The 114,514-nt window shown below is 51.2% G+C and carries 105 protein-coding genes, 10 pseudogenes and 1 riboswitch (1 of these 116 cut by a window edge); of the genes and pseudogenes, 65 read left to right on the plus strand and 50 right to left on the minus strand.

The window, feature by feature from the left end; genetic code table 11:
• Positions 1 to 287: Rpn family recombination-promoting nuclease/putative transposase (locus CMR03_RS10960; protein ID WP_141248562.1), on the plus strand; the 287-nt coding region annotated here is incomplete at its 5' end.
• Positions 288 to 656: 369 nt separating this feature from the next.
• Positions 657 to 2,312 (plus strand): malate dehydrogenase (quinone), encoded by a 1,656-nt coding sequence (gene mqo / locus CMR03_RS10965; RefSeq protein ID WP_096011544.1) that lies wholly within the window; start codon positions 657 to 659, stop codon positions 2,310 to 2,312.
• 80 nt (positions 2,313 to 2,392) lie between these two features.
• On the opposite strand, the gene CMR03_RS10970 is transcribed toward mqo, so the two are convergent.
• From CMR03_RS10970 to CMR03_RS10990, 5 genes are all read right to left on the minus strand, one after another.
• Positions 2,393 to 2,680 carry a VF530 family protein gene (locus CMR03_RS10970; protein WP_063877050.1) on the minus strand — a complete coding sequence of 96 codons (288 nt, stop codon included), beginning with the start codon at positions 2,678 to 2,680 and terminating at the stop codon, positions 2,393 to 2,395.
• Positions 2,681 to 2,801: 121 nt separating this feature from the next.
• Positions 2,802 to 3,272, minus strand: a complete 471-nt coding sequence (locus CMR03_RS10975; RefSeq protein WP_096011545.1) for a DUF1203 domain-containing protein — start codon at positions 3,270 to 3,272, stop codon at positions 2,802 to 2,804.
• Positions 3,273 to 3,787: 515 nt separating this feature from the next.
• Entirely contained in the window at positions 3,788 to 5,254 is a 1,467-nt protein-coding gene (locus CMR03_RS10980) for a pyridoxal phosphate-dependent decarboxylase family protein (protein WP_096011546.1), read from the minus strand.
• Positions 5,255 to 5,268: 14 nt separating this feature from the next.
• Positions 5,269 to 6,651 carry a diaminobutyrate--2-oxoglutarate transaminase gene (locus CMR03_RS10985; protein WP_063877053.1) on the minus strand — a complete coding sequence of 461 codons (1,383 nt, stop codon included), beginning with the start codon at positions 6,649 to 6,651 and terminating at the stop codon, positions 5,269 to 5,271.
• Positions 6,652 to 7,117: 466 nt separating this feature from the next.
• Positions 7,118 to 7,702, minus strand: coding sequence for a TetR/AcrR family transcriptional regulator (locus CMR03_RS10990; RefSeq protein WP_096011547.1), 585 nt, complete (start codon positions 7,700 to 7,702; stop codon positions 7,118 to 7,120).
• A gap of 94 nt (positions 7,703 to 7,796) precedes the next feature.
• Between CMR03_RS10990 and CMR03_RS10995 the strand changes: the two genes are divergently transcribed.
• On the plus strand, positions 7,797 to 8,687 hold the full coding sequence (locus tag CMR03_RS10995) for an ABC transporter six-transmembrane domain-containing protein (protein WP_096011548.1): 891 nt from the start codon (positions 7,797 to 7,799) through the stop codon (positions 8,685 to 8,687).
• A gap of 89 nt (positions 8,688 to 8,776) precedes the next feature.
• Here CMR03_RS10995 and lplA read toward each other — a convergent pair whose 3' ends face one another.
• Positions 8,777 to 9,793: a lipoate--protein ligase gene (gene lplA / locus CMR03_RS11000; protein WP_096011549.1), complete on the minus strand. Its 1,017-nt coding sequence runs from the start codon at positions 9,791 to 9,793 to the stop codon at positions 8,777 to 8,779.
• A gap of 491 nt (positions 9,794 to 10,284) precedes the next feature.
• Here lplA and CMR03_RS11010 point away from each other — a divergent pair, with 491 nt between their 5' ends.
• The 4 genes from CMR03_RS11010 (at position 10,285) to CMR03_RS11025 (ending at position 15,570) form a co-directional block, all read left to right on the plus strand.
• A complete protein-coding gene (locus tag CMR03_RS11010) occupies positions 10,285 to 10,788 on the plus strand; it encodes a sugar dehydrogenase complex small subunit (protein WP_063877058.1) in 504 nt (167 codons plus the stop codon).
• A gap of 24 nt (positions 10,789 to 10,812) precedes the next feature.
• Positions 10,813 to 12,417 (plus strand): GMC family oxidoreductase, encoded by a 1,605-nt coding sequence (locus CMR03_RS11015; RefSeq protein WP_096011550.1) that lies wholly within the window; start codon positions 10,813 to 10,815, stop codon positions 12,415 to 12,417.
• The gene (locus tag CMR03_RS11020) at positions 12,410 to 13,768 is read left to right on the plus strand and encodes a c-type cytochrome (RefSeq protein WP_096011551.1); all 1,359 of its coding nucleotides are present in this window, start codon (positions 12,410 to 12,412) and stop codon (positions 13,766 to 13,768) included. The genes CMR03_RS11015 and CMR03_RS11020 overlap by 8 nt, the downstream gene beginning before the upstream one ends.
• 260 nt (positions 13,769 to 14,028) lie before the next feature.
• Positions 14,029 to 15,570, plus strand: coding sequence for a sensor domain-containing diguanylate cyclase (locus tag CMR03_RS11025; protein ID WP_063877061.1), 1,542 nt, complete (start codon positions 14,029 to 14,031; stop codon positions 15,568 to 15,570).
• Positions 15,571 to 15,628: 58 nt separating this feature from the next.
• Here the strand turns inward: CMR03_RS11025 and CMR03_RS11030 are convergent, their stop codons facing one another.
• Positions 15,629 to 16,369: a nitroreductase family protein gene (locus CMR03_RS11030; protein WP_096011552.1), complete on the minus strand. Its 741-nt coding sequence runs from the start codon at positions 16,367 to 16,369 to the stop codon at positions 15,629 to 15,631.
• A gap of 403 nt (positions 16,370 to 16,772) precedes the next feature.
• Between CMR03_RS11030 and CMR03_RS11035 the strand changes: the two genes are divergently transcribed.
• From CMR03_RS11035 to CMR03_RS11055, 5 genes are read left to right on the plus strand one after another with little or no spacing between them, the layout of a single operon-like run.
• Positions 16,773 to 17,876, plus strand: coding sequence for an ABC transporter ATP-binding protein (locus tag CMR03_RS11035; protein ID WP_096011553.1), 1,104 nt, complete (start codon positions 16,773 to 16,775; stop codon positions 17,874 to 17,876).
• Between the two features lie 25 nt (positions 17,877 to 17,901).
• Positions 17,902 to 19,179: an ABC transporter substrate-binding protein gene (locus CMR03_RS11040; RefSeq protein ID WP_096011554.1), complete on the plus strand. Its 1,278-nt coding sequence runs from the start codon at positions 17,902 to 17,904 to the stop codon at positions 19,177 to 19,179.
• A gap of 10 nt (positions 19,180 to 19,189) precedes the next feature.
• On the plus strand, positions 19,190 to 20,101 hold the full coding sequence (locus tag CMR03_RS11045) for a carbohydrate ABC transporter permease (RefSeq protein ID WP_096011657.1): 912 nt from the start codon (positions 19,190 to 19,192) through the stop codon (positions 20,099 to 20,101).
• Positions 20,098 to 20,916, plus strand: a complete 819-nt coding sequence (locus CMR03_RS11050; RefSeq protein ID WP_096011555.1) for a carbohydrate ABC transporter permease — start codon at positions 20,098 to 20,100, stop codon at positions 20,914 to 20,916. Before CMR03_RS11045 ends, CMR03_RS11050 begins: the two co-directional genes overlap by 4 nt.
• A gap of 10 nt (positions 20,917 to 20,926) precedes the next feature.
• The gene (locus tag CMR03_RS11055) at positions 20,927 to 21,856 is read left to right on the plus strand and encodes a metallophosphoesterase (protein WP_096011556.1); all 930 of its coding nucleotides are present in this window, start codon (positions 20,927 to 20,929) and stop codon (positions 21,854 to 21,856) included.
• A gap of 397 nt (positions 21,857 to 22,253) precedes the next feature.
• Here CMR03_RS11055 and CMR03_RS11060 read toward each other — a convergent pair whose 3' ends face one another.
• Positions 22,254 to 23,141: a LysR substrate-binding domain-containing protein gene (locus CMR03_RS11060; RefSeq protein WP_096011557.1), complete on the minus strand. Its 888-nt coding sequence runs from the start codon at positions 23,139 to 23,141 to the stop codon at positions 22,254 to 22,256.
• A 99-nt stretch (positions 23,142 to 23,240) separates the two neighbouring features.
• On the opposite strand from CMR03_RS11060, the gene CMR03_RS11065 reads away from it, so the two are divergent.
• From CMR03_RS11065 to CMR03_RS11090, 6 genes and pseudogenes are all read left to right on the plus strand, one after another.
• The gene (locus CMR03_RS11065) at positions 23,241 to 23,555 is read left to right on the plus strand and encodes a carboxymuconolactone decarboxylase family protein (RefSeq protein ID WP_063877069.1); all 315 of its coding nucleotides are present in this window, start codon (positions 23,241 to 23,243) and stop codon (positions 23,553 to 23,555) included.
• A gap of 9 nt (positions 23,556 to 23,564) precedes the next feature.
• A complete protein-coding gene (locus CMR03_RS11070) occupies positions 23,565 to 23,972 on the plus strand; it encodes a tautomerase family protein (protein WP_096011558.1) in 408 nt (135 codons plus the stop codon).
• Positions 23,973 to 23,991: 19 nt separating this feature from the next.
• Positions 23,992 to 24,515 (plus strand): annotated as a pseudogene (locus tag CMR03_RS11075) (DUF4865 family protein).
• A 220-nt stretch (positions 24,516 to 24,735) separates the two neighbouring features.
• Positions 24,736 to 25,299 carry a peroxiredoxin gene (locus tag CMR03_RS11080; protein WP_063877072.1) on the plus strand — a complete coding sequence of 188 codons (564 nt, stop codon included), beginning with the start codon at positions 24,736 to 24,738 and terminating at the stop codon, positions 25,297 to 25,299.
• Between the two features lie 23 nt (positions 25,300 to 25,322).
• A complete protein-coding gene (locus CMR03_RS11085; RefSeq protein WP_096011559.1) occupies positions 25,323 to 26,558 on the plus strand; it encodes a protein-disulfide reductase DsbD family protein in 1,236 nt (411 codons plus the stop codon).
• A gap of 110 nt (positions 26,559 to 26,668) precedes the next feature.
• Positions 26,669 to 27,361 carry an aspartate/glutamate racemase gene (locus CMR03_RS11090; RefSeq protein ID WP_063877074.1) on the plus strand — a complete coding sequence of 231 codons (693 nt, stop codon included), beginning with the start codon at positions 26,669 to 26,671 and terminating at the stop codon, positions 27,359 to 27,361.
• A 34-nt stretch (positions 27,362 to 27,395) separates the two neighbouring features.
• Here CMR03_RS11090 and CMR03_RS11095 read toward each other — a convergent pair whose 3' ends face one another.
• Positions 27,396 to 27,752, minus strand: coding sequence for a cupin domain-containing protein (locus tag CMR03_RS11095; protein ID WP_096011658.1), 357 nt, complete (start codon positions 27,750 to 27,752; stop codon positions 27,396 to 27,398).
• Between the two features lie 538 nt (positions 27,753 to 28,290).
• Here CMR03_RS11095 and CMR03_RS11100 point away from each other — a divergent pair.
• Positions 28,291 to 28,578: a hypothetical protein gene (locus CMR03_RS11100; protein WP_096011560.1), complete on the plus strand. Its 288-nt coding sequence runs from the start codon at positions 28,291 to 28,293 to the stop codon at positions 28,576 to 28,578.
• A 330-nt stretch (positions 28,579 to 28,908) separates the two neighbouring features.
• Positions 28,909 to 29,139: a hypothetical protein gene (locus tag CMR03_RS11105; protein ID WP_096011561.1), complete on the plus strand. Its 231-nt coding sequence runs from the start codon at positions 28,909 to 28,911 to the stop codon at positions 29,137 to 29,139.
• A 142-nt stretch (positions 29,140 to 29,281) separates the two neighbouring features.
• Here CMR03_RS11105 and CMR03_RS11110 read toward each other — a convergent pair whose 3' ends face one another.
• Complete coding sequence (locus CMR03_RS11110) at positions 29,282 to 29,941, minus strand: DUF1345 domain-containing protein (protein ID WP_096011562.1); 660 nt, start codon at positions 29,939 to 29,941, stop codon at positions 29,282 to 29,284.
• A 290-nt stretch (positions 29,942 to 30,231) separates the two neighbouring features.
• Positions 30,232 to 30,330, plus strand: a riboswitch (guanidine-I (ykkC/yxkD leader).
• Between the two features lie 60 nt (positions 30,331 to 30,390).
• Between CMR03_RS11110 and CMR03_RS11115 the strand changes: the two genes are divergently transcribed.
• From CMR03_RS11115 to CMR03_RS11170, 12 genes and pseudogenes are all read left to right on the plus strand, one after another.
• On the plus strand, positions 30,391 to 31,449 hold the full coding sequence (locus CMR03_RS11115; RefSeq protein ID WP_096011563.1) for a putative urea ABC transporter substrate-binding protein: 1,059 nt from the start codon (positions 30,391 to 30,393) through the stop codon (positions 31,447 to 31,449).
• 24 nt (positions 31,450 to 31,473) lie between these two features.
• Positions 31,474 to 32,289: an ABC transporter permease gene (locus tag CMR03_RS11120; RefSeq protein WP_096011564.1), complete on the plus strand. Its 816-nt coding sequence runs from the start codon at positions 31,474 to 31,476 to the stop codon at positions 32,287 to 32,289.
• Entirely contained in the window at positions 32,286 to 33,062 is a 777-nt protein-coding gene (locus CMR03_RS11125) for an ABC transporter ATP-binding protein (RefSeq protein WP_096011565.1), read from the plus strand. The genes CMR03_RS11120 and CMR03_RS11125 overlap by 4 nt, the downstream gene beginning before the upstream one ends.
• A gap of 4 nt (positions 33,063 to 33,066) precedes the next feature.
• On the plus strand, positions 33,067 to 33,795 hold the full coding sequence (locus CMR03_RS11130; protein WP_096011566.1) for an urea amidolyase associated protein UAAP1: 729 nt from the start codon (positions 33,067 to 33,069) through the stop codon (positions 33,793 to 33,795).
• A 10-nt stretch (positions 33,796 to 33,805) separates the two neighbouring features.
• Positions 33,806 to 34,441 (plus strand): urea amidolyase associated protein UAAP2, encoded by a 636-nt coding sequence (locus CMR03_RS11135; RefSeq protein WP_096011567.1) that lies wholly within the window; start codon positions 33,806 to 33,808, stop codon positions 34,439 to 34,441.
• Between the two features lie 168 nt (positions 34,442 to 34,609).
• Positions 34,610 to 38,215 carry an urea carboxylase gene (gene uca, locus CMR03_RS11140; protein WP_096011568.1) on the plus strand — a complete coding sequence of 1,202 codons (3,606 nt, stop codon included), beginning with the start codon at positions 34,610 to 34,612 and terminating at the stop codon, positions 38,213 to 38,215.
• Between the two features lie 550 nt (positions 38,216 to 38,765).
• Positions 38,766 to 38,991 (plus strand): annotated as a pseudogene (locus tag CMR03_RS11145) (type II toxin-antitoxin system CcdA family antitoxin); the annotation flags it as partial.
• A 28-nt stretch (positions 38,992 to 39,019) separates the two neighbouring features.
• Positions 39,020 to 39,308 (plus strand): annotated as a pseudogene (locus tag CMR03_RS25865) (CcdB family protein).
• 927 nt (positions 39,309 to 40,235) lie between these two features.
• Positions 40,236 to 42,737: a glucan 1,4-alpha-glucosidase gene (locus CMR03_RS11155; RefSeq protein WP_096011569.1), complete on the plus strand. Its 2,502-nt coding sequence runs from the start codon at positions 40,236 to 40,238 to the stop codon at positions 42,735 to 42,737.
• 1 nt (position 42,738) lies between these two features.
• Entirely contained in the window at positions 42,739 to 43,743 is a 1,005-nt protein-coding gene (gene gnd, locus CMR03_RS11160) for a phosphogluconate dehydrogenase (NAD(+)-dependent, decarboxylating) (RefSeq protein ID WP_063877075.1), read from the plus strand.
• A gap of 17 nt (positions 43,744 to 43,760) precedes the next feature.
• Positions 43,761 to 45,131 carry a glucose-6-phosphate dehydrogenase gene (zwf, locus tag CMR03_RS11165; protein WP_096011570.1) on the plus strand — a complete coding sequence of 457 codons (1,371 nt, stop codon included), beginning with the start codon at positions 43,761 to 43,763 and terminating at the stop codon, positions 45,129 to 45,131.
• 18 nt (positions 45,132 to 45,149) lie between these two features.
• Complete coding sequence (locus CMR03_RS11170; RefSeq protein ID WP_096011571.1) at positions 45,150 to 45,845, plus strand: ROK family protein; 696 nt, start codon at positions 45,150 to 45,152, stop codon at positions 45,843 to 45,845.
• Positions 45,846 to 46,053: 208 nt separating this feature from the next.
• Here the strand turns inward: CMR03_RS11170 and CMR03_RS11175 are convergent, their stop codons facing one another.
• Complete coding sequence (locus CMR03_RS11175; protein ID WP_096011572.1) at positions 46,054 to 46,353, minus strand: CcdB family protein; 300 nt, start codon at positions 46,351 to 46,353, stop codon at positions 46,054 to 46,056.
• A 2-nt stretch (positions 46,354 to 46,355) separates the two neighbouring features.
• On the minus strand, positions 46,356 to 46,574 hold the full coding sequence (locus tag CMR03_RS11180) for a type II toxin-antitoxin system CcdA family antitoxin (protein WP_063877079.1): 219 nt from the start codon (positions 46,572 to 46,574) through the stop codon (positions 46,356 to 46,358).
• A gap of 71 nt (positions 46,575 to 46,645) precedes the next feature.
• Between CMR03_RS11180 and CMR03_RS11185 the strand changes: the two genes are divergently transcribed.
• Positions 46,646 to 47,080, plus strand: coding sequence for a hypothetical protein (locus tag CMR03_RS11185; protein ID WP_096011573.1), 435 nt, complete (start codon positions 46,646 to 46,648; stop codon positions 47,078 to 47,080).
• Positions 47,081 to 47,133: 53 nt separating this feature from the next.
• Here the strand turns inward: CMR03_RS11185 and CMR03_RS11190 are convergent, their stop codons facing one another.
• From CMR03_RS11190 to CMR03_RS11225, 8 genes are all read right to left on the minus strand, one after another.
• The gene (locus tag CMR03_RS11190; protein ID WP_096011574.1) at positions 47,134 to 47,406 is read right to left on the minus strand and encodes a hypothetical protein; all 273 of its coding nucleotides are present in this window, start codon (positions 47,404 to 47,406) and stop codon (positions 47,134 to 47,136) included.
• 357 nt (positions 47,407 to 47,763) lie between these two features.
• The gene (locus tag CMR03_RS11195; RefSeq protein WP_208625020.1) at positions 47,764 to 49,068 is read right to left on the minus strand and encodes an aminotransferase class I/II-fold pyridoxal phosphate-dependent enzyme; all 1,305 of its coding nucleotides are present in this window, start codon (positions 49,066 to 49,068) and stop codon (positions 47,764 to 47,766) included.
• A 144-nt stretch (positions 49,069 to 49,212) separates the two neighbouring features.
• Positions 49,213 to 50,475, minus strand: a complete 1,263-nt coding sequence (locus CMR03_RS11200) for a diaminopimelate decarboxylase family protein (RefSeq protein ID WP_096011575.1) — start codon at positions 50,473 to 50,475, stop codon at positions 49,213 to 49,215.
• Between the two features lie 39 nt (positions 50,476 to 50,514).
• Positions 50,515 to 51,471, minus strand: a complete 957-nt coding sequence (locus tag CMR03_RS11205) for an EamA family transporter (protein WP_096011576.1) — start codon at positions 51,469 to 51,471, stop codon at positions 50,515 to 50,517.
• Positions 51,458 to 52,705: an ATP-grasp domain-containing protein gene (locus tag CMR03_RS11210; RefSeq protein WP_096011577.1), complete on the minus strand. Its 1,248-nt coding sequence runs from the start codon at positions 52,703 to 52,705 to the stop codon at positions 51,458 to 51,460. The genes CMR03_RS11205 and CMR03_RS11210 overlap by 14 nt, the downstream gene beginning before the upstream one ends.
• The gene (locus CMR03_RS11215; RefSeq protein WP_082875126.1) at positions 52,702 to 53,436 is read right to left on the minus strand and encodes a class I SAM-dependent methyltransferase; all 735 of its coding nucleotides are present in this window, start codon (positions 53,434 to 53,436) and stop codon (positions 52,702 to 52,704) included. The genes CMR03_RS11210 and CMR03_RS11215 overlap by 4 nt, the downstream gene beginning before the upstream one ends.
• A 48-nt stretch (positions 53,437 to 53,484) precedes the next feature.
• A complete protein-coding gene (locus tag CMR03_RS11220) occupies positions 53,485 to 54,162 on the minus strand; it encodes a class I SAM-dependent methyltransferase (RefSeq protein ID WP_063877085.1) in 678 nt (225 codons plus the stop codon).
• 45 nt (positions 54,163 to 54,207) lie between these two features.
• Complete coding sequence (locus tag CMR03_RS11225; protein WP_063877086.1) at positions 54,208 to 54,945, minus strand: HalD/BesD family halogenase; 738 nt, start codon at positions 54,943 to 54,945, stop codon at positions 54,208 to 54,210.
• A gap of 637 nt (positions 54,946 to 55,582) precedes the next feature.
• Here CMR03_RS11225 and CMR03_RS11230 point away from each other — a divergent pair.
• Positions 55,583 to 56,316: pseudogene (locus CMR03_RS11230) on the plus strand (IS3 family transposase); the annotation flags it as partial.
• 69 nt (positions 56,317 to 56,385) lie between these two features.
• Positions 56,386 to 57,506 (plus strand): IS3 family transposase gene (locus tag CMR03_RS11235; RefSeq protein ID WP_096011578.1). Its coding sequence is split into 2 segments (ribosomal slippage): positions 56,386 to 56,644 and positions 56,644 to 57,506, totalling 1,122 coding nucleotides; the frame shifts between segments, so codons are not numbered across the junction.
• A gap of 167 nt (positions 57,507 to 57,673) precedes the next feature.
• Here CMR03_RS11235 and rutG read toward each other — a convergent pair.
• Genes rutG through rutA form a run of 7 tightly spaced genes read right to left on the minus strand, consistent with a single transcriptional unit; the run spans position 57,674 to position 63,337 of the window.
• Positions 57,674 to 59,011, minus strand: a complete 1,338-nt coding sequence (gene rutG / locus CMR03_RS11240) for a pyrimidine utilization transport protein G (protein ID WP_096011579.1) — start codon at positions 59,009 to 59,011, stop codon at positions 57,674 to 57,676.
• Between the two features lie 33 nt (positions 59,012 to 59,044).
• Positions 59,045 to 59,599 (minus strand): NADH-dependent FMN reductase RutF, encoded by a 555-nt coding sequence (gene rutF / locus CMR03_RS11245; RefSeq protein WP_096011580.1) that lies wholly within the window; start codon positions 59,597 to 59,599, stop codon positions 59,045 to 59,047.
• A 30-nt stretch (positions 59,600 to 59,629) separates the two neighbouring features.
• On the minus strand, positions 59,630 to 60,220 hold the full coding sequence (locus CMR03_RS11250) for a malonic semialdehyde reductase (protein ID WP_096011581.1): 591 nt from the start codon (positions 60,218 to 60,220) through the stop codon (positions 59,630 to 59,632).
• The gene (gene rutD / locus CMR03_RS11255; RefSeq protein ID WP_096011582.1) at positions 60,217 to 61,044 is read right to left on the minus strand and encodes a pyrimidine utilization protein D; all 828 of its coding nucleotides are present in this window, start codon (positions 61,042 to 61,044) and stop codon (positions 60,217 to 60,219) included. The genes CMR03_RS11250 and rutD overlap by 4 nt, the downstream gene beginning before the upstream one ends.
• A gap of 39 nt (positions 61,045 to 61,083) precedes the next feature.
• A complete protein-coding gene (gene rutC, locus CMR03_RS11260; RefSeq protein WP_096011583.1) occupies positions 61,084 to 61,470 on the minus strand; it encodes a pyrimidine utilization protein C in 387 nt (128 codons plus the stop codon).
• A gap of 26 nt (positions 61,471 to 61,496) precedes the next feature.
• A complete protein-coding gene (gene rutB, locus CMR03_RS11265) occupies positions 61,497 to 62,246 on the minus strand; it encodes a pyrimidine utilization protein B (protein WP_096011660.1) in 750 nt (249 codons plus the stop codon).
• Positions 62,246 to 63,337 (minus strand): pyrimidine utilization protein A, encoded by a 1,092-nt coding sequence (gene rutA, locus CMR03_RS11270; RefSeq protein WP_063876882.1) that lies wholly within the window; start codon positions 63,335 to 63,337, stop codon positions 62,246 to 62,248. The genes rutB and rutA overlap by 1 nt, the downstream gene beginning before the upstream one ends.
• 399 nt (positions 63,338 to 63,736) lie before the next feature.
• On the opposite strand from rutA, the gene rutR reads away from it, so the two are divergent.
• Entirely contained in the window at positions 63,737 to 64,426 is a 690-nt protein-coding gene (gene rutR, locus CMR03_RS11275) for an HTH-type transcriptional regulator RutR (protein WP_096011584.1), read from the plus strand.
• 184 nt (positions 64,427 to 64,610) lie between these two features.
• Here the strand turns inward: rutR and CMR03_RS11280 are convergent, their stop codons facing one another.
• Both CMR03_RS11280 and CMR03_RS11285 read right to left on the minus strand, forming a co-directional pair.
• Positions 64,611 to 65,366 (minus strand): amino acid ABC transporter ATP-binding protein, encoded by a 756-nt coding sequence (locus tag CMR03_RS11280; protein ID WP_063876884.1) that lies wholly within the window; start codon positions 65,364 to 65,366, stop codon positions 64,611 to 64,613.
• A 1-nt stretch (position 65,367) separates the two neighbouring features.
• On the minus strand, positions 65,368 to 66,018 hold the full coding sequence (locus CMR03_RS11285) for an amino acid ABC transporter permease (RefSeq protein ID WP_063876885.1): 651 nt from the start codon (positions 66,016 to 66,018) through the stop codon (positions 65,368 to 65,370).
• Positions 66,019 to 66,290: 272 nt separating this feature from the next.
• Here CMR03_RS11285 and CMR03_RS11290 point away from each other — a divergent pair, with 272 nt between their 5' ends.
• The 3 genes from CMR03_RS11290 to CMR03_RS11300 are packed head-to-tail and all read left to right on the plus strand — an operon-like array spanning position 66,291 to position 69,037.
• Positions 66,291 to 67,043 carry an ABC transporter substrate-binding protein gene (locus CMR03_RS11290; protein WP_063876886.1) on the plus strand — a complete coding sequence of 251 codons (753 nt, stop codon included), beginning with the start codon at positions 66,291 to 66,293 and terminating at the stop codon, positions 67,041 to 67,043.
• Between the two features lie 45 nt (positions 67,044 to 67,088).
• Complete coding sequence (locus CMR03_RS11295) at positions 67,089 to 67,694, plus strand: helix-turn-helix domain-containing protein (protein WP_096011585.1); 606 nt, start codon at positions 67,089 to 67,091, stop codon at positions 67,692 to 67,694.
• A gap of 14 nt (positions 67,695 to 67,708) precedes the next feature.
• Positions 67,709 to 69,037 (plus strand): NAD(P)/FAD-dependent oxidoreductase, encoded by a 1,329-nt coding sequence (locus CMR03_RS11300; RefSeq protein ID WP_096011586.1) that lies wholly within the window; start codon positions 67,709 to 67,711, stop codon positions 69,035 to 69,037.
• 214 nt (positions 69,038 to 69,251) lie between these two features.
• On the opposite strand, the gene CMR03_RS11305 is transcribed toward CMR03_RS11300, so the two are convergent.
• Entirely contained in the window at positions 69,252 to 69,476 is a 225-nt protein-coding gene (locus CMR03_RS11305) for a KTSC domain-containing protein (RefSeq protein WP_063876889.1), read from the minus strand.
• A 442-nt stretch (positions 69,477 to 69,918) separates the two neighbouring features.
• On the opposite strand from CMR03_RS11305, the gene parS reads away from it, so the two are divergent.
• Together parS and CMR03_RS11315 are read left to right on the plus strand one after the other, a co-directional pair.
• Positions 69,919 to 70,362, plus strand: a complete 444-nt coding sequence (gene parS, locus CMR03_RS11310) for a type II RES/Xre toxin-antitoxin system antitoxin (RefSeq protein WP_096011587.1) — start codon at positions 69,919 to 69,921, stop codon at positions 70,360 to 70,362.
• Positions 70,359 to 70,820 carry an RES family NAD+ phosphorylase gene (locus CMR03_RS11315; protein ID WP_063876891.1) on the plus strand — a complete coding sequence of 154 codons (462 nt, stop codon included), beginning with the start codon at positions 70,359 to 70,361 and terminating at the stop codon, positions 70,818 to 70,820. Before parS ends, CMR03_RS11315 begins: the two co-directional genes overlap by 4 nt.
• A gap of 144 nt (positions 70,821 to 70,964) precedes the next feature.
• Here CMR03_RS11315 and CMR03_RS11320 read toward each other — a convergent pair.
• Positions 70,965 to 71,510, minus strand: a pseudogene (locus tag CMR03_RS11320) (Tn3 family transposase); the annotation flags it as partial.
• An 89-nt stretch (positions 71,511 to 71,599) separates the two neighbouring features.
• On the opposite strand from CMR03_RS11320, the gene CMR03_RS11325 reads away from it, so the two are divergent.
• From CMR03_RS11325 to CMR03_RS11335, 3 genes and pseudogenes are all read left to right on the plus strand, one after another.
• Positions 71,600 to 71,761, plus strand: a complete 162-nt coding sequence (locus CMR03_RS11325) for a DNA polymerase III subunit theta (RefSeq protein WP_082875117.1) — start codon at positions 71,600 to 71,602, stop codon at positions 71,759 to 71,761.
• Between the two features lie 122 nt (positions 71,762 to 71,883).
• A pseudogene (locus tag CMR03_RS11330) lies at positions 71,884 to 72,322 on the plus strand (STM2901 family protein).
• On the plus strand, positions 72,316 to 72,651 hold the full coding sequence (locus tag CMR03_RS11335; RefSeq protein ID WP_063876894.1) for a DUF1493 family protein: 336 nt from the start codon (positions 72,316 to 72,318) through the stop codon (positions 72,649 to 72,651). Before CMR03_RS11330 ends, CMR03_RS11335 begins: the two are co-directional and overlap by 7 nt.
• Before the next feature lie 583 nt (positions 72,652 to 73,234).
• On the opposite strand, the pseudogene CMR03_RS11345 reads toward CMR03_RS11335, so the two are convergent.
• A pseudogene (locus CMR03_RS11345) lies at positions 73,235 to 73,871 on the minus strand (IS4 family transposase); the annotation flags it as partial.
• Between CMR03_RS11345 and CMR03_RS11350 the strand changes: the two are divergent.
• The 3 genes and pseudogenes from CMR03_RS11350 to CMR03_RS11360 form a co-directional block, all read left to right on the plus strand.
• Positions 73,869 to 74,298, plus strand: a pseudogene (locus CMR03_RS11350) (DDE-type integrase/transposase/recombinase); the annotation flags it as partial. The pseudogenes CMR03_RS11345 and CMR03_RS11350 overlap by 3 nt on opposite strands.
• Positions 74,299 to 75,089: 791 nt before the next feature.
• Positions 75,090 to 76,484 (plus strand): flagellar filament capping protein FliD, encoded by a 1,395-nt coding sequence (fliD, locus tag CMR03_RS11355; protein WP_096011588.1) that lies wholly within the window; start codon positions 75,090 to 75,092, stop codon positions 76,482 to 76,484.
• Between the two features lie 743 nt (positions 76,485 to 77,227).
• Positions 77,228 to 78,163, plus strand: a complete 936-nt coding sequence (locus CMR03_RS11360; RefSeq protein ID WP_096011589.1) for a flagellin N-terminal helical domain-containing protein — start codon at positions 77,228 to 77,230, stop codon at positions 78,161 to 78,163.
• A gap of 67 nt (positions 78,164 to 78,230) precedes the next feature.
• On the opposite strand, the gene CMR03_RS11365 is transcribed toward CMR03_RS11360, so the two are convergent.
• Positions 78,231 to 78,797, minus strand: a complete 567-nt coding sequence (locus CMR03_RS11365) for an NADPH-dependent FMN reductase (protein WP_063876898.1) — start codon at positions 78,795 to 78,797, stop codon at positions 78,231 to 78,233.
• Positions 78,798 to 79,099: 302 nt separating this feature from the next.
• Here CMR03_RS11365 and CMR03_RS11370 point away from each other — a divergent pair, with 302 nt between their 5' ends.
• Both CMR03_RS11370 and CMR03_RS11375 read left to right on the plus strand, forming a co-directional pair.
• Positions 79,100 to 79,609, plus strand: coding sequence for a GNAT family N-acetyltransferase (locus CMR03_RS11370; protein WP_096011590.1), 510 nt, complete (start codon positions 79,100 to 79,102; stop codon positions 79,607 to 79,609).
• A gap of 81 nt (positions 79,610 to 79,690) precedes the next feature.
• The gene (locus CMR03_RS11375) at positions 79,691 to 80,482 is read left to right on the plus strand and encodes an MBL fold metallo-hydrolase (protein ID WP_096011591.1); all 792 of its coding nucleotides are present in this window, start codon (positions 79,691 to 79,693) and stop codon (positions 80,480 to 80,482) included.
• A 37-nt stretch (positions 80,483 to 80,519) separates the two neighbouring features.
• Here the strand turns inward: CMR03_RS11375 and CMR03_RS11380 are convergent, their stop codons facing one another.
• Positions 80,520 to 80,930: a MarR family winged helix-turn-helix transcriptional regulator gene (locus CMR03_RS11380; RefSeq protein ID WP_063876901.1), complete on the minus strand. Its 411-nt coding sequence runs from the start codon at positions 80,928 to 80,930 to the stop codon at positions 80,520 to 80,522.
• Between the two features lie 77 nt (positions 80,931 to 81,007).
• Here CMR03_RS11380 and CMR03_RS11385 point away from each other — a divergent pair, with 77 nt between their 5' ends.
• Complete coding sequence (locus CMR03_RS11385; RefSeq protein WP_096011592.1) at positions 81,008 to 81,742, plus strand: CBS domain-containing protein; 735 nt, start codon at positions 81,008 to 81,010, stop codon at positions 81,740 to 81,742.
• Between the two features lie 120 nt (positions 81,743 to 81,862).
• On the opposite strand, the gene CMR03_RS11390 is transcribed toward CMR03_RS11385, so the two are convergent.
• Positions 81,863 to 82,405 (minus strand): chorismate mutase, encoded by a 543-nt coding sequence (locus tag CMR03_RS11390; protein ID WP_096011593.1) that lies wholly within the window; start codon positions 82,403 to 82,405, stop codon positions 81,863 to 81,865.
• 579 nt (positions 82,406 to 82,984) lie between these two features.
• Here CMR03_RS11390 and CMR03_RS11395 point away from each other — a divergent pair.
• Positions 82,985 to 84,913 carry a methyl-accepting chemotaxis protein gene (locus CMR03_RS11395; protein WP_096011594.1) on the plus strand — a complete coding sequence of 643 codons (1,929 nt, stop codon included), beginning with the start codon at positions 82,985 to 82,987 and terminating at the stop codon, positions 84,911 to 84,913.
• 271 nt (positions 84,914 to 85,184) lie between these two features.
• Here the strand turns inward: CMR03_RS11395 and arnF are convergent, their stop codons facing one another.
• From arnF to arnB, 7 genes are read right to left on the minus strand one after another with little or no spacing between them, the layout of a single operon-like run.
• Positions 85,185 to 85,562 (minus strand): 4-amino-4-deoxy-L-arabinose-phosphoundecaprenol flippase subunit ArnF, encoded by a 378-nt coding sequence (gene arnF / locus CMR03_RS11400; protein ID WP_096011595.1) that lies wholly within the window; start codon positions 85,560 to 85,562, stop codon positions 85,185 to 85,187.
• The gene (gene arnE / locus CMR03_RS11405) at positions 85,559 to 85,882 is read right to left on the minus strand and encodes a 4-amino-4-deoxy-L-arabinose-phosphoundecaprenol flippase subunit ArnE (RefSeq protein ID WP_063876905.1); all 324 of its coding nucleotides are present in this window, start codon (positions 85,880 to 85,882) and stop codon (positions 85,559 to 85,561) included. Before arnE ends, arnF begins: the two co-directional genes overlap by 4 nt.
• A gap of 2 nt (positions 85,883 to 85,884) precedes the next feature.
• On the minus strand, positions 85,885 to 87,543 hold the full coding sequence (gene arnT, locus CMR03_RS11410; RefSeq protein ID WP_096011596.1) for a lipid IV(A) 4-amino-4-deoxy-L-arabinosyltransferase: 1,659 nt from the start codon (positions 87,541 to 87,543) through the stop codon (positions 85,885 to 85,887).
• A 5-nt stretch (positions 87,544 to 87,548) separates the two neighbouring features.
• Complete coding sequence (gene arnD, locus CMR03_RS11415) at positions 87,549 to 88,442, minus strand: 4-deoxy-4-formamido-L-arabinose-phosphoundecaprenol deformylase (RefSeq protein ID WP_096011597.1); 894 nt, start codon at positions 88,440 to 88,442, stop codon at positions 87,549 to 87,551.
• The gene (gene arnA, locus CMR03_RS11420) at positions 88,439 to 90,421 is read right to left on the minus strand and encodes a bifunctional UDP-4-amino-4-deoxy-L-arabinose formyltransferase/UDP-glucuronic acid oxidase ArnA (protein ID WP_063876908.1); all 1,983 of its coding nucleotides are present in this window, start codon (positions 90,419 to 90,421) and stop codon (positions 88,439 to 88,441) included. Before arnA ends, arnD begins: the two co-directional genes overlap by 4 nt.
• A complete protein-coding gene (gene arnC, locus CMR03_RS11425; protein WP_096011598.1) occupies positions 90,421 to 91,401 on the minus strand; it encodes an undecaprenyl-phosphate 4-deoxy-4-formamido-L-arabinose transferase in 981 nt (326 codons plus the stop codon). The genes arnA and arnC overlap by 1 nt, the downstream gene beginning before the upstream one ends.
• Positions 91,402 to 92,538 carry a UDP-4-amino-4-deoxy-L-arabinose aminotransferase gene (arnB, locus tag CMR03_RS11430; RefSeq protein ID WP_096011599.1) on the minus strand — a complete coding sequence of 379 codons (1,137 nt, stop codon included), beginning with the start codon at positions 92,536 to 92,538 and terminating at the stop codon, positions 91,402 to 91,404.
• 539 nt (positions 92,539 to 93,077) lie between these two features.
• Here arnB and CMR03_RS11435 point away from each other — a divergent pair.
• Positions 93,078 to 93,473, plus strand: coding sequence for a bleomycin resistance protein (locus tag CMR03_RS11435; RefSeq protein ID WP_096011600.1), 396 nt, complete (start codon positions 93,078 to 93,080; stop codon positions 93,471 to 93,473).
• A gap of 459 nt (positions 93,474 to 93,932) precedes the next feature.
• A pseudogene (locus tag CMR03_RS25870) lies at positions 93,933 to 94,131 on the plus strand (hypothetical protein).
• A gap of 161 nt (positions 94,132 to 94,292) precedes the next feature.
• Here the strand turns inward: CMR03_RS25870 and CMR03_RS11440 are convergent.
• Positions 94,293 to 94,604: a hypothetical protein gene (locus CMR03_RS11440; RefSeq protein WP_096011601.1), complete on the minus strand. Its 312-nt coding sequence runs from the start codon at positions 94,602 to 94,604 to the stop codon at positions 94,293 to 94,295.
• Positions 94,605 to 94,781: 177 nt separating this feature from the next.
• On the opposite strand from CMR03_RS11440, the gene CMR03_RS11445 reads away from it, so the two are divergent.
• Positions 94,782 to 95,066: a hypothetical protein gene (locus tag CMR03_RS11445; protein WP_063876912.1), complete on the plus strand. Its 285-nt coding sequence runs from the start codon at positions 94,782 to 94,784 to the stop codon at positions 95,064 to 95,066.
• Positions 95,067 to 95,159: 93 nt separating this feature from the next.
• Here CMR03_RS11445 and CMR03_RS25560 read toward each other — a convergent pair whose 3' ends face one another.
• Positions 95,160 to 95,357 (minus strand): MipA/OmpV family protein, encoded by a 198-nt coding sequence (locus CMR03_RS25560; protein ID WP_244181376.1) that lies wholly within the window; start codon positions 95,355 to 95,357, stop codon positions 95,160 to 95,162.
• 277 nt (positions 95,358 to 95,634) lie between these two features.
• Positions 95,635 to 95,877, minus strand: coding sequence for a DUF4158 domain-containing protein (locus CMR03_RS25875; RefSeq protein WP_096011602.1), 243 nt, complete (start codon positions 95,875 to 95,877; stop codon positions 95,635 to 95,637).
• Positions 95,878 to 96,127: 250 nt separating this feature from the next.
• Between CMR03_RS25875 and CMR03_RS11465 the strand changes: the two are divergent.
• The 7 genes and pseudogenes from CMR03_RS11465 to CMR03_RS11500 form a co-directional block, all read left to right on the plus strand.
• Positions 96,128 to 96,316, plus strand: a pseudogene (locus CMR03_RS11465) (helix-turn-helix domain-containing protein); the annotation flags it as partial.
• A 35-nt stretch (positions 96,317 to 96,351) separates the two neighbouring features.
• Complete coding sequence (locus tag CMR03_RS11470) at positions 96,352 to 97,044, plus strand: hypothetical protein (RefSeq protein WP_096011604.1); 693 nt, start codon at positions 96,352 to 96,354, stop codon at positions 97,042 to 97,044.
• 235 nt (positions 97,045 to 97,279) lie between these two features.
• The gene (locus CMR03_RS11480) at positions 97,280 to 97,759 is read left to right on the plus strand and encodes an Hcp family type VI secretion system effector (RefSeq protein WP_096011605.1); all 480 of its coding nucleotides are present in this window, start codon (positions 97,280 to 97,282) and stop codon (positions 97,757 to 97,759) included.
• Positions 97,760 to 97,987: 228 nt separating this feature from the next.
• Positions 97,988 to 98,671: a response regulator gene (locus CMR03_RS11485; protein WP_096011606.1), complete on the plus strand. Its 684-nt coding sequence runs from the start codon at positions 97,988 to 97,990 to the stop codon at positions 98,669 to 98,671.
• Positions 98,668 to 99,855: a sensor histidine kinase gene (locus tag CMR03_RS11490; protein WP_096011607.1), complete on the plus strand. Its 1,188-nt coding sequence runs from the start codon at positions 98,668 to 98,670 to the stop codon at positions 99,853 to 99,855. Before CMR03_RS11485 ends, CMR03_RS11490 begins: the two co-directional genes overlap by 4 nt.
• A 136-nt stretch (positions 99,856 to 99,991) precedes the next feature.
• Positions 99,992 to 101,125, plus strand: coding sequence for an efflux RND transporter periplasmic adaptor subunit (locus CMR03_RS11495; protein ID WP_096011608.1), 1,134 nt, complete (start codon positions 99,992 to 99,994; stop codon positions 101,123 to 101,125).
• Positions 101,122 to 104,181, plus strand: a complete 3,060-nt coding sequence (locus CMR03_RS11500; protein WP_096011609.1) for an efflux RND transporter permease subunit — start codon at positions 101,122 to 101,124, stop codon at positions 104,179 to 104,181. Before CMR03_RS11495 ends, CMR03_RS11500 begins: the two co-directional genes overlap by 4 nt.
• Positions 104,182 to 104,448: 267 nt before the next feature.
• Here CMR03_RS11500 and CMR03_RS11505 read toward each other — a convergent pair whose 3' ends face one another.
• Positions 104,449 to 106,107, minus strand: a complete 1,659-nt coding sequence (locus CMR03_RS11505) for a methyl-accepting chemotaxis protein (protein ID WP_096011610.1) — start codon at positions 106,105 to 106,107, stop codon at positions 104,449 to 104,451.
• 358 nt (positions 106,108 to 106,465) lie between these two features.
• On the opposite strand from CMR03_RS11505, the gene CMR03_RS11510 reads away from it, so the two are divergent.
• On the plus strand, positions 106,466 to 106,813 hold the full coding sequence (locus tag CMR03_RS11510; RefSeq protein ID WP_096011611.1) for a gamma-glutamylcyclotransferase family protein: 348 nt from the start codon (positions 106,466 to 106,468) through the stop codon (positions 106,811 to 106,813).
• A gap of 20 nt (positions 106,814 to 106,833) precedes the next feature.
• Here the strand turns inward: CMR03_RS11510 and CMR03_RS11515 are convergent, their stop codons facing one another.
• Positions 106,834 to 107,739: a DMT family transporter gene (locus CMR03_RS11515; RefSeq protein ID WP_096011612.1), complete on the minus strand. Its 906-nt coding sequence runs from the start codon at positions 107,737 to 107,739 to the stop codon at positions 106,834 to 106,836.
• 168 nt (positions 107,740 to 107,907) lie between these two features.
• Here CMR03_RS11515 and CMR03_RS11520 point away from each other — a divergent pair, with 168 nt between their 5' ends.
• Both CMR03_RS11520 and mgtR read left to right on the plus strand, forming a co-directional pair.
• A complete protein-coding gene (locus CMR03_RS11520; protein ID WP_096011613.1) occupies positions 107,908 to 108,792 on the plus strand; it encodes a helix-turn-helix domain-containing protein in 885 nt (294 codons plus the stop codon).
• Between the two features lie 683 nt (positions 108,793 to 109,475).
• Positions 109,476 to 109,589, plus strand: a complete 114-nt coding sequence (gene mgtR / locus CMR03_RS25380) for a protein MgtR (protein WP_096011614.1) — start codon at positions 109,476 to 109,478, stop codon at positions 109,587 to 109,589.
• Here mgtR and CMR03_RS25790 read toward each other — a convergent pair.
• The gene (locus CMR03_RS25790; RefSeq protein WP_257469723.1) at positions 109,536 to 109,778 is read right to left on the minus strand and encodes a hypothetical protein; all 243 of its coding nucleotides are present in this window, start codon (positions 109,776 to 109,778) and stop codon (positions 109,536 to 109,538) included. The two genes, mgtR and CMR03_RS25790, sit on opposite strands and share 54 nt — an antisense overlap.
• Positions 109,779 to 109,888: 110 nt before the next feature.
• On the opposite strand from CMR03_RS25790, the gene CMR03_RS11535 reads away from it, so the two are divergent.
• Positions 109,889 to 110,923 (plus strand): alpha/beta hydrolase, encoded by a 1,035-nt coding sequence (locus tag CMR03_RS11535; protein ID WP_096011615.1) that lies wholly within the window; start codon positions 109,889 to 109,891, stop codon positions 110,921 to 110,923.
• 46 nt (positions 110,924 to 110,969) lie between these two features.
• On the opposite strand, the gene CMR03_RS11540 is transcribed toward CMR03_RS11535, so the two are convergent.
• A complete protein-coding gene (locus CMR03_RS11540; RefSeq protein WP_096011616.1) occupies positions 110,970 to 112,442 on the minus strand; it encodes a mannitol dehydrogenase family protein in 1,473 nt (490 codons plus the stop codon).
• 1,461 nt (positions 112,443 to 113,903) lie between these two features.
• A protein-coding gene (locus CMR03_RS11550; protein WP_096011618.1) for an aromatic amino acid transporter crosses the window boundary here: on the minus strand, positions 113,904 to 114,514 show its final stretch. 640 nt of this gene lie beyond the right edge of the window; 611 of the gene's 1,251 nt are visible here — the last part of the coding sequence; the start codon falls outside the window, past its right edge; the stop codon is at positions 113,904 to 113,906.

Genomic DNA, 114,514 nt, shown 5'->3' on the forward strand with positions numbered 1-114,514 from the left:
AGGCGGGCGAAACCGCCGATGCTGAGGCGTTGGTAAGAGAACTGGCACATCGCGTGCCGCAACACGGAGATGCACTGATGACCATTGCACAACAGCTTGAACAAAAAGGGATTGAAAAAGGCATGGAAAAAGGCATCCAGCTGGGTCGCGAAGAAGGTCGCTCTGAAGGGGAACGCGAAGCGACACTGAAAATTGCCCGCACAATGCTGCAAAGCGGCCTTGATCGTGAGACGGTAATGAAAATGACCGGGCTGAACGAAGACGACCTCGCGCTGATCCGTCACTAAGCGGTGCCCATAGCGGCAGGCTATTGCCAGACAACGTCAATAGCCTCGGCGTTTATTCGCAAACAGTTGTAAAAGCCCTTCAGGCTGCCTGCCAGGCTAATAGAGACGCAGAGTAAGGCCGGAGCTGCTCTTATTATTGTTTTTTAGCCTCACACAGAATATTTGTGTTAAGGCATTGAATATTGCGAAACGCCCGTTTATTGTGTGGTTAAAATATATCGATAACAAAGTTAACCTTTTGTAACTAAATTAACTGCACCATCCTGCCTTTTAATTTTTTAACTATTTTCATATTAACTACGCAATAACAATATTTTAAAATTTCGGGACTTTTTTTAACCAGTTCTCCACAAAAATCGTAGATCCCGAATGATTAAATCAACTAAATTTGTACCTGCATTGTCGCTTGCAGCGTTACTCGTTTCTTCAGTTACCCACGCTGAAAATTCACCAGAAAAAACAGATGTCCTGCTAATTGGCGGCGGTATCATGAGCGCCTCTCTGGGCACCCTGCTGGAAGAGCTGCAGCCTGGCTGGAAACAGATCATGGTTGAGAAGCTTGATGGTGTTGCGCTGGAATCCTCTAATGGCTGGAATAATGCCGGCACCGGCCACTCTGCCAACATGGAGCTGAACTACACGCCCGAGCGTGCAGACGGTTCTATCGACGTGACCAAAGCACTGGAAATCAATGAAGCATTCATGATTTCTCGCCAGTTCTGGAGTTCTCAGGTTAAAGATGGCGTGTTAAATAACCCGCGCTCGTTCATTAACTCAACGCCGCATATGAGCTTCGTCTGGGGTGATAACGTTGATTACCTGACCAAACGCTATGCTGCGCTGCAGAAAACCGTGCTGTTCCAGGGCATGAAATTCTCAACCGATCACAAGCAGATTGAACAGTGGGCACCGCTGGTCATGGAAGGGCGCGATCCACAACAAAAAGTGGCAGCAACCTGGACGCCAGTGGGAACCGATGTTAACTACGGTGAAATTACCCGTCAGTTAATTGGCAGCCTGAAGAAGAACGATAATTTCCGTCTGGAAACCTCTTCAGAAGTGACCGATTTCAAACGTAACGGTGATAATTCCTGGCACGTTACCATCAAAGACGCCAAAAACGGCGGCGAACGTACTGTCGACGCGAAATATGTGTTTATTGGTGCAGGTGGTGGTGCGCTTAAACTGCTGCAAAAAACCGGTATTCCGGAAGCCGACAACTATGCAGGTTTCCCGGTCGGGGGCTCTTTCCTGGTCACAGAGAACACTGCCATTGCCGATCGCCATTTAGCGAAAGTCTATGGCCAGGCGTCGGTAGGTGCACCACCGATGTCGGTTCCGCATCTGGATACCCGCTATCTTGATGGTAAACGTGTAGTGTTGTTTGGACCTTTTGCAACGTTCTCAACCAAGTTCCTGAAAAATGGTTCGCTGTTTGATTTACTGAGCACTACGACCACCAGCAACGTTATGCCGATGACGCACGTGGGCATGGATAACTTCGACCTGGTGAAATACCTGATCGGTCAGGTTATGCTGAGCGATGATGACCGTTTCGCCGCGCTGAAAGAGTACTATCCTGACGCGAAGAAAGAAGACTGGAAACTGATTCAGGCCGGTCAGCGCGTACAGATCATCAAGAAAGATGCGGAGAAAGGCGGCGTGCTGAAACTGGGTACGGAAATCGTGACCGATCAGCAGAAAACCGTTGCCGCCTTGTTGGGCGCATCGCCTGGCGCGTCGACCGCCGCGCCCATCGCGATCAATGTGATGCAGAAACTGTTCCCTGAACAATTCAAGTCAGCAGAATGGCAGGAAAAAATCCGTAAAATCGTTCCTGCCTATGGTCAGAAACTTAACGACAATCCTGCGCTCACGCAGCAGGTTTGGGATGAAACAGCAGCAACGCTGCAGCTGACCAAGCCACCGGTTATTCAGATGGGAAATCAGCCAACTGAAGCACCTGCCGCCAAAAGCGAAAAAGCACCTGCTCCAGCCTCGGCTAAGCACGATATGGCGCTGTAATGCTGTAATTGAGAAAAAACGAAGCCCGCGTCATTGATGACGCGGGCTTTTTTTACGTCTAAACAATGCGGTAAAAATTATCAGGTTTTATCGCCGCGCCAGTTAGCCCAGGGATCATCAGTGGCTGGGGGCGCAGAATCCGGCTCAGATTCACTCAATGAAGCCAGATAGAGCGCTTCCACTTCGGCACGCGCCCAGGGCGTTCGGCGCAAAAACTTCAGGCTGGACTTTACGCTGGGATCGCTTTTAAAACAGTTAATATTGATACGCTTGCTCAGTTCAGGCCAGCCATACTGTTCGACCAGGCTGTTGACCTGCATTTCAAGCGTAATGCCATGCAGGGGATCTTTAGAGGCGTGAACGTTCATCGTCTTTCCGCTTAATGCTGTCAAACCTTGATCCTGCGGGATGGCGTTGCATGGCGCAAGTGTTTACTGAACATAAACCCTGCTTGCCCTGGAGATCTGCTGCACGGATGCGGTAAAGAGGTTACGTAATGCGCTCAACCAGACAGGAATAACATCCCTGTTTTGCATTGTGCACCTGGATATAACAGACCGCCGGGTTGGCAAAAAAACGCATTATCATCTCGTCTGCGGCGCTTCCTTCACAGACGTCTGCTTGTGTCAGATAATCATGCGCATCAAAACCCCGTAACGAAAGCAGCCGGTGCGTCATGACCGCAGGTATTTCATCTGTGTAAATTCCCTGCTGGGTCCAGTTTTCCCAAAGATAGATCGCATGAGAACCAAAATAGGGCGTTTGGGCGGGCTGATAGAGATGATTAATCAGTAGCGCGGTTTCGCCTGCCGGGATATCGCGCAGGGAAATTCTGTCGGGATAGCCAGGATGACTATCGACCTTTTTTCTTATCACCCCATGTTGTTTTAAATAGCCTTCATCCTGTCCAAAAAGATGGATAAAGGGATCGGCTTTCAGGCCTGAGATTCGGTATTTCATTTCATCCTCCGCTAATTAACAGACGGACAGTATCCTTTGTTGGTCGGAAGTACTCGCTGTTTGCGGCCACAGAGATCGCTGCGTGAAGCCATTGGAGGATGACGTTTTTTCGCAGTGCTATAACGTCCTTCCTGCGTTAACAGAACTGTTTCAGGTGCGTTTCAGAGATGATTGACGTCAGCGATGGTCAGCATTGACCTGGCGCGTTTTTCCCGGTGGCAGGGCCTGGAAAGGAATACACAACATCGGCATCTTGCCGGCTCTTCGCTTTGAAAAAGACCGAGGGGAAGACGGTTTACCCTTCAGGACGTCCATGAGGGCTGCAATGAAGGATGAGCGTGTTGTCTCCAGAGCACACAGCAGACGACGCCACGGTTGTCAGCCAGTAAAATGGAACAGGTACCAGGGGAAATGCCACTTTAATATCGGCGACAGTTGGTAAGGCGATAATGGCAGTAGGCAGGTCTGGCAGAAAGCAACCGTCCGGTGACAGTGTCACCGGACGGTTATCGCACTTAGCGCAATGACTCGGCGGTCTTCTCCAGCAGCGTCAGCAGGACAGTAATATCCTCCAGCGTGACCGTTGGATTCAACAACGTCATTTTCAAACAGGTCACACCGTTGTGCTCGGTTACGCCAACGTTGGCGCGACCCGATTCCAGCAACGCATCACCAATACGCTGATTGAACAGGGCAACGTCTGCATCGCTCCAGCCCGTTAGCGGCTGTGGACGATAACGGAACAGCACGCTCGCCAGCTGTGGTTTCATTACCAACTCCAGCGCATCTTGCTGCTCAATAAACTGAGCGACCTGCTGTGCCAGGGTTACGCCATGATCGATGATCTCGGCATACTGTTTCTGGCCGAGGGCTTCCAGCCCCATCCACAGTTTCAACGCATCGAAACGGCGGGTGGTCTGCAACGATTTTGAGACCAGATTTGGCACGCCCTGCGCTTCATCAAACTCAGAGTTCAGGTACGCAGCCTGATAGCGCATCAACTCGTAGTGACGGGCTTCTTTTAACAGGAACGCCCCGCAGCTGATGGTCTGGAAAAACTGTTTGTGGAAGTCCAGCGTCACGGAATCCACCAGATCCAGGCCATCCAGGTAATGACGATATTTCTCTGACAGCAGCAGCGCGCCGCCCCAGGCCGCGTCAACGTGCACCCAGATTTGTTGTTCTGCGGCCAGTTTGACGATATCACGCAGCGGATCGATAGCACCGGCGTCGGTGGTGCCTGCCGTCGCGACAATGGCCAGCACCTGTTCGTTGTTGGCCCTGGCCTGTGCCAGTTTCTCCGACAGATCGGTCATGTCCATGCGTGCAAACGCATCGCATTTCACCAACGTCACGGACTGGTAGCCTAAGCCGAGCAGCGCCATGTTCTTTTGCACTGAGAAGTGGGCATTCTCTGAACAAAAGACTTTGATCTTTCTGAGATCGCCAGTCAGACCGTCCTGCTGTACAGAATGACCCTGGCGGGCAAAGAACGCGTCACGCGCCAGCATCAAACCCATCAGATTGCTCTGGGTTCCGCCGCTGGTGAACACGCCGGCATCGCCCGCCTGATAGCCAACCTGGGAACGCAGCCATTCGATCAGCTTCATTTCAATGAGGGTGGCAGAGGGTGCCTGATCCCACGAATCCATACTCTGGTTCGTGGCGTTAATCAGCACTTCAGCCGCCTGGCTAATCACCAGACTAGGGCAATGCAAATGCGCAACACACTGCGGATGATGCACCGACAGGCTGTCTTTCAGGAAATACTCAATCGCGCGTTCGATGGCGACCTGGTTGCCCAGGCCCTCTGGATTAAAGTCCAGCTTGATGCGTTCGCGCAGTTCTGCAACCGTTTTACCCTGATACATCTCAGGCTGTTCCAGCCACTTAACGACTGCCGCACTGCTTTGTGCGATAGCCTGCTGGTAAGCCTCAGTGCTTTGCACTGAGGACGCCAGAATTGGATTTGACCGTGACATCGACTTTACTCCACTCAAACTGCTTCGACGCCAGCGGCAAGCAGGGCGCTTTCAAATTTATCCAGGAAGACCTGCATTTCATCATGATTGATCAGCAGGGAAGGCAGCAGACGTAATACGCTGCCGTGGCGTCCACCGCGCTCAAGGATCAGGCCATTTTCAAAGCATTTCTTCTGAATGAGAGCGGATAAATCACCATCAGCCGGGTAGCAGCCCATATGATCCTGCGCGTCGTTTGGCTTGACCATTTCAATACCGAGCATCAGGCCAAGACCACGCACGTTACCGATGGCCGGATAGCGTTGCTGCAGTTCGCCAAGTTTGCCTTTCAGCCACTCACCTTTTTCCGCGACGCTGTCAGCGATATTGTTTTCTTTCAGCAGCTTCAGCGTTGTCAGGCCCGTCGCCATCGCCAGCTGGTTGCCACGGAACGTGCCGGTATGATGGCCCGGTGACCAGGCATCAAACTGCTTTTTGATCCCCAGCACGGCTAACGGTAAACCGCCGCCTACCGCTTTTGACATCACGATAATATCGGGCTCAATGCCGGCATGCTCAAACGCGAAGAATTTACCGGTACGGGCAAATCCTGCCTGAACTTCATCCAGAATCAGCAGGATACCGTGCTCCTGCGTCACTTTACGGATGCGTTGCAGCCATTCAGCCGGTGCCGGATTCACGCCGCCTTCACCTTGAACCGCTTCGAGAATCACAGCAGCAGGTTTACGGACACCACTTTCAACATCGTTGATCAGGTTTTCGAAGTAGTAGGTCAGGGCTTTCACACCGGCGTCACCACCAATGCCCAGCGGGCAGCGGTACAGATGCGGGTAAGGCATAAACTGGACTTCTGGCATCATGCCATTGACGGCTTCTTTAGGTGACAGGTTGCCGGTAACAGCCAGTGCACCATGCGTCATGCCGTGATAACCGCCGGAGAAGCTGATCACACCTGAACGGCCGGTGTGTTTCTTCGCCAGCTTGAGCGCCGCTTCGACCGCATCCGCGCCGGAAGGCCCGGTGAATTGCAGGCAATATTCTTTGCCCTGACCCGGTAACAGGGAGAGCAGATATTCTGAGAACGCATCTTTTAATGGCGTGGTCAGATCCAGAGTATGTAACGGCAAGCCGCTGGTAATGACATTTTGGATGCTTTGCAGTACGTCAGGGTGATTATGACCTAACGCAAGCGTTCCGGCACCGGCAAGACAGTCAAGATACTGTTTGTTCTCGACGTCTGTGATCCAGACACCATTAGCTTTCGCAATCGCTAACGGTAATTTACGCGGATAACTTCGAACATTTGATTCAAACTCGGCCTGGCGGGCCAGATAAGTCTCATTGTTACCGTTTAATGTATTCGCATTCAAACTATCAATACGGACTTTATCCGTCATCATATCTCTCCTACAACCGGGCGTGGCATCACGCTGCAGTTGGATAAGTGAATAAAATTTAGAGCTGGTGTTAAAAACGCGGCCAATATAGGGTTTTTTAACACAGGACTCAATGATTAATTTTATAAGGATTTGTGGATGTATTTACTTTATAAACCAGCGACTTAGCCCGAAAAGGGAAGCGAGGTAAACCGCTTATGTTAAAATGAGTAAACAATAAAGCGCCTAAAAACACCTGCTTACCGCATTCCCGTGAGAATCTGCCAGCGAAAAATAAAGTGTGTTAGCAAGCATTTCAGGACAGATAAGCGATAAAATTTGAGATTAATCAACCAACAAAATGTAAAACGCACGCCATCTGAATGACACACTAAAAAGCTAAGAATGAATATTCGTATAACTTCTATTTAACATTCCATTAAAGCCAATACGCGAGAAAAAGACGCTTTGCGTCCTTCCCGCTCCGTTAACGCATAAATTGTATAAAGTGATTAATGTCGGCCATGACCTGCTCAATTTTTTCTGGCGAAGATTTAATGCTCAACATATCAGCATAGCCATTAAGCATGGCATTGAGTTGGCGCGCGCTGCGCGCGACATCATCCGTATGAAAACAACCCTGTGCAACGCCAGCACGAATAATGTCACAGAGCAACGCATCCCAGCCCGCCGTAATCTTGTCGGCTAAGTCTGCATAATCGGCGTTATGTGCCGCCATCTGCCAGAAAGAAGCATAGAGCCGCCAGACCGAATCTGAAGTATCAGGTATATGGCCTTCAATCATACAGTGTAGTTGCTGCTCAGGTTCCAGGCCGGCCAGTTCAGCGGTAAATTCCTCTAACTCGCGCTGCATGAAGTGTTCCAGCGCGGTTAAGGTAAGCGTGTGCCAGTCAGGGAAATAGTGATAAATATGGCTACGCGATATACCCAGCGATTCCGTTAATTCCCGCGTCGTGGCTTTCTCAATGCCTTTTTCGATAAAAAGCGCGACGGCGCCTGTGAGGATTTTTTCTTTCAAGGTTTCCCCAGATGTTGCCATTGGTGCTTTCATCATCACTCCCGAATTGACTTTGAGCAAACGCTCAAATACGATGCGCTGGTACTTGAGCATTCGCTCAATTCTAACCGTTTAAGAAAAGAAAATCATGTGTTCTACCCGAACGACACCACCGGATCTCGCACCACCAAACGCTATTGCGACCTTAAAGAGGTTAGGTCGACGTCACAATAAAAAGCTCGCGCTCACTCTGCTTTTAGTCGTGGCAGAAAACGTCACCTACCTGCTTTATCCGCTATTAGCCGGGTTTGCCATAAACGCCATTGTCACCGGGCAGGCGCTCTATGCTGTGCTCTATGCGGTCATGGTATTTACGATGTGGGTCATCGGAGCCGCAAGACGCAGCGTCGATACCCGCACCTTCGCCCGTATTTATGCCGAACTGGCGGTGCCGGTTATCGTGGCGCAGCGTCACGAAAAGCATAATGCGTCAACGGTTGCCGCTCGTGTGACGTTGTCACGTGAGTTTGTGGACTTTTTCGAACTTCATCTGCCCATGCTGATCACTTCTCTGGCATCGATCAGCGGCGCAGCCATCATGCTGCTGGTGATTGAATTCTGGACCGGCGTGGGCTGTGTGATCATTTTGTTGGTTCTTGCCTGTTTTTTACCCGGCTTCTCACGCAAGAATGAGGCGTTGTTTGGTCGTCTGAATAACCGGCTTGAAAAAGAGGTGAGTCTGGTGACGATGGCGCAGGCACCCACACTGGCGAAGCACTACGCTGTGCTGGCGCGATTACGTATTGGACTCTCCGATCGTGAGGCGCTGGGTTTTTTGACCATCGGTACGGCTGCGGCGCTGCTGTTTGCCTTTACGATCCTCGCCATGACCCGAAAAGGGATTGGTGATGCAGGACATATCTATTCCGTGATGACCTATCTGTGGATGTTCGCAATGAGCCTGGATGACGGGCCGCGCCTGCTTGAAAAATACTCGCAACTCAAAGATATAGGTCAGCGCGTGAATACAGGAAGCTAAGCGCGAAAGGGGCAACGGCACGGCAGTAACGTCGCCTGTCGTTGCCCACATGCTGGCGGGCTTTGGCAAAGGCAGCCGCGCATCACCTGTTAACTGACGCTTGCCACCAGCCATGGCGTCAGTTCGTCCAGTTCATGCTGCTGCAGTGGGTATTCCGCTTTTAACGCTTCAATGTGCTGCGCCATCACATCAGGTTGATAGGCTGCACCCTGTAAGCGTGAGGCCAGCATTTCCAGAGGCGCAGGATTCAGGCTGTCACTGAAAATCTGGCAGCGGCTAATCGTGCCGCGCTCAACGTCAAAATGGATTTCCACACCGCCCCAGACGAAACGATTATCCAGTACGTGTGAAAAGTCCGGCGCCTGACCAAAATTCCATTCCCAACTGCTTTGCCGGGCAAACTGTTGTTCAAAGCCGGGCAGGTCGGGCAGCCGGTCGGGTGAGATGTGCTCGGGTTTACAACGCGTGGCAAAATGTTCAAAACAGGCTTCAGTGATAGCGTGGCAGATATGTTCGTAGCGAATATCGGGAACCAGGGTTTGCAGATTGGTTACGCGTGCACGTACCGAGGCGATCCCTTTAGCCTGTAATTTTTTGCTATCCGGATTGAGATAATTTGCCAGGCGTGACAGATCGGCATTCATCAGGATTGTGCCATGATGGAAGCCACGATCGGGGGTTTCACGATAAGCCGAACCGGAAATTTTGCGCACGCCTTCATCCGTATCGATCACCAGGTCGTTGCGTCCGGACGCCTGGGCATTCACGCCCAGCTTTGCCAGTGCCTGCAGGATGATGGCGGTTGAGACACTTTTGTCATACTCGGGTTTGCCCGCCATAAATGTAAAGCAGCAGTTTCCCAGGTCATGGAATACCGCTCCGCCCCCGCTGCTGCGCCGCGCCAGTTTGATGCCATCCTCTGCCATTCGACGCGTATTACACTCTTTCCACGGGTTTTGCGCCCGACCAATCACCACGGTTTCTGCATTTCGCCACAAAAACAGTACCCGCTGGCTCGCCGGCATCTGGCGAAAAATACACTCCTCCACCGCCAGGTTGAACCAGGGATCGTTCGATTCTGATAACAGTAAACGCAAAGGGGGCATTATCAACTCCGTTTCCTTGAGAAATTCTGCCGCTACAGTAGGACAGAAGAGCAGTTTACTTCAGCCAGCCCCAGAGGCAATTGCCTTAGGACAGGCTGACGGCTAAGCGGAGATCGTGATGCCGTGCAGCATGGCCGGTCCTGCGGGTGAGTTCCGCTTTGTATCAAATTTGTTTAATATCGATTTAATATATTTATAACCCAAACAACTATCAGGTTTATCCTCTGCAGATTGTTATGATTTGGTTAATTACCAGTGGATTATTAAAAAAGAGACGTCCATGATTCGCAGGCATGGAGAGAATCGGATGACGTGATTCTGCAACCTCAGTTGATTTTCTCTTACGCGCAGGTTCAGGCGCGAACGCGTCAGGCTTTCGCTCTTAACCCAGGCGGCGACATGTCTGACATCATGGGCACTACCCTCATCATAACCCGTATTCCGCAGACTGATTTGCTGCCAGCGACAGGCGGCTTTTACTGGAAGATATCATGAATCACTATTCACGCCGACGCGTGCTGAAGATGGTCGGACTGGTGGCTGTGACCAGCGCCGCCGGACATCTGCTCCCCCTGGCCCGCCTTAATGCCGCACAACCGGACGCCCAGGCAGATGAGCTGGACGTTTTCATGCAGGTTTCTCAGCAACTCACACAGCGGGATGAGCTTAACGAAACCGTGGGCAGTGCGCTCTATGACACCTTAAGCCAGACGCAAAAGAATTTCTCGGCTGCACTGGTACATTTAAGTAACCTGCTGACGCGTCAGACCGATCTGTTGCAACAGGAACGTTTGCAGTTTGCCGAGAGCGATGCGGGCTGTGCGAAGCTGGCGGGCGCCATTCTTAGCGGTTGGTACACCGGGGTGGTGGGGAAAGGTAAAAATGCGCGATACATCACCTACATCAATACCCTTGCGAATCAGGTCGTCAATGACAAACTGGTTCCGCCGAGCTTCTCATATGGCGTCTGTGGCAGTTGGGCGAGTCAACCGTGATCCTTTTTAAGAGTAATGTCATCAATGAAGAAGAATGAGTCGGCTGATGTCGTCGTGATTGGCGCGGGCGTGAATGGCGCATTACTGGCTACCCGATTGGCTAAAGCCGGTAAAACCGTTGTATTACTTGAGTCCGGGCCGAAAGTCGGCCGGGATGAGCTGGTCGAGCGCTTCCGTAGCTCCGCCTTTAAGTCTGACTTTATGTCCCCTTATCCCTTTTCGCCCATGGCGCCGCAGCCGCGATATACACCTGAACCCAACGACTATCTGCAGCAATTAGGCCCGCAGGCGTTTAATGCACAGTACATCCGCATCTTTGGTGGCACCAGCTGGCACTGGGCTGCCCAACTGTGGCGCTTTGTGCCCAATGATTTCCAGCAATACACACGTTATGGCGTGGGAAAAGACTGGCCGATTGGCTATCAGGATCTGGAACCCTATTACTATGAGGCTGAAGTTATCGCTGGTGTCGGGGGATCGCCGGATAACGGATCGCCACGTAGCAAGCCTTTCCCGATGGAGCGCGTACCGGCGTCATGGCTACAGCAGCGTGTAACGGCACGGCTCGCGCCAGATTTCACCGTGCTGGATGACAGCACGGGGCGCAACAGCCGTAGTTATGATGGTCGACCAGCCTGCTGCGGCAACAATAACTGTATGCCGTTGTGCCCGATCGATGCCCAGTATCATGGCGGGCTGGCCGCCCAGCAGGCAGAAGACAGCGGCGTCCAGGTCATTACCGAGGCGGTGGTTTATCAGCTTGAACACGATGGGCAGGGCAGGATTGTTGCCGCGAACTATTATGACTGGAATAAAACCAGCCATCGCATCACGGCACAGACATTTGTCCTCGCGGCCAACGCGATTGAAACGCCGAAGCTGTTACTGATGTCCACCAGCGATAAATTTCCGCAGGGAATTGCCAATGCCCGGGATACTGTCGGGCGTCATCTCTGCGATCATCCCGCGATTGGCGTCACCTTCGACGTAGATGAGGAGATCTGGCCGGGACGTGGCCCTGTCAGCCCGTGCTCGATTGGTCAGTTCAGAGACGGCGAATTCCGCCGCGAACATGCGCCATTCCGTCTGGATATCTCCAATGCCTCGCAGGTGGCGGCGGTGACAAAAGAAGTGCTGGAAGAGGGATACTTTGGTAAAAAACTCCAGGAGCAAGTCCGTTTCCGTGCGGCACGCCGTCTTAGCATTAAAAATGCGCTGGAGCAGCTCCCCAATCCTGACAATCGCGTGACCTTAAGCCGCAATAAAGATGCATTGGGATTACCCACACCTGCGTTGTTCTGGGATGTGGATGACTATGTGCAGAAAGGCACAGAAAAAACGCGTGAGTGCTATGACGCGATAGCGGCCAAGCTTGGCGCAACCAATATCCAGCACAGCAAAAGCGGCAAATTCTCCAATCGCCAACATATCACCGGCACCCTGTCGATGGGGCACGATCCCGCCACCAGCGTAACTGATGCCTGGGGACGGGCGCACGATCATGAAAACCTGTTCATGGTTGGTACCGGCGTGATGCCAACGGTTGGTACCTGTAATGTTACGCTCACCGCCATGGCGCTTGCGCTGCGCACCGCTGACAAGATTTTGCAGGAGACACAGCATGGGTAAGCGATTAAATCGGTTACTGCCTTTAGTGGTGCTCATGCTCACTGCAACCCAGGGCAGTGCGCAGGCAGAAAGCCAGACTGACCTTATAAAACGGGGTGAATACCTTGCTGTCGCCGGGGATTGTGCCGCCTGCCACACAGATGAAGGCAAGGCACCTTTTAGCGGCGGACATGCCATTGGTAGCCCGTTAGGGATCATTTTCAGCACCAATATTACGCCATCAAAAACGGCCGGCATAGGTGACTACAGCGAGAAACAGTTTGCCGATGCGCTACGCAGGGGCATGCGTGCCGATGGCAGCCATCTTTATCCCGCCATGCCTTACACCGCTTATGCCAAAGTGAGCGACAGCGATGTTTCGGCGCTTTATGCTTACTTTATGCATGGCGTCAAAGCCGTTGACACACAGCCGGAAAAAACCGCGCTGCCTTTTCCGTTCAACCTGCGTTTTAGTATGGCTGCATGGAATGTACTGTTCCTCGATACCAAACCCTTCAGGCCCGATCCCAGCCAGTCAGCAGAATGGAACCGTGGCGCTTATCTGGTCGAAGGATTAACCCACTGCAGCACCTGCCATACGCCGCGGAATTTTTTGATGGCGGAGCAACAGAGCAAATCGCTACAGGGTGCTTCTTTGGGAACCTGGTTTGCGCCGGATATCACGGCGAATACCTTACAGAGTGACGATCAGTGGTCACGAGAATCGCTGGCTGCCTACCTGGCGAGCGGTCACGCCGATAACGGGGCGACCGCAGCGGGGCCGATGCTTGAAGCCATCGATAAAAGCTTTTCCAGGATGACGCCGGAAGACCGGAACGCGATTGCGACCTATCTGATGCCTGTCGCCGAGCAGGAAGACAGCGATGCCGACACCGAGTCAGATGTACAGGAACCGGCCAGCGGACTCACACCAGTAACCGGTGATGATACGCCAGATATGTTATCGGACATGACGGATGGCGAGCGTGTTTACCGCAATAATTGTGCCTCGTGCCATAACCTGGAAGGACAGGGCTTAACAGGATTCCCCGCTCTGACTAAACATCCGGTATTAGAGAAACCTACGGCGGATAACGTTGCGATGGCTGTGCTTGGCGGTGTCTGGCCAGCGAAGGGGCAGGGTATGATTGGCTTTGCCCATACGCTGGATGATACGCAAATTGCTGACGTCACCAATTATGTTATGCAGGATATCGGTAACAGTGCGGTGCGCATTACCCCGGACCGGGTGAAATCACTGCGTCAGGGCGGCGAGCCATCACTACTCTTGCCGCTAGCCCGCGCAGGCATAGCGGTGGCTGTGCTGGCGGTCGTACTGCTGCTGTTTTGGTGGTGGCGTCGCCGACGCTAGTCGCTTTTTCTCCACGTCCCCGTGGACGTGGAGAATCGCCGTGACATCGGTGTGGTCCCCGGATAAGACCCGGCTGCTTATTACGGCAGTCAGCTACATGCCTTCTGAACACATTTCTGACCGCGCGCAACGCTATACTGAAGCCTCTCCTTTACTCTAAACTGAAAACAGCTGATATAAGTATTCCGTCAGGATGTGATTGATAACACGCTGTTTCTGATATTTTGCATTATCCCGTAGCGAGAGAATGGTAAACCGGCATGGAATTACGTCGAAAAAAAGATGTTGCAATGATGCGCATTTCGCCGCTGCTCAGAAGTATTACCCTGGCGGGGAGTTTATTAACGATTGGCGTGATTGTTGTTAATGTCTGGACGCTTCACCTGGACTGGCAAAGGACGGTTCGATTAGCTGAAGAGCGCGCGATCGATCTTTCTCTGGCACAGGCGCGTCAGGCAGAAGACACGTTTCTCCAGACAGAACTGTCACTGCGTGAAGTCCAGCGAGAAATTGAGTCCCAGACTGAGACCGGCGTGGATGTTTCAGCAATCAATAACATCATGCGCACCTTACAGAGCCGTCTGCCTCAGATGGATGGCATCTTTTATTACGACGCGCAGGGTAAATGGATAGCCAGTTCCTTAACGCAGACACCTTCAGCAAATAACGCCGATCGGGAATATTTTGCCTACCATCGCAATAATCCCCGTAACAGCGTGCACGTCGGGCCCGCTTTACGTAGCCGCAGTTCGGAACGCTACGTGATCCCTGTTTCTTTGCGCGTCAGCGATAACTACGGTGATTTCCGTGGTGTACTTCTTGCCACGGTGAGTGTCGATTACTTTCGCCATTATTATGATTATTTTGTCATTGGCCCCAAGGATTTACTGGCGCTGATGCTGGCAGACAGCACTGTGCTTTATGCTCGCCCTTTGCCAGACAGCTACATTGGTAAAAACCTCTCATCCAGCCCGCTTTTCCATCAGTTACTCGAAAATTCACAGCGCGGTAGTGGTCAGTGGAAGGCTGAAGTTGACGGTATAACGCGCATTTTTGGCTTCGCTAGCTCAAGCCGTTATCCTTTCGTCGTTGCCGCCGGCTTTGATAAACAAGGGCTTTTCGTGCACTGGGCTGAAAGCAGGGTGCAGGGAGTGGTACTGAGTCTGGTGTTACTGATGGCGATCATCCTGCTGTGGATGTTAATGCGGCATGAAGCCCGGCGCAGTTTACGCTACCAAATTGAATTAACCCATCTCAGGGATGAACTCACCGCCGCCAACCACTCGCTGGAAAATCTGGCGAACGCCGATGGGCTAACGGGACTGGCCAACCGTCGTTATTTTGACCACTTTCTGAAAAAAAGCCTGTTGCACGGACGCAGTAGCGGAGGACCGGTATCGTTGATACTTTTCGATATCGATTATTTCAAACGCTACAACGATACCTACGGTCACGTTGCAGGTGACGCCTGTTTACAACAGGTGGGCCGTGTGCTGAAAACGTTCGCCCAGCGTCGGACCGATATTGCTGCCCGTTATGGCGGTGAAGAATTTGCCATCGTGCTAGCCGATACTCGCGCCGAGGATGCATTAAGGATGGCGTTGAGTGTGGTTGAGGCGGTCAGAGCGTTAGCTATACCGCATACTTCTACGGGGCTGGAGACGGGGTGCGTAACGTTAAGCGCCGGCGTGGCGTCTTCGGCGTCCGGGGAAGGACCGGAAAGCGCAGGATTATTGATTAAACGCGCGGATGAAGCGCTCTATCGTGTCAAACACCAGGGACGAAACGGGGCCAGCATCTAGCTCACGTCGAGCCGATCTGGCAGGGAAACCGCCCGGGCATTGCCCGGGCGGGTAAAGATTATTTGTCGCTACCGAATCCCTGCTTGTGTAGCGCTGGCAGGACGTTGGGGAAATAGATGTGCTGGTAATATCCGCTCACGCTGTCGCTCCAGCTTTCGCCGTCCGCACGCCCGGTTGCTTGCCAGTGCTGAACCATTTCAGCATTGTAAGCCGCGATTTGCTGCTCCAGACCTTCGGTGTGATAGCTTTCTTCGTGACGGAAGGTTTGCATCGGCAGGCGTGGTTTTTGAAATGCGGGTTGATCGACATACCCAATCACCACGCCCGCCACCGGGAACGTATATTCTGGCAAATTAAGCAGTGAGATCATCGCGTCAGGATCGCGGCGAATCCCCCCAATGGGCACGATGCCTAAGCCTTCTGCCCGGGCCGCGGCCATGATACTTCCCAGCGCAATGCCGACATCGGTAGCACCAGAAACAATACTCTCAATACTTTCCTGAGCAACCTGCTCTTTGCCTACTGCCGCCATTGCCATACGGGATTTATGCATGTCGAGCACCAGGGTAATAAACACCGGGGCCTTAGCAATCCACGGCTGTCCACCGGCAATCTGGGAGATCGCCTGACGTTTCCCGGCATCCCGCGTGACGACCAGTGAAACCTGCTGTGAATTAACAGAAGTCGGCGCGCGATAGGCGGTGCTGATGATGCGATCCAGGATGGCATCGTCGACGGGTTTGTCGGTAAAGCTGCGTTCACTTTTATGGCTGGTAAACAGGTTAATAATATCGCTCATCGTTGCTCCAAAACGTTAACCTAAAATTCAGTTGCCTGAGGATAACAAATTTATGTCTGCCACTCTTTAACCGCACTGGCCTTAACCTGTCGATTAATAACAAATTTAACGGACAGGCAACCTGGAGACGTTAAGCATGACTAATGTGCCTGAGATAACACCCGGTTTGCGTTTTTACCACTCTGGCGAGTGGCACGCTGGCGGGAAGGGTGCGGCAGGCCTCGCCACCACACGGGAAAGGCGGATACCTGTCTGAAGGGATAAACAGGGTACGGGCAACTGATGAAGGATAAGCCTGGATGATTAAAAGCAGGCTTATCATTTTTCTGTCATTTTTCAGCCATAAATCGTTCATTTTTCTCCGCTAGCTTACTGCAATTCTCATTTGCAAAGCGGCGCATGTATGAGCCATTTGGCGCTTCATAACATCACCAAACGCTGGGGCGAGAAAATCGCGCTGGATAATATCAATTTTGACGCCGCAGAAGGGACGTTTGTTGCACTGTTGGGCCCTTCAGGCTGCGGTAAATCGACCTTACTCCGCACCATTGCCGGGCTGGAGACGGCCGACAACGGATCGGTCAGTTTTAACCATCTGGATATCACCCACTTACCGCCCTCCCAGCGCAAGCTTTCCATGGTGTTTCAGTCGTATGCGTTATTTCCTCATCTGAGCGTCAAAGAGAATTTGTTGTTCGGTTTAAAAGCCCGCGGCGAGGATAAACTCACGTTTGCCGATCGTCTGCGTCAGGTCAGTAAGCTGATGGAACTTGAGACGTTGCTGGATCGCTTACCGTCCCAACTGTCCGGTGGTCAACAACAGCGGGTGGCGTTAGGCCGTGCCGTTATCGCTAACAATACGCTGTGCCTGATGGATGAACCCCTTTCTAACCTTGATGCCAAACTGCGCCAAAGCATGCGTCGTGAAATTCGTGCCTTACAGAAAAAACTGGGGCTGACGATGCTCTACGTGACGCACGATCAGACAGAAGCGATGAGCATGGCCGACAGCATCATCTTGCTGAATGAGGGGCGAATTGAGCAGCATGACACGCCAGATAACCTCTATAACAATCCAGCCAGTGTGTTTGCGGCACAGTTTATAGGCGCACCGCCCATGAATATCTTACCGCTGACCTTTGACCACATGAATCACTACCTGAGCCCGCTTACGCAGCCCGTCGTTGAAGGTTTTAGCAATGGCGCGCTCAGTCTTGGGATTAGGGCAGAAGATATCCAGCTCATTAACGCCGATGGCGCGGCGCTGACGGCCAACGTCGTGAGTTATGAATATATGGGGGCGGACACCTTATTACAGTGCCAGATTGCTCACAGCCATGCGTCGTTAACCGTCACGGTCCCGGGAATGAAACGGTTTATCGAGGGAAGCCAGACCGGGCTGCAATGGCCTGCCGATAAGCAATACCTGTTTTCAACTGATAGCGGTAAACGCTGTTTGCACGCTGAGCAGCTGATGTCTGTGTCATCCAAAAAATATGCGGTTTAACGGTCTTTTTACCTAAGGGAAAATCATGTCTGCCATTCGTCTGTCACATCTGCTTCCTGCATTGCTTATCGCAACGAGCGCGTCGGTATTTGCCGCCGATCCGGTTAAGTTGCAGATGTACTATCCCATCGCGGTGGGCGGAGAAATCAGCCACACCGTCGAAGCACTGGTCGCTGATTTCGAAAAAATTCATCCTGAAGTCAGTATTCAGCCGGTATATACCGGTGACTACGCCACGACGGTGACCAAAGCGTTGACTGCGTTTCGCGGCGGTAATGCACCGCAAATGGCGGTCATTGGTGATATCGAAGCCTATTCACTGATGGACGCGGGTGCCATTGTGGCGGCCAGCGACCTGGCAAAGGACGATGACGGTAAAAAATGGATCGACAGCTTCTATCCTGCTTTTTTGCGTCATATCAACGGTAAAGTGTGGGGCATTCCTTTTCAGCGCTCGACGGTGGTGCTGTACTGGAATAAGCAGGCGTTTGAAAAAGCGGGTCTGGATGCGGATACACCGCCGGCGAACTGGCAGCAGGTGGTGGACTTTGGTAAAAAACTGGTCGTGAAAGACGGTGATAACGTCAGCCAGTGGGGCATTGAAATCCCGACTACGCCCAATGGCTACTGGGTGTTTCAGGGGTTTGCTGCGACAAACGGCGCGCATCTTGATAACGGCAAGGGCACCGCCGTCTATTTTAATACACCTAAAAATAGTGAAACGCTGCAATGGCTGGCCGATTTAGGCCAGAAAGAAGGCGTTTCACCGAAAGGCGCTATCGCCTGGGGCACGACGCCGCAGGATTTTCTCAGTGGCAAAACTGCGATGATGGTGACGACCACCGGGAACCTGAGTGTCGTGCGCAAAAATGCCAAATTCCCGTTTGGCATCGCAATGCTTCCTGAAAAAACCCAGCGCGGTAGCCCAACCGGCGGCGGAAATCTCTACGTCTTCAAAAATGCATCGGCAGCGCAGCAGAAAGCGGCAATGGAATTTATCCGTTGGGTCACCGCCCCTGAACAGGCCGCTCGCTGGAGTATTGCCACCGGCTACGTGGCGACCTCTCCCGCCGCATGGGAAACACCGGCAATGAAAGCTTATGTGAAACAGGTACCCCAGGCGCTGGTGGCTCGTGAGCAACTCAAATATGCCCAGCCAGAACTGTCGACCTACAACAGCGTACAAATTCAGGAGGCGCTGAACCACGCCATTGAAGCCGCCATTACCCAGGCTAAAACACCAGCAGAAGCTCTGGAAGCGGCGCAGAAACAGGCCGATCGTTTGCTGAAGGCTTACCAGTAACACTATGGCGATGCGCATTCTTACACCGGCAGCGTCAGCCTCTCGCTCTGGTGGCGGGTCATTACAGCTGTGTGGCTATCTGCTGATTTTACCGGCACTGGTTTTTTTGCTGCTCTTTACCCACTATCCTGCACTGGCGACGGTGTGGGAAAGTCTGTTCAGCGTCTCACGTAATGGTCATCCGGCCCAGTTTGTTGGGCTGGATAACTATGCTGCGCTGCTGGATGACGATGTGTTTATCCGCTCGTTGTGGAATAACCTGCTGTATGCCCTGATCACTATTCCGCTGGCGGTCACGCTGGCTTTACTGATGGCGCTGGCCGTTAACCGGCGGCTGGCAGGGAATGCGATGGTTCGTGCGGCGTTTTTTATTCCTTCTCTGCTGCCAATGATTGCCATTGCCAACCTGTGGCTGTTTTTTTACACGCCGCAGCTTGGCCTGCTGAACAAGCTGCTGGCGCTGTTTTCCTTTGCCCCCATTAACTGGCTCGGGGAGCCAGGCACCTCGCTGTGGTGTCTGATGGCGGTCTCCGTCTGGCGTGAAGCCGGATTCTTTATGATCTTCTATCTGGCCGCTCTGCAGCAGATTGATCCGCGACTGAGTGAAGCGGCACAAATTGAAGGTGCATCTCACGGGTACTTCTTCCGACGCGTCCAGTGGCCATTACTGATGCCGACCACGTTATTTGTGCTAATCAACGCATCAATGAACGCATTTCGCATTGTCGATCAGGTGATTGCCATGACCAATGGCGGCCCGGACAACAGCAGCAGCCTGTTACTGTTTTACATCTACCGCACCGCATTCAGTTACTGGGATTTACCGGCAGCGGCGGCAATGACCGTGGTGTTACTGCTGATTTTAGCGGCCATTGCTGTGGTTAAGTTTAGGTTACTGGACAAGCGAGCCCATTATCAATGAAGCCTCAATGTGCTGTTGGTCGCCTGTGCCTGAATGCCGTTATCTGGCTGACGGCGGTGCTATGGTTACTTCCCATCCTGGTCGCGCTGTGGGTGGCGATACATCCGGCGGCAGAGCAGGGGAGCTTTACGCTCTTTGCTCCCCTGACGCTGCAGAATTTTATTGACGCCTGGCACGCTGCGCCCTTTGCCCGCTACTTTCTCAACACCATTTTGCTGGTGTTAATGATCGTCGTATGTCAGCTGGTGCTGGCCACCATGGCGGCTTACCCTTTGGTGCGTTTTCGCCTGAAGTATTCGGGGGTTTTATTTGCGCTTATCCTGTTACAGCTGATGATCAGCCCCGATGTGTTGATCCTCAACAATTACAAAACGATTGGCGCGCTCGGGTTGCGCGATACCTTGACTGGCATTGCCTTACCCTATTTCGCCTCGGCCTTTGCCATCTTCCTGCTGCGCCAGACGTTTAAAAGCATTCCTGTGGTACTGGAAGAAGCGGCTGTCGTGGAAGGTGCCAGCCGGTTTTATATTTTACGTAAAATTTATATCCCGCTGGCCAGGCCGATTTATATCGCCTTTGCACTGGTTTCTGTTAGCTTCCACTGGAATGATTTTCTCTGGCCACTGGTGATTACCGATTCTGTTAAGGTGCGGCCATTAACGGTCGGGCTGCAGTTATTTTCTTCGCCGGAGCAGGGCGTTCAGTGGGCGCTTATTGGGGCGGCGACGATCATGACAACGCTGCCGTTACTGCTGCTGTTTCTGATTTTCCAGCGCCAGTTTATCCAGTCGTTTATGCGTGCTGGCATACGTTAAGGTGTCCCGCATGTTAATGCCTCACTCGCTTAGTCTGCCACAACGCGCATTACTGGCGGAAGTCGCTCAGCTTTATCAACCGCCGTCGCTGCGGACGGTGGCGGCAGGGGATAACAGGGTTCGTTTTGGTCTGATTGCCGATCCGCAATATGCGGATATCGAGCCGGATATCGACAATAATCTCTATTATCGCAACGGACTACAAAAGCTACAGCGGGCCATCGGGGTGCTTAACGCGCAGCCGCTCGATTTTGTTGTCACGCTGGGCGATCTGGTCGATCGCGACTGGCAAAGCTATGCGGCGGTGCTGCCTGTGTATCAAGGCTTACAGCATCCTCATGCCGTGGTGCTGGGTAATCACGATGCGCAGACTATAGCCGCACGGCTTGAGGGAAAGCTTCCCTTACCTAAGAGCTATTACGCCTTCCGTTTCAACGGATGGCGTTTCATTGTCTACGATGGCAACGATATCAGTGTTTACTGCAATGCACTCAACGGCACAGACCGTGAACAGGCCGCGGCGTTGCTGGCCCGACTCCAGCGCCAGCAGCAGCCCCAGGCACAGCCCTGGAATGGCGCAGTGGGTAAACAGCAACTGGACTGGATTGAGCAGCAGTTACAGGCCGCCCAACAGTGCGGGGAAAGCGTCGTGGTATTGGGGCATTATCCTCTGGCACCCGAGAATACACATATGTTGATGAATGCCGGAGAGTTGGTGGATTTATTCACTCGCTATCGGGTACGCGCCTGTTTTGCCGGGCACGATCATCGTGGCGGCTATGCACGTATCGGGCACACCGAGTTTTTCACTATGAAAGGAATGCTGAATGGTCCGTCAGATGCGCCCTTTGCGCGGGTGGAAATAGACGATAACACACTCAGGTTACATGGCTTTGAGGGAGAGGTAAGCCACTGCTCAAGGACATTAAATCGCGTTTAATCAACACCATTCCTAATCAGACCTCTTTTCCCCTCTTTTTAAAGATGATTTAGTTACATCATACTGTAGGTGAAATCATTAAGGTGCCCGAATCAGGCGCAGAGCGGCGGGTAAGTTAAAGCGTAATGGCGACTTAGAGAATGAAGGCGCTTAGTTGAAACGGCGAACCCTGTTAAGCCAGCGTGCGCTAACGCTCCGCTTAACCGTTCATCGATCGATTAAATGAATGTGGTGTCATTCAGACCCTGGCTATATATTTTCCGCCTGGCTCATCGTGCTATCAGCGGCTGGTGGGACAGAGATACGTTGTCGCGCTGAAATATTGTCTCTTGTTTTCATACTCACCAGGACAGCATGAATATTTATAACGGAGAGTAAAAAATAACGCCTTAATCTGTCAGTGCGCCTGAGCACCGGGAAAGTGTACTTTTATCATCTGACAGAGTGAAGCTGCTGCTGCGGATACATTTTTTTCTGCGTAATGCAGCGTGACGCCAATGCTTCCTGCATCAGGCAATTTTTGCCCGGTAATAATCCCTAACGATGACGGCATGCCTGTTTCAGTGCGTAGCGTAATGCCCAGCCCCGCTGCGGCCGCCGCCCATATACCGCTCAGGCTTCTGCTGGTAAACGCAATACGCCACGGGATATTCATGCTGTCCAGTGCGGCTGTCGCTGCGCTACGCATCATACAGGGTGCATCAAAAACCAGTAACGGCAACGGTCGGTTCTGCAAGAAAAATGTGCCGATATCCAGATCCTTTGCGCCTATCCAGCATAGCGGTAACGTGCCAAGCGACTGGCTATAAGCACTGCTCTCTTTACCCTGCCAACTCAGTGCGATATCGAGTTCGTTTTGGCGAATAGCTTCTAACAGAGGTTTATTACGGGTGAACGTTGCTGATATCTGCACATCGGGATGCGTACGTGAAAATTGTCCAAGAATGGTGGGAAGGAGTGACTCTCCAAAGTCTTCCTGCAAACCCAGACGTAGCTCGCCACGGATACCAACGGCCTTAACGGCTGCATAAGCTTCATCGTTCAAACTCATGAGCCTGCGCGCGTAAGCAAGCATAATTTCACCCTGGGCTGTAAGAACCAGATGTCGCCCTGACTTTTGCACCAGCGCTGCACCTGCCTGTTGTTCGAGCTTTTTAAGTTGGGCGCTCACGGCCGATGTTGAACGACCTAAGCGTTCAGCGGCGGAAGCAAAGCTACCCAGCTCAATGCCGGTCACAAAAGTGCGTAAGGTTTCCGCATCGAACGTAACGGGTCTTTTAGCCATTATCTGTCCTGTTTTTTGGGATTAAGTGTCCCATTATTTCTGATTTTATAAATTATTGAGGCGTTTTATCTTTTTACCACATCCACCAGAGGAAGATAAATGAACGCTATAAAGGTGACCCGAGAAAACATGGCTGAACTTGCCCCAAAGCTGGCATTGCTCAGTGAAGAGGTGTTGTTTGGCGATATCTGGCAGCGGGAAGCGCTTTCCCCGCGGGACAGAAGTTTAGTGACGGTCAGTGCACTTATTGCGCTGTCTCGACATGAGCAACTGGACTGGCATCTTCAGTTCGCGCGGAAGAATGGTGTTTCTGATGAGGAAATAACAGAAGTGATAACGCATCTTGCCTTTTATTGCGGATGGCCAAATGCCGTTTCTGCGTTGACCGTCTTCAAAAATGCACAGCCTGAGTAAGGAGCCTGTATGCCTGTCACTCGTATCGCTATCTCAACACCGCGTTTTCAGCAGTGGCGAGAGGCTGTTTCTGATGCTTTACAGCAGTCACTTGAAGCGTCGTTTGCCGTACCACGCGGTGACTGCTTTCAGTTTTTTGATTGTTATGACGATCGTAGCCGCATTTTTGATCGACACTATCTGTGTGACGGGGAAGCGGGCCGTAGCGATGACTTCCTTATGTTTACTGTTACCGCCGGTAAAGCGCGCAGCACTCAACAAAAGCAGGCTTTTTATCGCGATCTGATCGGGCGTCTTGAACAAGCGATTGGCATAAACCCCCGCGATGTCATGGTCATTATTCATTTCACACAATCTGAAGACTGGTCTTTCAGTCATGGGAAAATGTTTAGCCTGACGGCTATTCCACACGCTTAAGGAGAAAAGTATGCTTGCTATGCAATATCGGTTTGTTCTTCCTGCTGATTACGACATGACAATCATTAAACGCCGGATTAATGACCATGGGCATAAGATGGATTTCCGGGTCTCCTGTTTAAAGCCTGGCTTTATGCCTGCAAATCCAACAGCCCGACATACAGTGAAGAAAACAGCTATGCGCCATTTTATCTGTGGCAGAACGCAGAAAGCCTGCACCGTTTTCTGTCCGGGGCCGGTTTTAAAAAACTTACCGAGGACTTCGGCTGGCCACAGGTGCACACCTTTCCGGTCTTATCGGCTGACTTAGGGCCAGATATCTCGCATGCTGGCTTTGCATCCCTGGCGGTGAGTCGCGTTCCTGCATACAGCGAACTTTCCGGGCTTACTCAGTGCACAAATCAATCCGTGGCTGTAGCACGCGTCTCTGCTCTGGATACCTTTCACTGGCGGCGCATAGCATTTTGCCTGTGGACAAAAGCGCCTGCGCAAAATGCACTGCACACGCAACACTACGAGGTTGGTCGTCTCTCTTTTCCCTAAATGTGCCTTATTTACCGTCTGACACAAAATTATCGGTTAACCGGATATCTAAATGACCGGTTGTGTGGCTATCTTACAGTACATGCCAGACTATTTCGTATCACCACGCTGGCAACGCAGTCGCGTTATCACATGACGTTAATTTTTCCATTTTTAGCTAACGAACCTAGTATTAAAGTACAAGGGCACTTTTGCCTGCTTGTCGACGGAGAAAAAAATAATGCGTATCAAGAATCACCTGAAAATATTGACGACCGCAACGCTCCTGGCACTGAGCCTGCCGATGACCTCCGCATTTGCTGCATTACCGGTCGGTGCAAATGCGCCAGATTTTAAACTGGAAGCCGCACTGGCAGGTAAAGAAACAACCTTCTCCTTGCAGCAGGCGCTGCAAAAAGGCCCGGTCGTGCTTTATTTTTTCCCAGCGGCGTTTAGTGCCGGTTGTACGTTAGAAGCACACGCATTTGCTGAAGCCACCGATGAATTTAAAAAACAGGGTGCGACAGTTATCGGCGTGACCGCAGGTAACACCGACCAGATTGAGAAATTCTCAAAGCTTGAATGCCGCGATAAATTCACCGTTGCCGCCGATCCGGGTGCAAAAGTGGCCGCGGAATATAAAAGTACCATGGAGATGAAAGGTAAAACGCTTTCCGATCGTACCTCCTATGTTATTGCGCCAGATGGCAAAATTTTACTGAGCTATACGGATAAAAACCCGGAATCCCATATCCAGAAAACGCTGGATGCCGTGAAAAAATACCGCCAGGCTAACCCGGCTTAATCTCAGATCTGGACAGATAAATCATGCTGACTGCTATCGCCGCCGCTTTTCTGGGTGGCATCATGCTTAATCTTATGCCATGCGTGTTTCCGGTTATTTCGCTCAAAGCGTTGAGCCTGATACGGCATCACGCCCGGCCAGCCCATGCTCGCGCAGAAGGGCTCGCGTTTTTGGTTGGCGTTGTTGTCACCATGGTTTTACTGGTCAGTCTGTTATTGCTGGCGCGATTGGGTGGGGCATCCGTGGGCTGGGGCTTTCAACTGCAATCACCTCTGGTGATTGCAGTGTTAGTCCTGGTGATGCTGGCCTCGGCGCTCAATCTGTTCGGCCTGTTTGAAGTGGGATTATCACTTCAGCGGGTCGGCGAAGTCGGGGGCAGCCAGGGTGGGCTGATTGGTTCCGCGTTGACAGGGGCATTGGCCATCATTGTTGCCACTCCCTGCAGTGCGCCCTTCATGGCCAGTGCGGTAGGTTATGCGCTGACGCAGCCGCCCTTTATCAGTTTTATTATTTTCCTTTCGCTGGCGCTGGGCTTTGCCGCGCCTTTCACCATGATTTCCTTTTTCCCCATCGTCGCCAGGATACTGCCATCGCCTGGCGCCTGGATGATCACCTTAAAACATGCCCTGGCATTTCCGATGTTAGGTGCGGCTGGCTGGTTAATCTGGGTACTGGAGCGCCAGGCAGGCTCAACCGCGCTGGCGGCGATACTAACCTGCTGCCTGCTACTGAGTTTTGCCGCCTGGCTGTATGGGCTGGCACAGAAGCGGCAGATGATGGGGAGGCGGCATTGGGCTTTACACATCGCTACGGCTGTCGTGATCGTTTTGCTGGTTCCCCCTTTAGTCACGCTTAAGGGCTCAACGGCGGCAGCGGATTCGTCAGATGTTGTTGCGGCGGCGGCGGTTGCGTGGTCACCTCAGAACGTTGATGCCATTAAAGGGCAGGGTAAACCGGTCCTGGTGAACTTTACCGCCTCCTGGTGCATTACCTGCCAGGTAAACGAACGCACCTCGCTGTCTACCCAGGCGGTAAAAACAGCCATGGCACGCACGAACACCATCTATATGATTGCAGACTCGACAAAGTACAATCCTGACGTTGAACAGGCGCTCAGTGACTTTGGTCGTGGTGGGTTGCCGCTTTATGTGGTTTATCCGGCTGATGGCGGAAAACCGGTGGTGTTGCCTCAGGTATTAACCCCCGGAACGGTAATTACTGCCTTGCAGCAGGCAAGTGAAAAAGGCAAAAAATCTTAGTGGCAAAAGCAGAACGTGAATGCCTGATAAACGGCCATAGCCCGTTGGGCTAAGGCCGCTATTATCAGCAGTTTCATGGCTTTTGTAGCAAAACCCTTCACAGGATAATGATGAAGACGATTGGGCTTATTGGCGGCATGAGCTGGGAATCGACAATCCCTTATTATCGTTTAATTAATGAGGGGATCAGGTCCCGGTTAGGCGGCCTGCATTCTGCAAAACTGCTTCTGCACAGCGTCGATTTCCATGAGATTGAAGCCTGCCAACGCAGTGGTCACTGGGATCGGGCAGGTGAGTTACTGGCCGAGGCAGCACAAGGTCTGGCAATGGCCGGAGCTGATGCCATCGTGTTGTGCACCAATACCATGCATAAGGTTGCCGGCGCGATTGAATCTCGCTGTGATTTGCCGTTTTTACATATTGCCGACGCGACGGGCCGTGAGATAGTGAGCAAAGGAATGAACCGTGTTGCCTTGCTTGGCACACGATATACGATGGAACAGGATTTCTATCTGGGTCGCCTGACTAAGTCGTTCTCAATAAACACTGTCGTACCCGATGCGGAGCAACGTGAGGTCATTAACCGCATCATTTTTGATGAACTGTGTATGGGGATATTTACGGACGCTTCCCGGCACTATTATCTTGACGTGATACAGCAACTGGCTACGCAAGGCGCACAAGGCATTATTTTTGGCTGCACGGAAATAGGCTTGCTGATTCCAGAACAGCAAAGTGCGTTACCGGTGTTCGATACCACCAAAATTCATGCCAGCGATGCGGTGAATTTCATGCTGTCCTGATTCACCCTTACAGAGTGAATCAGTGCACAGGCGTTTAAAGCGTGTCGAAGATAACGTAGAGCTTGCGCATGGTTGTGTCCATCACCCAGGTGCCTTCGGTATTGGCTTCGAAGAACAAGGTGTCACCGGGTTTAAAATGCTGCGGCGCTTCGCCATCTGCTGTAAACGACCCCGTTCCTGACAGGAAATGCATCATCTCTGCTTGCTTAACGCCGCGACGATAACTTCCAGGCGTACATTCAAAAATTCCCATATCAATGTTTTCATGGCCCGGAATCACCTTTTGCAGTCCTGCCAGTGCGATTTCGGGTGAGCCAGGCAGACCTTCCACGGTTCCCCATGGCTCAAGTGTCTTGAGTGAAGCAGGTTGTTCAAGTTTTTGTACTTTCATTTTAGGCTTCCCGAGCCAGCCGCCACGAATGCGGCCTGATAGTGAATGATGCTTCAGGGTAAACAAAAGCAGAAAAACAAAGCGCGTCTTTAACGTTTCCTCATGAAAGTTATGCGCAAATAAGATCGCCGTAAAAGCATGAAATTTCTGACAGCCTTGGGCACAGGGTTTACACGCACGCGGATGTTGGCATTACGGTTTGAAGCCACGTTTAAGACTGGAGCCAGGCGGTAACATCAGCCTTTTATTCCCCGTTGCTCTAATTGGGTTTGGTACGTTATTCGCGGTGCGTTACTGAGAGTATTCGCAGCCAGGTTAAACGACATTAATCTGATTTATTATATGATTTTATTGAATAATTTTAATTTAAGCGTGATGTAAACAGGTCACGATCTGGCAAGGAATAATCTGATTTATTAGGTCCGTCTTACAATGGAAATATAAAGGATCTATTTTGCCACTGCTGAGGTTAGATACAGCACAGAGCAGAACAGCAGAGCGTTCTGTCATCCCAGGAGCAATCTCTTAAGGGTAAGCTATGAAAAATTCCTCCGTCAAAATGGCACTGAAAACAACGGTATTCTCGATCGCGACGTTTGTTACTTTTCAGAATGCAGCATTAGCGGCTCCCGACGCGCATCACTTATTTTCAATAAATGATCAACAGCCAGTTTCTTCTTTGTTCCAGAAAAACAAGCCGGATAATACGGGTAAAATTGAGCTTGCAGCACATCAAAAGCTGTCAAGCGGTCTGCGTATTAATACTGCCTGTGATGATACCGGTGAACCCTGCCCGCACGATGACACTCAGGATGACATGTCCTGAATTCGACCTGCCGCACTTCCTGAGCTGAATAGTGATGGTTCGATTGGATCTCAACCGCCGAAGGGCGGTTTTTTAATATTGTCCTGCGCGGCTCAGACGGTATGTGCATCGCATCGCTAATGCCCATTTTTAACGCGGTTTGCCATCACATCTTTCCTTACCGGTTAACCGTTTCGCTTTAAAAATGAACGATCTGCGCCACGATAAATAAAATTCTTAACGGCGGTTAAACGGTTTGAAGATTTACTCACCCCGGCCAGCAGAAGTGTTCTGGTTAGCTATGCTCAGAAGACAGTAACCCGTTTTCGCTATTTATCAGGGAGTCATTCGATGAAAAAACTTTCACTTATTCTTGTTACCGCAGGTCTGCTTATGGCGATGAGTTCACAGGCAGAGGCAAAAGGCTGTCTGAAGGGCGCGGCCGTGGGCGGTGTGGCGGGTCACGTTAAACATCACGGCGTTGCCGGTGCAGCAGCAGGCTGCGCAGTTGGCCACCATATGGCCAAAAAGAAACAGAAAGAGGCTGACAGTAAACAGCAGGGGCAACAGCAGGGCGGTTAATCCTCCTGTTTATTCCTGCCCCTCTCTGAGAGGCGGCAGGAACGGGCTACACAGGTTTGGTCGCCCGCGCCTCTCTGTCCTGTCACACCCTGTTCAGCTCCTCCACGCATTGCTGTCCTCTTTTCTCCTTCGCCGCAGTACCTCAGCTCAGTAAGCTGGCTGCCACATTGACGGATAGCCCCAGAATAGCCAGATTAAAAATAAACGAGATGACCGACTGTAACAGCGCGAGTTTACGCATTTCCATCATGCCCGTTGCCACATCAGCCGTCTGGGATGCCACCGCGATGGTAAATGAGAAGTACAGAAAATCCCAATAGGCGGGATTGGCAGGTTTTTCCGGGAAGATCAGCGGGATAACGCCATGGCTCCGATGCAGGTAGTGCTGATGAGCATAGTGCATAGCAAATGAACTGGGCAGCAAGGCCCATGACGCAATGAGCGTCAATGCAGTCAGTAACATATGCAGGGCGCGCGGCGTACCCGTGAGACTTTTTAGCGTTGGTAGCTCGCTCATGATCGCGACGATGCTGATCATACAGGCAACAATCACCATCCCCAGAACCAACGTGGCGCTTTGATCCTGCATCTGGGCGATGTGCTTGATTTGGTCTGCCTCCGTGCGCAGCATACGAAACCAGATAAACCACAGATAAAGCCATGCCAGCACGTTCCAGCCGATCAACAAACGCTGTAATTCCCCTAACTGCTCAGGCAAGAAGAAATAACAGATTACGCCTGCGGCGATGGAGATCAGCAGGCGCAGGCGAGCAAAGAGATGTGATGTCAGGGAAGAGGACATGGTAATCCTGTTTTGACTGAATATTGAATCAGTTAACTGTAGTTGATGACGAGGAGCATGGCACTGGAAGTATGCACGTAAGTGAACAATATCTCGCCTGGCCGCGCCCATTTCTTTATCAAAACAAGCCACTCTCAGCACTGATTATGTGCAACGCACATTCAACGCTCATCATTCTGGTGCTCATGATGCCCTTAAATTATGCATTCTACTGATTTATCACCCTTTAATTTCTGGCACGCCAATTGCTAAAGTTTTAAAAGAAAGCAGCGCATCACACAATTTGTTATCGAATAGCCAGCTAGGGTTCCGGTTCACACAGGTGAACGTCTGGTCCGAGAGCAGGCGACCTCTGCGAGGTTACACGGCGGGACAAAAGCCCGGGAGACAGCAGCACCTTTGGGTGTCGCGCTGCTCCCGTTTTTTTTTGTGCCAACCAGAGGTTAACCATGAAGACATCGCCGCTCCTCCGCTCACTTTTTCTGTCGCTGGCGCTGCTGGCCAGCTTTCCCTCTTTCGCCGCAGTAAAAAAAGAGTTCAACATCTGCTGGACTATCTATGCGGGCTGGATGCCCTGGGGCACCATCAGCAACGAAAAAATCATCGATAAATGGGCCAGTAAATACGGCATCAAAATTAATATCGTGCAACTCAATGACTATATCGAATCCATCAATCAGTACACGGCGGGTCAGTTTGACGGCTGCACCATGACCAATATGGATGCATTGACCATCCCAGCAGCAGGCGGCGTCGATACGACAGCACTGATTACCGGCAGCTATTCCGATGGTAATGACGGTGTCGTGCTAAAAGGGGTGAATAAAAAACTCAGCGATCTGAAAGGGATGTCGGTTTATCTGCCTGAGCTTTCGGTGTCGCACTATCTGCTGGTCCGTGGTCTGGAAAAAGCCGGACTGCAGGAAAAAGACGTTAAAGTCGTCAATACCTCAGATGCGGATATTGTCTCGGCTTTCGGCACCAGCAACGTACGGGCGGCAGTGGCCTGGAATCCACAGCTTTCGGTTATCAAAAAGACCCCGCAAACCACAGAAGTGTTCAGCTCTTCGGAAGTGCCCGGCGAACTGATTGATATGATGGTCGTGAATACCCAAACCTTAAAAGATAATCCCGCCTTGGGCAAAGCGCTGACCGGTGCCTGGTTTGAAATGATGAGCAAAATGCAGGCTGGCGATACGCAGGCGCTGAGTGCCATGGCTGCCGATTCCGGCATTGATCTCGCCGGTTACAAAGCACAGCTGAAAACGACCCATCTGTTCTGGACCCCTGCCGACACGCTGACCTTTATCTCCTCGCCGGATCTGGCGAAAACCATGCAGCGGGTTGCGACATTTTCCTTCGATAAAGGATTGCTGGGAGAGGGCGCACAAAGTGCTGACTTTATCGGCATGATGTTTCCCGGCAACACCACCGTCGGCAATACAGCAAACATCAAACTGCGTTTCGACGACAGCTATCTGAAGATGGCTGCTGCGGGCAAGCTGTAATAACTGATCTCGGGAGTTCATGTCATGCGCCACATCAATCGCCATCCCCGACAGGGGATGCGCCTGACGCTAATGCTATTGCCGTTTGTGTTATTGATCGCCACCTGGTTTATCGGTTCGGCGGTGCGGCTGGAGGCTAATCCGCAGGACAAGCTGCTGCCTGGTCTGTCACAAATGATCGCAGCCGTTGACCGGATGGCATTGACCCCCGATAAGCGCAGTGGTGAGTATCTGCTGTGGGCTGACACGCTGATTAGCCTCAGCCGTTTGCTGATTGGCCTGACGCTCTCTTCGCTGATTGGCTTGTGTATTGGTATCGCCGCTGGCGTCTTCCCGTTGTATCGCGCGGCGCTCTCGCCGCTCATGACCGTGATTTCGATGATCCCACCGCTGGCTATCCTGCCGGTGCTGTTTATCGTTTTCGGGTTAGATGAGCTATCGAAAGTCATGCTCATCGTTATCGGCATTACACCAATGCTGGCGCGTGACCTTGAACAGCGCGCGCGCGAAATCCCCGCAGAGCTGTTTATCAAAGCACAAACCCTTGGTGCTAATAGCTGGACGGTCGTCCTGCGGGTAGTGCTACCCCAGCTTTTATCGCGCCTTATTACCTCGTTGCGACTGCTGCTGGGATCGGCCTGGCTGTTTTTGATCTCCGGTGAGGCGATTTCCGCTACTGCCGGTCTGGGTTACCGCATTTTCCTGGTTCGACGCTACATGGCGATGGACGTGATTATTCCTTATGTCATCTGGATAACGCTCATCGCGTGGCTGATGGATTTGGCCTTAAGGCAATTGCATAAAACCTGCTTCAAGTGGGCGGAAGGAGGCCAGGGATGAGTTTTATCGATATCAAAAATATCTGGCAGGAATACGGTGACCACGTGGTGCTGGAGCGCATCAATTTGCAGGTGAAAGAGGGCGAGTTCTGCTCAATGGTTGGCGCGTCCGGCTGCGGTAAATCGACGTTTTTACGTCTGCTGCTTGGCCAGGAAAAGCCAACCAGGGGAGAAATCATGCTCGATGGCAAGACGCTGGCGGCGGAACCCGATCGCAGCCGTGGCGTGGTATTCCAGCGCTATTCAGTATTTCCGCATCTTAACGTACTGGATAACGTCGCCATTGGTCTCGAACTGGCGGCTTCACCGCTGTTTGGCCGTTTGTTTGGCGCAAGAAAACGCGATGCCCGTCAGCGGGCGCAACTGATGCTGGAGAAAGTAGGGCTAGGGCACGCGCTCGATAAATACCCGGCGCAGCTTTCCGGCGGGATGCAGCAGCGGTTGGCGATTGCTCAGGCTTTCGTCATGCAGCCGCGGGTGCTGCTGCTTGATGAGCCTTTCGGCGCGCTGGACCCCGGCATTCGCAAAGATATGCATGCGTTGCTGCTCCAGCTGTGGAGCGAAACCCGAATGACGGTGTTTATGGTCACCCACGATCTTGCGGAAGGCTTCAACCTGGGCACCCGGCTGCTGGTTTTCGACAAAGTGCGCCTTGACCCCCAGGCACCCAACGCATGGGGCGCGCGCGTGACTTACGACATCCCGCTCAATGAAGCGCGCATGGCGCAACTGGTAACCGGTAGTAACAATAATCTTTATGCATTAAGGAGATAGTTTGATGACCGCACTTTTTCACTCCTCACCCAGCCTGCGCGAAGAGCGGCTTCCCGGCGGGGCGCATACCTCGTTCATTTTGCGCAAGGGGCAAATTCTGCGCCTGACCGATATCGACGGCGGGGCTAACGTCAGCATGATGATGCTTAACCCTCACGAAAAAAGTGAACGCCTGAATCTGCCGGATACGCTTAAGGGCCAACATACCGCTCGCCTGACAGCCGGGCATTGCTTCTATTCCGATATGGGCCGTGTGTTGGCCGGTATTGTCGCGGATAGTTGCGGCTGGCACGACCCGTTCGGCGGGGTACTCAATGCAGAGGAAACGCGTAATAAGTACGGTACGGGCCGCTACCAGGAACTGCGTAACGGCTTCTACCGTAACGGTGTCGATAATCTCCTGGTGGAGATGGGCAAATGGGATCTGGGCCTTGAAGATTTGCTGATGGTTGTCAACTTCTTTAGCAAAGTGAGTGTTGATAAAGACGGCCGCTTTACGTTTCACCGGGACAATAGTCGCGCGGGGGATTACGTCGAGCTGTTTTCACCTATGGATGCGCTGATAGTACTGACTGCGCTGCCACATCCTCAGGACCCCGCCGCTGAATACGATCCGCGCCCGATCCAACTGAGCTGGTATCAGGCTGACGATGTGCAGGCAGTGACGGAAGCGCTATTCACACGCGATGAAAATCAGCGCGCGTTCCTCAATACCCAACTCTTTTCCCTGTAAGGAGGCTGTGATGACCCTTATCAACAGTAACCGTCGTCCTGAAGATGCCGTTTATCGCCATGTGATCCCGGCGGGAGAGCCCTGGCTATTTGAGGTAAAGAAAGGGCAAACGCTGCGCCTGCTCGACCTCGAAGGTAATCAGGCGATTGATACGCTGTTTTACAATGCTGATAACCCACGCGAACGCTACGATCCGCAGCGCACGCTACGTCGTCAAGGTAACGCTTACCTGACGGCGGGCAGCGTCCTCTATTCAAATCTCGGCAATCCGCTGCTGACTATCGTTGCCGATACCTGTGGACGCCACGATACCCTTGGTGGTGCCTGCGCGCAGGAGAGTAATACCGTGCGCTATGCCCACGACAAACGCTATATGCACAGTTGCCGGGATAATTTTCTCTGTGCCTGCCTACACGATGGCCGCCTGCATAAGCGCGATATCGGGGCCAATATCAACTTTTTTATGAATGTCCCCGTGACGCCGGAAGGCAGCCTGACCTTTGAGGACGGTATATCGGCCGCAGGAAAATACGTTGAGTTGTTTGCCGAATGTAACGCCGTGGTGCTGATCTCCAACTGTCCGCAGTTGAACAACCCCTGCAATGGCTGGAACCCTACGCCTGCAGAGGTGCTGGTATGGAACTGAGTCAACGGCAGTAACAGCGATGTCTGGCCTTCCGGCTTTTCGCTGTTAGCACCGACCACCTGAACACGTACACCGACGCACCCATCTTACGTGCCGGTTGGCCCCGGGGACGGCCCCAGGGGAACATCGAATGTTGCGGGACGGCCCGCTTCCCTGAGAGTTCCGCTTATGTTTGATAGCTTACTGATTGCCAATCGCGGCGCGATCGCCTGCCGCATCTTGCGTACCCTGCGCGCCATGCAGGTGAAGGGCATCGCCGTGTACTCTGAAGCAGACCTGAGCAGTCTGCATATCCGCGATGCGGATGAAGCTTTAAGCCTCGGTGACGGCCCGGCGATGCAAACCTATCTGGTGGCTGAAAAAATCATCGCCGCGGCGCAGCAAAGCGGGGCCAACGCGATTCACCCTGGCTACGGTTTTCTCTCAGAAAACGCCGCATTCGCCGAAGCCTGTGAAAAAGCAGGGCTGATTTTTGTCGGACCAACGCCACAGCAGCTGCGTACCTTTGGCCTGAAACACACCGCCCGAGCCCTGGCCAAAGCAGAAGGTGTGCCGCTGCTGGAAGGGAGTGAACTGCTGGCTGATATCGACGACGCCAGCCGCGCAGCAGAGGCGGTAGGCTATCCAGTGATGCTCAAAAGCACCGCCGGAGGCGGCGGAATTGGTATGCGCGTCTGCCGGGATGTGCAGGAACTGGCGGAGGCGTTTGAAACGGTCCAGCGGCTGGGGCAAAACAATTTCAGCGATGCCGGCGTGTTTCTTGAAAAATACATTGAGCGCGCCCGTCATCTTGAGGTGCAGATCTTTGGCGATGGGCAGGGGAAGGTTATCGCTTTAGGCGTACGTGACTGTTCGGTACAGCGGCGTAATCAGAAAGTGATTGAAGAGACACCGGCACCCAATCTCCCTGAAGGCATGGCGCAGGCGCTCTGCGCGGCGGCCATTTCGCTGGGCAAAGCCGTAAACTATCGCAGCGCTGGAACGGTTGAGTTTGTCTATGACAGCGTGGCGCAGCAGTTTTATTTTCTTGAAGTAAATACGCGCCTTCAAGTGGAGCATGGCGTAACGGAGCAGGTCTGGGGCGTTGATCTGGTGCGATGGATGATTGAACTGGCGGCGGGCGATTTGCCCCCACTGGATGACTTGTTTGCCGGGCTAAAACCACAGGGGCATGCTATCCAGGCAAGAATTTATGCGGAAGATCCCGGCCGACAGTTCCAGCCTTCGCCCGGCCTGTTAACCGAAGTCGTCTTCCCGCCTGCCGATGGTGAAACGCTACGTATTGACCGCTGGGTCGAAGCGGGATGCGAAGTCCCGCCGTTTTTTGATCCTATGCTGGCAAAAACCATCGCCTGGCGTCCCAGCCGCGATGAGGCTATCGCCACGCTGACGCAGGCGCTGGCGGAGACCCGGTTATACGGCGTAGAAACTAATCGCTTGTACCTGATGCAAATTTTGGCGTTCGCTCCCTTTGCCGCAGGCGAACCCTGGACCCGCTGTCTTGAGCAACTGTGTTATCGAGCCGCCACGGTTGAGGTGCTGAGTGCCGGAACCCAAACCAGCGTTCAGGACTACCCTGGGCGGCTGGGATACTGGGCGGTGGGCGTGCCGCCGTCGGGACCGATGGATGACCGCGCCCTGCGTTTCGGCAATCGGCTTTTGGGCAATGCCGAAGGGGAAGCCGCGCTGGAAATCACCCTTATGGGGCCAACTTTGAAATTTAATGCCTATGTTCAGGCGGTGATATGTGGTGCGCCCCTGGCTGCCACGCTAGAGGATGTTGCTGTGCCGATGGACTGTGTTTTTAGCATTCCGGCTGGCGCAACGCTGAAGCTGGGTGCGATTAGCCACGCGGGCGTCAGAAGCTATCTCTGTCTGAGCGGCGGCATTCAGGTGCCGGATTATTTGGGCAGTAAAAGCACGTTTACGCTTGGTCAGTTTGGCGGTCACGCCGGACGGGCGCTGCGCGGCGGCGATGTGTTGCATCTGGCTCCGCGAGCTGCCAGCCAGACCAGCGCAACGCTGCCCATCGCGCTGCGTACGGCACTCCCGCAGGTGCGTACGCTGCGGGTGATTTATGGCCCGCATGGCGCGCCGGAGTTCTTCGAGCCAGAATATATTGCGACTTTCTTTGCGACAGACTGGGAAGTGCATTTTAACTCCAGCCGTACCGGTGTGCGCCTGATCGGACCAAAGCCGATCTGGGCGCGCGACAGCGGGGGAGAAGCGGGGTTGCATCCGTCAAATATTCACGATAATCCTTACGCCGTCGGTGCCGTAGATTTTACAGGCGATATGCCGGTGATTCTGGGGCCGGATGGCCCCAGCCTGGGCGGTTTTGTCTGTCCGGTGACAGTGATAGAAGCCGACCTCTGGCAGTTAGGGCAACTTAAAGCCGGCGATAAAGTGCGTTTTGTGGCCGTGGATTTAGCTACCGCCCGCCGACTGGCTGAAGGACGACGCAACGAGTTAGCCACACTCGAGGTGCAGAAAATCACCTGGCAACCGGCCCCCTTGACGTCACCGATCATCATGACCTGCGGCGAGGGAGATAAACGCCTGGTAGCGCGCCTTTCCGGCGACACCCATTTGCTCCTTGAGGCAGGCGAGCCGGAGCTGGATCTGGTGCTGCGTTTTCGTATTCACGCCTTGATGCAGGCACTGGAAGCGCCATCCCGAAAGGGCGTAATTGATATCACGCCAGGGATTCGTTCACTGCAAATCCATTTTCAGCCTGAAACCCTGACGCTGGCCTCGCTGCTGACCTGGGTGCGCGATGAATGGGCGGCAGTATGCGTTAGCGACGACCTGCAGGTACCCACACGCGTGGTGCATTTGCCGCTCTCCTGGGATGATCCGGCCTGCCGGAAAGCCATAGAGAAATATATGACCACCGTACGCCATGACGCGCCGTGGTGCCCGAGTAACCTTGAGTTTATCCGCCGGATAAACGATCTGCCTGATGAAGAAGCAGTATGGAATACGGTGTTTGAAGCCAGCTACCTGGTGATGGGGCTGGGTGATGTGTATCTCGGTGCGCCAGTCGCGACGCCGCTTGATCCGCGCCATCGTCTGGTAACCACCAAGTACAATCCGGCGCGTACCTGGACGGCAGAGAATTCGGTTGGCATTGGCGGTGCCTATCTGTGCGTTTACGGCATGGAAGGGCCTGGCGGCTACCAGTTTGTGGGCCGCACGCTTCAGATGTGGAATCGATATCACGACGTCGCTGATTTTGCTGGTCAACCCTGGCTGTTGCGTTTTTTCGATCAGCTACGCTTTTATCCCGTATCGGCAGAGGAACTTTTGCATATTCGTCGTGATTTTCCACTTGGCCGCTATCCGCTGCGTATTGAACACAGCACGCTACGGTTAGCAGAATATCAGCAGTTCCTCGCACGCGAAGCACAGAGCATCACTGCGTTTCGCGACCATCAGCGGCAGGCGTTTAATGCTGAACGCGACCGTTGGATCGCCAGCGGTCAGGCCCATTTTGACAGTCAGGAGATTGTGGCTGATGAAGTCGGCGATGCGCCGCTACAGCCGGGTGAACAGGGGGTGGAAAGCCCTGTTTCCGGCAATTTATGGCAAGTGCAAACCACTGTGGGTAGCCGGGTGCGCGCGGGCGATGTTCTGGTTGTGCTGGAATCGATGAAGATGGAGATTCCGCTTCTGGCACCCTGCGACGGCGTGATCCAGCAGGTTAATGTGCAACCGGGCAGCGCAGTACGCGCAGGACAGTGCGTAGCGGTGATTATTGAGGATAATGCTTAACCTGGCTGGGATCTGATGTACATCTGACTATCCCTGGCGACGAATTGTCGCAAAGGTCTAAATATCCTGCGCCTGCTGACCGATATCCGTCAGCGGGCGCAGGTGCTTAAGCAGAGTTCCATGAGAAAAGGTGGCAAAGTCATGAACCACTTTAAGGCGGGGAACGTCATTCATTGTAATGCACCCCGAATCCTAAGCCGTCATCAGTTGCGTTCTCAGCTGTGAAAGCCTGGAAAAAGGACGATAATGCGGACATCTCAATATAACCAGAGGCGAACATCTGAATTTAGCCATTATCATATCGGTGCACATAATCTATCTTATGTTAAATAAGATATCTAATTACGTACTCAGATGACTCCCCGGCATCACTGGCTCCTCACCTGCGTACCTTTTCGTTCTAAAGCCTGTTCTGCACCGATCGCGCTACGCGAAAAATGGCCCATAAATCCCCTGCGGGTTTCGCAGAATTCACATAGCGTTGTCAGCCGCGTTAATATTACGCTTAAATAAGCCGTGTAGTCTGGACGGAGTCAGACGCGAGCTAATTATGTCTGGAAAACAGCGAGTCCCACAAATTGTCACGATGACAGTAGAACGTACGTAACTTACTTGGCCGTGCACGTGAGGCCGGAATCAATCTTAGTGCCGCGCTTGACGCCGAACTGCGTCAATATAAAGCACGCAAGTACCAGGAAGAAAACACTGAAGCGCTTGATGCATTAAACTGTTTTCACGATGAAAATAGTTGCTTCAGTGATGATTACAGGCGTTTTAATAATTTAGTTCACTGTCTACCGCAATATGGGCAAACGTACTCTCTATTCCTTTCTGCGTGATAAAATCCGCGACTTATTGGCCAGTGAAATCGCAGGATTGCTATCCCTCTTCTGCCCGTTGAAAGTATCCAGCTCGCACCCGACCGGAAAGACTTATCCCGCTTGTGAGAGTGCCAGATGAGCGTGAATATGCGGTTATGACCCACGAGATGGCGAGTATCCCCGCTCATGCGTCAGGCCCACTGTTCTGTGATGCCTTGCCTTATCAGACAGTGATTAAAGCGGTGATAGGTTTTCTTTTTAATGGTATTTAACGACTTAACGATTTCTATTTTTATGTTTTGAAGCAATAAATTTCGAGGGACGATCAAATCCTTAAAATAATTTAAGCGCCTCATCGAAGATGACTCAAAAATTATCTGACTCAATAATAGTCGTATCAGGATATATAAAATGATCAAGAAGCTATTCATCCGTGTATTACTCACCCTGCCCTTATAATTAATCGACAATGTTTCTCCTGTTCTGAATTCAGTGCGCCTCCGATTATGGCTTCAGACAATCCCGACTAAATAATATTGAAATGAACAGGCGTCATTTTGCATCGGGTGCCTGCCACTGCTTAAAAGATGGTGGCCCAGGCGAAAAATAATGTAGCGGGCATCGCTGGTTCAGCTAACGCTGATAAAAACAGAACCCGTCTGAATTCAGAGTGTAAAAATGCGCTACTGAAATTTACATCTGATGTGGAACCGAACATCTGCTCATCATAAATTCAAGCGAAATACATACCCGTGAGACTGAGGGTATTTTTGTGCAAAAAACCACATTTAAGCCTCCTGGCGTACAGGTTCCGTCATATCAGAACAATGTCAGTGTGTCCGTATAGCCCCTGCAGTAACCATCCATTAGTCAATGAGATAAAATAAAATTGATTTCTCCCTGCTGCTGGCTTAAGTGCGAAAGGCTTAGTTAATACTTAATTGATTATTTATCCTTAATGACTAAGATGTTTTTTTGTTTTTACACTTTCAATTGTATTGAAACTTTTCAGGTAGTTGACCCAAAAAGCTACACCAGCTATAACAATATTGTCTCTGATATTAAAACCGCAAAAAATTACGTTGAAGCAATTTGCTTTGGTATAGAAATATTTCAGTCTTGCCCGCGAGAAGAGAGGATTTTATCCGCAATCTCGTGGTTGAGATTTTTTCTACGCATACAGCCAAGGTAGCCTAAAAATGGCAGATTCTGACAGCGATGCCCTGCAGTTGCAAAAGTGCATGAGAGAGGGCGACCAGCAAATAAGCGCTAAAGTTGATTCCGCCCCGGGAGCGCCGGGTATCGCACCCCGCTGGACATCAAGTGCCAAGAGCGGAATCGGCACGGCCCTTTCAACAGACTCCCCTGTCTGGTTCTCCTTAAGCCATGGTGTTCTCAACGAAATCTATTATCCGCGCGTCGACAGCGCCTGCACCCGTGATTTCGTTTTCGTCATCACGGGGCCGGAAGGGTATTTTTCCGAAGAAAAGCGCGATTGCTCAACCGAAATCAATACCTGCTCGCCAGGCATTCCGGCCTTTTCAATCAGCAACACGTCCCGTGACGGACGTTACAGGCTTGAAAAGGACATCATTACAGATCCGGCTCGTGCCTGCGTGCTGCAACGCGTCCGTTTCACCGCTCTGAAGGGTGATATCGAGGATTACAAGGTCACCGCACTGCTTGCACCCCATCTGGTGAATGCGGGACAAATGAACGCTGCATGGATCGGCGAATTTGAAGACAAGCCCGTGCTTTTTGCCACGGGTCGCTCTTGCTACCTGGCGCTCGTCTGCGACCTACCCTGGACAGCAGTGAGCGCGGGTTTTGTCGGTACTTCAGACGGCTGGCAACAGCTGAAAAAACACGGACGCCTCGCCAACCAATATCAGCGCGCGGATGACGGCAATGTCGCGCTTGCTGGGGAACTGGTGTTCACAAGCAACTGCCGTGAAGCCACGCTGGCTGTTGGTTTCGGCCAAACGGAATTCGAGGCCGCAGCGGCGGCAACCGCCAGTCTGAAAGCGGGCTTTGACACCGCGCGGAATCACTATATCGGCAACTGGCAAGCGTGGCAGGACAAGCTCATGCCACTCGACCAGAAAGAGCGGGACGGCGTAAATACATACCGGGTTTCAACAGCAGTTCTGGCCTCGCACAGAGACGCCGATTCCCCCGGCGCCGTTGTCGCGAGCCTGACAATACCCTGGGGATTTTCGAAGGGTGATGACGATCTTGGCGGCTATCATCTGGTCTGGCCGCGGGACCTGGTTGAAACGGCAGGGGGTTTCCTGGCCGCTGGCGACGCCGACGCAGCACTCGCTATTCTCGAATATCTCCGGCACGTTCAAGAGCCCTCCGGGCGCTGGCCACAGAACCTGTGGCTCGATGGAAAACCTTACTGGCCCGGTATCCAGATGGATGAGTGCGCCTTCCCCATTCTGCTTACCGATATGTTGCGTCGACTCGGTCATCTCGACAAGAAAGCGCAGAAACATTTTATGCCGATGCTGCGCAGCGCGGCCAGCTACATTCTGACCAACGGCCCGACGACCAGCGAGGACCGCTGGGAGGAAGACTCGGGCTACAGCCCCTTTACCCTGGCGGTAGAGGTTAGCGCCCTTCTTGCTGCCGCGGACCTGCTTTCTGTCGATGGAGACGAGGCGGCGGCAAATCACCTGCGAGAAACTGCGGACTGCTGGAATGAACAGATTGAAAAATGGACCTTTGCGGGAGAGCCAAATTTCTGCGGCTCGATCGGCATTTCCGGTCACTATGTCCGCATTGCTCCGTCGGGCGTAACGGATGAGGCCAGTGCATCCGGCAATACCGAGATCCGCAACCAGACGCCGGATCGGGCGCTTCTGTCGACCACCGATGTACTGAGCCCGGATGCTTTGGCGTTAGTGCGTTTTGGACTGCGCGCCGCTGATGACCCGCACATCGTTGATACGATAAAGGCAATCGACCACAGTCTTCGTGTCGAGCTACCCCAGGGTCCACTATGGTATCGGTACACCGGCGACGGCTATGGCGAGCATGAAGACGGCGCGCCGTTTGATGGTATCGGCCAGGGACGTCCCTGGCCTTTGCTGGCGGGCGAACGTGCGCATTACGAGCTGGCAGCGGGCAGGCATGATGTGGCTGAGGCGCTATTATCCACGCTGGAAAAATCGGCAGGCCCGGGCGGGCTGTTACCGGAACAGATATGGGACGGCCCCGATATTCCCGAAAAGGAACTGTTCTTCGGGCGGCCTTCCGGGAGCGCCATGCCGCTTGTCTGGGCGCATTCCGAACATATCAAACTCCTGCGATCGCTCCACGATGGCGCAGTCTTCGATATGCCACCGCAAGGCGTCGAGCGCTATATCAGAAATAAGACCGCATCGCATTTGCGCATATGGCGCTTTAACAACCGCCTGACCTCGCTTCCTGTCGGGAAGCAACTGAGGCTGGAAACGGAAGCGAACGCCCTGGTGCACTGGAGCACGGATGGCTGGGCTACCGTCTCTGACACGCCTGCAGTCAGTTCCGGGCTGAAAACCTATTATGTCGACCTGCCTTTGCAACATGAAGACGCAGGAACCTGCGTTGTCTTCACCTTCTACTGGCCTGACGTCGGACACTGGGAACACACCGACTTTACCGTTCACGTCGTGAATGAACAGGAAGATCAAACACGCATCGATAATGGAAAATGATATGCAGATTGGAATGGTAGGTCTCGGGCGCATGGGCGCCAACATGGTACGCCGCCTTCTTAAACAGGGCCACGATTGCGTCGTCTTCGACGTGAACGCCGATAACGTTGAAGCACTCATCAAAGAGGGAGCAACCGGCGCGTCATCGCCAGCGGATCTTATTGCTAAGCTGGAGACGCCGCGCGCGGTCTGGCTCATGCTTCCTGCCGCGATCACACCGAAGATTGCGCGGGACTTCGCATCAACGCTTACCAAGGGCGACGCCATCATTGATGGCGGCAACTCCTTTTACCGTGAGGCTATCGACCTGTCCGAGGAGTTTTCATCTCTTGGCATCGACTATATCGACGTCGGCACATCGGGTGGCGTTTGGGGCCTGGAGCGTGGCTATTCCCTTATGATTGGGGGCCCGCAGGCGGCTGTAAAACGCCTGGACCCGATTTTTGCATCACTTGCGCCCGGTGCGGGTCAGAGCATCGCGGAAGACCCGGCCGTGGGCACGGCTCCAAGAGGCTATCTTCATTGCGGACCGGCAGGCGCCGGACACTTCGTCAAGATGGTACACAATGGCATTGAATATGGTGTGATGGCTGCCTATGCCGAAGGCCTGAACATATTGAAAGCCGCTAATGCCGGGACCGTCGAGCGAGAGGCTGATGCGGAAACTGCACCCCTTTCCCACCCGCAATATTATCGTTTCGATGTCGATCTTCCCGCCGTTACAGAGGTGTGGAGGCATGGCTCGGTCATTGGCTCCTGGCTGCTGGATCTCACAGCCGAGGCATTGAAACAGGACCCGCATCTCGACAATTATGATGGCCGTGTGTCCGATTCCGGTGAGGGCCGCTGGACATTGCAGGCGGCGGTGGAAACGGGCGTCCCTGCTCCGGTTCTTGCATCGGCCCTCTTCGGGCGCTTCTCTTCTCGTGGCGAAGCACAGTTTGCCGAAAAAGTTCTCTCAGCCATGCGGCATGCCTTCGGCGGCCATTTGGAAAAAACCAGGTAACGTAGAGGAGCACAGCAATGGCGCAGCAGCGTTCAGACGTGCTGGTGGTGTTTGGTGTCACCGGCGACCTTGCCCACAAGATGATTTTTCCTTCGCTCTACGCAATGGTGAAGCATGGCGCGCTCAAGACGCCGATCATCGGTGTGGCATTTGAGGACTGGACGCGCGATCAGTTGATCGCGCGGGCAAGAGATGCGGTTGAAAAGCATGTCGATGTGATCGATCAGACGGTCTTTGCCGAGCTGGCGGACAGACTGTCCTACGTTTCCGGCGATTATCGTACTCAGTCAACATTCGACGGGCTGCGGGATGCGCTGGCAGGCCATCATAATCCGCTCTATTACCTTGCCATTCCGCCCTCCCTTTTCGAAACTGTCGCCAACAGTCTGGAAGAGGCCGGAATCGCGAAAGGTGCCCGCCTGATGGTGGAAAAGCCGTTCGGACGCGATCTCGCGTCGGCAAAACAACTGAACAACGTGCTTCATAAGGTTTTCGATGAGGACGCGATTTTCCGCATCGACCACTTTCTGGGTAAGGAAGCCATCCAGAATCTCCTCTACTTTCGCTTTGCCAACAGCTTCCTTGAACCAATATGGAATCGCGATCATGTCGAAAGCGTTCAGATCACCATGGCCGAGGACTTCGGCATCAAGGGACGCGGCAAATTCTATGACGAAGTTGGCTGCATTCGTGACGTGATTCAGAACCACCTGGTCAATGTGCTGCTGTTGCTTGCCATGGAACCTCCCGCGTCCGGCGCGTCCGACGATCTGGTTGATGAGAAGGTACAGGTGCTAAAGGCCATGCCGCCCCTGTCAGACGCTGACGTGGTTCGTGGTCAGTTTGAAGGCTATACCGACGAACCAGGTGTCGCCCGTTTCTCTCCGACGGAGACCTTCGCTGCGGTTCGCTTCCACATTGCAACATGGCGCTGGAGTGGCGTTCCCTTTTATATCCGTGCCGGCAAAAATTTGCCTGCACATGCGACGGAAGTGGTCGTGCGCTTCAGGCGACCGCCGGTTACCCTTTTCGATGACATTACCGACGAGCCTGCCAACTATATCCGCTTTCGTCTCGGCCCGGATATTACGATCGGCATTGGCGCGCGACGCAAGGCTGCCGGCGAAAAGATGCGAGGTGAAGCCGTCGAGCTAACGGCGCTTGACGATGGTATTGGCGATATGCTGCCTTATGAGCGGCTGATCGGAGATGCCATGGCTGGAGACAGACAGCTTTTCACCAGGCAAGATGCAGCGGAACTGGCCTGGAAGATCGTCGAGCCGATACTGGATGAGAAAACCGTTCCCGCTGCCTACAAGCCAGGGACATGGGGACCCGCCGCGATGGCGGACTTTGCGCCCCCCGGCGGCTGGTTTGACCCCGTTTGAGCTGATGGATAAATATAAATGACAAAGCATACTTTAAAAAAGAAAGAGCCTATCGTTCTGTCCATCGACATCGGCGGAAGTCATGTGAAGATCCTCTCCAGCGCTGGCGGTGAAGAAAAGAAGGCAGAAAGCGGAAAGACCATGTCTGCAGCTGACATGGTTGCGGCGGTCAAGGCCATGGCTGAAGGCATGACTTACGATGTGATCGCGATGGGTTTTCCCGGTCCAGTGGCACACGATAAACCGCTCAGTGAGCCCGCCAACCTTGGTGAGGGCTGGGTGGGGTTTAACTATGCGGACGCATTTGGCTGCCCTGTCCGTATCGTCAATGACGCCCTGATGCAAGCGCTCGGCTCCTATCAGGGAGGACGAATGCTGTTCCTCGGTCTCGGCACCGGACTGGGTGCTGCCATGATCGTCGAGAATGTCGCTCAACCCATGGAGATTGGTCATCTACCCTACCGCAAGGGCAACAGCTACGAACACTATGTGAGCGAAGCCTATCGGAAAGATAAGGGAAACAAAAAATGGCAGGAGCGGGTTTTCGATGTCGTGGAGATGCTGACCAAAGCCCTGGAGCCTGACTACGTGGTGCTGGGTGGCGGCAATGTGGATAAACTCGCTTCACTTCCGCCAAAGTGCCGCAAAGGCGACAACACTCTGGCGTTCGAGGGTGGATTTCGACTCTGGAACGATCGCAGCCTGATTACGTAATCTCTGCTTTCTGGTTTATTACCGAATAGCGTTGCGGTGTTTTCGATTTTCTGCCGCGAGCAATTGTTTGCGGCAGATAAAAAGCTCCAGCGAATTCTAAATTCAACCAGACGTAACGCTGCTGTGTGGACGCGTCGACATGACATTTTCAGGCCTATAGAACAATGGCAGGTTTTTTCGCCGTCCATCGGCGCGATGAGAAAACGTGTCAGAACCCCCAAAAGAGCCTGAAAATCGCGTTTTTGATTATTTCTTCATACTGTCTGACATCATCGACTTTATCCCCTAACGCTTTCATCGGGACTGATGACACGTCGGTTGTCACAACCCGGTATTTGATGCCATTAACAAGCACTTGAGGATAAAGTTCACCTGTCCCCTTAAACTCGCTCGGACGTGCAAGTGGTACAACCATTAAACGGCCTGGTGTTTCTATTAGATAGCTCTGTACTTCAACAAGATAGGGGTATTTTATTCCGTTTATGTGCGGGTAAACGTCAAATTGCATCGTTACCAGTTCCTGTACATATCAGAAAGCGAGCCCTCTTCTCCCACAAAGTCAGAGAAAGCTTTCATGCTTTCACGGTTTTCTTCTTTCCAGCGTTCGGCTCGGATTCTGCGGGCCTCATTGATGACAAGTTCGTTAACCATTCCAGAGAGATTTAAGCCAGCAGATGAAAAAACCTCATAGGCTTCTTTATCGATGGTTACGTTAGTTCTGTATTTCATGCGCACCTCCAGAGTGTGAGTTAAAAGTATACACTTCGGACACACACTGGCAAGGCTCGTTTTTTTGATTTATGGACGGATTTCAAGGTGCAGCTGGTCGCACTCAACCTGAAACACGTATTCAGCTTGTCAGACTGCCGGATGACCAGAAACAGGCGGTAATGATTTGCCAGATGGCGAGCATCCCTGCTCGTGATGCAGGTGCACTGTTCGTTAAGGCAGAGCGGGAAATGCTATTTATGTTAAATAATCAACTTTTAACGTATAAACCAAAAACTAAGCACCTTTCGAATTACATGTTTGCTGTTACCAGCGGCACTGTTCACGGGCTGAGCCTGTCCTCACGACATCTGGGCATAAAAGTCAGTGTGCACTTCTGTTGCTGTTATTTTATTAGCAACCCTGAAAATTTCGACAAAGACAGTTACATATTACTGAGCAAAAATTGGCGATTTGGACTGTTTTGCACATTAGGTACGGCCATAAAGACTGCATTTTATATATAAGATTCAATTAAATAAGTTTAGCAATGAGTCACCGTTAAAACTGCATTTAGCTGTTAAGCATTACCTTCAGTACTGTTTTTGAAATAAAAGTCAGAATATAACATTTCAATTTCAGTTTCTGAAAATGCCTCTTCGACGGTGCCATTATCCAAATTGACCTTCAGTCTTGATAAGGGGATAGAATAAATGTCACCTACAAATACTTTGGTGGGGTTGTGGGAGTTAAAAATGGCATAAGCTACATCAGATAACTGAGGGTCGGTCTTGTCTTCGATGCTGGAGATAAAAATACAGGCAGCAACTGTTTTTTTCTCATTATTTCGCATTCCGGCAAATTTGGGTCCAGGTTCAACTAGTTCAATGCCTCTTATATAACCTGATGTTTCTGTTAATGAAGGTGCAGTTAAACTGGCTACGTGGCATCACCATCTGGAGATTAATAAAGCCTGTGACGATCCCTCACTTGGTACGGGTTGTGGGGAAGATGAAAACGCATAATAACTGAAACCTGCAGACACCGTTTACAGATAAGGTGTCTGCACTGATATGGTTTTATTTTCGGTCCGCCCATGTACCCTGTCGCGCGTCGTAAAAGCTGGCGATTCTCCCTGTACTGAATGACCAGATCGAAAATTATTCAGATAAGGCATACTCCATTCTCCTCCCGGTCAATGCGTCCCCTGTTAGAGACAGAGCACATTTCTTATCTTATGGAGAGCCTGCTCCAGTACACAAATTTCAGGAACCAGAGCGATGCGTATGAATTCATGACCGGGATTTCGGCCATCAACAGTCTGGGCAAGATACTCACCGGGAAGCACACGGATGCCGCTCTGTCGCCAGAGCTCTGTTGCTGTGGCGACTCCGTCACCTACGTTCAGCCATGTAAAGAGACCGGCCCTGGGGATGACAAAATTTGACACATCCCCCAGAACCGAAGCGACCAGTGCGTATTTTTCCTGACACTCCTGACGTGCCTTAATCACATGTGCTTCATCCGCCCACGCCAGGGCCGATATCTCTTGCAGCACACCCGGCACAGGTGCCCCCCCTTTTGCTCTGAGATTCCTCATTCGCCTTATGCTTTGCACTCCGCCTGCGGCGAAGCCTGAGCGTAGACCCGGCAGACCTGACCTTTTCGAGAGCGAATTGAATACGACTATCCGTTCCGGATTGTACTGGGTTCCTGAAACCAGCCCGAGATAGCCGGCTGGTGGTTCACCGGCATAAAGCTCTGAATAGCATTCGTCAGCAAAGATACGGAAGTCATAACGCTCTGCCAGGGCCAGCAGCTCAAGAAGGTATTCTGCTGATGCCACTCCGCCCTGGGGATTGGAGGGTGAACATATATATACGGCTTCAACTGAGTTCAGGATTCTGTCAGGCAGAGCCCCGTAATCCGGCATATACCCTGACGCCGGATCGGCAGGCACTGGCACGGGCTCAGCATTAATGATCAGAGCCGCAGCACGGTAGGCCTGGTAAGCCGGATTCGGCATAAGAACCCGTGAACCATGCCCTCCTTTGCATAAAGCCAGCATGGCGGTGAAAAGTCCCTCTCTGCTTCCGTTAAGGACCAGCAGGTTTTCCTCTGATAAGCGGACTTCGTAGCGGCGGGCTATCCAGTCACATATTGCATGTAATAGATTATCTGAACCGTAATTATCCGGATACTTCGCCAGAAGATGTGAATGTTGGCACAATGCGGCCTGAATGAAAGGAGGAAGCTGCTGCTGGGGTTCACCGAGGTCCAGTCGTGTCGGATACGCACCCGGCATAACGCCATGCAAAAGCTGTCGAAGGCGCTCGAAGGCAGAAAAACTTTCATCAATTTTTTCAGGTTGCATCGTATACTCCCGGAGCTCGAACAGATCAGGTAATGTTGGGTTTTGCGTCTCAGCCTTCGCCATTTCAGACCAAACTGTGCGCGCCAACGTGATGGCCGCACTGCCTCCCTCCTCGCGGGGATTAATCCGGAAAGTGTTCATACCCTTCCTGAGATCCGGACTGATGATATTGATAAACCGTCCTATCACTCATACAGGGAATTCAAAAAAGTACGCTGTTGATAAAGACGGTCGGCCCCTTTTTCGTTTCATGGACGACATCAGGAAAGATGACAGCTTTAAGCTTTAATAATTTTTTTCCTCAGCTAAGGACGCAGAAAACCGGTCAAAATCAGGGATTGTGGATAAATAGTGTCGTGTCGTTTCGGCTTCGCGAATTAATTTCACTGTACCGTTTTGCTGAAGCAGCAGTTCTTTTGGCCTAAGACGCCCGTTGTAGTTAAAACCCATGGCTGCACCGTGTGCGCCGGTGTCGTGAATCACTATCAAATCGCCTCGCTGTGGTTCCGGAAGGAGGCGTCCGGTGGCAAATTTATCATTGTTCTCACAGAGTGATCCGACGATATCAGCGGTGACGGGAGGACGTTCTACAAAGGGAGCAGTGATGTGGTGGTAGGCATCAGGATAGAGAGCAGGACGCATAAGGGCGCTCATTCCCGCGTCGACACCAATAAAAGTCCGAAACTTGTGCATGACAGTATTTACCGCCGTTACCAGAACCCCGTGTGGGCCCGTCACATACCTGCCGCATTCTGTGTAGAGCTGCGTGGTATCAGCGAAGTGTTTCCCGTGAAGTTTTGCCAGACCGTCAGAAAAAAAAGGGAAATTAAATGCTTCTTCATCGGGCCTGTATGGTATGCCAATGCCGCCACCGATGTTAACGAAATCCAGAGCGACGTCAGCACTCTCTGCAACATGTAAGGCGTGAGTGATAACTAATTCGGCGACGTCCAGCACCCTCTCTGCCGATCTCTGGTTTGAACACAGCATTGCATGCAGGCCGAAACGCTTTGCGCCTAAGTCTTTTGCACGTCGAAAGGCCTGCACCAGTTCAGAATGGGGAACGCCGAATTTACTGTTTTCAGCCGCCCCCATGAACGTGCACTTTTGATCAAGAGCGCCTGCAGCCATGCGAAAGCAGACGCGTTCAGGGAATGGCCGCAGGGTGTCGAGGAAACAGATATCGTCAAGATTGACAACTGCACCGGCTCTCACAGCTGCCTCAAATTCATCGGGTCGCGTATTATTGGAGGTGAAAAAGATGTCATGGCCTCGGGCACCAGCCAGTAATGCTAATTCAATTTCAGGGACCGAGGCACAGTCAAATCCCATCCCCTCTTCCTGAAGGATAGCCAGTATGTAGGGGTTTGGCAGTGCTTTAACAGCGAAGTACTGCTTAAAGGGAATTGCCTTTGCGACAGACCTGAACTGTCGGCAGGTCTCGCGAATGCCTGTTTCATCATAAATGTGGAAAGGCGTTCCAAACTCCAGCGCTATTTCCCTGAGTTGTGGTATTAAACGCTGATGAAATGTTCCAGACATTGGCATGAGCATATCTCTCAGTGGTTATTGAAAAATGATGGGCGATCAGTTTTTCCTGTCTAACTGCCTCTGTTCAGAGACAACGTTCCAGCAAGCAATAAGAAAAAGTGAGCAGATTGCCACCACCGTTGAAACACTGTAGTGGAGCCTCGAGTCGAATAACTGGAACAGCCACGTAAATCCGGGAGCACATGCAATGATCAGGAGTACGGTCGTTGAACCACAACGCTCAAGCCCTTTCTGCAGAGCAAAAATCGGAACAGCGATTCCGAGAACCGCGATGATCCCGGCAAGGATGAAAGTACCGGACCCGGGGGTCAGATCACCAGACATGAAGGCAGATATACCCGACAGGCATACCAGTAAAACAAAACGCGTACGCATCAAATCGAAAGCGTTGTACCCGTGCTTATAAAGTCGGCGGGAGCGGGACGTGACCAGCGCAATTGCAGCACCGCCAAGCCCGCACAACAATGCGCCAGTCCAGAATGCGCCGGAATTTATATCTCCAATCGCGCTGACCCCCAGGTAGGTTGAACTCAGAAGAAAGAAGGCGGTAAGTGCCGAAAAAAACACCCGGATTTTAACATTACGGTTATTATCGCATTCTATCCCGAGCAGTTGTGAGCAGAGTGGGCTTATGCCTACTGTCACAGCGCTGACAACCGCGGGCTCAAGGTACCTGACTGCCCAAAAAAAGCATCCCCAGGCCAGAGCGGTCTCCAGGTTAAGCAGCGCAATTTCCCTGAAGCTTTTCGAAAAGATCGACCACCCTTTCCTGAACGACCGGAAGTTAAAAATAATGTCAGCGTTAAAGATTAAGGTCACTAAACCAAACGATAGAAATACAAGAAGATTTGGGTCTGTATCCTGAACCACATGACCAATTACCACTTCTTTGGCCGCTGACATCACAGAATAAATAAGGACAAATATCGCGCCCGTGGAGGAGTAACGTCTGGCCAGCGTTTCACTGACCTGTTTACTGTCATTCAACAACATGGAAAATTTCTCCGGCCAGCTCCATTTCCCTTATTCGTTTATGGTCCTCTGATATTGTCGCGTCGTCACCCACAAGATAAATAATGCCCGGGGAAGTAAAAAGGTCGCGGGTCTTTGATATACGAGAGCCTACCTGAGGGAGATGAATGGCTGAATGAAATGAAGGCAACGAGCGGATGTGCTGAAGTCCTTGAGCGTTAACAATGCGGCCTTCCTGATTCGAAATCAGGCTGATACATGAAACGGAAGCGCGCCGTGGACATGACTTAATAAATAATTCTGAAAAAACTTCGGGTTGTGAGTAACGCAGTACCGTCAGAGAGACAACATCCGTCCCAGTACATCGACGAACCGCGCTCTCATCTATCGTGCCCTGTAAACGGGCTGCGGTTTCGATCAGAACCGGACCTCTGTCCGTATATTTGAGCTCCGTGTGACTGGCTCCTTCTCTGATACCGAGTGCGTCAAGTACGCCGGTTGTATAAGAAATGAGTTCAGCCTGGACATGCCCCGTCAGTTCCATCAGGTCTTCTTTCCAGCAGACGAGTGATCCGTTATGGCCGGGCATGCGATCATCTTTCCAGATCTCGCTAACGTAATGCCGGCCATTAACAGACGTACAGTTTACAAAATATTGTTGCCCCTGCAGATATTCCTGAATCAGTACACTGGAATTCGTTTCCCCAATTGCATTTTGTTGCCCGAAAAGCAGGCCTGAATGCGCAATAACCTCTTCTCGTGAGTCGCAAATTCTGAAGCCATCACCTCCAGCGCTGTTAGCCGGTTTTACAACAAGAGGGAATGAAAAATTTTTAAAATCCAGATAGTTTAAGTCTTCTGCATTCATTACCTTAACTTGCATCGGCACATCTAATCCCGCATCTTTAACTGCTTCGATCATGGCAAACTTATCGCGCCGGCTTTCACTTTTCTCGATCGTATTGCTTGGCAGCGAAAGATGATGGCTTATCGCTTCAGCCAAAACCACGCCAGACTCTGTTCCTGCAATGACAAAGTCGGGGGCAAACCGTGAGATTTTTTCTGAAGCCTGCAAGTAATCATCGCCCGAAAAACCAAAGTCGGTTTCAAAGTCGCCCGGACGAAACGTTTTTTCATAATGAGGAGAAGGTGTTTCGCCGGACCTGATATGCGTAACGGTAAAACCCTGCTCCCGAAACAGGGATGCGAGTTTGGCACCAGTGGAGTAAGCATCACAGATTACAATTTTCTTCATGGACGCTCCGCTACGATAACGAGATTGTCTCCGGGAGACTTAGGCGTTAAGTCAAAACTGCCGTAGAAGCGGATGTCCTTAAATCCTGCCTTAATCAGCATTTCTTTAAGCTCCTCCTTCCAGTAAAGACGTGTTTTACACGTCAGAAGCTGACCTTTGTACCGGTAATCTACTGTCAGCATCTTATCCTGAACAATCAGAGTTTCCTTAACACCGTTCTTTTCTCTGTGCGTATGGCCGTCCTGTTCCAAAACGCACGATGCTCTTTCCATATCTGACAGTTCCATTATAAGCCGCCCGCCAGTCCGCAGTGACTGAAGCCATGAAGAAAGGATTTTCTGATCTGCAGTCTCATTTTCCGCATAACCAAAACTCGTATAAACATTTACTATTGCGTCGAACGGTCCGGCGGGCGGACTGGCCATATCACAAAGCTGAAACACAGCATCAGATTTCAGATTTCTTGCAACGTCAAGTTGCTCCGAGGATAAATCAATCCCCGTGACGGTATAGCCAAGGTTTGCAAGCGCGTGCGACACCCTGCCGATACCACAACAAACGTCTAAGATTTTATTATATTTCCCTGGCGGTATAATTTTAGATATCGCGATGGAATCTAAAACAGTATGGTCATATCTCCCAAGAGCTTCAGACAGCTCGACAAACAGGAGAGGCATGGCCCCCTGTACCGCGCTTTCGCTATGAGCGGCACTGCTATTATATTGGGTCATAGTAATTCACATATTTAGATTTTATAAAATACCAGGAGGTTATGTTGTTTAACGATTTAATATTCCGACGTAAATCGTTCTTTTGCGAATTCCTGATATTGGCCGGTGATATTCAAATATTTCAGATCTCAGCTCATCAATACCAATTTTTTTAAACTGCTTTCTGAGATATTCTGATGATAAATAACTGAAGTTCGGTACCGAACCATGTGGCTCAACATCCGCTCCCTCCTTTATCGGGGCATCATTTGAAACGATAATTTTAGCATTATCATCAAGATGTAATGCCTGCAGGTGGTGTAACGAGCGTGTCAGGCCGCTGCAGGAATCATATAAATGACCAAAAAAGCCATCAGCATATATCGTTGCTGCATCCTTTAAAATATGGGGGGAAAGCTCGAAGAAGTCCGCGCAGATGCTCTCCAGACCTTTTCGGGTGGTGATCGCCACAGCCTCCTCGTTGCAATCGACGCACACTACCTGATAGCCCGCTTTCATCAGTCGCTCTTCGATGAAGCCGTTACCACTCCCGAGGGAAACTATACGAGCCCCCTTGGGGGTGTTAGCAGTAATAATGGCCATTATGCGGGAAATGTATTGTGGTGAGAAACCGGATGGTGTAATTGAGTCACCGAACGGGATCCCCTTTTCCCATAATTCGTAAAGATTCTGCCCTTTTCTTTCCTGAACAGGGCCATAATAATTTGGATAAATTTCTGTAGGCATTGAAGTAACCTCGATATTTAATCCTGAATGATGTTAGAGATACCTTTAAAGGGAATATATCTCTTCCATCGACTCGTGTGACACGACCCGATCAATTTCATCAGCACCGGCATAGGAGAAACATACGATGATCCTTAAGTCTGCTTCTTTTAAAGGTGACACATGGTGCAGGTTTGCGGCACCGTTAATTAAATAGAAACTACCCTGCGGCACATATTCACGGTATACAGGTCCCTTATCAAGGTAGGCCTGGATATTAGGATTCTCTTTATCCCACTCCGTGTTTGGAACAAATTCGACCAGCCCCCCGTTACCTTCTCTTGGGGCCCTGACAATGAATAACAATGAATACCGGTAATCATCCCAGTGCCACCCGTGTTCATCCTGAGGTAACTGCTGACTGTTGATAACAATTTCCTCAGGTTCGAAAGGTACTTTGATTACCTTGTCGGCAGTAATCTGCTCCAGGACTCTGAAAAGAGCAGGATCGCTGTAAAAAGCCGGAAGAAGGCGGGCCATTGCGAAAATATCATGACGACTACAGCTCATGTACTTGCGGGGGCTGTTGTCTGTTGATGATACTTTGGTATCCCGCCGCTTTGCTGTTTCAGTAAGACAGTTAGCCACTTCCAGCTCTATCAGGTAACGGAGCTGCTCAGGAATAAAATTGTCCATACTGACAAAGCCGAGCTCCTGAAATTTACTGCTCCATTTAACTATTTCCGCCTCACAGCCAGCGAAATGGGCCTCAAGGTCAAAAGATTTAGCAAATTCTGAAATCACACTTACCTCCAGACAGATGAGTTCAATCAACGGGCTCTTTCATGGATGACATAAAAACACTTTTCTTGGTGAGGATTAAGCGAAGTCCAATCTAGATTAATTTTTTTTCATCATCAACAAGAATTAATGGATCACGGAAAGTAATCAATAAGAAAAGCTTAAATTTTGTCGTTACGCTTATGTTTTTAAATGCTTTTTTTTAGGCTTTAACGGGAATCCCTTACAGATAAACAGCTGATAACTGAATAATAATTTCATATTAATCAATTTCTTAACGTTTTCAGTCTTTTTAAAACTGAATTTTTTTCGAAAAATAAGAAAAATCTCAGGAGTAAAAATGATTAGTAAAACGGTTTACAAGATGTTTTATTGATAAGATACACCGCAATTAAAATATAAACTAAATGCATGTTTATTGTTTCGCTGTTACATGAAATTTCCATATAAAAACTCTGGTTTATTGGAAACCTGCTACAGGAATACAGATTTTGCCCGTCTGGTAATCGACCACGCCACATTTCTCTGTCTCTGTGATTAACGCCGGCAGAATGAATACCGGGTAAATGTAGTGGCACACTGAATTTGGCCACCTGAATAGAGGTGATATCATCACCTCACAGTAAAAACAGGTGACATTATGACCGGACGTAACAGACGCAATTTTAGCCCCGAGTTTCGCCTCGAAGCTGCCCAGCTTGTACTCGATCAGCATTACACCGTTGCCGCCGCTGCTACGGCAATGAACGTCGGCAAATCCACAATGGACAAATGGGTTCGACAATTGAAAGAAGAGCGAGCGGGAAAATCACCCACTGCTTCACCCATGACACCTGAGCAGATTGAAATACGCGAGCTAAAGAAAAGACTTCAACGCGTTGAAATGGAAAGGGATATATTAAAAAAGGCTACCGCGCTCTTGATGTCAGACTCCCTGAACAATTCTCATTAGTTGAGAAACTCAGGGCGCGGTTTCCTGTTGCCGTTGTGTGCAACGTGTTTGGGGTTCATCGCAGCAGTTATAAATACTGGCGGCAGCCCAGGAAGCCTGACGCCACGAGAGTGGCATTACTGAGCCTTGTGCGTGAAGTTTATCGCGAAAGTAACGGCTCAGCAGGAGCGTGAAGCATTGCCGCGATGGTCACCACCAAAGGTATAAAACTGAGCCGCTGGCGGGCAACAAAGCTAATGAAAGCGCTCAATATTATCAGCTGTCAGCAACCTGGCCATCGTTATAAGAAGGTGTCTAAGGAACACATTGAGATCCCTAATTATCTGGATCGCCAGTTTGCTGTTACCGAGCCTAATCAGGCCTGGTGCGGTGATGTGACTTATATCTGGACGGGAAAACGCTGGGCTTATCTGGCTGTAGTGACCTGCTCCCCGTTGATTAACACACCGCGATGTTAGTAATGTCTTCATCAGTCACATGAGGACATCCCCATGAAGAAGCGATTTTCCGACGAACAGATCATCAGTATTCTCCGCGAGGCCGAAGCCGGGGTTTCAGCCCGGGAACTCTGCCGTAAGCATGCTATTTCAGACGCTACCTTTTACACCTGGCGCAAGAAGTTTGGTGGCATGGAAGTTCCCGAAGTGAAGCGGCTCAAGTCGCTTGAAGAGGAGAACGCCCGCCTCAAGAAGCTGCTCGCTGAAGCCATGCTGGATAAGGAGGCGCTTCAGGTAGCTCTTGGCCGAAAGTTCTGACGACAGACCAGACGCGGGAAGCCGTGGAAGTCATGTGTGAGGCCGCAGGTCTGTCGCAACGTCGTGCCTGCAGGCTGGCAGGTTTGTCCCTGTCGACCTGCCGTTACTCGGCTCAGCGTCCGGCTGCTGACGCGCAGCTGTCTCTACGCATCACAGAGCTGGCACTTGAGCGCCGCCGCTTTGGTTACCGGCGCATCTGGCAGCTACTGCGTCGGGAGGGCCTTCACGTCAACCACAAGCGGGTATACCGCATCTATCATCTCAACGGCCTGAGTGTAAAACGCAGGCGACGCCGCAAGGGACTGGCGACTGAGCGGCTTCCGCTTCTTCGCCCGGATGCGCCGAACCTGACATGGTCGATGGATTTTGTCATGGATGCACTTGCCAGCGGCCGCAGGATGAAGTGCCTGACCTGTGTGGATGATTTCACGAAGGAGTGTCTGACGATCACCGCCGCTTTCGGGATTTCGGGTGTTCAGGTCGCGCGTATTCTGGACAGCATTGCGCTGTTTCGTGGATATCCTGCGACGATAAGAACCGATCAGGGTCCGGAATTTACCTGCCGCGCGCTGGATCAATGGGCCTTTGAACATAGTGTTGAGTTGCGCTTAATCAAGCCGGGCAAGCCAACTCAGAACGGATTTATTGAGAGTTTCAACGGTCGCTTTCGGGATGAATGCCTGAATGAGCACTGTTTCAGCGATATTCTTCATGCCCGGAAAATGATCAATGACTGGCGGCAGGACTATAACGAGTCCAGACCTCATTCATCGCTGAATTACCAGACGCCGTCTGAATTTGCAGCAGGCTGGCGAAACGGGAAACATCAAGAAAAACCAACCGACATTATTAACTGAAGGTTGGCAGGTCACTTAACGTACAATAATTTTCGATATCCAAACTGCCCCCTACTACTAAAAGCAAAAACCGGGCATTTCCCACCACGCTTTAGACGTGACGAAAACACCCGGCTCTTCATTCAGAAACACTCCCTGCCCGCCCTTCTTAACTCTCAATTAGAGGCTTACTCCTTCACCACCACCTCAGTCTTTATCTCCGGCTGTGCGCTTGCCATTTTGCTACGGCTCAAAAACGCATTAAGCAAAATTGCGCCGAAAGTCGCGGTGCCGATACCGCCCATGCTGAAGCCGCCAAGCGTCAGGGTAAAGTTACCCGCGCCAAGTACCAGCGTGACCGCCACCATAATAAGATTGCCGTTCAGCCCCAGATCGACGTGGTTTTGTACCCAGATGCGGGCGCCCGCCACGGCGATTAATCCGAACACCACAATCGACGCGCCGCCAAGCACCGGGCCGGGAATGGTGTGGATCAGCGCACCAAATTTGGGTGAGAAGCCCAGGGCAATGGCGATGATCGCTGCGGTGACAAAAATCAGCGTGGAGTAAATTTTGGTAACGGCCATTACGCCGATGTTTTCAGCGTAAGTCGTCACGCCGGTGCCGCCCGCTGAAGCCGAAAGTAAGGTCGCCAGGCCGTCACCGATAAAGGCGCGGCCCATATAAGGATCAAGGTTTTTACCCGTCATCCCTGCCACGGCTTTAATATGGCCAAGGTTTTCCGCTACAAGAATTACCGCCACCGGGGCAATCATCAGCATTGCGTGAGTGCTGAATACCGGTGTGGTAATGGTGGGTACGCCAAACCAGGGTGCCTGGGCTACTGCGCTGAAATTCACCGGTGTGCCCAGCCCAAGGCCGTTGGTAATCGCCATGTAAATCAGGTACGCCGCCACCAGACCCAGCAACAGCAACAACCGCTGCACCAGACCACGGGTAAATACCGCCACCGAGCCGATACACAGCACGGTCATCACCGCCATCCAACTGTCAAACGATGAAGCCGATACGCTGTTAATCGCAATGGGCGCGAGGTTCAGACCAATCGCCATCACCACCGCCCCGGTCACCACTGGCGGCATCAGGCGCTCAATCCAGCGCGTGCCGACCGCCATGACCACAAAACCGATCAGCGTATAAATCAGGCCACAGGCAATAATGCCGCCCAGCGCTACGCCGATATTTGGATTCGAGCCGTGACCGCTGTAGCCGGTTACCGCAATCACCAGCCCGACAAACGCCGCACTGGAACCGAGGTAACTGGGTACGCGCCCGCCAACCACCAGAAAAAACAGTAGCGTGCCGATGCCCGACATCAGGATCGCCATATTGGCGTCAAACCCCATCAGCAATGGCATTAATACGGTGGCACCAAACATCGCCACCGTATGTTGCAGCCCCATGATCACCGTTGCGCCCAACGGCAGCCGTTCATCCGGCGCGATCACCGCACCATCCAGATTGCCTTCTCTTTTACGCCATTGCGGAAACCAGGTATTTGCCATGCACGACCCTTACTGTGTTGAGGGAGGACTGAGTTAACAGGCTGTCTGACGCATCAGCGGATGATAGCGTCGATCGAAATACGCCAGTCCGTGGCAGTCATCGTTGCGTTGGAGTGCAACGACTTCACAAAACAAAATATCGTGGGTGCCGACGCGGGTGATCTGCGTAATGGTGCAGTCAAACGACACCAGCGCGTTGGTGAGGATCGGTGAACCGGTGGCAAGACCTGTCCATTCGGCGGCGGCAAAGCGCTGCTCCATCGGCGTTTTCCCCCCAAATAAACCGGACAGCGACTCATGACAATCGGCCAGTGTGTTTACACATAACACCTGATTTTGGGTAAACGCCTGATGCACCGACGCAGAGCGATTCAGGCAGACCAGCAATGTCGGCGGCGCATCGGTTACGCTGCACACGGCGGAGGCAGTGAACCCTGCCCGTCCGCCAGGGCCGTCAGTGGTGATGATATTGACAGCGGAACCGAGGCACGCCATCGCATCACGGTATTCCTGTTTTTCTACAGCCGCCTGTTTTGCAACTTCAGGCGCATCGATGGCGGGCAGTGTGGCGTTCAGGGTTGATTGCATGGTCCGGTCCTCAGAATTAATCAATGATGCTTACAACACGCGGCAGGCGCGGTCGAAATCAAGGCGCGGCGCGCGCGGATACACTTTGCTGCTGTCGCCGTAACCGATGTTGATCAGAAAATTGGATTTCCAGCCTTCCTGCGCCAGAAACGTTTCATCGACTTTGGCGTTGTCGAAACCGGACATCGGTCCGGTATCCAGGCCGATCGCGCGGCAGGCCATAATCAGATACGCAGCCTGCAAGCTGCTGTTGCGAAACGCGGTATCCTGGGCCAGTTGTGGGCTGGAGGTGAACCATGAACGGGCATCACCAGAAGGAAACAGCTCAGGCAATAACGCATAGAATTCCGGGTCCCAGGCAATAATCGCTGTCACCGGGGCGCTCAGGGTTTTCTTCAGATTGCCGCTGGAAAGTGCCGGTGCCAGTTTTTCTTTAGCTTCCTGACTCTGAATAAACACGATACGAGCCGGGCTGCAGTTCGCCGACGTCGGCCCCATGCGCGCCAGTGCGTAAATCGTTTTCAGCTGTTCGCCTGTCACCGGTTTATCCAGCCAGCCGTTATGGGTGCGGGCTTCAGTGAATAAGGTAGCCAGTGCGCTGGCGGTTAATGCATCGGTCATGATGTCTCCGTGGAAATGTAACCGGACGGCGTAACGGACGCTTGTGATGAGTGCCGTAGTAACCAATCCAGTAAAATCGGGTTAAACGTATCGGGGTCGGTCACGCTCATTGCATGACCGCCGTACAACATGTGTCGATGCTCGCCATGAGGAAGACGTGAAGCAAGATCGACCGAACACGACCACGGCACCAGCAAATCGTCTTTACAACTGAAAGCCAGCGTCGGCGCGATCACCTCTTTGAGCGACGCCGTCAGATCAGACTCCATTAGTGCCTGCAGGCGGTGCAGCAGGTTTTCCATTCCCTGAAAATGCGCGACCTGGTGCGTGTGCTCTTCCTGCAATAACGCCTCATGGTCAGACAGCCAGTCGCCCGGATACAGGAACAGCGGCTGCGCCTGGACGTAGGCATCGACACCGCTGTTAAGCAGCAAATTCTGCCGGACTTGAAAGCAGCGACGCGTTTGACTGTTAAGCGTCGTCCAGCCGTTAATCACCACCAGACTTTGCAACAGCATCGGATAACGCAGTGCAAGATGCAGGCCAATAATGCCGCCTAAAGCATGACCGACCAGATGGCAGCGGCTGATCTCCAGCACATTGAGCATACTCGCCAGCTCGTCGGCCATGTCCTCCATCCGGTAACCGGCAGGCACGGTGCCCTGACTGTGCCCGGTGCCGTGCTGGTCATAGACCACCACCCGGAAATGCTCCGCGAGCATCGCCAACTGCGGCTGCCAGAAACTGCCAGAACCCCCCAGCCCGGATGAGAGCACCACGGTTTCTGCATCGGCATTTTTCCTACCCAGTACCTTGTAATACATGCTGTTTCCTCTTCAGGAGGACGGGGACACTCGGACGGATCACCGGCCAATATGCGCAATGGACGCGATTTCGATCAGCGCATCAGGTTTCACCAGGCCGCACTGAATACAGAACCGGGCCGGTTTTTCACCCGGAAAGTATTCGGCGTACACCTGATTCACCGCGCCGTAATTTGCCCAGTCGGTGATAAAAATCGAGTTCATGGTGACGTCATCCATGCTGCCGCCTGCGGTTTCGATCACGCTTTTGATGATCTCCAGCACGTGACGGGTTTGCGCGGCGGCATCACCGACATGCACGACGTTATTGTCTTTATCAAAAGGCAATGTACCCGAAACGTACACCACGCCATCGGCGAGAGTACCTGGAACGAAAGGCGCCAGCGGAACACCGCTGCCAGCCGGAATAATGGCGCTTTTAGGCATCGTTAATCGTCCTTTTTATAAAGCGGTCAGGCCGCATTTTGTTCAGTTTTGTAACCTAGCGCGTCACAGAAGTTACCCACGCTGGAGACCCAGCCAAAGAACGTTTCGATGTTATAAATGGCGGCTTTCTGCGCAAATTCCGGGCCGGCCTGATGTGTCGCGTCTTCCAGCACAACACCGAAATATTCCAGGAAGAAGCCGTCACGCAGGGTGGATTCGACGCATACGTTGGTCGCAATGCCGGTAAATACCAGATGATGAATGCCGTAGCTGCGCAGCAGGCTATCGAGCTGCGTATTAAAGAAACCGCTGTAGCGCGGTTTGGGCAATACAATATCGCCCGGCTGCGGCTGCAGTTCATCGACCAGGTCATAATCCCAGTCGCCTTTCGCCAGCAGTTTACCCATCAGTTCCGGGCGTTTGCGCATCGTTTTCAGCGCATTGGATTTATGGTAGTTCGGTGAACCGGCACCGCCGGCTTCGACGTACTGATTGTCCCAGCCGTTCTGGAAGAAAATCACTTTGATGCCCGCAACGCGTGCAGCGGCTATCGCCACTTTGATATTGGCAATCACTGGCGCAGTGGCAGAGACATCAAAGCCTGCCAGATCAAGATAACCGCCTTGAGTCGCGTAGGCATTTTGCATATCCACCACAATCAGCGCCGTTTGCTGCGGCGTGAAGGCAATGGCTTCAGGACGGGCTGTGAGGATCGTTTCCTCGCCGGTATTTTGGGGCGCGCGGCGGACCACTGTCTGATTCTCAACAACATTCATCATGCGACCTCTTTCTGCTCAATGCCGATGTGCTGGCGGGTTTTCATTAATGGCTGGATGTAACGACCAAAGTTTTCGATACCGTTGACGAAATCGTCGAAGGTCAGCAGCACGCCGCCTGCGCCGGGAACCGTATCGATTTCATCGAGCATTCTGGCGACGCTGGCGTAAGAACCGACCAGCGTGCCCATGTTGATATTGACCGCGGAAGTCGGATCGGCCATCTGGCGGACGTTGGTATCCGCACCGGATTTGGTGTCTTTACTGCTCTGGTCGGTGAGCCAGGAGAGCGCCTCGGCATCGGCTCCGGCTTTGTACAATTCCCATTTGGCACGGGCGGCATCGTCGGTTTCGTCGGCAATCACCATGAACAAAACGTAAGAGGAGACGTCGCGGTTTTCGGCTTCTGCCGCCGTTTTCATGCGCGCGGCGGTCGGCGCAAAAGCGGTGGGTGTGTTGACGCCTTTGCCGAAACAGAAGTTGAAGTCGGCGTGTTTGGCGGAGAACGCCATGCCTGCGTCGCTTTGCCCGGCGCAGATGACTTTCATTTGGCTTTGCGGACGCGGGCTGACGCGGCAGTCGTCCATTTTGAAGAATTCACCGTCGAGCGTGCAGTGGCCCGTGCCCCACAAGTCGCGCAGCACGCTGACATATTCGGTCAGGTAATCATAGCGGCGGCTGAAATAGTCATCGCCTGGCCACATGCCCATTTGCTCGTATTCCGGTTTCTGCCAGCCGGTGACGACGTTCACGCCGAACCGGCCATTGGAGATGGAATCAATAGTGGCAGCCATACGTGCAACGATTGCCGGTGGCATCACCAACGTAGCGGCAGTCGCGTAAAGCTGAATGCGGGAGGTCACGGCAGCCAGACCGGCCATCAACGTGAACGATTCCATGTTGTGTTCCCAGAATTCAGTTTTACCGCCGAAGCCGCGCAGTTTGATCATCGAAAGCGCAAAATCGAAATGATAGTGCTCGGCTTTCTGCACAATGGTTTTGTTCAGTTCGAAGGTAGGTTTGTACTGCGGCGCAGTTTCTGAAATTAGCCAACCGTTGTTGCCGATAGGAATAAAGACACCGATTTTCATAGCTCACCTCGATTGAAAATAATAAGGACCACAACAAGGGCTTGCGAAAATATCTGCGCGGCTTAAGTGCGTCCTGCGGGTTACTGATTGCACCGTGCTGAAATCTCCTGACGAGAGAACAACTGCAAAGTGGATGCCATGTTTTTAAAAGTGTTTATTTTCATTAGGTTAAAGCGGAGTTTGATTTTTTTATGGAGCAGATGGTCTGTTTTGGACCACCTGTTCAAAAATAACTGCACATAAATCAGGCAGGATTGAGCGCAAATGGTGCAAATTTATTAAATAGTCGGTTAAGCGGGATCTTATTTCGCCGCTTTCATAAATGGCGTGCATGACGATAGTCGCCCCTATCCCTATTTGTTATGCTTTCCACCTTGATGTTTATGTCATGGAGACGTTGTGAAGCCATTGGTCAAAAGCCCGGAATCTGCCGCCGGCGAAAGCAAGTCCCCTCAGGCAGCGTCGAAATCATTGACGCGCCGCTCGCGGGCGGTCGCCGCCAAACGTAGCGCTATCATGGCGGCTGCACTGGAATTTTTTTCGTTGTATGGCTTCCACGGCACCCGACTGGAGCAGGTAGCGGAACGTGCTGACGTCTCAAAAACCAATCTGTTTTATTACTTTCCCTCGAAAGAAGATTTATATATTGCGGTGCTGAAAGGGCTGCTGGATATCTGGTTAGCACCGCTTAAAGCATTGCAGTCCGATCAGCATCCACTGGAAGCCATACGCGAATATATCCGTCTGAAACTGTGCGTATCCCGTGACCATCCGCAGGCGTCGAGATTGTTTTGTCTGGAGATGGTGCAGGGCGCGCCACTGCTAAAACAGGAACTGGGTGGCAGCCTGAAAACGCTGGTGGAAGATAAATCGGATGTTATTCGCGGCTGGATTAAAGACGAGCTGATCGCACCGGTCGATCCGATGCAGCTGATTTTTATGCTGTGGGCAACTACGCAGCATTACGCGGATTTTGGCGTGCAGGTTGAGGCGATCACCGGTAAAACGCTCAGCGATCCGGTGTTTTTTGAACAAACGGTTAAGAGTGTTCAGGACATCATTATCAAAGGCATTCAGCTTCGGTCTTAAAAGGACCATGCAGCAAAGCAGAACGGTCTGGTGGTAAATGAACGTGGGAATGAACACAACACAGGTTCACCGATCCCCCGTTCATATGTTCATTTACTCTCCCGGCCCCGCAGCTGCCAGAAAGACGCAGCACTGACAACGCGTAATAACCATTTTTACGTGATCAGAACTGCTTTTCTGACGTTTACGCATTCATCATATTCGACACGCCGGAGTCCCTCAGAACCCGACGCAAGAAATCCTGGGTGCGTGCTTCCTGAGGACGCAGCAAGACCTGTTCGGCTTGCCCCTGTTCCACAATTTGACCGCTATGCAGGAAACAAACGCGATCCGCGACCTCTCGTGCAAATTGCATCTCGTGTGTGACAACGATCATTGTCATGCCTTGTTGTGCCAGATTACGCATAACCTGCAACACTTCACCGACCAGTTCGGGGTCCAGGGCGGAGGTGGGTTCGTCAAAAAGAATTGCTTTGGGCTGTAGCGCCAGTGTTCGGGCAATGGCCACACGTTGCTGCTGACCACCTGAAAGTTGCGCAGGCCACGCGGAAACCTTGTCTGCCAGCCCTACTCTTTCCAGCAATTCTCTCGCGCGTTTTTCTGCGGCATTGCGTGATTCGCCATTAACGTAAATCGGGCCTTCCATTACGTTCTCAAGCACATTGCGATGGGGAAAGAGATTAAAGCGCTGAAAAACCATACCTATCTGGCGTCGGAGCAAATTGATATTTTTGCTTTTATTATCAACATGCTGACCGAGAACGCGAATTTGACCGTTTTCATACGTCTCAAGCCCGTTTATACAGCGCAGCACCGTGGACTTCCCGGAGCCTGAAGGTCCAACCAGACAGACCACTTCGCCCTCTTCGACGCGAAAACTGACCCCTTTAAGCACTTCTACTGAGCCAAAGCGCTTATGAACATCAATAATTTCAATCATCTCAGGCTCCTCTTTTCTGACGATTTTCAAGGTGTTTGGTAAAGGCCAGCAATGGCATGCATAACGTCAGGTAAAGTAACGCCACCAGGGTATATACCGTTGTGTTATCAAAGGTCGAGGCAGCAAGAAGCTGTCCCTGGCGTGTCATTTCGGTTACCGCGATCGTTGAAGCAAGAGCCGAATCTTTAAGCATCATCACCAAGGTGTTGCTGTAAGGCGGCAGTGCAACATGAAAGGCCTGAGGCAATATGACCCGCCGCATCGCTTTACTAAAACTCATTCCCATAGAACGTGCAGCTTCCAGTTGACCGCGATCCACGGATTCAATGCCAGAACGAAAGATCTCTGCGAGGAAGGTAGAAAAACAGAAAGCAATACCGATCACGCTGGCCTGAAAAGAGGTAAGGGTGATACCAATGTCGGGAAAAACGAAGTAGATGTAAAACAGCACCACAATCATGGGCAACGCACGGGTGATGTTAATGATGACAGCGACAGGCCATGAAATGATTTTAAAAGGGCACATTTTTGCAGCAGCAAAGATCAGGCCGAGCGGCGTACTGATAAGTAACGACAACAGTGTGATGTAGATTGTCATTTCAGCCCCTTTCAAGAGAAAAGGGAGATATACATGAATGCTGCTCCAGTCCATTATGCGCTCCAGCCGGTGTTAGGTGGCATGCTAAAAATTCATTTTAATGAATATTCCCCCGTTAAATACTGTCAAACTTTTCCTCTCATGGCGTCATAGCATTAACTTATTTGTACGACAACCTTCATTTAAGATCGCTTATAGTCGCAAATCAAAGGGTTTGATGCTCATTTGTGAGGGGGGGTTTTTTTTAGAAAAGAAATGATTGACAGCAGGATAATTAATTTCATTATATTGAAGTTAATGGTCCCCGTTTTAAGCAGGAGTGCGTCATGTCTAACCGATCGTGCGTAAGTGTGGCTTTGTTGTTTGCCGCATTAGGCTTCACTTGCAGTGTTAATGCGGCGTTGTTGACGGCGGGCTCCCCGCCATCCAGTGCGCCAACGACCTTTCTGGATACAAAAACGGGAAAAATCGAAGGATTCATGCCCGATGTCGCCGCCGAAGTGGCCAGGCGTCAGCATCTGGAGATTAATTTTAGCGCTGTGCCCTTCTCCACCCTTATTCAGTCTGTTATTGCAGGCAAAATTGACATGATCGTGGCGGGAATGACACCGACGCCAGAGCGGGAAAAACGCATCTCCTTTTCTCAGCCGGTGACTGCATTTGGGCCTGGACTCGTCGTGCGTGATGACAATAAAAAAACCTACCATTCGCAACAAGATCTTAAGGACGAAATCGTGGGTACTATGACAGGCACTGACTACACGCAAAGCCTTATAAAAAGCGGCATTGCTAAAGAAGTCAAAGTCTACGATAGCCCTTCAGATATGATGCGCGATTTGTCACTGGGTCGTATCGCGGCAGGCATGAATGATTATCCTATTTTGAAAGTTCAGGAAAAAACCGGATCTTTTAAAGGTATGCATGTTGTAGATGATTATAAACCCGAGCATATTTCGCCCATGGCGTTTGGTGTGAAAAAAGGCAACGATAAGCTGCTTGCCGATATTAATAACGCGCTGACAGCAATGAAAGCAGATGGGTCACTGCAAAAAATTAAAGCTAAATGGGGAATGCCCTGATCGCGCTTTCACACAGGGACGCGACAAACCTTAAGGAGCATGGTTATGAAAACAGCGGTAATGCACGCAGAGGAGCTGAGTGCAGCAGAGGCTAACATTGGTATACGTTTAAAATTAATTCGTAAGTCTCGTAGCATGACGATCAAAGAGCTGGCGCAACAGGCTAATGTGTCAGCGGGCGCAATTAGCCAGATTGAACGTAATCTGGCTAACCCTACGATACGCGTTCTGGAGCAACTTCGTGTGGTCTTAGATGTGCCACTGACAGCCTTCCTTGAACAAGATGACGTAATGCGGCCGGGCGCAGAGCATTACGTGCGACGCAGGCATGAGCGGCCGCACTTTCATGTTGGCAAACTGGGGATAACTAAAGAGATGTTATCGCCCTCAGGCGAACACGATATTCAGTTTATGTATATCAGTATTCCTCCGCGCACACGTTCAGAAGAGATGCTGACAGGCACGGGTGAAAAAGCAGGTGTAGTAATGGAAGGTAAACTTACCCTTGAAGTAGAGGGGGGGAAAACCTTAATCGAAGCGGGTGACAGTTTTCAGTTTAAAAGCCATCTCCCGCATAATATTTTCAACGATAGCGACACAGAAGCCCGTGTATTGTGGATTATGCATATTCCGCCGCGACATCATATCTGAAACAAGGTTAACCCATGCGAATCAAGGTCGATAGCGTCCATGACAGCTCCGTCTTCCCCACCACTGTCGATGTTGTTGTGATAGGCGGTGGCATTGTTGGTACGTCAACGGCCTATGAACTGGCGAAACAGGGCGTTTCAGTGGCCCTGTTTGAAAAAGGCGTTATTGCCGGTGAACAGTCTGGCCGGAACTGGGGCTGGGTGCGCCAGCAGAATCGTGACTTGTATGAACTGCCTATGGCGATGCGCAGCCTACAGCGCTGGGATGAACTGAGTGCCGAAATCGGAATGGATCTTGGTTTCAGGCGCAGCGGCATTCTCTATGGCACAGTCAACGATGCTGATCTGGCGCGTTGGGAAACATGGGGTCAGCAAGCGAAGCAAATGGGCTTTACCAGTCATCTCTTATCTGCGCAGGAAGCTCAGGCACGGATTGGAGATAAAACGGCCTGGCGAGGCGGCGTGTGGTCACCTACCGATGGTCGCGCGGAACCTTCGCAGGCAGCACCGGCCATCGCTCGCGGTGCGCAAAATTTGGGTGCCAGCATATTTCAGCACTGCGCGGTGCGCGCACTGGACATTAGTGCGGGCCGGGTCTCAGGTGTATGGACAGAACGCGGGCGGGTAAACGCCAGCCGGGTTATCTGTTGTGGTGGAGCATGGAGTTCACGTTTTTGCAGACAATATGGCATTGAACTCCCAGCAGCGAATATTTTGGGCACGGTGTTCAAAACGACCGCTGCGCCTGAAGTGGTGAAAGGATGTCTGAGCACACCTAACCTTTGCCTTCGCCGCCGTGAGGATGGCAGTTATACCGTTGCCGTGCCCGGTCTTGGACAAATTGATTTGGCACCGCAAAACATCCGTTATGCTGCAAAGTTCTATCCAATGTATCGCAGTAAAGTGGCTAAAAAGCTCAAGGTCCGGCTTAACAGCTCGTTCTTTTCGGGCCCTGAAGCGGCTGGAAGCTGGCATCATGACAGCCGTTCACCGTTTGAAAAAATCCGTGTCCTTGATCCCAACCCGGATAACAGCATCATTCGCAATGGTCTTGCGGAGTTGACCCGTTTATTTCCAGAATTGAATGGGATAAAAGTTGATTATGCCTGGGCGGGCTGGATTGACACCACACCTGATTTAGTGCCCGTCATTGATGAGGTAAGTGCAATACCAGGGATGTTTATTGCTTCCGGCTTCAGTGGACATGGTTTCGCCATTGGTCCTGGCGCAGGGCTTTTGTGCGCACAATTGCTGACGAATAATCCCGTTTATACAGACATCGCACCTTATCGTCTTTCACGTTTCGAGAAAGGTAATGCGATTCGCGAACCGCAAATGATGTAATTCAGCGGCGGTGAGTGGCCCATTAGTGGGTTATCTGAGCGGTCTTTTTCAGGCAATCAGTGAGTGTTTCAATGATTGCCTTGAAGGGAAGATAATTCGCACGGACCCGCAAAATCACCTTATCGCCGTCGCCCTATCCACTTAGCGAGAAAGACGGCGTTTGACGCTTATCTTCACCGCCATGCCTGAAAAAATGAGCCGTCATCTTGTATCGCTATGCATCGCTCTTTTGATACATAGAAAAAAAGCGATTGTCGATGCTTTCGCGGAAAAACGCGTCCTGATCGACGGCTGCACAGAATCCCTGATAGGTATGGGCCGGAACAGCAAGCCAGCGTCGGCACGTACCGTTGCGGTACTCAAGTTCCAGCACCCCAGACGTCGGATCGAATCCCGCACTGCGAAATAATGTTGAAGAGTTGATATCGTGTCGTTTCATAACGGATAGTCCCTATCGGTTGAACCCAGCGCCTGCACTACTAAGAGCGGCAATATATCACAGTCACCGACAATCTTTCGTCACGGTGACTATCCTGTCATGGCAAAAGTCATGCGAAACAGCGAGAGACAGCACAGAGTGCCGCTTACCTGTGATGATGACGTTCAGCTGACCGACCTGTTTGTCGTCAGCCGCATGCAGACAGGCGACTTCGGCTGTTATCGCCCCTGTTCATCCCTCTTACTGCGCATGTCCCTTTCTTCTGTCAGCTGTTGACCACAGAATGCCAGATCAAAACCAGAGGATGTGTTGCTTACCCTCCCCGTTTTCTCCGCCAATAAAAGAATAAACCGGGTTTATTTTCTAAATATGACAGCGCAAAAATGGTGCATTGAACCCTATCGCCATTTGGCTATAATCAAATAACCAAATGGAGGTGATCATGAAACAATTCACATTACCCGCATCCGCGGCAGAACCCGATCGCCTGTGGCAGTTTGCCGGTCTGAGCAGTGCGGACGGCGTTGTGCTGATGGATCAAATCGATGATGGCCTTGACGGTACGGTCGCCAGTCGCATTGTCACGTGGGCGCAAATTTCTCAGGCAGAGCTGCGCCGGATGACCGGCATCGCCGGCTCGACATTTACTCGTAGCGTAAAGAGTCGCTTCACTGCAGAACAGAGCGAACGGCTGGTGCGATTTATTCGCGTGATGGATCGTGCCGTGGAGCTGTTTGAGGGCGATAAAGAAAAAGCACGCCAGTGGCTCAATGAGCCTGCACGCGCGTTGGGCAATAAAAAACCGGCCGATCTGGTGGCGTCTGAAACCGGGGCTTATGAAGTATTGAAACTCATTACCCGACTCGAACACGGTGTTTATTCGTGAAGCTCTACCGCATGACTAAGACGCGTTATCTGGGATCGGCCTGGAGTGGTTTTGGTGCGCGTGAAGGTGGCGGTCGCTGGAACAGCGTCGGTGTGTCGATGGTTTATGCTTCTGAAACGGCCTCGCTGACCATGCTGGAGACGCTGATCCATCTGCAAAGCGCCAGCGTGCTGGACTCTTTTACACTCCTGAGTATAGAGGTTCCCGATCGACTGATTGAGTGGGTTGATATCAATCAGCTACCCGCCGACTGGGCTGCACCGGAAGGGCCTGCTGCACTGCGCCTGTTCGGTGATGCCTGGGTACAAAGTGGTGGTTCCGTGGCATTACGCGTGCCTAGCGCCCTCTCGCCGGTGGAATCAAACTATCTGCTTAATCCTGAACATCCCGCGTTCAATGCGATTGTTAAGCAGGCCCGCGACATCCCCTTCCGGTTTGACGCACGCTTTTTGCGGTAGCGCTGAACCGCTGCAGGTAAAACGCCTGTAAAATTAACACTCTCTATCTCTGTCATTCCCGGTCACTTCTGACCGAGCGTTTTAAAATAAGCGTCCAGATCAGGGGAATTAATACCTGACAGGGGGCAGTTTGGATATCGAAAATTATTGTACGTTAAGGCTTTTTTTTAACCTTTCGACTTTAGCTGGTCTCAGCCGACGAAATTTATCGGAAGCCGGTATACGGTTGCTTTCCAGATCTAATCGCCTGTCAGATTGATATGCTCCCATCCTGATGGTGACAGATGCGACAACAGTTGTTCGTTGAGCTTCAGCCCCTTACGTTTCAGGGCATCGATCACTCTTTCTATATACACGGTCCCCTGCTTTATCGAGGTTGCCAGACGCAGCACTTCACGCCAGTGAATTTCGATCTCTTCCAGATTAAGTGTGGTCGTTGATATCAGTGACTGAAGCGCCGGGTTTTTATAAGTGGAGATCCCTGATTCGCGGACAAAACACACATCCCAGCAGATGCATCAGGGCAAAGACATGATCAGTGAAACCAGCAGTATCGGTGCAGTGCTCCCTGATTTTCAGGTCGCTTTCGTGATACAGCAAGCTGGTTGAATCCCTGACCCCACTGATTATGGGCTGTATTGATCCGAAATAATGGTGGTGAGGAGAAGGCGGGTATCCGGGCGAGTAATGTCATTTTTTTATGCGAAAAATGTCGAGTAAACGTCGTCCATCTGTTACCTCATTGAAAATGCTGCCTCGGGCGTTGCCTGAAAGAGCTGATGAATAAACCTGTCATCCCGATGGAAACAGAACTGCAGCATCCTGAGGCGCTGCGGGAATATTTCCGTGAGCGCCTCGCCTGTTACCACCAGATTTCCCTGACTCTGCCAAAGGGCTCCGATCCGGTTTACCAGAAAGAGGAAAAGGCAGAAGGAAACTGATGTCAGTCCCGCAGATGGCGGGTCATGCATACCTGACGGTCAGGTTGCCAGTCATCATTCTCAGCGGTATCTTCAGACTCACATCAGGAATATAGCTGCAACTGCGATTACGGGAGCAGGAAGTGGATACAACTGAGGAGCTGGGACAGACCTATTTCTATGCCGGGCGCCCGAATCTCTCTGCCGGTGAACTGTTCTTTATAATTTTCTGTGAACAGGTCGCTCTTCAACTGGGTGTGCGTGATTTCAGTGCCATTGTGGCCATACTCTCAGGACGCAATATCATCGCCACACGCAGAAAACCTGGCGGTACGGTTACCGGAACGTCGTATGCTTCAAAAGCTGCAAGGCGCGTATTTGGTGATGCCAAATTCCCCTGGGGCATAAAGCTCCCTTCCTTTGTCGGAGGTTATCCGCCTTCAACTCTCAGAATACGGATGGTGGCGCAGATTGGTACCTGGACCGGGCTGGGTCATTCTGGCTGCTGATGTTTCACAGATTGGTTATCACAGCGTTGTGGAATACAACCGGATAGCACGGGGGGATGACAAACTATGGTAATCGACGAACTGGATGAGAAAATTTACGCACTGGTTAAGCGTCATAACGGACGCGGCGTTTTCACAGCGCAGGAACTCAGGCCAGAAACCGATCTGGATGCGGATCTCCATCTCAGTAAAGACGAGGCGCAGTCGCTGATGAATGAATTTTTTATGCAATTCAACGTCAGCAGGGAGAATTTCTCTATTGAAACGTACTATCCACCCGAGCCGCCACTGCTGACGATACTGAATCCTTTCCGCCGTCGGCGAAGCGTTCCTGAAGTTCCTGACTTTACCATTGCAATGTTAATCGAATCAGCCCACGCAGGACGCTGGTGCTACGAATAAGCAGGCCCGTTCGGGTACGGAGAAATAGGCGTACGGCGCGAAAAATGACTAATTGCAGCGTCATGTACAGCTCGTACGGATAAATTATCCTCCCCGGAGCCATAAACCTTAACGTCAGTACATTCCATTCCAGACCTCATTCATCGCTGAATAACCAAACGCCGTCTGAATTTGCAGCAGGCTGGCGAAACGGGAAACATTAAGAAAAACCAACCGACATTACTAACTGAAGGTTGTATCTAATACTGGGGGACAGGTCACTGCCTTTGAAAGGATCATTGAGATGGTAGAAAAGGAGGTTAATGCTAATGAGAGATAATAGGCCTGCCAAATTGAGCTTAGGTAAACGCATCATGTATAGCCTTATAGAAGCGTCAGGTGCAATCATAGGCGGGTTGCTTCTCCTGCTGTGCTGCTATTGGTTCTTTCACTATGAAACCTGGCATGAAAGACTGATAGCGATTGGTTTGTCTATCGCGGTTGTCTATCTGATCGGTAAGGTTTTACCTGAACGGCCAAATCAGTAAGCCCCTTACGGTCTGAAGGATCCCCAGAAACATCATCAATACACCATGATGATGTTTCAATAGGTTCTCGCCATCTCGGCATATACCCTGTCGGGGTTAATGCCTGACAGGCTCCCCGGTGACTGCCGGATGACATTCTCACTCAATGTCAGATACGACAATACCCTCCGCGACTTCACACTGTTAGCCTGAAACCATCTGTTTATTCCCTTACTTTCAGGGTAATACCCTGTCAGCCACATGATGATGCTGTAAAGTGTCGCGACCAGGCAAAGCATCGATATCCGCTTTTCTCCCCAGCTTTTACTTGCCCGAAGTCCCAGACCGTAGCCGCTCACTTTTCTCATCTCTGAAGTTCTGCTCTGTTTGCATAGGGCGGCTGTATATTTTAATTATCACCCGCGGCTTATATCCCATAAGGCTGGTAAAAAGCAGCCACGGCTCGCGGGCGTTTTTGCTGTACATCCTGTTCGTTTTAGGAGAACGCTGGCTGCTTTTCCTGCCGGTTGTCCGCTTATGAACGGTATAAAAATGCCCTAGACAATCACGGCTGACGTTGCGAGCCAGTCGGCAAAATCACAGATAGCATGGCTTCGCTACTTATGGCATATCTCGTGCCATCTGCCACTCTTCATCCCCGATTATCTGAAAATAGAGGCTGCCTCTGACACGTCAGAAAAAATCCCATCCCAGATATACTGCATTTACCACCTTAACGGTCTGGGCGTGAAGCGCAGACGACATCGTAAGGGCCTGGCGCCTGAGCGGCTTCCGCTTCTTCGCCCGGACCTGGTCAATGGAATTTGCCATGGATGCACTTACCAGCAACCGTAAATTTAAGTAACTGAATTTTATTAGTAATTTTACAAATATGCGTCTGACGATCACCGCTGCTTTCGGTATTTCAGGCGTTCAGGTCTCGCGTATTCTGGACAGTATCACGCTCTTACGTGGCTATCCGGCTAAGATAAGAACCGTTCAGGGACCGGAATTCACCTGCCTCGCACGGGATCAATGGGCCTTTGAGCATGGCGTGGAACTGCGTCTTATCCAGCCGGGCAAGCCGGCCCAGAACGGATTTATTGAGATTTTTAGCAGCAAGCTGGAAACATGTAAAAATAGAAGGTAAACAACCCGACATGACTAACTGATCGTTGTATCTAATACAGTGGGAAGGTCATTCCATTTATTACTTTTGTAACCCTTCTCTTCACAGTTTGTGCAGGGCTGTCACTTTAAAGTGGCAGCGTTCCTACTGGCCTACGCGCAGCTACGGCAATTAGTAGAAATTTTTACTACTTCTCCCAAACCTGACGGGCATAAGGCTTTTGATGACCAAACTGCCCCCTGATACAGCGCTTTGTTAGCCTTTCGATATGAGCTGTAAATCCATGTAACAAATGTAAGGTTTCGGGCTCATAAAATATTTTATGCAGTGATGAAGACGTCGCACTTAATAAAAGCATTAAGAAAGATGCGATAACCCTACGTAATCTCATTGATTAATTGATGATAATTTTAAGGTGACAGGCAATTTGTATTAAGTATCACCAGGCTGTTTAGCATCCGTGCGACAGAAATGATGATCAGGAACTTATAAGGATGCTTTATAACCTTGCGTTGGAGATTAGCTGGCCTGAATTTTACTTAAGTTGCGCGGCGTGACTATAACCTGTTGATTAATAATCACGGTGTTTTACACGAGAGAATAACGGTGTCAGGAAATACGGCAAATGCTGCCACCAAATAATTACAATTTGTTATTCTGTTAACATATATTTACCGGCTTAACAAAAAATTGATAGTCGTGTAATGACAATAAACCGATTTGCAACAACCGTTAAAATCAGAAAAACACCTAATTAATGCATTGTATTTTAATCACTGGTGTCACTTCATCAGGACAAGAATATGGCAAGCATAAGCACACTTGGCGCTGGTACTAACCTCGACCTCAATACCTTATATGACAACATACAGTCAGCCGAACAGGCGCAACTGACACCCATAACCAATCAGCAAGCGTCTTATAATGCGCAACTGACGGCCTGGGGCGTGGTACAAAGTTCAATGTCGAAATTGCAGACTGCAGCTTCTGCGCTGGAAAATGCTTCCAGCATTGCGACAACAAAAGTGACCAGCTCGAATTCGGCCTTTACGGCTACGCTTGCCAGCGGTGCTGCAGCCGGAAATTATTCTGTTGAAGTTGACCAGCTAGCGGCGTCGCAGTCCCTGCTCTCCAAATCGGCAAGCGACGAAACGACCGATCTGGGCGACAGCAGCATGGCTTCACGCACGATTACGATCAGCCAGCCTGGACAGAAATCGCCGTTAACCGTGACGTTAAATCAGAATCAGACCAGCTTGTCTGATATCCGTGATGCGATTAACAAGCAACAAGGTAGCGTCAATGCCAGTGTGATTATGGCCAATGACAATACCTACTATTTATCCCTGACGGCGCGCGATAGCGGCACGGCGAATGCCATGACCGTAAGTACAAATGATGCCACATTGTCGCAATATATTAACTATAGCCAGGGCGGGAGTAATAACGGTATGACACAGCAGGTTGCCGCTGAGGATGCTCAATTGAAGGTTAACGGATTATCTATCACGCGCAGCAGCAACATCGTGACGGATGCGCCGGAGGGCGTAACGCTGAATCTTAATAAAGTTAACAGCGGATCGCCTGAAACCTTATCCATTGCTACAGATACCTCGCCAATGGCGACAGCCGTTCAGTCGTATGTTGATGCGTATAATTCGCTGCAGAAAACCATCGCTGACCAGACAAACTATACCCCGGTTCAGGCAGGACAGGCGCAGAGTACAGATAATGGCGATTTGCTGGGGGATAATACATTAATGAATATCCAGACCAGTCTGCGCAGTCAATTTTCCGATCCTCAGGGTACGGGAAGTATTCAGGTACTTTCTCAGCTCGGAATAACGCAGGACGATAAAGGTGATCTGACGGTAGACAGTACGAAGCTGAATGCCGCCTTAACCAACCAACCCGCAGATGTTTTAAGCTTTTTGACGGGGGATGGAAAAACAACAGGTTTCGCCACGCAGGTGACCAATAAACTGAATGATATGCTGGCAAGTAACGGCACAGTATCAAATGCGACCACGGGGATTAACACCTCGTTAAAACAGTTGTCCGATCAGTACAATACCGTCAACGATCAAATCACTGCGGTGATGGCACAGTACAAAACGGAATTTACCAATCTGAGTACGCTGGTCTCTTCAATGACGCAGACGGGTGATTATCTGTCTGCCCAGTTCGCGAAGATGTAACGCCTGCCTCACGCCGTTTTGCCACAAGGCTGAACATCCTGCCTCTCATGCTGATGGTGCTCCTGCGCCATCAGCATTTATCCATTATAAGGCCCTGGTTTTCTCTGGTATTTGGTTACTCCCTCAATAGCACTTTTTTATCGCATCCATAAGCCATGAATTTGGCGTAACTCTTTATCCAGAACCTCGTCGCATTGCCGCGCCAATATCCATTAGGCGAGTGCTCGCACGCTGACAAGACACATCGCCTTTGTCATAAGCCAAAAACTAATGCAGAATTTTTTATGCCGCGCGGTATCGTCAACGCCACTGCTTTAACCTCGCGCCTGGACAAACCTCATTAACGTGAGTATTCATTTTTTATATTTCGTTAATGATATATCTTACCCAATGTATTTTTAAATATTTAATGCAGTTTCTCTAATGAAAGCATCTTTTAGCGAAAAGGTCGCAGATAAGCGCTTTGTGGAATACTGAGCAACCCCTTTAATCATCTGTGCTTTTTAAAGCCTTACGCTGTAACAAAACGTGTTTAACCTTAAGGAAATTGGTTTTTTGGTTGGGTTTTGTGTGGGGTTATAATCATTTCTTTCCGGTTAATTCTTATATTTACAACTGAGATTTTACAACAAAATACTTATTCAATAATTAATCTTATCTGGCTTTTTTTTATTAAAGTTTAGCAGGAAGGGTTCGATAATAATAATGCGTAAATAATACGTTCTCATAAGAAGGAATTTACCATGTCAGTCATCAACACTAACGTCCTGTCGTTAATTACTCAAAATAACCTGAATAAGTCTCAGTCATCTCTCGGTACGGCGATTGAGCGCCTGTCATCGGGTCTGCGCATCAACAGTGCCAAAGATGATGCCGCGGGGGAAGCCATTGCTAACCGCTTTACGTCAAATATCAACGGTCTGACGGTTGCGGCGCGTAACGCCAATGATGGGATTTCGTTGTCTCAGACGGCTGAAGGCGCGCTGGATGAAATAAACAACAACCTGCAGCGCGTCCGCGACCTGACTGTTCAGGCGCAGAATAGCTCTAACTCAGCCTCTGATATCGACTCTATCCAGGCCGAAGTTAACCAGCGTATGCAGGAAATTGACCGTGACACGAAACAGACGGATTTCAACGGCATTAAAGTGTTGAACACGGGTTCAGGCAACAGCACTTATAATTTCCAGGTCGGTTCTCAGGATGGGCAGACTATCGGTATCACCATTAGCTCAAGTGACAGCTTCGATTTGGCTGCAGCGGGTAACGCGTCTTCAGGTACTGTGCAGAACACCAGTGTGACAACCGGGCAGACGGTTAATGGTACAGCCCGCAGCACCGCGGCTATCGGCTTCGACGTGCTGAAAGGTGCAGTCACTGGTGGTAGTAGTGGTAGCGCTTCTGGTAGCACCCCGCTGGCGGATATCGATAAAGCGATTAAGGCCGTTGACAGCCAACGTAGCCTGTTGGGTGCGTCTCAAAACCGCTTTGAATCTACAATCAGCAACCTGAATAATACCGTGACTAACCTGACTGCTGCACGTAGCCGTATTCAGGACGCGGACTATGCGACCGAGGTATCAAATATGTCACGTGCACAGATCCTGCAGCAGGCGGGTTCATCTGTACTGGCACAGGCCAATCAGGTTCCACAGACCATGCTGTCTTTACTGCGCTAATCCTCAATTTAAAAACCACGCTTTTTTTAAGCGTGGTTTTTTTCAGACCGCCTGCGGGAAAACCAGGCTAATTAACTTTGCGGATAAAATCACTGAATGCCGCTAATTGCCTGGCCAGATGCTCAAGCGTGCCCTGCTCAATCACCTTACCCGCCTGTTCATCAACTTTATTCTGAATGACACCACCCATAAATTCCGGTTTGTTCAGTACCATGGCGTCAAGAAACACCAGAATTTGACGCAGGTGATACTGACAACGCGCGCCACCGATCGCGCCCATGGAGCTGGTCTGAATCGCCACCGGTTTTCCCGCGAGCGGCTGATTGGGAACGCGGGATAACCAGTCGATCGCATTTTTCAATCCGCCCGGGACAGAATAGTTGTACTCCGGTGTGACGATAATCACGCCATCTGCCTGACGAATCTGTTCAGCGATCTTTTCAACAGGGGCAGGAAACCCCTCTTCTTGCTGAATATCGGCGTCATAAAGTGGAATATCCCGAATGGATGGAAGCGCCTCAATCAGCACGCCCTGTGGGGCCAGTTGCGGTAGCGCCTGTGCAATCATTGCGTTGTACGAACCTTTTCTCAGGCTTCCCAGTAGCGTGACGATTTTCAACGGTTTATCAGACATCATTTTTCCTCTTTTTGATGGCTAAAATCATCCCCGAAAAACCTGGGGAAGCGTATGCGTATTCTATGCGATTAGAAGCAGGTTTTTTATGAGAATGTGTTAGCTGGCTTTATATTCCGCCTCCACAGGTACATCGTGCAAAATCACATATCGCCAATCCAGCGCGCCGCCATTGCCTGCTGTCGGCAGTAAACGTGACATTGTTAAAATGGTCGCGGGCGACGTGGGATACAGTAGGGAACACATCGAAGAGGTAGGCGTGATAACACGCCACCGCAACACCGGTTCAGGAGGGAGAGAGCATGGTCAGTTCGGATAAATATGTCATCAGGCAAGCAACGTCGCAGGACCTGGCAGGCATCACTGCCCTGCTTCAGGAAAACTCAGCGGGGAATGGCGGAACGCTGAACGGGGATTTTCCTGGCGAAAAGGTTGCCGGGATGTTGAATCATCCGGGGGCCTTTGTGGTGGTCGCGCAATCCGCTTCTGGGATCGCCGGCGTGTTATTTAGCACCACATCGTTCCAGCAAGGTCCGGAGATCGTGAAAACGATGCTTCGTGCCTGGCCGCCCGCGCAGCAGTGCTGGATTTACGGCCCGGTCTGCATCAGCACGGCCGCCCGTGGTCAGGGCTTACTGGCGCGTTTGTACGATGAAATGTGCCGATATTACGGTAATAAAGCCCCCGTTCTGTTTATTCAGGCTGACAATTATCATTCCATTCAGGCTCACCAGCGCCTTGGAATGCGTGAAGTGGGACGGTTTAGTCTGAACGGCAGCGACTTTTTGATATACAGCCCGGCATGTTTTTAGACGACTGTCCTCGCACAAATTGAAACCTGCACCGGGTAAAAACGCTAAAATTAATCTGAATGGTTAACCGGAGCGACCGTGATGATTAAAATTTGCCTCACATGCGGCACGTCTTATCAACAGCTGGATGTTCAGATCGCGCACTGTAAAATTTGTGAAGATGAACGTCAGTATGTCCCTAAACAGGGGCAACAATGGATTTCACCTGAGGCACTGCATGCAGGCCACAGCAATAAATGGTATCAGCATGAAAAAGCCTTGTTGAGCCTGAAAACGGTGCCAGGATTTGCTATCGATCAGCGCGCTTTTTTAGTGAAAGGCACACAGGGCAACGTCCTCTGGGACTGTATTCCTAACCTTGATGATGCAACGATTGATATTGTTCGCGCACTTGGCGGCCTTAGTGCGATTGCCATTTCTCATCCTCATTACTACAGCACGATGCAAGACTGGGCGGCGGCTTTTGATGCGCCGATTTATCTGCACGCCAGCGATAGCGAGTGGATTATGCGCGACAGTCCGTACCTGCGGTTATGGGAGGGCGAGGCCAAAGAAATCATGCCTGAAGTGACACTGTTACGTTTAGGAGGGCATTTCGACGGTGGCACGGTGCTGCACTGGGCGAAAGACGATGGCGTCTTACTGTCAGGCGATGTCGTGCAGGTCACGGCTGGCGCGAACGCCGTCTCCTTTATGTGGAGTTACCCCAATATGCTCCCTTTGCCGGCGGCTAAAATCAGCGACATCGCCGCTCGCCTTGATCCCTATGATTTCGAACGACTTTACAGTGCGTTTGAAGGACGCGACATTGCGCCCAATGCGAAACAGGTCGTGATGCAATCTGCACAGAAATATATAGACAGTTTACGGTGAAACACGCCGCTATTCTGCCGCCACGTTTAAGGCTGTTTTAGCCACCAAAATCATCGACCAGATTCACCAGCAAGGGCTTTAAGGTTTTCAACTCTTCTATATGCGCCAGAGACAGCGCCTCAAGCAAGCCTTCTGCCTGAGGCGTTAATTTTAGGGCCATCCTACGTTGATCGGCGGCATCCGCTTCGCGGGTAATCAACCCCGCTTCCTCCAGCCGACTAATCAATCCTGATGCGCTGTGCGGTTTTAAAATCAGCCGCTCGGCAACGTACCCCACCGTCGCGGTTGCCGCTCCTGAACCGCGAATGGTCAGCAGTGCCTGATGCTGCTGTGGTGTTAACCCAACGCTGCGAGCCTGACTTTCACTAAACGCGATAAACGTGCGTAACGTCGCGCGGAAGTTTGCCAGTAAGGCGTAATCAGCATCTTTCATCTTCGGCTGTGACATGCAATAACCTTTTGTCATTAAATCCAGGTCGCGATGCGATGTAAATTCCCCGCCTTTACCTTGCTCAGGAAGACATTATGCAGGAGCTCGCTGTCGATTTACCTGCCAGGCTCAAATTAGCCGACCACACTGTAACGAAACGCGTCATTATACTGACTTTAAGGGGATTGCTGCCAGGCGCGGGTAATGCTTTCGGTGCCATTGCCTTGCTTAAGCTCATTGCACTGATGACGAATGTGTTCTGGTACAAACAGTTTTCATTTGCTGAAAACCCGATGTCGGGAAATGCCAACGCGCTGCATATTCTGGCCGCACCGTCTTATCATCGGTGTCATCGCACGCACATCGAGCAGGAATATACGACCGATACGCCAGAAACCACAAAAGCCCGGCAAATTATCTCAACGTCGCCCGCGACGTTGGATGCATCGCTCACGCTGAGTGAGGTCATTGAACGGATGTCAGATCGCCATGCACATCATCATTACCCGGTGGTCGTGTTTTTATCTGTAGTGTCGCGTAAAGACAGGACTCACTGGCAAAGGCAGAACAAGTCACCAGACAGTCGTTGGCAAGATCTGGTGGAAGATGAAAAACCTGTCAGTACCTGCCCGGATACGGTGTGCAGTCAGATTGCAGATCAGGAAATCGGTATTGTCGTCGTGACGGTGCCACAATCTGGCAAGGTGGTTGGGGTGATCACGCGGCACGATATTTTCCGGGTACGTTATCTCGCCCGACAGGCTGAGCATGATAAGGCGCGCTATTTACGATTTAGGACAATAAGTGATAAGAGCCGCCAGGCTAATTAACCGGGCGACATTTTACGCTATCCGCCTTAACGGGCGGATAGCGTGTTAACGATGGCATTGCGAAAAGTATGAGAAGGCGTTCATAAGTATTCAACGTGCTTGTCGGCCCGTTGCGACGCGTTAGCCTTTGAGTTTGATTTGCTCAAGCCCCTGTAAAACGTGGTTGATATCGTTATCCGTCAGATGCTGGACGTTGAGTTGCTGATGCAGATGGGTCAGCTCATCTTTTGTGAAACCACCCTGTGACAGTTGCTGATTGATGGCTTGCAAAATTTGTCCGTCTAACAGGTTAATTTGCTTCCTCAGGTCTGCCAGATCTTTTGCGGGCGGCACGGAATGAGGTGCGCCCAACCAGTCAGCCAGATAGCGATACTGAATCGCTTTGCTGGCATCCATTAAACCCTGAAAAAACACCGTCACGGACTGCGGATCAAGCCCGGCTTGTGCCGATTTCTCCTTGGCTTCTGCCAGTACATCCTGCTCTCGCGGCAGGTCTTCAATCGGCTTATTGTGGGTTTTTTTGAAGGCGGCGACATCCTTCATTAATAACATTCTCTCATGAAGCGCACGCGAGAGTTGCGAAACGGGTTCTGACGCCGACGGGGCAGCAGCAGCAGAGCCGCAAAAAATTAACGCAGCAAGAAGAAAGGTCATATATTGCATGTTTGGTTAGCCTGTTTCCAAATAGTTGAAAAAGATTAATCAGATTAAACGTCCCTCTCATAGATGGAGTGTCGGTGAAATATTATTTAATCTCTGTAATTAACTAATACAAATTATAACCAGAATGCTACATAACAGCTAACACATGTTAAGAGAAGTTAACGTATCTTTTGTGAATGATTCGGTTTCGCCAGTGATTATTAAGGCTTTAAGCTGTTAATTTACTGATGGAGCACGGATTTATATGTATGTTATTGATATTAATAAAATTATTAGTTGGGCTTCCGCTTAAGATCATATTAAATATTTATGCTTACATTGGCCATAAATGTAAAAGTATGTCAGCAAAAATCCGCCATAAATTATTCGCTCCCTAACTATCCTGGCCCTTACTATTAACACCAAAGCCTGAAATAGACATAAAAATCCACATAAATGCATTCATGTCACAATTGTGAATTTATATTTCAAAATGTCTTTAAAGTTTTCATTGTGACAGTCGATAAGTTTTATTAAGCAGTGTGGTGTAAATACAGACTGCAAAATAATAATTCTGTATCGGCCTATCAGGGTGAAATTATGTCTATTACGCGTACGTTTTCCGATATGAAAATGGGTAAAAAGCTGGGGTTGAGTTTTTGTGTGCTGATTGTTGCCACTCTGGCTATTGCTCTCTTAGCGTTTAAAGGCTTTCAAAGCATCAAAGAGAATGCAGCAAAGCAGGATATTACTGTTGATATGGTCAATGCTCTCAGCAAGGCACGCACGAACCGTCTGCTGTATCAATATACTAAAGATGATCAATATGCTCAGGTTAACGCCAGTGCACTCAACCAGTTAAGCACCCACTTTGATAAGCTGAAAAAATTTGACTGGAACACCGAAGGCAAAGAACAACTCAGTGTATTAGGCACCGCTATACAAAACTATCAGACGCTGCGGCAGGCATTTTACAGTGCGGCGAAAAGCTCCTCAGCGGCGGCTACGTTGATTCAGGATAATGATCTCCTCTCTCTTGGACAAAGCCTTGATGGGCTGAATCTTTCCGCTCAGCCCGAAGCGATGCTACAGGTATTGCGGTTGGCCTCACTCCTCAAGGAAATTGCGGGTGATGTAGAACGCTTTATTGATAAACCCAGTGAGTCCAGCAAGACCGAAATTTATGGCAACATTACCTCTGTCGAACAGATACGTGCTCAGTTGTTAGCGCTTTCTGTCCCCGAAATCCAGGCGGTGTTGAATACGCAAAAAACGGATTTAGCGAAACTTAAACAGGCTTTCGTGGATTACATTGCCGCCATGGGTAAGGAATCAACGGCATCGACGGAGCTCAGTGCTACAGCAGAAAAGCTGAATGGATATGTGGCTGGACTCTTTAACTATCAGGCGTCTGAATCCGCTGACGCATTACGTAGCGCTGAAAGCCAGATCGCAATCGTTGCGGCTATTTGTGTTCTGCTTAGCTTGTTAGTGGCCTGGCGCATCACCGTCTCAATTACTGTTCCGTTAAAAGAAACCCTGAGCGTTGCCCAGCGTATCTCTGAAGGCGATCTCACTGCTACGCTTTCAACCACGCGTCGTGATGAACTCGGGCAGTTAATGCAGGCCGTCAGTGTGATGAATGAGAGCCTGCAAAACATCATCACCAACGTGCGCGATGGTGTGAACAGCGTGGCACGCGCTTCCTCTGAGATCGCCGCCGGTAATATGGATTTGTCATCGCGCACTGAACAGCAGTCTGCTGCCGTGGTGCAAACTGCGGCCAGCATGGAAGAGTTAACCTCAACCGTGAAGCAAAATGCCGAGAACGCCCACCACGCCAGCCAACTGGCAACGGAAGCGTCTGTCAACGCTGGGCGAGGCGGTGACATCATCCGTAACGTTGTCACCACCATGCAAGGTATTACGACCAGTTCGGGTAAAATTGGTGAAATCATCAGCGTAATAAATGGGATCTCCTTCCAGACGAATATTCTGGCACTCAACGCGGCTGTTGAAGCGGCACGAGCCGGTGAACAGGGCCGTGGTTTTGCGGTCGTGGCAGGCGAAGTCAGAAACCTTGCTCAGCGCAGTTCCGTTGCGGCGAAGGAAATCGAAACACTGATTCGTGATTCGCTGAACCGCGTTAATGAAGGCTCAACGCTGGTCGATCAGGCGGGAAGCACAATGGATGAGATTGTACTGTCTGTGACCCAGGTGAAAGACATCATGAGTGAAATCGCTGCAGCCTCCGATGAGCAAAACCGCGGAATATCGCAAATCGCTCAGGCCATGACGGAGATGGATACGACAACGCAGCAAAACGCCGCGCTGGTTGAAGAGTCTTCGGCCGCCGCCAGCTCGCTGGAATCCCAGGCGGAAGAGCTGGAGAAAACCGTCGCTGTCTTCCGTGTGCCTGCGAACAGAAGTGGTATGGCCATTAGCCACAGCGCACCGAAGTCTGCACCTAAGACGCTGATCTCTCCACGTCAGCCCAGCACGGCAGAAGGTAACTGGGAGACTTTCTGATCCTTGCTAAAACGAACGCCGGCTTTATGCCGGCGTTTGCCTTCCTGGCGCATCTACATTCAGCATGACTGTCCAGCCCGTCTGATTCCCGTTGAACAGAGAAGATCAATCCCTTCTCTGCTTCATTCAGGCGAAAGCGCCCTTCTCCATCCGAATATGCTGACTGCGCGGCCAAAGCGTCGCTTTGCTCCCCACGCCCAATGCCCAGCAAAAGCGCCCTGCCATTAGCCAACAGCAAGGCTGATTTATCTGCCGAGAGACAGAGCGGTGCTCATGTTGTTTTTCCAGGTTTAACGCACATACAGAGTAATCCGGCCAATATCAGAAACACGCCCGCCATCGCGCCTGCATGGAATGGCTCAGCGAACAGCGGAAGGCTGATAGCCAGGAGCCATACCAGTACGTAACTGATGCTTAGCAGCGGATAAGCCCGACTCAGCGGTAGATGGCGTAATGCTAAAAACCAGCACACCATTGAGCAGGCGTAAGCCGTTAACCCGCCGCACAATACCAGCAGCGGTAGCCAGTGGAAGGAATAGTGCGTCATTAGCAGAGACAACGCGGGCAACTGGTGCATTGCCCAGCGCAGCATCAACTGAGCAACCGTCACCAGTAAAACGCTACACATTGCCAGCAGATAGCCCGTCATGCATAACTCCCTATGATAGCGACGCCCGCGACAATCAGGACGGTGCCAGCCCATTGCCAGCGGGTCATTTTTTCATGCCAGATAAAGCGTGCAGCCAGCGCCACTAAGATGAAGTTGATACTCAGCATCGGGTACGCCAGGCTTACCGGTAAACGCTGCAGCACCAACAACCAGACGATCATCCCCAGGCCCAACATCGCCAGGCTGGCAATCAGCCAGCCGGTGAGTTTAGCCCGGTTTGTTTGACGCGCCGCCTGCTTTTGGCAGAGCTGACCCGCGCAGGTCAGCAGGCTGGTCAGTAAGACCAACAACAGGCTCACGGCTACTCCGCCGCGTTATATTGCAACAGAAGCATCCGACCGTTGCGATAAACGGCATCCGCTGGCGGCAAATCTGTTGGTGTAGCTTCTCCTCGATCCAGCATCATAATAAGCGAGACATTGCCCTGTTTACGGTGCGCCTGAAGCCACTGGGGGAAATCTTCGCTGCTGACATAGGCTGATCGTGCGTCAGGGAAGCTTAAGCCATATTGCAGTTCGCCTTTTTCACTGTATGCAATGATATCGCTGCGTTTCATTGTCCAGGCAATCGCCGATGACACACCCGAATTATCACTTAAGATATAGCGGCTGTTAGCAAGGCTGCTTTCAATACTGCGAATAAACACCTGCGGCTGCTTGGTGTTTTCAACCCCTTCAGGGATGGCCGAGCCGACACACAGCGCCAACGTTAAAGGACACAGTGCTGCGGCCAGCCAACGATGTTGTGGCGATTTCAGGCTGAAAACGCCCACGATGGCCCAGCCGGCAAAGGACAGCACGGCCATCGTCAATGCCAGCAGTTGGTGTGAACCATAAAGAGGTCGATGGCTTAATCCCCAGGGCGCAAAGACCACTAACAACGCCACGACGCAGACGCTACCAAACAGGACATTGATCCACGCGTTGACTTTAAACACGCGCGTGTGATTGCGGGCCTTTTGCCAGGCATACTCAGCCATCAGCAAGGCCAGTGGCGCAAAGCAGGGCAAGATATACGTTGGCAGTTTGCCTTTTGCAATACTGAAAAACACCAGAGGAATAACAACCCAACTCAGAAGATAAACCGCACCCGGGGACTGTTTACGTTCACGCCAGCCCGACCGCAATGCCCCCGGCAGCAACGCCAGCCAGGGAAGCGAGCCGGCAACCAGAACAGGCAGGTAATACCAGAAAGGGGCTTTATGCTGCGCATTATCTTCGGCAAACCGCTGAATATGCTCAACCCAAAAGAAGTAATGCCAGAAATCAGGCTGCTGTTGCTGAATGGCTATCGCCCAGGGCGCGCTGATTAACGCCGCACTGATTATGGCAAGGGGGCCATAGATAATCAGTTCGCGGAAACGCTGATTCCAGACGGCCCACGGCAGGATAGCCAGCACCGGCACGGCCAGCGCCAGAAACCCTTTGGTCATAAAACCCATGCCGCATGCCAGCCCCAACAACAGGTAGCGCACGATGCGTTGCCGGGTGTTTTGCGCCTCAGTGGCAAACCAGTAGCTGCACATGGCAGCCACCATCCACAGCGTCAGCATCGGGTCCAGCACAGCATAGCTGCCAATGCTGTACACCAGCAGGGACGTTAAAAAGATGACGCTGCCCGTTAAAGCAACGCTACGCTGGACAAAAATACGGCATCCCAGCCAGTAAATTAATACCGCGCTCATCAGCACAGAAAAGACGGAACCAATCCTGACCGCAAAGTTATTGTGACCAAAAATGGCCTGACCCACGGTATTGATCCAGTAACCCGCTATAGGTTTTTCAAAATAACGTAGACCGAAGAAGTGGGGCGTAATCCAGTTACCGTTTTGCAGCATTTCACGGCTGATCTCGGCATAGCGTGTTTCATCAGGCTGCCAGAGATTACGGAACTCCAGAGGAACTAAATAATAGAGGATAAAAAGTGAAACCAGTAAAAGGGTCTTTTTGGTGGCAGTCATGGTGCTTACCTTGTTAAATTCTCACAACCCAACCAGCCTTCCCGGCCAGCGATATGACCACGAACGACCTTACCCACGGGTAAAGTATCAAGGTCTTCAGGTAAGAGTTCGCTCAGTGGGCAAAACTGTATTCCTTGCGCACGGGCACGCTGCAACAACGTATCAAAAGCATCAAGCTGACTGATACCTTCCACTTCGGCATGAATGGTATAAACCGGCGTGCCCTGATCAGCCTGGATTTTTTCCAGAATATAATCGTTGAAACGCTCGGCACTGAGCGTGGGTCCGACCACTTCATCCCATGTCGGTAACGTGACGGGGATCTGGACCGTACCCAGTTCGCCGTTTCTTAACTGCGGTCGAAATGGCGCCGTCCCGCGACAGTCGCTGTTGTACTGGAAGCCAAAGGTTTCTTTAGCCTGAATAACCCGGCCATCTGCCCGCCAGCCAGCCACTGCTGAGCAGGTCACTGCCTGACCGGTTATCGCCTCCAGCGCGTCGCGGCCCATAGCAATCTGCTGAATGAGCTGCGGCTCTTTCCAGACGCCCGCCCAGGTTTGCCAGGCAAAATGATCCCAGGCATGCAGACCGACCTCATGGCGATCGGCGGTTGAGCGAATGATATCGCGCATCCCTGCCCCGATCCGCTTTCCAGGCCAGGCCGTTCCGGCTAACAGAATGTCCCAGCCATAAAGTGATGCTGCGCGTGAGCGCAGCATTTTCCACAGAAAGCGCGGTTTCATCAGACGCCATAAATGGCGTCCCATGTTGTCGGGTCCGACACTAAAGAAAAACGACGCCTGAAGATCATGTTTATTGAACAGATCCAAGAGCGCGGGGACGCCAAGTTTTGTCCCGCGCCAGGTATCTACATCAACACGCAGACCAACTTTCTTCATTCCTTGTCGTCCTGAAGCTCAACGGTACGCAGGAAGAAGTCGAGTGTGTTATCAATCGTGGTGTTCATTTCCACAGTTGGCGTCCAGCCGAGCAGGCGTTTTGCATTACGGATGGATGGCTTACGGTGTTCAACATCCTGATAGCCCTTACCGTAATAGCTGCTGCTTTCCACTTCGCGGAAACCGGCAAACGGTGGGAAGCTGGCACGCAGTGGATGACGTTCAAAGCTTTCCAGCAGGCGTTCGGCCAGCTCTTTGATACTCGCTTCGTTATCCGGATTACCGATGTTGATGATTTGTCCGTCGCAATTATTGTTTTTATTCTCAATAATTTTAAACAGCGCTTCTACACCGTCGCTGATATCGGTAAAGCAACGTTTCTGACGGCCACCATCAAACAGCTTGATCGGCGATCCTTCCACCAGGTTTAAGATCAGTTGTGTGATTGCGCGTGAACTGCCGATGCGCGCCGCATTCAGGTTGTCCAGGCGCGGGCCCATCCAGTTGAAAGGACGGAACAGGGTAAAGCGTAGCCCTTGTTTTTCACCATAAGCCCAGATGACGCGGTCCAGCAGTTGCTTGGAAACGGAGTAAATCCAGCGCTGTTTATTAATCGGGCCGACAACCAGATTGGAGTGATCCTCATCGAAGTTCGCATCGGTACACATGCCGTACACTTCAGACGTCGATGGGAAAATGATGCGTTTGCCGTACTTGACGCAATCACGCACAATTTTGAGGTTTTCTTCAAAATCCAGTTCGAAAACGCGCAGCGGGTTACGGGTATATTCGATCGGTGTCGCGATGGCCACTAATGGCAGGATGACATCACATTTTTTGATGTGATATTCGATCCATTCAGAGTGAATACTGATATCGCCTTCAACGAACTGGAAGCGCGGATGACCGACAAAGCGGCTAATCGCGTCTGAACCGATATCCAGGCCAAACACTTCAAAGTTGTCGTCCTGCAACAGACGCTCGGTCAGGTGATTACCGATAAAGCCGTTTACGCCCAGAATCAATACACGCGTACGACGTTTAACGGCTGCAACGGCCTGGGAATACAGCAGCGCGCCATTCACCATGCCAAGATGCTGAGCCAGCTGGATACCGTTCATGTAGACACTGTTGGCGGTCTGTCCGGTCTGAATCTCCAGTGCACCCTCGCCGCAAGCGACGACGAAAGGTTCCGCAGACAGCACGGTGCCAGGACGAACATTATGCGCAGTAGATAATACTTTTGCTTTCCAGACCACGAATTTGGTGGTGCCAGCAAAAGCAAAGGCGCCCGGCCATGGGTCAGTTACCGCACGCACCAGATTATTGATTTGGCTGGCTGGCAATGCCCAGTTAATCCGACCATCTTCAGGCGTGCGGCGACCCACTACGGTGGCTTCCGCTTCATTTTGCGCGGTGCCGACGATATTGCCCTGCTTCATGGCAGGCAACGCGCTTTCCAGCAGCTCAGTGGCGCAGTCGACCAGCTTGCGGTGCAGCGTTAGTGCGTTATCTTCATCGGCGATGGCGACACGCTGCTGAGCAATGATCTCGCCCGCGTCCGCTTTTTTAACCATGCGATGTAAGGTGACACCGGTTTCGGTTTCTCCGTTAACCAGCGCCCAGTTTAACGGTGCGCGTCCGCGATATTTTGGCAGCAGTGAACCGTGAAGGTTAAAGGCACCCTGCTTCGCACTGTTCAGAATCTGATCGCACAGCAGGTTACGGTAATAGAAAGAGAAAATCACATCGGGTTCAGACGATTTGATGCGATCGATCCACAGAGGATGGTTAACTTCATCCGGAGCATAAACCGGGATAGAATTTTCAGCCGCGATTCGCGCCACTGAGCCAAAAAAGTGATTTTCTGACGCCGTGTCGGCATGGGTATAGATGGCGCTGATGGTGTAACCTGCTTTCAACAGCGCATTGATGCCCGCACAACCCATGTCGTGATAAGCGAAGACGATAGTTTTCATTACTCGGTTTCCTGTACAGAACGGTCTTTCTGAGGATTGATAACACGTTGAATAAAATAGCGAGGTCTGGCACGGACATCGTTGTAGATACGGCCGATATATTCGCCAAGCAGCCCCATGCCAATAAACTGTGCACCTATGAAGATGAACAGCACGGCAAACAGCATAAAGACGCCATCACCAGCCCAGGCTGCGCCAAAGCACAGACGCAGCAGAATCAACACCAGGGAAAAGGCAAACCCCGTCAGCGCGATCAGGCTGCCGAGGACGCTCAGCATGCGCAGTGGTGTGGTGGTGAGGCAGGTCACCAGGTCATACATCAGGTTAATTAAGCGCATAAAGCTGTATTTTGAATCGCCATGCTCACGCTCAGCGTGCGTCACGGGTAATTCAATGGTGCGCCGTGCAAAGGTGTTAGCCAGAATTGGAATGAACGTACTGCGTTCGTGGCAATTCAACATGGCATCGATAATGTGGCGGCGGTAAGCCCGCAGCATGCAGCCATAATCGCCCATCGATTTGCCGGTCACGCGCTGAATCATCTGATTGATAGTGCGTGAGGCCTGACGACGGAACCAGCTGTCCTGGCGGTTCTGGCGCACGGTTCCCACAACGTCGTAGCCTTCCTGAGCGGCAGCAACCAGACGCGGGATCTCTTCAGGGGGATTCTGTAAATCCGCATCCAGCGTGATAATCAGATCACCGCTGACATGGCTGAAGCCCGCCATAATGGCAGAGTGCTGACCGTAATTTCGGTTAAGCAACACAGCCACAATATGGCTGTCCGGCAGTGAAGCTGCATCCGCAATCATCACGGCGGAGGCGTCCTGACTACCGTCATCGACCAGCAGGATTTCATAGTCCAGATTAAGGGTTTTACAGGCGTCATTGGTACGCTGAATCAACGCCGGTAAACTCTCCTGCTCGTTATAGACCGGGATAACCACCGATACTTTTTCAATCTCTTTATCGTCGAACATTTAAACCCCAGTCAGTCCACGTAGTGCGCTGATAACGCGTTCAACGTCATCGTCGGTCATGTCGGGAAACAACGGAATCGAACATATACGCTCGCTGTTCCACTCGGTGGCGGGCAGTGATAGGTGCGGATAGTGTTCACGGTAATATTTGTGAGTATGCGCCGCCCGGAAATGGAGACCGGTTCCAATGTCCTGATCTTTAAGCTTCTGCATCAGCGCATCACGGGAGAAACCGCATGCCTGCTCATCAACACGAATGATGAACAGATGCCAGGCATGTTGATGCTGCCAGGCTGGCGGAACCAGCGGTTTGAACGGCGTGTCTTTGAGCGCCTCCAGATAGCGTTGCGCAATGGCCGCCCGGCGCTGGTTAATTTCAGGCAACTTTTCGAGCTGGACCAGCGCAATAGCTGCGCTGATATCAGGCAGGTTGTATTTGAACCCAGGCATGATGACTTCAGCCTGTGGCTGACGGCCGTGGGTTTGTCTGTCAAAGGCATCAACGCCAAGACCATGAAACTTCAGGCTGCGAATTCGATCGGCAAGCGCGGCATCATCCGTGACGACCAGCCCACCCTCAGCACAGGTCATATTCTTGATTGCATGGAAAGAAAAAATCGCATTGCCATGTCCACCAACATGCTGGCCTTTGTAGTAAGTGCCTGCGGCATGTGCGGCGTCTTCGATGACCGGAATCCCGTGGCGTTTACCGATGGCATAAATGGCATCGATGTCGGCAGGCGCGCCGGCGTAATGGACAGGGATGATGGCTTTGGTCTTAGGGGTTATCGCCGCTTCAATGGCCTCAGGCGTTACCATCAGATTATCAACGTCGATATCAATCATTACCGGGGTTGCGCCCAGCAAGGTAATAATGTTCAGAGTAGAAACCCAGGTCAGCGAAGGGGTAATGACCTCATCACCTGCCTTGATGCCCAGCGCCATTAACATCACATGCATACCGGCTGTTGCAGACGTCACGGCAATAGCATGTTGATTCCCGGTCAGCTGGCAGAATGCACGTTCCAGTTCGGCACATTTTGGCCCGGTAGTAATCCATCCAGATGCAAACACATCACGCACTGCAGACAGTTCAGCTTCACCCAAAGAAGGTCGTGAAAACGGAAGAAATGCCATTAAGTAATATCCTTAAACTGTTTTGCAATTTTTCCAGCAAATTGAGCGCAATTTTGAAATAAAATAATGAAAAAAATGTCGTATACGTTCATCAAAAATCGCCAAAATCCGCGAAAAACAAGCAAAATCATTAAAATCTGCCTGGTGAAATAAATTATTAGCAAAACCTTTATTTCATACCGGTATCAAATCATACGCCCGCAACCTTAACCGAACATTAAACACCTTATGTAATTAACAAATTGACATGATATTTATCACTTTTACCAGACTAATCACTTTAAATAAACAGATATGTTTGACAGTTGCGTGAAGGTACTAAAAAGAGAATTTTGAGGGGCGTGTTCGGTATATGCGGTGGTTGACAGAAGCCTTGATATCGTTGAAAGTTAGACGGCAGAATCCTGTTGTTATTTAAACAAATAGCGTTGCGGCAATTGCTGAAAAAAAACGCAAGTCGCATTATTTTATTTATTTACATAAAGTTACCCGTAACCATGTGCGCCGAAAACGTAGCTGATACTCTCTACTGGAACCCTATGGTTCCCGAGCTGACCGTCGCGGACTTTGCCGCGTCTTATGCTTTTTATGTTGACGTTATCGGCTGGAAAGTCAGGATAAGACGTGCTCAGCCGGACTTCGCCTATTTGTGTTATGGTGAAGCACAGTTAATGATTGAGCAGATGCATGAAGAAGGCTGGCAGACCGCAAAATTGGCCCGACCTCTGGGACGGGGGATCAATTTTCAGATTGAAGTAGCGGATATCGACACGCTCTACAATCGACTGCTTACGCACGGAACGCCCCTCTTTCGTCCCCTGCGCGAAAATTGTTATCACACCGGCGCTCAATATGAATGTCAGAAAGAATTCCTGGTTCAGGACCCTGACGGCTATCTTCTGCGATTTTTTCAGCCTGGCGGTGGATCACCTTAGCCGTTAAACGCACGGACTTTCAGCAGACGCAGCACTGAAATTCGAGGTTAGCGCAAACGTCATATCATCACGCAGGTCAGTCACTGCGACGTTGTCGTTCTCAGCAGCAAACTTTTCACCGCAGTTAAATCCTCCCAGTACGTTGCCAGGAAGAAGTGTTGCCACTCTCCCTGTGTTTCCGGCTGCTTAATTTCACGACGTCGCGCTGGCGCATTCCTACGTCTGGATGTGTCCAAACAGGGTGGTGCATATCGTTTTATTCGATAACAGTGGGTGCTGATGGTTGAAGTGCGTTACCAGGCGATCACCTGGAAATATATGGAAGGAAATGATTCGTGGAACGACCATTATTTTGCCTGATAAGAAGGCATCAGACGGGGCGAATGCCTCCTCAGACATTAATCAGGATATAAAAAATTCGGCTGGACCACAGGCAAAGGTTATGTCTGCCGCTTTCCTCTGACTGAACATGATGATGCTCAGTTATTGCAAGGCTGTTATGACTATTATTATGGCTATATTGATGCCATCAAACGGGTGATGACCAGCGTTTCAATAGTCCAGATGGGCTCCATTTGCCTGCATTTTCGTTTTACAAAATAAATGTGAAGGACTGGCACAAGGCATCGCTGATGGCGTTATTGATATGCCATTTTGATCCAGGATTCAGAAGGAAAATCCAGCTAGCCGTGGAAAGGTCTGTCGCATAAACAGGATGATAATGGGCCCATCAAGTTAAGGATTTTATAATATCAAAGGGCCAGTATTCGCCCCTGACAAACACATTTCCTCTTCATGAATAGAGCCCATTTTAAGCATCTACAGCGGCACGATCTCGTCCACCTGATGCTGAAAAACGTAAGGATCAGAGATTAACCCAAACTGTTCATCATCCGGCCAGGTCACTGCGACGTGGTAGTTCTCACCAGCAAAATTTTTCACCGCAGTTAAATCCTCCCAGTACGTCGCCAGAAAGAAGTGTTGCCACTCTCCCTGTGTTTCCTGATGGACGAATGCGGCTTTGTTTCCCGATGTCGCGCTGGCGTGTTCAACGCCGGTCCTTTGAAGATGTCTGGCAAACCCTTCTGCATGTTTTAACGGAACGCATCCGTGCCACGTTCTTACAATCATCGTCTTCTCCTTAAAAGCCGTCTTCATTTGAGGATAATGCGTTGATTTTATACAACAGAATGGAATGTCAGGTAAAAAATTTGTCCGGCGGTGGCACAAATCCTAATTTGTTCTACAGTTACTGGCCCGACCAGGGATAACGACATTAATCATAGTAATAACAGAACGGTAACAAATATGGAATTGAGTAAGTTTGAGGTCAGAACAGGCCTGTGGCCACACATGCATTTCACCGATATTGAGTACGATCAGCGCGGCAGTAGCTACGAAATTTACGCCACCGATGTGACCCATCAAACCAAGAGCAAGCTGTTTATTTGCCGTACGGTTGATGAACAACAGGCGAGACTGCTGGCTGAACAGTTCAAAATCTGGCTGCCTAAAATCAATAGCAGAAAGCGCAAAGCCGCTTCAAAAACATCGCCGACAGGCTATGAACGTGTGGCATGCCATAAAGGCTGAAGCTGTTACTCGCCTGTTTCAACGGTTTAGTTAATCGTCACAGGATATGATGGACCAGTAGCAGTCAGGTTTATGCTGTTGGTCCAAACGCTATCAGAAAGAATAGGTTATCGCCGCCGTCAGAGAGGCATCATTGTGACGGAATACCACAGGACTGTCCGCAGCATTTTTATCCAGCCAACGATAGTCGCCGATTAAACTGGTCCCCCATCCTGACGCAAACTGGTGACTCCACGTTACGCTGGTATCCGTACCGTAAACCCCCCCCCCTTGGCACTGTACTGACTGTATCCGCTACGGGCATGTTGATCCGCATTAAGGGTTGTGAGCGGGAAGCCGCCAAAATTTTGCGGGCTTGCCATACGGCATTTGCGAATCAGGGCACCCTGAGTAATGTCTTTCATCCCCAGCGTGGAGACCATCTGGTCCAGATGAAGTTTCTCATCGATGATAACCTTCTGATTTATCTGGCCTAAAGGCTGGATAAGACATCTTTTATAACATTCTGGATCATCCGCGCAGAAGAGTGAGTTCAGTGCACTTTGTGTTTCTGTATCGCGGAAAGGCGCTAACGTTCCGTTGACAGCGCTTTACTGGTGATGTTCTGAAGCGTGGAATATCCTGGCCGGACGGTTTTCTTATTCAGCCAGCAGATAAGTTCGGTGGCAACAAATCCAGGAGTGATATCACGACGCACAATCTGCGCTGCACGGGCATCTAACTGTAGACCAACAGAGCCTGACCACTGATGGTACCCAAAGAAGTCGGTAGTAAGCTTACGCTGGGCGTAATATTGATGACCGGTAATGATTTTGTCGGTGAGTGATACTTAACGAAAGTAACGCTGAATCACAAAATCGAAATCACTTTCCACATCCTTCGGTAGAAAATGAAAGAAAGCATGTTTGGCCTTAAAATAACTCGTCTGCAGGATACAATAAATTTGCGCCAGTATTCCGGGGCGGCTGGTTGCGAGCGCCAGCTCATCTGACGTAAGCGACCAAATACTCCAGTTGCTGGCCTTCATCAAAATCAGGCCATACAGTGCGAATTTTTCTGCACGCGAAGGTATGGCCATCGCCAGGGCAAAAGGGAAACGGCGAGGAAAACAGCCAAAGTTGTCAGATAAACAGCAAAAAGAGCTTTGCAGGATGCACGGAAGCGGTGAGTACTCAATAAGCGATCTGGCCGAATTATTTTCCGTTTCGCGGCAGACTGTCTATCGGACGCTTTCCCCTGGACAAAAATGAGCAAGAGGATTTAATGAAATAAGCAAGGAGCACTTATGTACTACAGCAATGAAGTTATCAGCTATTTTCAGGCTAATAAAATTCTTGCGTTAAAACTCGACCATGCATTAGCGGGTGCAGGAAAAGCCGTATCAAATCAGATTGAGACGATCGCTGCAGGTACAACGCGAGCACTGTATTACACATCCTGTTTTACTGATGAATATCAGGATGTCTGCCAGAAACAAAAGACCGAAGACATTCGATTCAAAAACAGCGTTATTTATCTTTTGCAACATGGCAATGTTGCGTATGACATGTTTAAAATATATTTCGAAGAAATATTTAAATATAAAACCCCCGATCAACTGGAGCGCATCAAACAAATGCTTATGGCTGTTAATATCCATATTGCCGCCAGTTCACTCACAAACGCTGGGTTTGCTCTGGCAACAGCATCATTTGTCGCAGCAGGCATGAATCTAAGTCTTGAACTCAGTTCACTGGCAGGGCGAAGAGCGGGCGAGGTTGTAGGGGCTATTGGGATATACGGCGTGGTACAGAAAGCGGCAGATAGTGCCCATCGCCTACACGTCCAATACCCAGCCTATTACTCTGCACTCTACATGCAACAACTAGAAATGATGTACTTCCTCATAGAGCCATTGTTTGAGCGGGCTGAGGCGTTTAAAGCACAATGGGCATCGGATGATGGTATTGCAGATATCATCACCAGGATGATTCGATAATCATGATGAATCTTATTAAAAGGTTTTTCAGACGGGTATTCAGATCATTGATCTCGTATTATGGCCCGGCAGTGCTGACAATAATTTTCGCTTTAGTTCAGGGTTTGTTTTTTCCTGACAGCCCAATCTGGCTTATCCCCGTATTTTTTGTATTTGTGATGGTTGTTTTATCAATATGTGAGATTGTAAAGTTCAAACGTTAGCATCATCGTAAATTTATTTATAAGGAAATAATATGTCTACACCCGCACATTTATGGCTTGAAGATGAGAACGGATCTCCGATAGTCGGTAGCTGCATGATGCCACTCCGTCTGGGTTCTATCGAGTTAAAATCATTCTCTCACGGTGTCACTATTCCAGTTGACCCAAGCTGGGGAAAACTTACCGGAACGCGCGTTCATAGTCCGATCACGATAGTGAAAGAATTTGACCAAACGACACCTATTTTGTATCGCGCCGTCTGTGAAGGCCGCACATTGAAAAAAGCAACGATCAAGATGTACCGAATACTGGAATCGGGCATTGAGTCTGAATATTTCAATATCATCCTGGAAAACGTCAAAATCACGACAGTTTCCCCTTACCTTGCCCCTACAGGTATGAGCAGCAACCATCTGGAAACACTCGAATTACGTTATGAGGCAATTACCTGGAAGTATACGGAGGGTAATATTATCTACAGAGACTCATGGAACGATCGTTGTCGTGCCTGATGACGAGGGGCGCCAAAGGAGGCAATTGCCTCCTTTGGTTCTAGCCAGAACACTTAACGTCAGCATTAAACTGACCATGTGAAGCGCATGTTTTCCGGTTATTATCACTTTGCTTGATCTCATCAGGTTGTGTCACTAAGGCGACGATGTCGCGACCAGGCTGGAGTATAAAAACAACGTGTCAACGTAAGCCCAGGAAACGATGGAGAAACGGTCAAGGTGGCCCAAATGAAAACGAAACGCGTGCTGATTATTGAAGATGACGCTGATGCAGCGGGCGTACTTGAAGCCTATCTGAAACGGGATGGCTATGACGTGGCGATCGCCAGCAACGGCATGACCGGTCTGGAACAGGCCCAGCGCTGGCAGCCCGATCTGATTCTGCTGGATGTCATGCTGCCGGTGATGAATGGCACCGAAGTTTTGGCTGCCATCCGGCGCAGCGGTGATACGCCTGTCATCATGGTAACCGCGATGGGGGAAGCGCCCGACAGGATTGGCGCATTGCGTTATGGCGCTGACGACTATGTCGTCAAACCCTATAATCCCGGAGAGGTCGTCGCACGTGTTCAGGCTGTACTGCGTCGCACACAGCAGGCGAAAGTGCCAGATGAAAAGCTCTGCTGGGCGGGACTGGAGGTTGATCCTGAATCACTTACCGCCGTGGTTAATGGCGTCCACAGGCTCGATCTGACGCCAACGGAATTTTCTATTCTGGTTACCCTGATGCGCGCGCCCACGCGTCCTTTCAGCCGTTTGTTTTTACTTGAGAACTGCCTTCCAGAAAGTGATGCCCTTGAGCGGGTGGTTGATACGCATGTGTATAATTTGCGTCGCAAACTTGAAGCTGCAGGGATGTCGGAAATTTTACCCGCCGTTCGCAGCGTAGGTTACAGGTTCAGACAACCATGAAGCAGAAAACCCATGACTCCATGTGGCGCTGGATTTGCATTCGTATACTCATTCTCGGCTTAGGCAGCGTCATTCTTATTGCGTTCTGTATGTGGCTGAGGTTTGCCCTGCAAACGCTCTGGGTTTACTACCGGATGCCAACCGCGCTGTGGGAGGAGTTTTCTCGACTGCGCGTGCATCCGGAGCGCGATACGGCTCGTTTCCATCAGATTGTCGATCAGTGGTGGGGCGTCGGCTTCTCCGATCCCTCTATCGCGTCTGCGGACTGGATTACCGTAGCGGTGCTGGTCGCGGTGATTATTCCCTTTTTTGTCGTAATGGGATTGCGCTTTGCCCTGCCACTGGCGAAACAATTTAGTCAACTGGCGCACGCGGCACGGGATGTGGCACAGGGTAAATTCGGCACCTCGGTCGGTCAGGTTAATGGCGCGCCGCAAGAGTTAGTGCGTTTTACAGAAGACTTCAACCTGATGACACAGCAACTGGTGCGTTACGAACGTGAACTTAAAGCGTCGCATGTCGCGATTGCTCATGAACTGCGTTCTCCCTTGACCGCCGCAATGGGACGCCTGCAAGGCATTGTGGACGGGGTATTTGCACCCGAACCCCAGCAGTTTTCCATGATCATGAAACAGCTGACGCAGTTGAGTCGTCTGACGGATGAGCTTCATTTACTGTCGTTAGCAGAGGCAGGTCAGCTCAGCCTGAGTCTGACCCGGTTTAACCTTGCTGAGTTATTGCGTGAGAGAACCGCCTGGCTGGCGCTTCAGGCCGAGGCCGGGCAGGTAGCAATAGAAGTTCAGTCGCCCGCATCGCTGCCTTACACGGGAGATGCTTCTCGCTTAGGTCAGGTCGTGACGATTTTGATGGAGAATGCGTTGCGCTATGCTGCAGAAGGCAAACGAATTTCCGTTTATGCTCAGGCGTCCGCCACAGCGATCACCCTGCAGTTTCGTGATTATGGGCCTGGCGTCGAACCTCAGTTTTTAGCCGTTATTTTTGACCGTTTTACCCGGGCAGAGTCTTCACGCGCCCGCCATTCCGGCGGCAGCGGTCTGGGACTGTCCATTGCGAAAGCTATCGTTGAGGCTCATGGCGGTCGTATCCAGGCTCGGCTGCCATCAGAGGGCGGACTGCACGTTACCATTACCCTGCCCTTACATGACGCCATGCAGACTGCGTAAAATACCGCGCGAGTCTGCCTGTCAGCCAACCTGGTCAGGCATTTTTTGCTTACCTTGACCATTTCTTGATGATCCATAAAAGGTTTCTGGACATAACCCACGTTAAATGAGCCTGTCTCATTTAAGGAATACGGTTATGACAGATTTTTTTCCTTCTTTTGCTCGTCAGGCACTGCGTCACCTTGCCATCTTTAATTACGTTGTACCGTCACTGCTCGTGATGGTGGGCATGCTGGTGCTTGCAGGCTGTAAAGACGAAAAGCCTGCTCAGGACGAAACACTACGACCTGTTCGGACCGTAACGGTGCCGCCGTTTTCCTCGGGGGGCCTGATGACGCAGACGGGCGAAATCCGGGCGCATGAGGAGATTGCCTTAGCCTTCAGGCTGGATGGCCGCGTGATTGCCCGAGCCGTCGATATTGGTCAGCACGTTAACGCAGGCCAGGTACTTGCCACGTTAGAGAATAATGCCGCCCAAAATCAGCTCAGCAGTGCCACTGCCGACCTCAACAGCGCACGCGCATCAGAACACGTTGCCGCTCTCACACTCCGCCGTATGCAACTGCTCATGCCGGGCGGTGCCATTTCTCGTGCGCAGTTAGATAGCGCACAAGGCGACTGGCAGGCTGCAGTCGCCCGTCGCCAGAGCAGTGAGGCCGCACTTAAAAACGCGCGCGATAATCTGGCCTGGACACAGCTTACTGCGCCAGGGGCCGGTGTGATTACGGCGGTGAATGTTCAACCCGGGCAGGTCGTCAGTGCCGCACAGACGGTGATGACGCTGGCTGCTGACGGCGATCGCGATGCCGTTTTTGACCTTGCCGAACCTACACTCTCTGAAAGTGCAACGACCACGCCAGTTAAGATTGCGCTGTTATCAAACCCCGCCGTAACGGCAGAGGGCCGTTTTCGCGATATCAGCCCGCAGGCCGATTCGCAAACACGCACCTGGCGGCTCCGCGTTATGCTGACCGATCCGCCCGCCGCGATGGCACTGGGTTCGACCGTTTTAGGCGTTTTCTCTGGAAAAGCCGACCAGGTGATTGCCCTGCCAGCCAGTGCACTGACGCGGGCCGGGGATCGCCCCGCCGTACTCGTGGTGAACACGCAAAACCAACAGATTCAGGTCAGGCCCGTTACGCTGGCACGCTTTGACGCACAGCAGATCTATCTCAGTGCCGGGGTTCAACCCGGTGAGCGCGTGGTTACCGCAGGTGTAAAAACGCTGTTGCCGGGTGAACGCGTTCAGCTTGAGGAGAGTGAAAAATGAGGTCGGACAGCAATCGGAACGGCTTTAATCTGTCCGCCTGGGCATTAGCTCACCAGCAGTTGGTCATTTTCTTTATGCTGTTGGTGATGACAACCGGCGTACTCAGTTACATCAATCTGCCCCGTAATGAAGATCCGGCCTTTACTATTAAAACCGCAGTGGTGTCCGCCCAATGGCCCGGTGCTTCGGTCGAGGACACCATGCAACTGGTCACCGATACGCTGGAAAAGAAACTTCAGGAAACGCCTTCGCTGGATTTTATTGAAAGTGAAACGCGCGCCGGGAAGTCGGTGATATTTGTCAATCTGCGCGATGATACGCCACCGGCACAGGTGCCAACTATCTGGTATCAAATCCGTAAAAAAATGCAGGATATTGCCCCGTCCCTTCCGCAAGGGGTTCAGGGCCCCAGTGTTAATGATGAATTTGGTGATACGTTTGGCACGATTTATGGTTTTACCGCCGACGGATTTAGCCCGCGTGAACTGCGTGATAAGGTCGACGAGATTCGTCGTAGCCTGATGGATGTGCCCGATACGGGCAAAATCACCCTACTGGGTGAACAGGAAGAACAGATCGTTGTCGCCTTTTCACCCAGGCAACTGGACGGCATGGGCCTTAATCTTCAGCAGGTGAGCGATGCCTTAACCGCTCAGAACGCAGTGGCACCTGCTGGGGAAATACGCACCGATAAAGAGAATATCGCGCTTCGCGTCAGTGGTGCGCTGACGACGGTGGAAAGCCTTAAGGCCGTTACCCTGCGTATTGGGCAGCGTTTTATCCCGCTGTCGAGTATCGCGACAATCACACTCCAGCCTGCGCAGCCGCCGTCTTCCACCTTCCGTATTAACGGCGAACCGGAGATTGGCCTTGCCGTCTCCATGGCCCCTTCGGGCAATATGCTCAGGTTTGGTCAGGCGCTCAATCAACGGATGACGGTTATTGCCGGCCAGCTACCTCATGGCATCAATATGATAAAGATCGCCGATCAATCCACGGTGGTGAAAACGGCTGTCAGTGGGTTTGTTCGGGTGCTGGCGGAAGCGGTCATTATTGTGCTGGCGATATCATTCTTTTCGCTGGGTTTTCGTGCCGGGCTGGTGGTTGCGGCCGCGATTCCGCTGGTGCTGGCCATGACGTTTGTCGGGATGACATTTGCAGGGATTGGCTTACAACGTATTTCGCTGGGCGCGTTGATTATTGCGCTCGGGTTGCTGGTGGATGATGCCATGATCACGGTGGAAACCATGGTTTCGCGCGTTGAAGCCGGAGACAGCAAATGGCAGGCGGCAACCTATGCATTTAAAACCACTGCCTTTCCTATGCTAACCGGCACACTGGTGATGATTGCCGGATTTATTCCTGTGGGATTTGCGGCGTCCAGTGCGGGTGAATATTGTTACTCACTCTTTGCGGTCGTCCTCATTTCCCTGCTCTGTTCCTGGGTGGTCGCTATCCTGTTTTCACCCGTTACGGGAACCTGGCTGCTGATCGAGGGTGCCGGTGCAAGGCATAAACAACCGGGACGGATGGCACGGCTTTATCACCGCCTGCTTGATCAGGCGTTACGTTATCGCTGGGCAACCGTAATAAGCGCCCTGCTGCTGCTGGGAATGGGCGTGTTCGGGACGACGCTGATGCAGGGCGAATTCTTCCCCGCGTCCGACCGTCCAGAGCTGCTGGTGAACCTGACGCTGCCGGCTAATGCCTCTCAGACCGAAACGGCGCGGCGCACCGGGCAGCTAGAAAACGTGATGCGCCGCGATAGCGATATCGATCATTTCTCCAGCTATATCGGTTCTGGTGCCGTGCGCTTTTATTTGCCGATGGAAGTCCTGCTTGATAATGAAAACACGGCACAGCTGGTAGTGGTGGCGAAGAACCTTGAAGCGCGAGACAGAGTGCGGCGTAAGCTCGAACGCATTCTGGCGCGTGATTTTAGTGATGTGACGTCGCGCGTCTCGCCCCTTGAACTGGGCCCGCCAGTTGGCTGGCCGCTCAAGTACCGTGTCACCGGCCCCGATTACAGCAACGTTCGTCACATCGCGGAAACGCTGGCCGCCCAGATCTCACGCTCGCCGGATACACGTGAAGTGAACATGACCGCAGGCGAGCCAGAACGGGCCATCAAGGTTGATGTGAACCAAACGGCAGCGCGTGCGGTCGGTGTCTCTTCGGAAAGCATAGCTTCGATGCTCAATACTGTGATGTCTGGCAGTACAGTAACCACCATCCGCGACCATAACCGGCTCATTGATGTGGTGTTAAGGGGAGACGATCGCGAGCGGCAAAATACCGACATTTTGAACGGCCTGATGCTGAATACGGCTTCCGGGCAGAAAATTCCCCTTGGGCAAGTCGCGACATTAAAATGGCAGCTTGACGATCCGGTTATCTGGCGGCGTCAGCGCTTGCCTTACATTACGGTGCAAACCGATATTGCCCCCACGCAACGCGCTGAAACGGTATCAGACCAGTTAAGGCCCGCCCTGGGTGCATTTCGTGCATCTTTACCGGCTGGCTATAACATTGAAGAAGGCGGTACCGTTGCAGAATCGAACAAGGGAAACAGCTCCGTCTTTGCCGTGTTGCCGGTGACGCTGTGTTTTATGCTTATCCTGTTGATGTTGCAGTTAAAACGCTTTTCCAGAATGCTGCTGGCGCTGTTGATGGCCCCTTTTGGCTTACCCGGCATTGTTATTGCCATGCTGCCGAGCGGTACGCCAATGGGATTCGTTGCGCTGCTGGGGATCATTGCGCTGGCCGGCATGATTATCCGTAACGCGGTGATAATGATCAGTGAGGTGGACAGTAACACCCAGGCAGGCATGGCACATAATGAGGCTATCCGCAGTGCCGCTATCCATCGCGCCCGTCCCATATTACTGACGGCCTGTGCGGCGATATTCGGTATGTTGCCCATTTCCCAGCAGGTGTTCTGGGGGCCGATGGCGTACGCCATTATTGGCGGTCTGGTTACCGGAACGCTGGTCACCTTAACACTGCTGCCTGCCACGCTCAGTCTGGTGATGGAACGGGAAAAAACGCGGTTCTGAATGCGTCCTGTCAGCGGGAAGAAAGAGGATCGATAAACGGGTGATGTTCATCTGTCACCCGCCAGGCGCAACAGAGATGCTGTCTGTAACTAAGTAACCGATAACCGGCATTCAGCAGACGATCTGACTGTTATGCGGCTGGCCCGTCGAAATAGCGCACGACAGCACCCTCCGCTGACGACTGGGTTAATAAAAAAAGCGCTGTATTACTACAGCGCTTTCTCTAATCAACAAGATCCTGAACGGGTCAGATTTTTACATAACGCCTTAAAAACTTTCCCAGTTGACCTTATCTACGTTTACTGCTTTTAAATCTGGCCTTTTCAAGGCGAGTGACGGCTGGCTCACCGGTGCGCTGATCGATGCAGGGGCATGCGCGACACTGTCATTCACTTTAAAAGTAGAAACCAGTCTCGACAGGGTTTCTGCCTGCTCCTGCAACGATTTAGACGCTGAGGATGCTTCTTCGACCAAAGAGGCGTTTTGCTGCGTCACTTCATCCATCTGCCCGATAGCCAGATGGACCTGTTCAATGCCTTTACTCTGTTCGGCCGTAGCGGCAGCAATTTCATTCACTAAGTCGGCAACCTGCTGAATAGCATTGCTGACATTATCTGAGTTACTGCCCACGCTCGTTGCCTGCTCCAGCCCCTGCTCAACCTGTGAAACGGATGCGGTAATAAGCTCTTTGATTTCGCGGGCCGCAGAGGAAGAACGTTGTGCCAGATTACGAACTTCTGAGGCGACAACCGCGAACCCGCGACCATGCTCACCGGCGCGTGCAGCTTCCACGGCGGCGTTAAGTGCCAGAATATTGGTCTGGAAAGCAATGCCTTCGATCAGGCCGGTAATTTCCGAGATTTTTGCAGAACTGCCACGAATTTCGCCCATGGTTGTCAGCATCCGACTGACTGCGCCACCATTTTGTTTAGACATGGTGTTAGCATTATTCGCCAGGTTGCTGGCCTGTACGGCACCTTCCGCATTTTGACGCACGGTATCACTCAGCGTCGCCATGCTTACCGATGTTTCTTCCAGCGATGCCGCCTGTTGCTCGGTGCGCGATGACAAATCTTCATTGCCTGCGGCGATTTGAGTGGAACCCGTACTGACGGACTGCGCAGCATGATTGACTGACAACAGCGTGGTGGAAACACGTTTAAGCAGATCGTTAAACGCTATCGCTGTCTGCCCAATTTCATCATTCCTTAGTACCGGTGCTAAATTTGTCAGATCAAGATTACTGCTGACCGTTGTCATCGTATCTTTCATGCTGGTCAGGCTTCTTTTAATACCCAGAATAATGCTGACTGAAAATATACCGAGTAATAAAATAACCAGTACAGATGCGCTGGTCATCGCCCAGATGGTCTGAGAATAAACATGATTATTTTCAGCCCTTAACGTATCACCAATTTGAATGTTCAGATCGATTTGTTTAGTGAAGTCAGATTCCATTTTGCGCGCTGCGGCACCAATGCCGTTGTCGCTCTGAAGCAGTTCAAGAGAAAGCGCATTATTATGGCTACGTGAAGCCGCGAGAAATGCGGGTAAAGCGCTACGAACGGCATCAAGATTACGCAGTGCCTGAACCGTCATGGCCTTATCATCATCGCTGGAAATATCATTCGCCATATAATAATCAGTTAACGATTTGATATTATCAAGAACGCCGTTTATTTTTTCTTCGGCTGCCACCTGTTTTGTACTGTCGGTCATTGACTGGTGGCGATATAATGCGAGACCCAGTTGGTTAGTTGCGCTAATGGATTTATTCAGATCTTTAATGCTGGGTATCGCATTAACCTGAACATATTCAAAACGAGACTGGAAGCCAGATATTACCGATAATGAAACAGCAACAAGCGCACATAGTGATAATGCCAGCAACGAAAATGCCAGCACTAAACGCTGTGTAATAGTCATAAAAAAACCCCTGGATGTTTAATAAAAGATTCGTTATCGCAATACAGTCTTATCGGCACAGCGCAAAGCAGCTTTACCTGTTAATTTCAGATATATTTCGGTTCCGAAACTTGAAAAATACCAAATAAGCGCTATGCGTTAAATTGTGGTTAAAATAATTAGGGCTGGTTTGTTAAACTTTTGGGTTTGATTCGCGCTTTTTGTTCTGTTGCCCCTGAGCGTTCAGCCGTGAAGTGTTTTATGACGCTCCGGGCTGGCTTATCAGTGAGAATAAGCAGGCGCGGAGCCAGCAGTTTATCCATAATGACAGGGACATCCGGTCAGAGTAAGGTGACTCTTTTTTGTGACAGAGATGACTATGGAAACGTTGTTTGTTTACGGCACCTTATGTCCGGGCCGCAGTAATGCGCATATCCTGGAGGGCATTGGCGGTATATGGCAGACTGGTTTTGTCAGCGGTTTTTACTTTCCTGAAGGACGAGGCGCCGCTACGGGCTTTCCCGGTATCGTCGTGGATGATCAGGCTCCGCGGGTTAATGGGTTTCTTTTCTCTTCTGACAACCTGAGCTTGCACTGGCCAATGCTGGATGAGTTTGAGGCAGGTTATGATCGCATCAGGGTTGAAACGTTCCGTGAAAACGGTGACAGCGTCACCGCATGGATTTACCAGCTTCAACCGCAGAGCGTTCCGTCAAGCGCTCAATAAGCGATCTGTCTGAGGCCAGGCTAAACCGTATCCGTCACGGTTCTCGGTTTCAGCCAGTGCAACGGGCGGGCAAACATCACCAGGTTACCACCTAAAATAAGCAGCAATCCGGCCACGTTGTGACTTTGCCACTGGTAACCTTCATACATTGTTGACAAGGTGAGTGCGACCAGCGGAAACATCAGCGTTGTGTAGGCTGCTTTTGCGGCACCCGTGCGTCTGACCAGGGTAAAATAAGCCCAAAACGCAATGACCGATCCGCATACAGACAGATAAAGCAGCGCACTCAGATAATGTAATGTCCATAGCGGCGAGAAATTCACGCCACGCGCCCAGGCGATGCCGCCCATCACGATGGCACCGTACAGCATGGCCCAGGCATTGGTGGTCATCGTTTCCAGTTGCCTGCGCTGGTGCCGCAGGCTAATCATATTCCCCAAAGAAAAACCAAAGGTGCCAAGCGCCGACAGGCCGATTCCTGTCCACAATCCTTTGTTCCAGCCGCTGACGTCCAGATCTTGCCAAAACAATACGATCATGCCGGTTAATCCCAGGGTGACGGCAAACCAGAAACGCGGTTGGGGGCGCTGCCCGAAAAAGAGGTAACTATTGACTGCGTTATAGAGCACCGCCATGGAAAAAATCACGGATTCTAAACCGGTATTGATATAGCCCGCTGCCGTGTAGAAGCACCAAAAATTAAAGCAAAACACACAGCATCCCTGTAGAAGGCAGAACAGATGATCGCGAAGTGACAAGGCACGTAGACGACCCACTACCTTCAGCAGTGACAGGAGTAAAAGGCTGGCGATAGCAAAACGCCAGAACACAGAAACGGTGACATCCACCGGCCCCTGCTGCATAAAAATAGCGATCCAGGTGGTTCCCCAGATAGCCACCACCACCGCGTAAAGTAATGCGTTCATGCGTTTTCCTTTGAGCGAGAGAGGAAACAGTGTGTCGGATTTTCCGGGCGGAGGCTTTCATGGCCTTGCGGGTGACTTGCAAAATCTTGCGCATTTAATGGAACAAATCTGGCTACCGGCCTGAACTCGCCTTAGACTGAGCCTCTGTTCATCTGGCGGAAAAGAGTTATGTCTCGCGTTTACGACACGTTTGAAACGCTGCGTCAAAAAAAGGCCGTGCTGCGCGAATCGGTCATGCTCAATTCCGGCATCAGATTGGCGGCATGGCACAACAAGCAAGACCGGGTCACGGTAAACAGTAATCATCACACGTTAAGCCTTTATGTGGCGGATGGTTACGAGAGCTATCACAAAACGGCGAGCGGATGGCGCAACGGTGGCGGGCCAGATAAATTCTGTCTGATGCCCCAGCAGAGTGAATCCAGCTGGGATGTGCGTAATGACCTCACCTTTGTGCATCTTTATTGCACCGATGAACACTTACGCGAGGTCGGCGAGAAAGTGTGGGATCGCAATCCGTTGTCGATTACGCTGGATGAGAAAATATTTTCCAGCGATCCTAAAATCACCGCCTTGTATCGTCAGTTCTTACTCAGCTGTGACTGGCAACAGCCTGCGAATCAGTTAATGCTGAGCACGGCCAGCACCCTGCTGCTAACCCACCTCATCCAGCATTATTCCAGCGTGCAGTGGCGGCTCCCGGCAGTAACCGGCGGGCTGGCGCCCTATGTCTTGCGCAATACGTTGGCATTTATTGATGAGCATCTGGCGTTGCCGCTGACGCTTGATACGTTGGCCACGCAGGCAAACCTGAGTGAATACCATTTTGCCCGCATGTTTCGTCAGTCGCTGGGCGTTGCGCCGCATCAGTACGTTATGCAACGTCGCATGGAAAACGCACAACAGATGGTGCGATCAACCTCGCTGTCGTTAACCCAGATAGCGCTGGATAATGGTTTCAGTTCCTTAAGCCACTTCAGTAATCGTTTTAAGCAGGTCACGGGCTTCACACCTTCGCAAATGCGCATGGACAATGGCGGGAGTAGGTCCTGAATCACGCGATGCGGCAAAAGACGTTGGGAAATAACAGGCTGCTGATTCGCTAACATTACAACTGAGTAACCTAAACCAATCCTCACTCACCCGCCGTTCCTGCCTTTACTCAACCTGCATCCTGATTATACTGAGCGCGGATTCATTCAGGCATCGTGGCATCTGTATGATTATCCCGATGAGCTAACGCTTTCATGGCGGTGTTGCTTACCGGAAACGCCGGCATCAGTTCAGCTGGCGATAATTGCCCTTCGGGTCAGTCAGCCATCCATAAGACGATGAGGACCAGGGTCATGTTACTGTTCAAAAACGCGCTATTCCCTCCCCCCGACTGGCACGTGCCATCGCTGTAAAACGCCTGCTTTCTGTAGTAGCAATGCTTGCGTCGGTAACAAGGCTAAACCGGCTACTGTCGCAGATTTTTAGCGGAAAGCGTGCTGGTAAGCCTCAGGCCAAACCTTGCACACGAAGGTGATTTACAGCAAATCGTCAGCCAGACATGCTCATCCTTTGATGGAACATTGATAAAGAGCCGTTCAGACGCGCGCATGATAAAGATTATCCTGCCTGCCGTTGAAATATGAGGTTAAGGGTAGCTGCATTTCGCTATGGATTAGCGGGACAAGACCTCACCGCGTGATATCAGTTTTCCACATTGAATGTTGTGATTAATCGTCATCCTGATGACAAGGAAGCGCCTCATGAATCGTTCACCTGAAAACGCGATTGCGTTAATTTTTCTTTTAATCGGCCTCACCGTCATGGTGCTGGGTATTTGGCAAATTCTGATGCAGTGAGGTAGCGCTATGCGTAAATTTACGCTCGACCAGATTTTTATTCAGGTGGTTGCTATCGCGGTCGTCATTATCCTGCTTACCATCGTGATTCGTTAATTCATGCGTGGCCAGACAATACCCACATCTGGCCATTTCCACATCACACAGTAACCGACGCCCAAAAAAACCTGCTTTTATAATCTCGCTCAACTCATCCTTGCCATTTCTGCATTACCGTCTGACGGCTGATAATGACAGCGTCAACAGCCTTTTATATTTCTCAACACCTGGCTTTTCTCTTAACTTAACCGGGAATAATTATGAATCTATGCCACAATTTTTTAATGGGTGGACTGGCAGCGATAATGACGATGGGAGGTGCAATGGCGACAGAACATCATGATCTGACGGGTTACCGTGAGGGCGCAAAGGTGATTCAGGTAAAACCCGTACGTAACCAGATCGATTCCCTCAACGGCGTCGTCTATTCACAAGTCACCACTCTGCGATCGGTCAGGCAGCTGCATATGTCGCTTCTGGTGCCACGGACGCAGGCGTTAAAGCCCGCTATCATTTATTTTCCGGGCGGCGGTTTTACCAGTGCCGATCACGATAAGTTTATTCAGATGCGTATGGCGCTGGCAGAGTCTGGTTTTGTTGTGGCGGCTGCAGAGTATCGGGTCGTACCTGATACCTTCCCGGCGCCGGTGGTGGATGGTAAAGCGGCGGTCCGCTACCTGCGACAGCATGCCGAGGATTACGGCATTGACCCTGAACGCATTGGTGTTTTAGGCGACTCGGCAGGCGGTTGGCTGGCACAAATGCTCGGCACCACCCAGGGGGAAACGTCATTCGATCGCGGCGATTTCACCGATAAATCCTCCGATGTCCAGGCGGTCGCAACCTTATACGGTATATCCGATCTCCTGAATATTGGCGAAGGGTACGCCGATGACATTCAAAAGGTTCATCAGTCTCCCGCCGTGACCGAGGCGCTACTGGTGCATGGCGCGGCTTTCCGTGACTTTGCTGGCGCAAGTATCATGGACGATACGACTAAAGCACGTCACGCCAGCCCGATGGGGCATTTGAGTAACCCTAAACCGCCCTTCCTGATTATGCACGGTGATAACGATTCGCTGGTATCGCCCCATCAAAGTGCACAGTTATTTGATGCCCTTAAAAAGGCGGGCGAGAAGGTAGACTACGTCGTCGTAAAAGGTGCAGAGCATGGTGACCTGGTTTGGTATCAGCCTGCCGTGATCGATGAGGTTGTGAACTGGTTTACCCGTGAACTCAAGCCAGAAACTGGCGCAGTAACTGATACATCTACCGATCCAAACAGCACGCTTTGACGCACAGGCAAGCCACTCAACGTGGCCTGCCTGGCAGAGGGGCAATTTAGCCTGAACAACGCTGCGTAACCGACATGGCTACCGCCTCTTTCGCCCCTTTATCCAGCAGAAGCAGATAGGCAGCGGTTATCTGCTTCACAAAGTACGCATTATTTGGCAGCGCCTCACCAAAAATGGCGTCCAGATTTAATAACGCTTTGACTCTCGGCTCGCCTTCGGCACTGGATTCTACAGCCGCTTTTAACACCGGCAGGAGCGGATCGCTCACGTCAATGGCTTTTTCCTGCTCATCGACGCCTGAGACATAGCGTATCCAACCAGCAATTCCCAGGGCAAGCAGGTCAAAATCACTTTCGTTCCTGAGATGCCAGCGAACGGAGTCAAGCCAACGCTGAGGCAGTTTTTGGCTACCGTCCATGGCAATCTGCCAGGTGCGGTGCTTCAGGGCGTGATTATCATAGCGCTCAATCAGCAGGTCAGCGTAACGGGCAAGATCAACGCCCTGCACGTTTAGCGTGGGTGCCTGTTCTTCCAGCATCAATGTCCGGGCCGCAAGACGAAAGTATTGATCTTGCATACAGTCACAAATATGTTCATAGCCTGCCAGATAACCCAAATACGCCAGAAATGAATGACTGCCGTTCAGCATACGTAACTTCATTTCTTCATAAGGCACAACGTCCTTAACTAATTCTGCCCCGGCCTTTTCCCACGCCGGCCGTCCTGCGACAAAGTTATCCTCTATTACCCACTGCCTGAAGGGCTCACAGGCTACCGCCACCGGATCCTCAACCCCGATCACCTGTGCGATTTTTTGCAAACTTTCCTGTGTCACCGCGGGCACAATACGATCCACCATAGTGGAAGGGAACGTGACGTGCTGTTCGATCCAGCTTGCCAGTTCGGGCGCTCTTTTCCGGGCGTAGGCGCAAACCACGTTGTTGATCACCCGACCATTCTCAGGAATGTTATCACACGACATTACGCTGAATGCAGGCAGTCCCGCCGCTCTGCGCCGGGCCAACGCCTCGACGATGATGCCGGGTGCGGAAAGCGGTTGATGGGGCTGCTGTAAATCAGACAGGATGAGGGGATGATCAAACATCAATTCACCGCTAGCTGGCGAATGGCAGTAGCCTTTTTCGGTGATGGTTAACGACACAATGGCGATCTGTGGCTGACACATTGCGTCAAGTACGGCTTCAATGCCATCAACCTGCGCGTGCAGTGCTTGCCTGACGACGCCCACAACCCTTCCTGTCCATGCATTCGAGGACATCTCCGCCACGGTATAAAGAAAGTCCTGATGCTTAAGGTCGGCAATCTGCTGTTCTCCCCCTATCAAATTGACTTCGATATAGCCCCAGTCACTACCCTGTTCGGCAGCAAGGATATCCGCATAGACGGCCTGGTGAGCACGGTGGAAGGCACCACATCCGAGATGCACGATTCGCGGAATCAGTTTATGACGATCCCATTGGGGAACGGTGGCGTTAGCCCGGCGTAATTTATTTGGCATTGTAATCTCTCTGTTAATTAATAATTTGGACTCGATTAATTTCTGGTTATTTTGCTGTTGAATAGATGTGTAATTTTCTGACTTAGCAACATAGTTAACATTCGTTATTATTAAAGTTAATGGGATGTATTAAATAAGTCATTCAGGAGTGGCATGAGAAGTGCGTTGATATGATCCCAGCCATAACCTGGATCATAATAATTACCGCCTCAACACATGCGCCCACTACCATACCAGATGCAACGAATAAATGGTGATATGCGCCCAACAAATTGAGGTCACACCTTTCGCATCGTTTTTATCAATCAAAATAAGTTAACAGGGCTAAATGATGGGTTAAGCTGACCCTATTCAGGCGATTACATTAATATTTACTTTTTAGCAGGAGGCGTTTTTCGATCACCCTTTTTCGGTCGGGTAAATCCTTTCGGAGTAAGATGCATTCTGCCCAGGGAAGTTAACAGATGATAAAGTACAGCCACAATTGGCGAAGAGGACACATTAAATTAACATTGCGTCTGAGAACGCTGATTCAGGGACAAGCCGTGCATTAGAATGTTAATTACTTACTCCGCTAAATTATTAACTTCATATTGTTAAATTTTTATAGCATGGATGTATGTCACATTTTTTAATTTTATTGTTTTTTTGAGACATCAATAGCATCAGGTAGCACTGATTCCTCAATGCGTCGTCGGGTTACAACGCATAATTTTACCTGTGTTCATGACATTCATGAACCCAGGAGGACATCATGTGGAAATTGAATTCAGTGATTGATATGCAAGGGACAAACCCTTACCTCGTATTTGTCAATAACGCGGGGGATACCCGGCTCCTACCCTGTAAAGATATTAGTCCCACTTCCTTAAGAACCATGAATTTTTATGAACTCGAAAATTTCCTTTACGCTGAACAGGTAAAAAATACCAATAAGGCAGAAAAACTATCGACATTATCCTGACTTTTTCTGGCCCTCTGATTGCTCTGTCTGAGGGCATTTCTTATTACAGCCCCTGGTTCATACGACTCTAACCTGGCATGTAGATGCGGTGGTGAAGAGATGAGTTTCTGGAGATTCAGGCAAGATTCCGTGCAACGTCGTTGATACAGCCGCAAAGTGTCACGCACTCACCCTGCTATCTGTTATCGCAATTCTGTCGATGACGCTGTTTGCGCTTTAGCCGCCGACGCAGTCTGAGCTTTCTCAGCACCCTCACCCTGAGCTTACGCCAAACGGTAACTGAGATGAGTGGCTGCTGAAGACTGAGCAGTGTCAAAAACATCGCGTTAACGTCCTCTCGTTGCCGTTTGTCACCCCTCATCCGGCAAAGGGCAGCAGATTAAACGGACCGCGTTCGCGGTACAGGGTGACGATAAAATCCCCCTCGCACGCCTGTTTGGCATCCATGACCGGCTAAGACTTTGCCCGGCCAGGCGCCTGTTTCCCGCACGTCTTACTTAGCCAAACGAAGGTAGCCATCGCAAGACATCAAGGATGACCGTCAGGTAGACGAGACTGCCTGCGGCTATCACCAGATTAAGAATCAGGTTATTACAAGGCGCTGTATAAGCTGCGGTTGGAAAACGCTTACGGGCCGCTTTGACCAGAACAGGGGGAAGGATGACACTCCAGATGGTAAATGCCAGCCCGGCATAGCCAATTGCGCGTATAAAGCCATCAGGCAGGAAGTAACAAACGGCCGCAGGAGGCAAATAAGTGACCAGTGCGGTCTTTAACCTGCCTGGACGGTCGTCAGAGAAATGAAAAAGATCGGCAATATAATCGAAAAGTCCAAGCGTTGCGGCTAACAATGAACTGGCTACGGCAAAGTTACCAAAGAAGGTGAGAATAATATCCATATACTGATGGGTAAATAACCCACTCAGGGCGTCCACGAAGACGTCAATATTTCCCCCTTTGGCAATAATGGGTGGAAAGTCGGCGCGAGGGATATTTCCCATTGTGACGGCTAACCAGAACAGATAAAGCAGCAGTGCGAAAGCGGAACCGATAAAAATCGAACGCGTGATATTCTTAACGCCTTGTGTGCCATATAACTTCACCAGGC

It is taken from the genome of Pantoea allii (assembly GCF_002307475.1).
GTDB classification, from domain to species: Bacteria; Pseudomonadota; Gammaproteobacteria; order Enterobacterales; family Enterobacteriaceae; genus Pantoea; species Pantoea allii.

Bases quoted from the DNA above. Each gene is read 5' to 3' on its own strand.
- mqo (WP_096011544.1), top strand. From the start codon at position 657: ATGATTAAATCAACTAAATTTGTACCTGCATTGTCGCTTGCAGCGTTA.
- CMR03_RS10970 (WP_063877050.1), bottom strand. From the start codon at position 2,680: ATGAACGTTCACGCCTCTAAAGATCCCCTGCATGGCATTACGCTTGAA.
- CMR03_RS10975 (WP_096011545.1), bottom strand. From the start codon at position 3,272: ATGAAATACCGAATCTCAGGCCTGAAAGCCGATCCCTTTATCCATCTT.
- CMR03_RS10980 (WP_096011546.1), bottom strand. From the start codon at position 5,254: ATGTCACGGTCAAATCCAATTCTGGCGTCCTCAGTGCAAAGCACTGAG.
- CMR03_RS10985 (WP_063877053.1), bottom strand. From the start codon at position 6,651: ATGACGGATAAAGTCCGTATTGATAGTTTGAATGCGAATACATTAAAC.
- CMR03_RS10990 (WP_096011547.1), bottom strand. From the start codon at position 7,702: ATGAAAGCACCAATGGCAACATCTGGGGAAACCTTGAAAGAAAAAATC.
- CMR03_RS10995 (WP_096011548.1), top strand. From the start codon at position 7,797: ATGTGTTCTACCCGAACGACACCACCGGATCTCGCACCACCAAACGCT.
- lplA (WP_096011549.1), bottom strand. From the start codon at position 9,793: ATGCCCCCTTTGCGTTTACTGTTATCAGAATCGAACGATCCCTGGTTC.
- CMR03_RS11010 (WP_063877058.1), top strand. From the start codon at position 10,285: ATGAATCACTATTCACGCCGACGCGTGCTGAAGATGGTCGGACTGGTG.
- CMR03_RS11015 (WP_096011550.1), top strand. From the start codon at position 10,813: ATGAAGAAGAATGAGTCGGCTGATGTCGTCGTGATTGGCGCGGGCGTG.
- CMR03_RS11020 (WP_096011551.1), top strand. From the start codon at position 12,410: ATGGGTAAGCGATTAAATCGGTTACTGCCTTTAGTGGTGCTCATGCTC.
- CMR03_RS11025 (WP_063877061.1), top strand. From the start codon at position 14,029: ATGGAATTACGTCGAAAAAAAGATGTTGCAATGATGCGCATTTCGCCG.
- CMR03_RS11030 (WP_096011552.1), bottom strand. From the start codon at position 16,369: ATGAGCGATATTATTAACCTGTTTACCAGCCATAAAAGTGAACGCAGC.
- CMR03_RS11035 (WP_096011553.1), top strand. From the start codon at position 16,773: ATGAGCCATTTGGCGCTTCATAACATCACCAAACGCTGGGGCGAGAAA.
- CMR03_RS11040 (WP_096011554.1), top strand. From the start codon at position 17,902: ATGTCTGCCATTCGTCTGTCACATCTGCTTCCTGCATTGCTTATCGCA.
- CMR03_RS11045 (WP_096011657.1), top strand. From the start codon at position 19,190: ATGCGCATTCTTACACCGGCAGCGTCAGCCTCTCGCTCTGGTGGCGGG.
- CMR03_RS11050 (WP_096011555.1), top strand. From the start codon at position 20,098: ATGAAGCCTCAATGTGCTGTTGGTCGCCTGTGCCTGAATGCCGTTATC.
- CMR03_RS11055 (WP_096011556.1), top strand. From the start codon at position 20,927: ATGTTAATGCCTCACTCGCTTAGTCTGCCACAACGCGCATTACTGGCG.
- CMR03_RS11060 (WP_096011557.1), bottom strand. From the start codon at position 23,141: ATGGCTAAAAGACCCGTTACGTTCGATGCGGAAACCTTACGCACTTTT.
- CMR03_RS11065 (WP_063877069.1), top strand. From the start codon at position 23,241: ATGAACGCTATAAAGGTGACCCGAGAAAACATGGCTGAACTTGCCCCA.
- CMR03_RS11070 (WP_096011558.1), top strand. From the start codon at position 23,565: ATGCCTGTCACTCGTATCGCTATCTCAACACCGCGTTTTCAGCAGTGG.
- CMR03_RS11080 (WP_063877072.1), top strand. From the start codon at position 24,736: ATGCGTATCAAGAATCACCTGAAAATATTGACGACCGCAACGCTCCTG.
- CMR03_RS11085 (WP_096011559.1), top strand. From the start codon at position 25,323: ATGCTGACTGCTATCGCCGCCGCTTTTCTGGGTGGCATCATGCTTAAT.
- CMR03_RS11090 (WP_063877074.1), top strand. From the start codon at position 26,669: ATGAAGACGATTGGGCTTATTGGCGGCATGAGCTGGGAATCGACAATC.
- CMR03_RS11095 (WP_096011658.1), bottom strand. From the start codon at position 27,752: ATGAAAGTACAAAAACTTGAACAACCTGCTTCACTCAAGACACTTGAG.
- CMR03_RS11100 (WP_096011560.1), top strand. From the start codon at position 28,291: ATGAAAAATTCCTCCGTCAAAATGGCACTGAAAACAACGGTATTCTCG.
- CMR03_RS11105 (WP_096011561.1), top strand. From the start codon at position 28,909: ATGAAAAAACTTTCACTTATTCTTGTTACCGCAGGTCTGCTTATGGCG.
- CMR03_RS11110 (WP_096011562.1), bottom strand. From the start codon at position 29,941: ATGTCCTCTTCCCTGACATCACATCTCTTTGCTCGCCTGCGCCTGCTG.
- CMR03_RS11115 (WP_096011563.1), top strand. From the start codon at position 30,391: ATGAAGACATCGCCGCTCCTCCGCTCACTTTTTCTGTCGCTGGCGCTG.
- CMR03_RS11120 (WP_096011564.1), top strand. From the start codon at position 31,474: ATGCGCCACATCAATCGCCATCCCCGACAGGGGATGCGCCTGACGCTA.
- CMR03_RS11125 (WP_096011565.1), top strand. From the start codon at position 32,286: ATGAGTTTTATCGATATCAAAAATATCTGGCAGGAATACGGTGACCAC.
- CMR03_RS11130 (WP_096011566.1), top strand. From the start codon at position 33,067: ATGACCGCACTTTTTCACTCCTCACCCAGCCTGCGCGAAGAGCGGCTT.
- CMR03_RS11135 (WP_096011567.1), top strand. From the start codon at position 33,806: ATGACCCTTATCAACAGTAACCGTCGTCCTGAAGATGCCGTTTATCGC.
- uca (WP_096011568.1), top strand. From the start codon at position 34,610: ATGTTTGATAGCTTACTGATTGCCAATCGCGGCGCGATCGCCTGCCGC.
- CMR03_RS11155 (WP_096011569.1), top strand. From the start codon at position 40,236: ATGGCAGATTCTGACAGCGATGCCCTGCAGTTGCAAAAGTGCATGAGA.
- gnd (WP_063877075.1), top strand. From the start codon at position 42,739: ATGCAGATTGGAATGGTAGGTCTCGGGCGCATGGGCGCCAACATGGTA.
- zwf (WP_096011570.1), top strand. From the start codon at position 43,761: ATGGCGCAGCAGCGTTCAGACGTGCTGGTGGTGTTTGGTGTCACCGGC.
- CMR03_RS11170 (WP_096011571.1), top strand. From the start codon at position 45,150: ATGACAAAGCATACTTTAAAAAAGAAAGAGCCTATCGTTCTGTCCATC.
- CMR03_RS11175 (WP_096011572.1), bottom strand. From the start codon at position 46,353: ATGCAATTTGACGTTTACCCGCACATAAACGGAATAAAATACCCCTAT.
- CMR03_RS11180 (WP_063877079.1), bottom strand. From the start codon at position 46,574: ATGAAATACAGAACTAACGTAACCATCGATAAAGAAGCCTATGAGGTT.
- CMR03_RS11185 (WP_096011573.1), top strand. From the start codon at position 46,646: ATGGACGGATTTCAAGGTGCAGCTGGTCGCACTCAACCTGAAACACGT.
- CMR03_RS11190 (WP_096011574.1), bottom strand. From the start codon at position 47,406: ATGCGAAATAATGAGAAAAAAACAGTTGCTGCCTGTATTTTTATCTCC.
- CMR03_RS11195 (WP_208625020.1), bottom strand. From the start codon at position 49,068: ATGAACACTTTCCGGATTAATCCCCGCGAGGAGGGAGGCAGTGCGGCC.
- CMR03_RS11200 (WP_096011575.1), bottom strand. From the start codon at position 50,475: ATGCCAATGTCTGGAACATTTCATCAGCGTTTAATACCACAACTCAGG.
- CMR03_RS11205 (WP_096011576.1), bottom strand. From the start codon at position 51,471: ATGTTGTTGAATGACAGTAAACAGGTCAGTGAAACGCTGGCCAGACGT.
- CMR03_RS11210 (WP_096011577.1), bottom strand. From the start codon at position 52,705: ATGAAGAAAATTGTAATCTGTGATGCTTACTCCACTGGTGCCAAACTC.
- CMR03_RS11215 (WP_082875126.1), bottom strand. From the start codon at position 53,436: ATGACCCAATATAATAGCAGTGCCGCTCATAGCGAAAGCGCGGTACAG.
- CMR03_RS11220 (WP_063877085.1), bottom strand. From the start codon at position 54,162: ATGCCTACAGAAATTTATCCAAATTATTATGGCCCTGTTCAGGAAAGA.
- rutG (WP_096011579.1), bottom strand. From the start codon at position 59,011: ATGGCAAATACCTGGTTTCCGCAATGGCGTAAAAGAGAAGGCAATCTG.
- rutF (WP_096011580.1), bottom strand. From the start codon at position 59,599: ATGCAATCAACCCTGAACGCCACACTGCCCGCCATCGATGCGCCTGAA.
- CMR03_RS11250 (WP_096011581.1), bottom strand. From the start codon at position 60,220: ATGACCGATGCATTAACCGCCAGCGCACTGGCTACCTTATTCACTGAA.
- rutD (WP_096011582.1), bottom strand. From the start codon at position 61,044: ATGTATTACAAGGTACTGGGTAGGAAAAATGCCGATGCAGAAACCGTG.
- rutC (WP_096011583.1), bottom strand. From the start codon at position 61,470: ATGCCTAAAAGCGCCATTATTCCGGCTGGCAGCGGTGTTCCGCTGGCG.
- rutB (WP_096011660.1), bottom strand. From the start codon at position 62,246: ATGAATGTTGTTGAGAATCAGACAGTGGTCCGCCGCGCGCCCCAAAAT.
- rutA (WP_063876882.1), bottom strand. From the start codon at position 63,337: ATGAAAATCGGTGTCTTTATTCCTATCGGCAACAACGGTTGGCTAATT.
- CMR03_RS11280 (WP_063876884.1), bottom strand. From the start codon at position 65,366: ATGATTGAAATTATTGATGTTCATAAGCGCTTTGGCTCAGTAGAAGTG.
- CMR03_RS11285 (WP_063876885.1), bottom strand. From the start codon at position 66,018: ATGGACTGGAGCAGCATTCATGTATATCTCCCTTTTCTCTTGAAAGGG.
- CMR03_RS11290 (WP_063876886.1), top strand. From the start codon at position 66,291: ATGTCTAACCGATCGTGCGTAAGTGTGGCTTTGTTGTTTGCCGCATTA.
- CMR03_RS11295 (WP_096011585.1), top strand. From the start codon at position 67,089: ATGAAAACAGCGGTAATGCACGCAGAGGAGCTGAGTGCAGCAGAGGCT.
- CMR03_RS11300 (WP_096011586.1), top strand. From the start codon at position 67,709: ATGCGAATCAAGGTCGATAGCGTCCATGACAGCTCCGTCTTCCCCACC.
- CMR03_RS11305 (WP_063876889.1), bottom strand. From the start codon at position 69,476: ATGAAACGACACGATATCAACTCTTCAACATTATTTCGCAGTGCGGGA.
- parS (WP_096011587.1), top strand. From the start codon at position 69,919: ATGAAACAATTCACATTACCCGCATCCGCGGCAGAACCCGATCGCCTG.
- CMR03_RS11325 (WP_082875117.1), top strand. From the start codon at position 71,600: ATGAATAAACCTGTCATCCCGATGGAAACAGAACTGCAGCATCCTGAG.
- CMR03_RS11335 (WP_063876894.1), top strand. From the start codon at position 72,316: ATGGTAATCGACGAACTGGATGAGAAAATTTACGCACTGGTTAAGCGT.
- fliD (WP_096011588.1), top strand. From the start codon at position 75,090: ATGGCAAGCATAAGCACACTTGGCGCTGGTACTAACCTCGACCTCAAT.
- CMR03_RS11360 (WP_096011589.1), top strand. From the start codon at position 77,228: ATGTCAGTCATCAACACTAACGTCCTGTCGTTAATTACTCAAAATAAC.
- CMR03_RS11365 (WP_063876898.1), bottom strand. From the start codon at position 78,797: ATGTCTGATAAACCGTTGAAAATCGTCACGCTACTGGGAAGCCTGAGA.
- CMR03_RS11370 (WP_096011590.1), top strand. From the start codon at position 79,100: ATGGTCAGTTCGGATAAATATGTCATCAGGCAAGCAACGTCGCAGGAC.
- CMR03_RS11375 (WP_096011591.1), top strand. From the start codon at position 79,691: ATGATTAAAATTTGCCTCACATGCGGCACGTCTTATCAACAGCTGGAT.
- CMR03_RS11380 (WP_063876901.1), bottom strand. From the start codon at position 80,930: ATGTCACAGCCGAAGATGAAAGATGCTGATTACGCCTTACTGGCAAAC.
- CMR03_RS11385 (WP_096011592.1), top strand. From the start codon at position 81,008: ATGCAGGAGCTCGCTGTCGATTTACCTGCCAGGCTCAAATTAGCCGAC.
- CMR03_RS11390 (WP_096011593.1), bottom strand. From the start codon at position 82,405: ATGCAATATATGACCTTTCTTCTTGCTGCGTTAATTTTTTGCGGCTCT.
- CMR03_RS11395 (WP_096011594.1), top strand. From the start codon at position 82,985: ATGTCTATTACGCGTACGTTTTCCGATATGAAAATGGGTAAAAAGCTG.
- arnF (WP_096011595.1), bottom strand. From the start codon at position 85,562: ATGACGGGCTATCTGCTGGCAATGTGTAGCGTTTTACTGGTGACGGTT.
- arnT (WP_096011596.1), bottom strand. From the start codon at position 87,543: ATGACTGCCACCAAAAAGACCCTTTTACTGGTTTCACTTTTTATCCTC.
- arnD (WP_096011597.1), bottom strand. From the start codon at position 88,442: ATGAAGAAAGTTGGTCTGCGTGTTGATGTAGATACCTGGCGCGGGACA.
- arnA (WP_063876908.1), bottom strand. From the start codon at position 90,421: ATGAAAACTATCGTCTTCGCTTATCACGACATGGGTTGTGCGGGCATC.
- arnC (WP_096011598.1), bottom strand. From the start codon at position 91,401: ATGTTCGACGATAAAGAGATTGAAAAAGTATCGGTGGTTATCCCGGTC.
- arnB (WP_096011599.1), bottom strand. From the start codon at position 92,538: ATGGCATTTCTTCCGTTTTCACGACCTTCTTTGGGTGAAGCTGAACTG.
- CMR03_RS11435 (WP_096011600.1), top strand. From the start codon at position 93,078: ATGGTTCCCGAGCTGACCGTCGCGGACTTTGCCGCGTCTTATGCTTTT.
- CMR03_RS11440 (WP_096011601.1), bottom strand. From the start codon at position 94,604: ATGATTGTAAGAACGTGGCACGGATGCGTTCCGTTAAAACATGCAGAA.
- CMR03_RS11445 (WP_063876912.1), top strand. From the start codon at position 94,782: ATGGAATTGAGTAAGTTTGAGGTCAGAACAGGCCTGTGGCCACACATG.
- CMR03_RS11470 (WP_096011604.1), top strand. From the start codon at position 96,352: ATGTACTACAGCAATGAAGTTATCAGCTATTTTCAGGCTAATAAAATT.
- CMR03_RS11480 (WP_096011605.1), top strand. From the start codon at position 97,280: ATGTCTACACCCGCACATTTATGGCTTGAAGATGAGAACGGATCTCCG.
- CMR03_RS11485 (WP_096011606.1), top strand. From the start codon at position 97,988: ATGAAAACGAAACGCGTGCTGATTATTGAAGATGACGCTGATGCAGCG.
- CMR03_RS11490 (WP_096011607.1), top strand. From the start codon at position 98,668: ATGAAGCAGAAAACCCATGACTCCATGTGGCGCTGGATTTGCATTCGT.
- CMR03_RS11495 (WP_096011608.1), top strand. From the start codon at position 99,992: ATGACAGATTTTTTTCCTTCTTTTGCTCGTCAGGCACTGCGTCACCTT.
- CMR03_RS11500 (WP_096011609.1), top strand. From the start codon at position 101,122: ATGAGGTCGGACAGCAATCGGAACGGCTTTAATCTGTCCGCCTGGGCA.
- CMR03_RS11505 (WP_096011610.1), bottom strand. From the start codon at position 106,107: ATGACTATTACACAGCGTTTAGTGCTGGCATTTTCGTTGCTGGCATTA.
- CMR03_RS11510 (WP_096011611.1), top strand. From the start codon at position 106,466: ATGGAAACGTTGTTTGTTTACGGCACCTTATGTCCGGGCCGCAGTAAT.
- CMR03_RS11515 (WP_096011612.1), bottom strand. From the start codon at position 107,739: ATGAACGCATTACTTTACGCGGTGGTGGTGGCTATCTGGGGAACCACC.
- CMR03_RS11520 (WP_096011613.1), top strand. From the start codon at position 107,908: ATGTCTCGCGTTTACGACACGTTTGAAACGCTGCGTCAAAAAAAGGCC.
- mgtR (WP_096011614.1), top strand. From the start codon at position 109,476: ATGACAAGGAAGCGCCTCATGAATCGTTCACCTGAAAACGCGATTGCG.
- CMR03_RS11535 (WP_096011615.1), top strand. From the start codon at position 109,889: ATGAATCTATGCCACAATTTTTTAATGGGTGGACTGGCAGCGATAATG.
- CMR03_RS11540 (WP_096011616.1), bottom strand. From the start codon at position 112,442: ATGCCAAATAAATTACGCCGGGCTAACGCCACCGTTCCCCAATGGGAT.